The sequence below is a fragment of the Streptomyces sp. L2 genome (genome assembly GCF_004124325.1).
GTDB lineage: Bacteria > Actinomycetota > Actinomycetes > Streptomycetales > Streptomycetaceae > Streptomyces.
On the sequence record NZ_QBDT01000001.1, the window covers coordinates 2,969,419 to 3,083,189 of the forward strand.

Genomic DNA, 113,771 nt, shown 5'->3' on the forward strand with positions numbered 1-113,771 from the left:
GTTGAACCGTCGTAGTAGGTCAGGACGTCGGAAATGACGTCCTTGGCGCGATCGGGAGTGGTGGCGCAGTCGACGCCGACCGTTTCCACACGCGAGACCAGGGAGTAGATGTGCGCGCTCGCGCTGTCCGCGTACTCGGTGCGGGTGCACTGGTTGTCGGCGACGCCGACCTCACCGTAGTCGGCGGACTGTATCTCGCGGCCGGTCGCACTGTCGTACTTGGTCGCCGAGGAGACGTGTCGCCACCCACCCACCGCGAGCGCGGTGTACGTGTTGGTCGAACCGGTGTCCACGTAGCGGGCCGTGTTCGTGCCCCAGTCATGGGTTTCGGTGGCGGTCACCGCGGTCCACGGCACGGTCACCGACTTCTCGGTGACGGCGGAGCCGTTGTAGGTGATCGTCTCCAGCTCCTGGCCGGCCTTCCAGTCGGTGTCCTCGTACGAGACGCCGTTGGAGTCGGTGACCGTGGCCGAGCGGGCGTGGCCGTCTTTGTCGACGTCGCCGTCGAGCCCGCGGAAGAAGACGTGCTCGGTCTTGGTGTTGGACGGGTCGTTGGTGCCGGCGGAGGTGACCACCTGCACCTTGCCGTAGCCGCGCCAGTCGCTCCAGGTGCGGTCCTCGGACTTGGTGATGCCGTCGGCGGGCGTCTTGCGCCAGCCGGCGTCGCCCAGGTACGTGTACGAGGTGACCTGGTCGGGGTTCTGGCCGGTCAGGTCGGTCTGGACGACCGAGCTGACCACGTACTTGTGGAACCAGTCCGTGATCGGGTCGGTGACTCCCGGCGGGCTCCACTTCACGGGGAAGCAGCGCTTGGTGGAGGAGTCCTCGGCCGGGACGTTGCTGGTCGTGCACTGGTTGTCGGCGTAGTTGACGCTGAGCGCGCCGCCCGACTCGTTCTTCACGCCGGAGAGGCGGAAGCGGTAGAACGGCTGGAGGTTGTCGCCGGTCTCGTCCACGCGGTTGGGCAGCTGGGTGCCGTACAGCTCGACGGACGGGACCGGGACGTCGGTGCCGGTCTTTCCGGCGTGGTCGATCTTGCTGAGCCACAGGGACTTGGAGCCGTCGCCGTTGTCGGTGAAGACGTGGGTGAGGCTCCACTCGTCGACCGGCGAGTACGTCGCGTCACCGGTGCGGATCTGCGTGGTGACCTTGGTGAGCTTCTTGCGGGTCCAGAACGTCGGGGAGTTCTGGCCGGGGCACTTGGTGCCGCTCGCGCAGTTCTGGTCCCACGGGACGTCCGGCCAGTCGGCGGCGGTGTCGTCCTTGAGCGCGCCGGCGGAGCAGTCCGTCAGTGAACCGACGCAGCGTTCGGCGGTGCTGAAGAGTACCTGGGCGGCCGGCTTGGTCGAGTAAGCCTTGCCGTCGCGCTGACCGTAGTCGATGCGCTTGAGGTAGCCGCCCCGGATGTAAGCCTTGCCGTTCTCGGTGGTCTTCAGGCCCTGGGTGTAGTAGTTCGTCTCCGTGCCGTAGAAGTACGACATGGCATCGCCGTGCGGGTCGACGACGTAGTCGAGGTTCCACCGCCAGGCCTGCGTGCAGTAGGCGTCGGCGAAAGTGGCCTTGTAGCAAGGCTCGCCCGAGTCGTCGCCGTAGACGGGAACGGTCCAGGTGGAGTTGGTCGCCTCGTTGCCGCTCGCGTATCCGGGCAGGTGGTTGAGCCCGAAGTAGTACTGGGTGCCGTCTGCAGTGGTGATCTTCCAGTACTCGCCGTTGTTGTCACCGTTGGTGGCGGCGGTCAGGTGCTCGACCTTGGCGTTGTCGTCGGAGCTGACCCGCCATTCGCCGGTCTTGTCGTCCTTGACGAGCCGACCGGAGGTGCCTCCTGTGAGGGAGAGAGTGGCGTTGTCGAAGGCCCAGCACTCGTCACCGTTGGCGTCGTCGTGGCCGTCGTCGGCGCACGGCTTGTAGCTGCGCTCGATGTATCCGGGGTCGTAGGAGAAGCCCTGGCCGACCCACGAGCCCTGGTTGTTGGTGGTCGCCGTCTGGCCGTCGATGGACTGCGAGTTGTAGCTCAGTCCGACGGTCGGCTGCAGGCCGCCGGGGACGGGCGGGACGGTCATGGGGTACGACCAGGTGAACGCGCCGGAGCTGGCGTCGACGCCCCACTGCGAGGAGGGCGCGAGGCTGGTCGCCGTGTAGTCACCGCCGTCACCGCTGCTGCCCGCGGTGGCCGCGACGACGGTGGCCGAGGAGTTGGTGGAGCCGGATTCCAGCAACTGGCTGGACGGACCGGAGGCGTCGCCGGCCGCCTGGACGGTCGCAGTGACCGTCTGTTTCTGGGCGTCGTTGCTGCTCTTCAGGTACGTCGGGGTGGAGCATGACTTCTTGCGCGGCGTGGTCAGGACACACGCCGGATATTGCGCGAGCCGGATGCGGGAGGCGTAGTCGCCGCCGTAAGCGCCGGCGAAGCTCGAGTAGTCCAGCGTGACGCGAGCGGCGCCCTTGCTGGTGGCCCCGTCGGTACGGGCGAGGGTGAACAGGATGCCGTCCACGGCCGCCGCCCGGGCGGCGTCGCGCCCCAGCATGCTGACCCGTACGGAGTGGGCGCCCTTCCTCCCGCCGGCGGTCTTGGCCGACAGGGGCAGGCCGTTGGCTCTCGCCGCCTTGCCGGACAGTTGCACTTCGGCGCTGCCCGCCTTGGGCCAGTGCGCCTTGTGGGTCGTGCGGACCGCGGCCTTCTTGGCCTGATCGGTCTTCTTGAAGGCCTTGGCCGCGGCGTTGTGACCGCGGACCGGCTTGTCGAGGCTGGTCTGGGTCTTGGGCCTGGTCAGACCGTCGTGGGCGAGGGCCTCGGGGACATAGGAGGGAAGCAGCCCTATGGACAGGGTCAGTCCGAGGACCAGCGCGGTCCGCCTTCGGCCGTGTCGCCAGGCCGGTCTGATGGACCGGAACCAGGGAGGCGAGGACATGAAGTCTCCATCGGATCAGGAGGGATGAAGGGAAGGGGTGCGCATGCCGAGATGGGCGGGCGACACCATGGCCGCCCGCCCACACGCGGGGACGGTCAGGCCGAGGATTCCTCGAGGCTGGCGCCGCCCGGCAGAACCGCGACGGTCGTCACCAGCGAGGCGTCCAGCGGCCCCTGATACATGCGCACCTCGTCGACGGCACCGGAGAAGTACTCGCCGGCCGTCTGTCCGGTCAGCTCACGGCCGACCTGGAGGCTCGTCGTGCTGAAGTCCCAGGTGTTGTCCCAGGACGCGTCGGCCACCGCGATGCCGTTGACATACAGCAGGACGTCGCCGAAGACCGCGTTGTAGACCAGCGCGAGGTGGTCACCGGAGGCCGTCGAGCTGGGTGCGTCTTCGTGGTCGAGCAGCGTGGTGGTCACCGGCGTCGCCGAGTCCGCGCTGGTCACCACGAGCTGCCAGTGGTCGCTGGATGCCTGGTACCTGACCTTGATCGCGCTGCCGTTGGTGCCCGCCAGGGACAGTACTGTCTCGTCCCTCGCCGGGTTGGCCGACGCGAGCCGTGCACGGGCCGTGAGAGTGAAGCTGTCCTGTGTGGAGAGCGGTCCGGCGGTGCGAGTGGCGTATGCGTCCGTGCCGTTGAGGACCAGGTTCCCGTCACCCCACAGAGGTGCCTCCGGAGACTCGCAGTCGGGGTCGACCGCGGGGTCGCAGGAGTCGTCCGGCACGTAGATGGAGGCGCCGCCACCAAGGGTGAGCCCAGCCCCGCCGTTCGTCTCGGGCGAGACACCGGCCGTCGCCTGGTCCAGCTGCCAGTAGGCAAGCTGGTGCGGTTGAATGCCGCCGAGTTCCTGTCCCTCCGTCGGGGGGATGACCCGGTCGTGGAGCTTGACGTCGGCAACGCTGCCCTTGAGCTGGTTGACGTAGCCCCCGAGGGAGATCTTCCGCCCGATCTGTAGAGGGCCTGTCGCGTTCCAGGTGGTCTTTCGGGCTTGGACGTCGTCGGCGACCAGTACGCCGTTGACATACAGCATCATCTTGCCGAGCTCGGCGTCGTACACGCCGATCAGGTGCGTCCAGCTGTTGGCGACGGCCTTCGCGCCCGAGACCTTCCAGGTGCCCAGCGTCTCCATGTCACTGACGGGGATGCGGAAGGTCCAGGAGGAGGTGTCCACGTCGTAGCCGAGCTCGAAGCCGGGCTGTCCGGTGCCGTCCTGGCTGACGACGGTCATGTTCTCGGTGGGCAGCGCGGGCAGCATGACCCAGGCGCTCACGGAGAAGGTCTTGCTCGTGTCGACCGCTGGCGCACCCGCGTCGAGGTAGGCGTTCTCGGTGCCGTCGAAGGAGGCCGCGGTGTCGGTCGAGCCGAGGGGGCCCGTGCCGCCGAAGGTCACTCCGGAGCCGGCGGTGGCGTCGGGTGTGCCGCTGCTGCCGGCGGCCTTCGTGGCGCCCTTGGCGTCGCCGAGGGTCCAGCCGGCCACGGGCGCGCGGCCGTCGCTGACCAGGAAGACGTAGGCCGTCGGAGTCTTCTGCGGGTTACCCGCGCCGTCCATGGCGGTGACGTGCAGGGTGTAGGAGCCCTCGCTCGGCGGCATCCACCGCACGGTGATCGGCCCGCCGGTGGCCGCGGGTGTCACCTTCTTCTTCGTGGTGTCGGCCTGCGGGCCGGTGAAGTAGTACGAGTACGCCGTCACGTCGGAGGACGGCGAGTCCATGGTGAAGGAGCCGTAGTCACCGACGCCCGTGTGCCAGGCGTCATCGGCTGGGTAGTGCGCAGACGTGATGACGGCGGACTTGGGCTTGGAGGCGTCGTAGATGAACTCGCAGCGGGTCTGGTCGCCGTCGGTGGACCAGGGGCCGTAGGCCTGCTGGTCGTAGCCCTGGACCTGCCAGGCGATGGTGACGTTCTGCGGGATGGAGAAGCCTGGTTGGCCGTCTCCGGTGATGTCGTCGCCCACGGTGTACGTGAACTTGGCCTGTCCGGTCTGGCCAGTGCCCGTGGTCGTCTTCTTGAGAGTGGTCGCGTAGTGGACGACCTCGGTGGTGCCGCTGGTCCACCAGATCTTGAAGCGCGCTTGGAGGCTTTCGCTGTTGGACCCGGTGTCGTTGTGGTCGTAGTCCTTGATGACCGCGGTCAGGGCGGGCGCCTGGGTCACGTAGTGGTCGGTGGCGTGCCCGGACTCGCATGTGTCACCCGGGGACATGCTCAGGTCGCTCTGGGCCGGCTCCAGCGGCGGCCTGTTGTACGTCACCTCGAGGTGCGCGTTGCCGCAGAACCGCTTCCAGTACGACGTGTCCGACTCACTGCCCGCCTTGAGGCGGAAGGTGGTGGTGCCCCAGCTGTCGTCGGCGGCCTTCTGAATGGTGCTGGTCACGCCAAAGCGCACGTTTTGGTTCGTCGAGGTGCACGAACCTGCCGTAGCGGTAGGCGACTTCGTATCGATGGTCTGCTTGGACGAAGGCTGGTTCGACCAGGTGGTGGACGAGCTGATCGCGCTCGCGCCAGTGCTGTTGACCCGGGCCAGCTGCACCTCGCGGGCGCTGGAGCTGTAGGTGAAGGTCTGCGTCACGGCGAACTCGGCACTGATGATGTCCTTGCCCGCGAAGGCCGAGGTCGGGATCGCGAAGAACTGCCGTTTGACGTCGCTCGAGCTGGCGCAGCGGTACGACACGTCGGCGGGGCAACGGCCGACGCCCTCACTGTCGTCGAACTTCCAGAACGAGGTGCCCGAGTAGTACGAGGACACCATGGTCCAGGAGCTGCGGTTGGCGGTCTTGACCACGGGGTCGATGTAGACGGGGTAGACCGTGTCCTTGTCGTTGAGCAGCTCGCTGTCCGGTGTCAAGGTCATCGCCTTCGACGTGACGTCCACGCCGACGTCGGCGACCTGGGCGCCGTCCGGAGGAGTCTGGGTGCTCGTGTCGCCACTGGCCGGCTGGTGGGCGGCGACATGGCTGGAGTCCCACATCACGGGTTGCGGCGCCTCGAAGACGGTGCCGCCGGACCCGGGGTCGGTTGCGGTGAGACCACCGTCACCGGTCTCCTTCAGATCTACCGAGGAGGTACCGAGCGGAAGCCGCAGCTTGTCCAGTTCGGGATTGGCAGCCGCCTCGGCGGTCTTCACGACCAGCACGTGCGAGAAGCCCTCGGCGCTCGCGGTGACCTTGAGGTCGACACCGGGCAGGACGCCCGCGTAGGTGGCGGTGGAGCCGTTGACCTTCGGCTTGGGCAGCTTCTCTGACCAGCCGAAGGAAAGGGCGCGCCCGTCCTTCTGGATCTCGGCGAACGTCGTGTCGCCGCCACCGGAGAACGACATGGAGGACAGCGCGGCCCGGGGAGCGTAGGAGCCGTTCTTCTGCCGGACCAGAGTGGTGTCGATGTCCGTCCACTTCCCGTCGATACGGGTGCGGACGGGCTGGACGTACTCGTCGGTGGTGAACGTGCCGTCGGGGTTGGCGTAGGTGGTGTTGCGTTCGTCGCGCAGGCTGAGGATCTCCACCCGGTGACCGGACTGGTGGGCCGCGTCCCGTGCCGCGTTCGCCGTCAGGGCTGGGGCGCTTTTGGCCGGGTGCGGGCTCTTGGCGGCCGCGGCCGAGGGGCGGCCCTCGGCGGGCGCGGCGCTGAGGCCGGTGGCCAGCAGCGCCGCGAGCGCGGTGACTGCGGCGACGCTACGGCCTCTGCCGCTTCTGCGGGGTTTCATGGTGCGGTTTTTCCTTCTGCCCGAAGTCTGCTGACCGTCGCTCATCCCACCGTTCCGAACGCTTCGCCGACGTCGGGCAGCCCGCCCTGGCCGGGCAGGTAGGTCGTCGTGCCGGTGCTGGTCGTGCCGTCGGTGTCCGTCCACGGCAGGACGTACAGCACGCCCTTCGAGGAGTTGGCCTCCTTGCTGAAGGGCACGCCCACGTAAAGGTTCGTGGTGCCCGAGGCCAACGCCATACCGAGGTAGTCACGTGCCGTGGCCATGCCCGGGAGGCCCGAGCCGCGGGTGAGAAGCCTGTCGTTCGCGCCGATCGCGGAGTCCAGGGGGCGGAAGATCTGGATGGCTCCCGCGTCCATGACGGTGGCTGTGTCCTTGCCGGGGACCCCAACGGCGAGGCGGACGTTGGCGCTCGTGGTGACGACACTGGTGTCTGTGTTGGAGATGGTCACCCGCTGGCCCAGGAAGTCTCCGGCCACCGCGTCTCCTTCGACATCGTCGTCTGTGGCGTCTGCCGCCGACACCTTTGTGACCGTGCCGGCCGGCTGGACTCGCACCACCACGAAGGTGCCCGCGTCCGCCGTGGTTTTGACGTCCTCGCCCGGTGTACCGATGGCGAGGAGGGCGTCGGAGTTGTACGACTGGTCGCTCGGCCGGTAGTTCGTCATGGAGACCGACGTGCCGAAGCCGTCGCCGGCTTCCGGGGTCCCGACACTGATGCTGCTCTGGTCGATGGCCGCCAGAGGAGTGGGCCAGCCGTCGGAGACGGTCTGGCTGAAGATCGCGACATCCCCGGCGAACGCCTGGTCGCCGACCGCCTCGCCGGGCAGACCTACAGCGAAGTAACGGTCGGTTCCGTCCAGCGAGTAGCCGAACCGGTCGTTCTCCTCGGTTGACCCGGGCACCCCGGGACTTTCCTCGCTCACCGATACGACTGTCGAGCCGTTCCTGTACTCGACACACCCGGCGTCCACCTTGTTGGAGCCGTTCACCGTGACGTCCTCACCGGGGACGCCGACGATCAGGTAGGGCTTACCGCTCGCGGTCATACCGGCCTTCAGCGCGTACCCGAACCAGTCGTACGCCTCGGTGAGGGTCACGGGGTCGAAGTCTGTCTGGGTGTACTCATCGATCTTCGATCCCGCGCCGATGCCGGTCGGTGTCCCGTGGAAGATATAGATCGCACCGGCGTCGACCAGTCGCTTGCCGTCCTTGGCGATGTCCTCGAAGGGAACACCGACCACCAGGTCCGTGCACCCGTCCCCGTCCGCGTCGTACGACGTGCGTGAGAATCCGAAGCTGTCACCGGCCTCGGGGATCGCGTCCATCCCGGGCAGAGCCTGGGAGATCTCCGAAACACCTTTGCCGCCGCCGAGGACGATCCGCACGAGCCCGGCCTTCTTGACGCCGTCCACCGTGGCGTCCGGGTCCGCTATGACGGTGTCGGTGATGCCGTCGCCGTTGAAGTCGCTGGACGTTCCGCCCGTGCAGCCGACCGCGGTCGCCTGAGGCGCACCCAGCGTCACGACCCCTGTTGCCGTCAGGAGGACGCCGACCGCTGCGGCCAGCACCCCCGTTAGACGTGTACGCGTACGCACACCCCACCCCTAGTTGTTTTGCGAGTTCGCCAAAGTAAGGACGACCTGTGAATCATGTAAAAGATCACTAAATATGAGGCGCTTAAAGAGCGTCAAGGGGAGGCGGGAGCTGGCGCGGGCACGGCGGGCAGGAGCGACACCGCCCATTGGTACCGGGGGCACCCCAATGGGGCAGACGGAAATTTACGCCTGCAAGACCGGCATACCGAGAGTCGTCAGGGGTGGATTCGTACCTGATCGCCCGGGTCTCAGCCGACCGGGCGCGACGACGGCCGGCTGAGGCCAGCGACCTGGGTCAAGGTTTCTTAATGTCCAGGGTCGCGATCGCCGTCTTCGCCACCTCGCGGCCGCGGGCCGTGAAGTCGCCCTGGCCCGGGTAGGAGATGAGGAGCCGGTACATGTCGCCGGACTTGGTGCGGTAGTAGAAGACCTGGAGTTCGCGCTTGCGCGGGTTCTGGCTGTCGTCCGTCGTGTAGTCGACGGTGTTCTGGGCCGCCTGCTCGCCGTGGTACGTGACCTTGTCGTCCGTGTGCGTCCGCGCGCCGCCGGGCATGTCGAGGTCGTAGTCGCCGTCGTTGCGGAACGTCTTGTCGTCGGCGTACATCTGGGCCGGTGCGGTGTGCTCGATGGTGTGCGAGGTGTCCTGGGACTTGCGGGCGAGGTTGACCCTGACCCACAGGGCGCCGCTCTCGTCCTCGTACATCACCCAGTTCTTGTCGCTGTCGTCCTTGCCGGGCCTGATGACGTGGTACGACGCCGGGGTGGCGACCGTGGTGCCGAGCGCGGCCTCCGTCCGCTTCTCGAAGCCGTCGGGCAGCGGGCCCGCGAACGGGTCGGCGAGCACCAGGTAGGCGGCGACCGCCGGCGCGAGCAGCGCCGCGCCGGCGCCGAGCCACGCCCTGGGGCCCATGCGGAAGGTGCGGGCGGGGGCGGCGGGCAGGGGCACCGGGCGGGTGGGCTCCGGGCGTTGGGGCTCCGGCGGCGCCGGCGGCTGGACGGCCTTCTCCAGCAGGGCCCTCACCTGGGCCGCCGTCGGACGGTGGGCCGGGTCCTTCTGCAGCAGGCCGCCCACGGCCTCGGCCAGCGGGCCCCGCACGGACAGCGGTGCCGGGACGGCGTTGAGGACGGACTGCAGCGTGGCCGGGGTGTTGCTGCGGCGAAACGGGGAGACGCCCTCGGTGGCCGTGTAGAGGACCACGCCGAGGGACCACAGGTCGCTCGCGGGGCCGGGACGCTGGCCCAGCACCCGTTCCGGCGCGATGTACTCGGGCGAGCCGACGAAGCCGCCGGTGTCCGTCAGATTGGTCTCGCCCTCGATCTGCGCGATGCCGAAGTCGGTGAGGACGACCCGGTCGTGCCGGCCGAGCAGCACGTTGTCGGGCTTGACGTCCCGGTGCAGGACGCCGGCCGCGTGCGCCGCCTCCAGCGCGCCGAGCACGTGCAGGCCGATCCGGGCGGCCTCGCGCGCATCGAGGGTGCCCTCCTGGAGGGCGGCGCCGAGGGTGCGGCCCCGCACCAGCTCCATCACGATCCAGGGGCGCTCGTCGACGACCGCGACGTCGTACACGTCGACCACGGCCGGGTGGTCGAGGCGGGCCGCCGCGCGGGCCTCGCGGCGCATCCGCTCGAACGCGTTGGCGCGTTCGCGCTCGGGAAGGTGTTCCGGTACGCGCGGCTCCTTGACGGCGACCTCGCGGTCCACCGTCTCGTCCTTGGCCCGCCACACCGTGCCCATGCCGCCGTGCCCCAGCTTGGCGAGCAGCCGGTAGCGACCGGCGATGAGCCGTCCGGCCCCCGGGTCCGCGGGGCGGGAGGGGGCGGGCACGGCGCCCGGGTCCGCACGGTGGGACGTCGCCGCCGCCTGAGGGGGCACCGCCTGAGTGGGCACGGCGTACGGATTCGGCGGCGCGGGCTGCGCGCTCGGCGGTTGCAGAACAAAACTCGTCGTGTCGTCGGCGCCGCGGCCGGATCCCCCGTCACTGCTCATGGTTCATCCATATCGCGCCATGCGCGTCCGAATCCACCGCGGGCACCAACCGGTCACAGACCCGTGACCGAGAAGGTATCAACGGCCACGTCGTAGTACTCCCGGGCCTCCCGCACCTGCCCGACCGGCGCCGAGACCCAGACGTCGTACATCCGGCCGCCCTCCTCCCAGCACAGGTCGTAGGTGTGGCGCGGGCCCTCGGCCGCGGTGTAGCCGTTCCAGGTGAACTCCCAGAGCGTGGCCGGATGTCCGCGGTGGGTGGTCCGGGTGAGCCGGCCGTCGCGGTATCCGGGGTTCGTCCGGGCGCCGTCCTCCGCCTGCCGTTTCATCACCGCCGCGGGGCCGCCCGGCTCGGGGTCGGCGACCTTGATGCCGAGGCGGAAGGTCTGCCCGTCGGACAGGTAGAAGACGCGCTGGCCCTGCGGGCTGCGGGAGAACCCGTCCGGTACGGCGAGGGAGAAGCCAGCGGGGTCCCGGGCGAGGTGGTAACCCGAGGGCACGGTAGGCGGCTTGGCGGCGGTCGGGGAACCGGTGGCGGACCTGGTCACGGTGACCGTCGGGCCCGGGGAGGCGCTGGGGCGCGTGTGCGGGACCTGGGTGCGGCTCGCCGTGGCGCCCGGAGTGCCGCCGCCCCCGTCACCGCCGCGGTCGAACAGCAGCGCCGCCGCCGACACGCCGGCCCCGGCCACGGCGGCGACCAGCAGGGCGGCGATCAGGACACCCCGCGTGGACTGCCGGCCGGTGGGCGGCGGCTCGGCGCGCTGCGGCGCGAGGGCGGTGAGGGCGGGGTGCGGTACGTCGTGCTGGGTCGGGGTGTAGGGCGTGGGATGCGTACGGTCGCCCGTGCCGCCGGACCTCGACGAGGCGCCGCCGTCGCCGGTCTCGGGCGTGTGCCCCGTCTCCAGGAACGCCCACAGCATCCGCTCGGCCTCGGCCGCGTCCAAGCGGCGGTCCGGGTCCCGTTCCAGCAGGCCCCGCACGACGGGCAGCAGCGGCGCGGCCTCGGCGGGTGGCCGGATCTCGGCGGCGACGACGGCGTGCAGGATGCCGCCGAGCGAGTCGCGCCGGAACGGAGACTCGCCGCTGAGCACCGTGCACAGCAGCGCGCCCAGCGACCACAGGTCGGACTCCGGCCCGGTCCGCACCCCGGACATCCGCTCCGGGGCGGTGTACTCGGGCGAGCCGACGAAGGACCCGGTCTCGGTGAGGGTCGTGGCACCGGCGACCTGCGCGATGCCGAAGTCGGTGAGCACCGCGCGGTCGGTGCCGGACTCCATCAGCACGTTGGCGGGTTTGATGTCCCGGTGCAGGACGCCCGCCGCGTGCGCGGTGCGCAGCGCGCTGAGCAGGGCGATGCCGATCCGGGCGGCCTCGATGGCGTCGACGGGCCCGCGTGCGCTGATGCGGTCCGCGAGCGAGCCGCCGTCGACCAGCTCCATCACGATGTACGGCCGCCCGTCGTGCTCCACCACGTCGTGCACGACGATGATGTGCGGGTGCCGCAGCTGGGCGACCGCCCGGGCCTCGCGGAAGGTGCGGTCACGGCGGCGGCGGGCGTCGTCGTCCGCGAGCGCGTCGTCCGGGGCGAGTTCCTTGACCGCCACCTGCCGGCCCAGGACCTGGTCGCTCGCCCGCCACACGACACCCATGCCACCGCGCCCGATCCGCTCCTGAAGGCGGTATCGGCCCGCGATCAGACGGAAGTCGTCCCCCAGGGTCCCCATGAGCCCCATCATGCCGCACCGGACGGATGCCCTCCGGGGATGCGACAGGCCAAGTATGCCTGTGCGAACGCACCGGCGGCGTGCCGCTCCGGTGATCGGGTGGCTTGAATCGCGCTGTCATGTGCATCACGACGCCGCTATTTTCGCCGGATGGGAAACACACTCAAGCGTCTTTCCATCACAGGCGTCGCGGCGGTGGCCATATTCGCGACGACCACGGTGACCAACGCCAGCGCGGCGGGTGGCGGAGCCGCGTGCTCCGTGACCGGCGCATCGGGAAGTCTCACGTTCAGCAACTGGACGGCCCACCACGTGAACATCAGCGGCTGGGTCAAGGACACCGCCGCTGATGGCCACCATGTGGCCATCAGATTCGTTTCCATAGACGACAGCGCCGGATGGGTGACCGAGTGGGCCTGGCATTCCGAATACAGCGGAAAGGGCTCGACTGCCTCGTTCACCACCTACGCGTCACCCAGCGGTGATGCTCTCGACTACATCGGTGCGCAAGTGGCCGTCATGGAAGGGAGCAAGATAGTTCGCGCTTGCACGGACTACGCCTGAGCCCCGCACCGAAGCTCCCTCGCCCTGATCGCCCGGCGATCAGGGCGAGCTTCGTCGCGTCGGCCCGCGGGTCAGGAGCCTCCCCCGGCTGTCCTCTTGGATCAACTTTCCTGGAAGCTGCGCAGCATCCAGCTGAACTGCTTTTGGGTCGTGCCCCAGTCGGCCGCCGGTGAGGCCGCGTAGATGGCGTACTCGGTGCCGTTGCTCTCCATGTACCCGACGTCGATCGCATGGTAGGGCCCCGGAAAGTAGTGCGGCGGATCCTTGGCCAGCGCGTTCCACGTGTACTCCCAGCGGACGCCCGGCAGGTCGCGGAAGAGCTCCTTCTTGAACTTCAGCCGCTTGTAGTCGATCAGCCGCCGTGAGACACGCTGGTCCAGGTTGCTCATGTGCTCGTACGCGGTACGGAAGTCCGGCGCGGTGTCGACGGCGATCCGCACGAGGTGCTTGCCCTTGTCGGGCGAGTAGTCGACCTGCCGCAGGCCGTCCTGGTCGATGGAGACGGACCGCTTCCAGCCCTTGGGCAGGGAGATGCTGAAGCCGAAAGGATCGTGACGGACCTGCCAGTTCGCCGGCACCGCGCCCCCGGGGTCAGGGGTGCTGCTCGCCGAGGGGGTCTGGCCGGAGGACGTACCGGCGTCGCTTCCGCCCTGGTTGTGCCACCGCTGGAAGCCGACGGCCGCGCCTGAGCCCACTACGGCCGCGACGGCGATGACGAGTGCGAGGGTGCGCAGCCGGCGGCGGGGGCGGGGGGCGGCGGGACCGCCGAGGGGGGTACCGACGGGGGTTCCGGTGGGGGCCGCGGCCGTCGGGGCGGTGGTGGAAGGGCTGTGGGGCGCCGTGCCGGTGCCGGGGCCCGCGGTGGTCGGGCCGGTCCCGTGCGGGCCGGTCGCGTATGGGCCGGTCGCGTACGGGCCCGTTGTGTATGGGCCGGTCGCGTACGGCCCTGATGTGCCGCCCGGGCCGGCTGTGCCGCCGGTGCCGCTGAACCCGGCCGCCCCGCGCGAGTCCCCGCGGGTGCCCGTCCCCTGGGTGGGTATGAACGCCTGGGCCGTGCTGGGACGGCGGCCCTCCGCCGCCTCGGCGAGCATCAGCTCCGCCTCCTCCGCACCCGGCCGCCGGTCCGGCTCCTTGCGGAGCAGGGCGGCGATGACGGGTCCGAGCGGACCGGCGTGACGCGGCTCGTCCGCCTCCTCCTCCACGACCGCCTGCATGGTGCCGAGCGGTGAGGTGCGGCGGAACGGTGAGCGGCCCTCGACCGCCGTGTACAGCGTGGCGCCCAGCGCCCACAGGTCCGAGGACGGGCCGGGGTCGTGGCCGCGCACGCGCTCGGGCGCGAGGTAGTCGACCGAGCCGACGACCTCGCCGGTGCGGGTGATGGTGGAGTCGCCCTCTATCTGGGCGATGCCGAAGTCGGTGAGCAGGACCCGGCCGTCCCGGCCGAGCAGCACGTTGCCGGGCTTGATGTCACGGTGCAGCACCCCGGCGGAGTGCGCGGCGCGCAGCGCCCGCAGCACCCACAGCCCGATCCGGGCCGCCTCGCGCGGCTCGACCCGGCCGCGCTCCTTGACCTCGTCGGCCAGCGAGTTGCCCTCGACCAGCTCCATGACGATCCACGGCCGGCCGTCGTGTTCGAGGACGTCGTGCACGGTGACGACGGCGGAGTGGTTGATGCGCGCGGCGGCGCGCGCCTCGGCCCGGGTGCGGGCGAGCAGGACGGCCCGGTCCGCGTCGGAGACGTAGAGCGCGGCGGTCAACTCCTTGACGGCGACCGTCCGGTGCAGCACCTCGTCGTAGGCGCGCCACACCCGGCCCATGCCGCCGCTGCCGATGGAATCGGCGAGCCGGTAGCGGCCCGCGACGAGCAGGCCCTGCATCTGATTCACGTTGCCCCGCAATGCTCTTGACAGGGTCAGACTAAGGACCCGTCACCCGTCAGGGAACAAGCGGGGTACCAAGGTGACAGCACTGTGACGGTTCGCGCCGCCGTACCCGCACGGGCTGTTCAACGCGTGTAGCGGTACGTCGCGGTAGCCTGCTCGTACAGCCGCGTCACCTCGTCCCGCTCGGCCTCCGGGCCGCGGACCTGCACGATGTGGTACCGGCCGTCGAGCAGGATCGCCATGTTGCGCACGAACAGGTCGTGCCCCTGGTCGTCGGTCCAGGTGAACTGGCCCTCCGCCATGGTCCGTCCGCCCACCTCGATGGTGCGCAGTCCGGTCGCCGTGGCCCAGCTGGAGTCGCGGTACGGCCGCAGCTCGCGCTCCTTGTTCCGCTGGTAGGCCATCGGGTCGCCGCCGTACTGCGCGGCGCTGTCCCGGCCCGGGACGACGAGCAGTTCGAAACCGGCGTGCGCGTACACCACCTCGCCGCTGCCGTTCTTCGGGGTGCGGTCCCAGCCCTTGGCCACGGCCACCTTGAAGCCCTCGGGGTCGGTGCGCAGGGTGAAGCCGTCGGCGACGCTGCTGTCGCCCTGCGTCTGCGTCTCGGTGGAGGGGGCGGGGGTGCCGTGTCCGGTCGGGCTGGGGGTCTCCTGCTGCGCGGGCGCCGTGGGGGCCGGGCTCACCTGCCCGGCGCTGCCCGTGCGGTCGCCGTTGCCGTCGCTGTCGTCCTTCGGCATGAACAGCAGGGCGTACGCGACCGCGCCGGCCAGGAGCAGGAGAACGACCAGCAGGAGCGTACGGCCCAGGTGGTGCGGCGAACCCGCGTCCTGGCGGGCCCGCTTGTGCCGTCCGTGCGGACCGGCCGCGGGCAGTCCGGCGCGGCGCCGGCGCACCAGCTCGCCGCGCCGCCGCACGATCGGCAGCCTGCTCGGGTCGGCGGGCGGGACGGGGACGACATGCGCGCCGGCGTCCGGCTCCGGCGCGGACCGCACCAGGCTGCGCAGCCAACCGCGCAGCTCCTCGAACTCCGGGCGTTCGGTGGGGTCCTGACGCAGCAGGGACTCCACGACCGGCCTGAGCGGACCGCACTCCTCGGCGAAGGCGGGCGGCTCGGCGCACACCAGCTGCACCAGCTCGGCCGTCGACTCCTCCGGATACGGCGCGTGCCCCTGCACCGCCCGGAACAGCAGCGCTCCGAGCGCCCACAGGTCGGTGGCGGGCCCGATCGGTGCCGCCAGCTGCCAGTTCTCGTGCACGGACCCCGCCTGCTCGGGCGCCCACCGCTCGGTCACCGGCCCCACGACGGTCATCCGCACCTGCCGGGCCCGCTCGGCCGCGAGCGCTGTGGCGGGCCCGCGCTGCGAGGCACTGGCCGGGAAGCCCGGCCGGGGGGAGGCGGGGGTGAGTTCGGCCGGCGGCACGGGCGCCTTGGACTGGGCGGGGAGAGCGGGCGCGGAGCCACCGGGCCGTGCGGCCGCCTGGACCGGCTGGACCGGGTCGGGGCCGCCGGGCCCGGTGCGCGGGGAGGCGCCGTGCCAGGGAGCCCCTTGCACACCGTACGGATCGGCGATACGCCCCGGAGGCCCGGGCACCGCCCCGGCGGCGTACGACTCCGGCGCCAGACCGTCGGCACGACGCACACCGGAGGGGTACGACTGCTGCGCCCCACCAGACGGATACGGTTGCCGCACCGCCCCGTTCGTTCGCTCCGCGTCGGCGGGATACGCCCGCTGCCCGCCGCCGGTCGGGCCCGCACCGGCCGGATACGGTCGCTGCTCCGTGCCGTCGGCCCAGCCCGCGCCGGGCGGATATAGCTGCTGCACCGCCCCGTTCGTCCGCTCCGCTCCGGTGTCGTCGTCCTCGGTGGAGGGGCGGGCCGCGGGGAGGGCGGCTCGGGTGTTCTGCTGGGCCTCCTGGACGCGGGCCGCGGCGCGGGCGCCCGCCCGGTAGGCGGCGATCGCTCCGGCCCGCGCGGCCCGGATGTCCTCGACGCTGTCGGTCGTGCTCCGGCCCGGCGCACCGGCGCCGCCCGCGCTCGGGGCGCCGCCGGACGTCCCGCTCGCACCCGGCACCGGCAGACCGCCGACGCCCCGTGCCTGGATGGCGGCCCGCCGGGCAGCCTCGGGATCGGATTCGCCCTGCGGTACGGCCCTCCCGGCACCCGGTCCGGCACCGGGTCCGGCGCTCGCCCCACCGCCCGGCCGGCCCGAACCGAGCGCGGCTGCCGGGGACGGGACAGCCGTACCCGAGGGGCTCGGGTACAGGGCGGCTGTACCCGAGGGTGCCTGGCCCGGGGCTGTCGAGCCCCGGCCCGTCGCAGGCGGCGCGCCGCTCGTGCCGTAGCCGCCGAACTCGCCGTGTCCGGCCGCTCCCCCGGCTCCCGGCGCGCCGCCCTCCTCGGGCGGGACCGGGTCGTACCCGCACAGCGCCTCCTCCGCCGCGCCGACCGCGAGGCCGGTCAGCATGACGCGGCCGTCGTCGCAGACGAGGACCGTGCGGGCGGTGATGTTGCGGTGGACCCAGCCGTGTCCGTGCAGGACGCGCAGGGCCATGAGGACGTCGGAGGCGACCTCCGCCGCGCGGTACGGCGACAACGGCTGCTCGGCCAGCAGCGCGGCGAGCGGCCGGGCCGCCACCAGCTCACTGACGACCCACAGGGAGCCGCCCTCCGCGAAGACGTCGAAGACCTGGTCGAGGCGGGGGTGGTCGGGGATGCGGGCGGCCGCCTGCACGGCCTCGACGGCGCGCCGCACCGCCGGGTCGGCCGGCTGCCGGGTCGCGGTCCGCCCGGCGGGACCCGGGCGCGCCCCGCGCTGCCGCGGGGTGAAGCCCTCGGGCAGCCCCTCCGCGTCGAGCACCTCCGCCTCGACGACCTCCGGCAACGGCACCTGCCGGACCAGCACTTCCTGACCGCTGTAGGTGTCGAAGGCGCGGGTCTCGGTGAGTTCGTACTCGTCGGCGGGGGGCAGCGGCAGACGGTAGCGGTCGGCGAGCACCCGACCCGCATAGTCCTCCACGTTGCCTCCCCCGGCCGGCGGTTGGTCACATCCGTTCGCTTCTGGGCCCGTTCCGCCCGTTCCGCATACAGAGTGGATGCGTACGGTCCTCAACCATTCACGATACGTGCCGGAGGCAACCCGCACCGAGGGGATGACGGATTCTCACGCCGTCAACTCCCGACCGGGTCACGCTCACTGCTTGGGCTGGAAGGACTTGGTCAGGGTCCGCCAGGTGTCCTTGCGCAGATCGCCGTGCCAGTGGGCGTCCTTCGCCGTGTACATCAGCGCGTACCCCTGGTGGTCGTTGACGACGAACCCGCGGTCGATGGTGCGGTACGTGGTGCCGCCGTCGACGTAGGTGAACTCCCAGTCGGCGGTGTTCCAGCCCCGGTAGCCGACCTTCTCTATACGGATCCGGTGGTACTGGGAGCGCACCATGTACCCCTCCTGGTTCTTCCAGTCCGCCACCGGGTCCCCCTTGGGCGAACTGGTCCAGGCGACGAGGAGCTTCTGCCCGTCGGGGCCGGTGTACCGGTCGCCGGCCGATCCGGTGGACTGGTACTTCCAGCCCTTGGGGAGCCCGATGGAGTAGCCCTGGGTGCCCCGGTGCGTGGACACCACGGGTGCGCTGCCGCCGTCCTTCGACGAGCCGGACGCGGAGTCGCCGGCGTCGTCCGCGTCCGTGTCCCCGCCCGTGTCCGCGCCCCCCGAACCGGTGTTGGCGGACGCCGAGGAGGAGCCGTCGGCCTCCGTCCCGCCGCCGGAACCCGCCTTGCCGTCGCCCTTGCCTTCGCCCTTGCCGTGGTCCGCCTTGCCGCCCTTGTCCTTCTTGGTGGAGGCGCCGCTGCTCGCCGCGGCCTTGGCGCCGCTGCTCCCCTTGTCGTCCTTGTCGCCGCCGCCGAGGGTCAGGGCCAGCACGGTGCCGATCACCGCGAGGACGACCACCACGGCGATGACGACCAGCGTTCGCTTGGGCACCACGTCGGTCAGCGGCGCCCTCGGCACCTGCCGCGGGGGCAGGTCCAGGTCCGGCGGCGGTACGACGGGCCAGCCCGAACTCGGCTTGGTGGCCCCGGAGTTCGCCGCGCCGGCCGCGCCCGCCGCGCCGACCGCACCGTTGGCACCCTGCGCCGGAGGGGTCGTGGGCCTGCTGGGCACCGCGCCGGCGGCACCCCCACCCGCCGCGCCGGACGAGGACTGGGCCGGCACGCTCGCCTTGCCCGACGTCCGCCCCGGGTTCCCGCTCGCCGTGCCCGAGGCAGCCCCGGATCCGGCGGTCCCCGTCCCCGCCCCCGCCGTACTCCCGCCGCTCTTGGCGCGCGTCAGCGCCGCCGCGCCCGCCGCGCCCGCCGCCTTGCGGACCGAGCGCAGCGCCCCGCGCAGCTTGTCGCCGGCCTCCTCGCCCCGCTTGCCGTCCGGGCCACCGGACTGGGCGGGCAGCGGAACGACCCGCGTGGCGTCCATCGGCTCGGGCTCGGGCGCGTGGAGCACGGTGTTGAGCAGGGCCCGCGCACCGGCGTCGTCCAGGCGCTGGGCCGGGTCCTTGTTGAGCAGGCCGAAGATGACGTCCCGGAGGGGGCCGGCGTTCTTGGGCTCCTCCAGCGGCTCGGTCATCACGGCGGTGAGCGTGGCGATCGCGGAGCCCTTGTCGTACGGCGGCGTTCCCTCGACCGCCGCGTACAGCAGGCCGCCCAGCGACCACAGGTCGGCCGCGGGGCCCGGCTTGTGGCCGCGGGCGCGCTCCGGGGAGATGTAGGAGGGGGCGCCGACGAGCATGCCGGTGGAGGTGATGGACGGGTCGCCCTCGACCTGCGCGATGCCGAAGTCGGTGAGGACGACCCGGCCGTCCTCGGCGATGAGCACGTTGGACGGCTTCACGTCCCGGTGCAGGATGCCCTCGCGGTGCGCGGAGCGCAGGACGTCGAGGATCGCGAGCCCGACCTCGGCGGCCCGCCGGGGCTCCAGCAGGCCGTCCTCGCGGATGGCCTCGGCGAGGGACTTGCCCTCGACCAACTCCATGACGATCCACGGCCGGTCGTCCTCGTCGACGACGTCGAAGACCGTGACCGCGCTGTTGTTGCGGATCCGGGCGATCGCCTTGGCCTCGCGCAGGGTGCGCGTGATCAGGCGCCGCTTCTCCTCCTCGTCGATGTTCGACGGGAACCGCAGTTCCTTGACGGCGACCGTACGGCCCAGGGTTTCGTCCTCGGCCCGCCACACCGTGCCCATGCCGCCGCGGCCCAGTACGTCTCCCAGCCGGTAGCGACCGGCGAGGAGACGACGCTCGCTCTTGTCCTGACGAGTCTCCTGACGGGATGTCCCCGCCCGCTCCGCCTCCGACATGCGTCCCCTCATAACCCGCCCTGACAGAGCCTTCATTGTCCCTCACCCGACAAGTGCCCGACGCCCAGGGTGCCGGGCGCCCGGAGCCGGGTCCGCGCACCCCGGCCGACCCGGTGAACGTGGGGCTCCGGTTGCCGGGATGATGGTGATTCAGGCGCTCTCCTCCCCCCTCCCGCGGCTACAGCGGCTACAGCGGCTACAGCGGCTACAGCGGCTACAGCGGCTACAGCGGGACGATGTCCGGGGCGCCCAGGCGGGCCGCGTCCGCGGTCAGGTCGTCCGGCTGGCGCTGCGACTCGCGTTCGGCCTCGACCCGCTTCTCGTAGTGCTCGACCTCGCGTTCGATCTGGCCCTTGTCCCAGCCGAGGACGGGGGCCATGAGCTCCGCGGCCTCGCGGGCGCTGCGGGTGCCGCGGTCGAAGGTCTCGATGGAGATGCGGGTGCGGCGGGTGAGGACGTCGTCCAGGTGGCGGGCGCCCTCGTGCGAGGCGGCGTAGACGACCTCGGCGCGCAGGTAGTCGTCGGCGGCCTGCAGCGGGGCGCCCAGGGCCGGGTCGCCCGCGATGAGGTCGAGGAGTTCCTCGGCCATGGAGCCGTACCGGTTGAGCAGGTGCTCGACGCGGACGACGTGGATGCCGGTGCGGGCGGCGATGCGGGCCCGCGCGTTCCACATGGCCCGGTAGCCCTCGGCGCCGATCAGCGGGACGTCCTCGGTGACGCAGTCGGCGACGCGCATGTCGAGCCCGTGCACGGCCTCGTCGACGGCGTCCTTGGCCATCACGCGGTAGGTGGTGTACTTGCCGCCCGCCACGACCACCAGGCCCGGCGCCGGATGCGCCACCGTGTGCTCGCGGGACAGCTTGCTGGTGGCGTCGGACTCACCGGCCAGCAGGGGCCGCAGCCCGGCGTACACACCCTGCACGTCGTCGCGGCTGAGCGGCACCCTCAGCACCGAGTTGACGTGTTCGAGCAGGTAGTCGATGTCGGCGCTGGAGGCGGCCGGGTGGGCCTTGTCGAGGTCCCAGTCGGTGTCGGTGGTACCGACGATCCAGTGCCGGCCCCAGGGGATGACGAACAGGACGGACTTCTCCGTGCGCAGGATCAGCCCGGTGGTGGAGTGGATGCGGTCCTTGGGCACGACCAGGTGGATGCCCTTGGAGGCGCGGACGTGGAACTGGCCGCGCTCCCCCACCATGGCCTGCGTGTCGTCGGTCCACACGCCGGTCGCGTTGACGACCTGCTGGGCGCGGATCTCGTACTCCCCGCCGCCCTCCACGTCCTGCACGCGGGCGCCGACCACCCGCTCGCCCTCGCGCAGGAACCCGGTCACGCGCGCGCGGTTGGCCGCCTTCGCGCCGTACGACACCGCCGTGCGGACCAGGGTGGCGACGAAGCGGGCGTCGTCCATCTGGGCGTCGTAGTACTGCAGGGCGCCGACGAGGGCGTCCTTCTTCAGGCAGGGGGCGACGCACAGGGCGTGCCGGCGGGTCAGATGGCGGTGCAGGGGCAGACCGCGGCCGTGTCCGCGGGCCATCGACATGGCGTCGTAGAGGGCGACGCCCGAGCCCGCGTACAGCCGCTCCCAGCCCTGGTGCTGGAGGGGGTAGAGGAACGGCACCGGTTTGACCAGGTGGGGGGCGAGCCGCTCCAGGAGCAGGCCGCGTTCCTTGAGGGCCTCGCGGACCAGGGCGAAGTCCAGCATCTCCAGATAGCGCAGGCCGCCGTGGATCAGTTTGCTGGACCTGCTGGAGGTGCCCGACGCCCAGTCGCGGGCCTCGACCAGGCCGGTGGCCAGGCCTCGGGTCGCCGCGTCCAGCGCGGTGCCGGCGCCGACCACTCCGCCGCCGACCACCAGCACGTCCAGCTCGCGCTCCGCCATCGCCGCCAGTGCCTCGGCCCGCTGCGCCGGCCCCAGAGTCGCTGTCCTCACCGCTGCCTCCCGCTGTCGCGCACCGCTTCTTCCCGGTCCGGTCCCCTTAGGGCCTGTATTGAGTTCCCCGTCTGCCTCCCTCCGGGCGACGACGGGGAACTCAATACAGGCCCTAGGCCCACTCGCCTCCTCCTGCCCAAAGTCCTCCTGTCCAAAGTCTGACCGGGATGCGCGGCTTCAGCCAGCCGCGCCCCCAGCCTGTGGACAACTCACGGGCGACGGCCCGAAAACCCGCGTAACCGCTGGCCCGACACACGAACAGAATCCCGCATAACGGTCATATTTACTCCTAGTCTGACAGTGCACTCGCTCATGCTGTCCACAGCGGTTGCGCACCTGTCCCGCTTCGGTTACTGGGAAGGACGGCCCACGCCATGCCCGCAGATCTCGCCGTCATCGGACTCGGTCCCTACGGCCTGCCACTGGCCCAGGCCGCCGTCGCCGCAGGCATCCCCACCCTCGGGTACGCCACCGGCCCCGAGGCCGGCTCCCTCAGCCCCGCCGAGCTGCGCCGGATGCACGCGGCGGGCTTCCGGCCGACCGACGACCCGGCCCACCTCGGCCGCGTGCGCACCGCCGTGATCTGCGCGCCGACCCCGCGCGGCGCCGACGGCGGGCTCGACCTCGGCCAGGTGGAGGTGGCGGCCCGCGCGCTCGCCGAGCGGCTGCGCCCGCACACCACGGTCATCCTGGAGTCACCGGTGCTGCCGGGCACCACCGAGCGCTTCCTGCTGCCCCTGCTGGAGAAGGGCTCCGGGCTGCGCGCGGGCCGCGACTTCCACCTCGCCTACTCCCCCAGCCGGGCCGACCCCGGCAACCGCGACCACACCCCGTCCCACACCCCGAAGGTCATCGGCGGTCTCACCCCGGCCTGCACCGAGTCCGCCGCCGCGTTCTACGGGCGGCTCACCGACAAGGTCGTCCGCGCGCGCGGGCTGCGCGAGGCGGAGACCGTGCAGCTGCTGGAGACCAACTACCGGCACGTCAACATCGCGCTCGTCAACGAAATGGCCGTCCTCTGCCACGACTTGGGCGTCGACCTGTGGGACGTCATCCGGTGCGCGGAGACCAAGCCCTTCGGCTTCCAGGCGTTCCGCCCCGGCCCGGGCGTCGGCGGCCACGCCGTCCCGCAGGACCTGACCGGGCACGCCGGCGGCACCCTGCGCATGGTGGAACTGGCCCAGCAGGTCAACCACCGCATGCCCCGGTACGTCGTCCAGCGCGCCGCCACCCTGCTGAACGAGCACGGCAAGTCCGCGCGCGGGGCACGTGTGCTGCTGCTCGGCGTCACCTACAAGGCGGACCTCGCCGACCAGCAGGGCACGCCGGCCCAGGAGATCGCCGTACGGCTGATGGAACTCGGCGCCTCCGTCAGCTACCACGACCCGCACGTGGCCTCCTGGAGCGTCCTGGACCGCCCGGTCCCGCGCGCGGACTCCCTCTACGAGGCCGCCGCCGACGCCGACTTGACGATCCTGCTCCAGCAGCACCGCACGTACGACCTCCAGGGCCTGTCGGTGAAGGCCCAACTCCTGCTGGACACGCGCGGGGCGACTCCGACGGGAGCGGCCCACCGGCTCTGACGTCGGACCGGCTCACGCATCAGGCACCCTGGGCCGGTCGCCGTCCGATGTCCCTGGCCGGTCACGAACGGAAAACAGCCGGGGGCGTTGTCGGCCCCGGCTGTTAGTCTCCCCTGGCTCGCGCAGAGCGCGCACACAGTTTGCGCGAGCGCACATCCGTTCGATCATCCAGTTGTACACAGCACGGGGGGACTCCTGTCATGAGCCAGTCATATCCGCCGCAGCAGCCGCAGCAGCCCGGTCCGGCCGGCGCCAACCCGTACGCCCAGCAGCCGCCGGCCGGCGCCCCCGCGCCCTACCCGGCCCAGCCCGGCGCCCCGGCCGCGCCGTACCCCGCCCAGCCGGGCGCCTTCGCGGGCCCGCCGGCGCCGCCCGCGCCGGGCCGGAACAACCTGGCGCTCGGGCTGATCGCGGCCGTGGTCGCCGCGCTCGTGGCCGCTGGGCTGTACGGCGTCGTCATCGGGCTCACCAAGCACGAGATCGGGTGGGCGGCCGTGGGCGTCGGCTTCCTCATCGGCGTCGCGGCGGGCAAGGCGGGCGGCCGGAACCCGGCGGTCGCGATCGCCAGTGCCGTGCTCGCCCTGGGCTCGGTCTACCTCGGTCAGCTGGTCGGGACGGCCATGATCGGCGCCGACGAACTGCATGTCAGCTTCTCCGAGCTGTTCTTCGACCACCTCGATCTCGTCCAGCAGGCCTGGAAGGAGAACGCCGACCCGCTGACCTTCGTCTTCTTCGCGATCGCCGCGTTCGCCGCGTTCTCGGGCACGAAGAAGGCCGCCGCGTAAGGCACGCGTGCACGCACGCGAGAAGGGCCCGGCACCCCAGGGTGCCGGGCCCTCCGCCGTCGTAGCGGCCGTTTCGCGGGTCAGCGCTTGTGCTGGCTGTCCGCCACCGTGACCTCGACCCGCTGGAACTCCTTCAGCTCGCTGTAGCCGGTGGTGGCCATGGCGCGGCGCAGGGCGCCGAAGAAGTTCATGGAGCCGTCCGGGGTGTGGGACGGGCCCGTGAGGACCTCCTCGATGGTGCCGACCGTGCCGAGGTCGACCTTCTGGCCGCGCGGCAGCTCCTCGTTGACGGCCTCCATGCCCCAGTGGTGGCCCTTGCCGGGCGCGTCCGTGGCGCGGGCCAGCGGAGAGCCCATCATCACCGCGTCGGCGCCGCAGGCGATCGCCTTGGGCAGGTCGCCGGACCAGCCGACGCCGCCGTCCGCGATCACGTGCACGTACCGGCCGCCGGACTCGTCCATGTAGTCGCGGCGGGCCGCCGCCACATCCGCGACCGCGGTCGCCATCGGGACCTGGATGCCCAGCACGTTCCGCGTGGTGTGCGCGGCGCCGCCGCCGAATCCGACCAGGACACCGGCCGCGCCGGTGCGCATCAGGTGCAGGGCGGCGGTGTAGGTGGCGCAGCCGCCGACGATCACCGGGACGTCCAGCTCGTAGATGAACTGCTTCAGGTTCAGCGGCTCGGCGGCGCCCGACACGTGCTCCGCGGAGACTGTCGTACCGCGGATGACGAAGATGTCCACGCCCGCGTCCACGACCGCCTTGGAGAACTGGGCGGTGCGCTGCGGGGAGAGCGCGGCCGCCGTGACCACGCCGGAGTCGCGCACCTCCTTGATGCGCGCGCCGATCAGCTCTTCCTTGATGGGGGCCGCGTAGATCTCCTGCAGGCGGCGCGTGGCCCGCTCGGAGGGCAGCTCGGCGATCTCGTCCAGCAGCGGCTGCGGGTCCTCGTGCCGCGTCCAGAGGCCTTCGAGGTTGAGCACGCCGAGGCCGCCCAGCTCACCGATGCGGATCGCGGTGGCCGGGGAGACGACCGAGTCCATGGGGGCGGCCAGGAAGGGCAGCTCGAAGCGGTAGGCGTCGATCTGCCAGGCGATCGAGACCTCCTTCGGGTCCCGCGTACGGCGGCTGGGGACGACGGCGATGTCGTCGAAGGCGTACGCCCGGCGGCCGCGCTTGCCGCGCCCGATCTCGATCTCAGTCACGTCTGTGGCCTTTCCCTGATGCGTTGCAGCGTCTTCCAGTATCGCCGACGGGTACGACAGCGGCGGCCCCGGATGCTCCGGGACCGCCGTCGGTTCACGTCCTGCGCGGCGTCACGTGGCGTCACGCGCGCGTGGGCGTCGCGTTCACGCGCGCGTGGGCGTCACTTCTTGCTGCTGTAGTTGGGCGCCTCGACCGTCATCTGGATGTCGTGCGGGTGGGACTCCTTCAGGCCCGCCGAGGTGATCCGCACGAAGCGGCCCTTGGACTCCATCTCCTCGACGGTGGCGGCGCCGACGTAGCCCATGGTCTGGCGCAGGCCGCCGACGAGCTGGTGCAGGACGTTGGCGAGCGGACCGCGGTAGGGCACCTGGCCCTCGACGCCCTCGGGGACGAGCTTCTCGTCGGTGGTGACCTCGGCCTGGAAGTAGCGGTCCTTCGAGTACGACTTGCCCTGGCCGCGGGACTGCATGGCGCCGAGCGAGCCCATGCCCCGGTACGACTTGAACTGCTTGCCGTTGATGAACAGCAGCTCGCCCGGGGACTCCTCGCAGCCGGCGAGGAGGCTGCCCAGCATCACCGTGTCGGCGCCGGCGACCAGCGCCTTGCCGATGTCGCCCGAGTACTGCAGGCCGCCGTCGCCGATCAGCGGGATGCCGGCGGGGCGGGCGGCGAGGGACGCCTCGTAGATGGCGGTGACCTGGGGGACGCCGATGCCGGCGACCACGCGCGTGGTGCAGATGGAGCCGGGGCCGACGCCCACCTTGATGCCGTCCATGCCGGCGTCGATCAGCGCCTGGGCGCCGTCGCGGGTGGCGACGTTGCCGCCGACCACGTCGACGTTCACGCTGGACTTGATCTTCGCCATCCAGCTCAGGGCGTTGCTGTTGTGGCCGTGCGAGGTGTCGACGACCAGGAAGTCCACACCGGCCTCGGCGAGGCCCTGGGCGCGCTCCAGCGCCTCCGGGCTGGCGCCGACGGCGGCACCGACGAGCAGCCGGCCCTCGGCGTCCTTCGCGGCGTTGGGGTACTTCTCTGCCTTGACGAAGTCCTTGACCGTGATCAGACCCTTGAGGACGCCGTCACCGTCCACCAGGGGCAGCTTCTCGATCTTGTGCTTGCGCAGCAGCTCCATGGCCTCGGGGCCGGAGATGCCGACCTGGCCGGTGACCAGCGGCATCGGGGTCATGACCTCGTGCACGCGCCGGGTGCGGTCGCTCTCGAAGGCCATGTCGCGGTTGGTCACGATGCCGAGGAGCTTGCCGGCCGGGTCGGTGACGGGGACACCGCTGATGCGGAACTTCGCACACAGCGCGTCGGCCTCGGCGAGGGTGGCCTCCGGGTGCACGGTGATCGGGTCGGTGACCATGCCGGACTCGGACCGCTTCACCAGGTCGACCTGGTTGACCTGGTCCTCGACGGAGAGGTTGCGGTGCAGCACGCCGACGCCGCCGAGGCGGGCCATCGCGATCGCCATGCGGGACTCGGTCACCTTGTCCATCGCCGCCGACAGCAGCGGGATGTTCACCCGGACATTGCGGGAGATACGGGACGAGGTGTCGGCCGCGTTGGGGAGCACCTCGGATGCGCCCGGCAGCAGCAGCACGTCGTCGTAGGTCAGCCCGAGTGTCGCGAATTTACCGGGCACTCCGTCGACGTTTGCAGTCATGACACCTTCCCCATGGCCTTGATCGGTGCGGATGTCCATGCTAACGGGAAGCGGCGTTAGCAAATTCCACGGTGCGAGACGCCTTCGGGCTTCGTATGTTCGTACGATGACGTGTTCGTACGACGATGCTGCGGCTCTGGGCCCCGTGCGCCCCCTACTGTTCGGCGAGCGCCCTCAGGCGGCTCAGGGCGCGGTGCTGGGCGACCCGGACCGCGCCGGGTGACATTCCCAACATCTGGCCCGTCTCCTCCGCCGTCAGGCCCACGGCGATGCGCAGGAGGAGCAGTTCGCGCTGGTTCTCCGGCAGGTTGGCGAGCAGCTTCTTGGCCCACTCGGCGTCGCTGCTGAGCAGGGCGCGCTCCTCGGGGCCGAGGGAGTCGTCCGGCCGCTCGGGCATCTCGTCGGAGGGCACCGCCGTGGAGCCGGGGTGCCGCATGGCGGCGCGCTGCAGGTCGGCGACCTTGTGGGAGGCGATGGCGAAGACGAACGCCTCGAAGGGGCGGCCGGTGTCCCGATAGCGCGGCAGCGCGAGCAGGACGGCGACGCAGACCTCCTGCGCGAGGTCCTCCACGAAGTGGCGCGCGTCGCCCGGGAGCCGGGACAGCCGCGTGCGGCAGTAGCGCAGCGCGAGGGGGTGGACGCGGGCCAGCAGGTCGTGCGTGGCCTGCTCGTCCCCGTCGACGGCACGATGCACGAGACCGCCGATCACCCCGTGGGCCGTGCCGGCCTCGTCGTCGCGCATCGGTCCATCGTGCACTGTGGCCGTCCGGTCCGTCGCATCGTGCTCGTGGTTGTGCACCGAAGCGTTATGAGCAGGTGCGCCGGCACTCATTCCTCGCGCCCTCCCCTTCCGCTCGACCGACTTGTCCCCGAGAGACTCCACCTCTCAAGCATGCGGCATCGCCGCGAAAACGGTGTCCCTCCGGGGGTTGGCCGCGGGTTCAGTGCGACCAGGTGCACACGCGCGGGTCCGTTGCGGCTGGTCGCGCCCCCGCGACGGAGCGGCATCGACACGGCCCCGGGCCCCTTGGGGGTGGCCCTGCCCGGTGAGTGAGTGCCGGTGCGTTGTGGCTTGTCGCGCAGTTCCCCGCGCCCCTGGGTGGGCTCAGCCGCCCGGCGTCAGCAGGTGACCGGCATTCTGCTCACGATGCCTTGCGGCCGGTGGGCGGCTGCGGGTCCGTTGTGGCTTGTCGCGCAGTTCCCCGCGTCCCTGGCTGGGCTCAGCCGCCCGGCGTTCGGTAGATACCGGGCATTCGTCTCACCCTGCCTTTCGGCCCGCTGGTGGCTGACGGTTCGCTCCGGCTGGTCGCGCCCACGCGGCGGAGCCGCAGATCGACACGGCCCCGCGCATCGGCATCACATGCAGCGCTTCAGGACGCCGGGCGAGTGAGCCTACCCAAGGGGCGCGGGGAACTGCGCGACCGGGCACAACGGACCCGCAGCCGCCCACCGGCCGTAAGGCACACCGCGTGGGCGCGACCAGCCGCGACGGAGTCGCAGCCGCACCCCGGCCGAAACACAGCACGGCCGGGGTTGCCGCCCAGGCGTTCAGCGGACCAGGCCCCAGCGGAAGCCGAGGGCCACGGCGTGGGCCCGGTCGGAGGCGCCGAGCTTCTTGAACAGGCGCCGCGCATGGGTCTTCACGGTGTCCTCGGAGAGGAACAGCTCGCGGCCGATCTCGGCGTTGGAGCGCCCGTGGCTCATACCCTCCAGTACCTGGATCTCGCGCGCGGTGAGCGTCGGCGCCGCCCCCATCTCCGCCGAGCGGAGCCGGCGCGGCGCAAGCCGCCAGGTCGGGTCGGCGAGCGCCTGCGTCACCGTGGCCCGCAGCTCCGCGCGGGAGGCGTCCTTGTGGAGGTAGCCACGCGCGCCCGCCGCCACCGCGAGCGCGACGCCGTCCAGGTCCTCGGCGACCGTGAGCATGATGATCCGGGCGCCCGGGTCGGCGGACAGCAGCCGCCGTACAGTCTCCACGCCGCCCAGACCGGGCATGCGTACGTCCATCAGAATCAGGTCGGAACGGTCGGCGCCCCAGCGGCGGAGGACTTCCTCGCCGTTGGCCGCCGTCGTCACGCGCTCGACGCCGGGCACGGTCGCGACCGCGCGACGGAGTGCTTCTCGGGCAAGCGGGGAGTCGTCGCAGACGAGGACGGATGTCATGACCGCCCTCCGCAGCTGATGCGCGTCACCTTGAGCCTCCAGGCTGGTACGGAATCGTCACCTGTGCGGTCGACCGTCTCGGACGCCTGCCCGAGCTCTTGTGTTTTCAACCGCCTCCGCACTCTCAACGACGGTCACTCGAAAGAGTTACGGGGCCGCGTGCCGTCTTCGGCACTCTATGTGAGGGCGCGCACACGGTGCAGACATGCGCGTCGGACTCTCAACTTTTCATCACAACCTATGCCCCATTCAGACCCTTTTCTTCCCGTTCAGTGGTGTCCGGGGCTAGATTCGCAATGAGTCATATTTTCATCTCCTTAGACCGGAGATGTACGGTCGTTGGCACCGTATCCGCCCAGAACGGCTACAAGGGGTCACGTAATGGCAGATTTCTCCCGCCTTCCCGGACCGAACGCGGACCTGTGGGACTGGCAGCTGCTCGCTGCCTGCCGCGGGGTGGACAGCTCTCTCTTCTTTCACCCGGAGGGCGAGCGCGGGGCGGCTCGGAGCGCTCGCGAGAACTCGGCCAAGGAGGTCTGCATGAGGTGCCCGGTCCGTGCGCAGTGCGCGGCGCACGCGCTGGCGGTACGCGAGCCGTACGGCGTGTGGGGCGGCCTGACCGAGGACGAGCGCGAGGAGCTGATGGGACGGGCACGCAACCGCCTGGTGACCGCGTCGGCCACCGGTGGGGGTGTCTCTCCCGACCACTGAAGGAACGTTTCCGCATCCACGGCAGTCCGGATGCGGCCGCCATCCGCACCACAGGGGCACGCGCACGCGTGCCCCTGTTCTCATGCCCCCTTGGAGCGCCCCGTTCTCATGCCTCCGGCGAGCGCCTCATGCCCCCTGGGAGCGCCCCGCCGCCCGCGCCAGCTGTTCCAGCGTCGCCGCCACCGCCGGCACCTGGGCCAGGTCGGGCAGGGTGAGGGCGACGATCTCCCGCCGGACCGACGGTTCCAGCGTCACCGTCCGCACCCCCCGGGGCCGTACCGACTCGACCGCCAGCTGGGGCAGCACGGCGACGCCCAGGCCCGCGCCCACGAGGCCCACCACGGCCGGGTAGTCGTCCGTGGCGAAGTCGATGCGGGGCGTGAAGCCGGCGCTCTCGCACACCTCCACCAGCTGGCCCCGGCAGCGCGGGCAGCCCGCGATCCAGGGCTCCTCGGCCAGCTCGGCGATGGCGACGGACCCCGCGCGCGCGAGGCGGTGCCGCTCGGGCACCAGGCCGACCAGACGGTCCGTCAGCAGCGGGCGTACGACGAGGTCGTCCCAGTCCTCCGCGACCGCCGCGCCCTCATAGCGGAAGGCCAGCGCCAGGTCGCAGTCGCCCTCGCGCAGCAGCGCCGCCGACTTCGGGGGCTCGGCCTCCTCCAGGGAGACGCGGGTGCCGGGGTGGGCGGCGCGCAGGGCGGCCAGCGCGGTGGGGACCAGGGTGGAGCTGCCGCTGGGGAAGGAGACCAGCCGGACCCGGCCCGCGCGCAGGCCGGCGATGGCGGCGACCTCCTCCTCGGCGGCGGTGAGTCCGGCGAGGATCCCCGAGGCGTGCCGGACAAGGGCCTCGCCGGCCTGGGTCAGGCGCATCTCGCGGCCGTTGCGGACGAGCAGCGGGGTGCCCACGGAGGCCTCCAGCGCCTTCATCTGCTGGCTGACGGCGGGCTGGGTGCAGCCCAGCTCCCGGCCCGCCGCCGAGAAGGAGCCGGTGGTGGCGACGGCGCGCAGGACACGGAGATGACGGGCCTCTATCACCCCTCAAGCATAAGCCAGGCTTGGACATGTCTCGCGATATTCACTCGACGCTTTGAGGTGGCGTCCCGTACCGTGCGGTCATGGAGCTTCTCTCGGTCAATCTGGGCCGTCCGCAGCCGGTGCCGTACACGGACCAGGCGGAGGGTGTCACGGGCATCGACAAGCGGCCGGTCGACGGCCCGGTGCGGGTGGCCGCCCCGGGACCGAGCGGCGTCGGCGGCAGCGGCCTGGCCGGGGACGCGGTGTGCGAACTGCGGTATCACGGCGGTGACGACCAGGCGGTGTACGCGTTCGCGCGCGCGGACCTCGACGAGTGGGAGCGCGAACTCGGCCGGCCGCTGGCCAACGGCCAGTTCGGCGAGAACCTCACGACGGACGGGGTGGACGTCTCCGGGGCGCTGATCGGCGAGCGCTGGATGATCGGCTCCGAGGTGGTCCTGGAGGTGACCTCGGGGCGGGTCCCGTGCCGTACGTTCCAGGGCCATATGGGCGAGCGCGGCTGGGTCAGGAGATTCACCCGGAAGGGCGCGACGGGCGCCTATCTGAGGGTGATCGAACCGGGTGAGATACGGACGGGGGACCCGATCCGGATCGTGTACCGGCCGGAGCACGGGGTGACGGCGGCGATGGAGTTCCGGGCGACGACCACGGAGCACGAGCTGCTGCCCCGCCTGCTGGCCGCGGAGACGGCCCTGCGCGCGAGGTCACTGGCCAAGGCCCGCAAGTACGTGACGCAGAACGGGGGCTGACGAGCCGTCGGGCAGGAGGGGCGACAGCACGGCGGCGACCCGGCCGGCGGCCGGGCTGAGGGGCCGTCAGCACCCGGTGTTCCGGCGGCCCTCCCCCGGCCTCCGGCGAGCGGACGCTGTCAGTCCAGGTCACTACCCTTGCGCCATGACAACGGCTCTGATTACGGGATCGACCGCGGGGATCGGTGCCGCGTTCGCGCGGCGCCTGGCGGCTGACGGGCACGACCTCGTCCTGGTGGCGCGGGACACCCGGAGGCTGCGCGAGCAGGCGACGGAACTGCACGACCGGCACGGCATCGAGGCCGAGGTGCTCACCGCCGACCTGGCCGAGGACAAGGGCATCGAGACGGTGGCCGAGCGCCTCGGTGACCGCCGCAACCCGGTCGACCTGCTGATCAACAACGCCGGTTTCGGAAACAAGGGCCGCTATCTGGACGTGTCGATGGCGGACGAGCTGCGGATGCTCAAGGTGCACTGCGAGGCCGTGCTGCGGCTGACCTCGGCGGCGGCCGAAGCGATGCGGGAGCGCGGGCGCGGCGGGGTCGTCAACGTAGCCTCGGTGGCGGCCTTCGTGCCGAGGGGGACGTACGGCGCCTCCAAGGCGTGGGTCGTGCAGTTCACCCAGGGCGCGGCCCGGGACCTCGCCGGCAGCGGGGTCCGGCTGATGGCCCTGTGCCCCGGGTTCGTGCGCACCGAGTTCCACCAGCGGGCCGGGATGGGCACGGACAACATTCCCGGCTGGATGTGGCTGGACGCGGACAAGCTGGTGACGGCGGCGCTGGCCGACCTCTCGCGCGGGAAGTCGCTGTCGATCCCGGCCGCCCGGTACAAGACGCTGATGGGCCTGGCGAAGGTGGCCCCGCGCGGGCTGCTGGGCGGGATCTCCTCCCGGACGGGCCGCAGGTACGGCCCCCGATAAGCCGCCGGAAGCCGCTGGAAGCCGCTGAACGCCGCAGCGGGGCTCGGCAGGTGAGGACGTCGCTCCGGTGGGAAAATGAGCGGGACGATAACCGGACCACGGGGGCCGGAGGCGGCGTCATGACCTTCGTACAGCTCATCGAGTGCAGGACGAGCCGGCTGGACGAGATGAACCGGCTGATGGACGACTGGGTCGAACAGACCAAAGGAAAGCGGACGGCGACGCACGCGCTGGTCGGCAAGGACCGCTCGGACGCGGCGCACATCGTCGAGGTGGTGGAGTTCCCGTCCTACGAGGAGGCGATGCGGAACTCGCGGCTCCCGGAGACCGGCAAGATCTTCCAGGACATGGTCGCGCTCTGCGAGGAGGCACCGACGTTCACCGATCTGGACGTCGTACGGGACGATCTGCTGGCCGACATCACGGTGCGGCGGTTCTTCGAGGCGATCTCCGCGCCCGGTGAGCTGTCCCCCCTCAACGACCTGCTGGACGAGGACGTCCACAGCCACGACCCGGTCAACCCGCAGGACACGATCGGGCTGGACGCCTGCCGCGCCGAGTTCCGGATGTGGCGGAGCGCGTTCGGCTTCGACGCCGCGGTCGAGGACGTGCTCGCCCAGGGCGACCGGGCCTGCTGCCGCTGGACCGCGAGCGGCTCCCACCAGGGCGACTTCCTGGGCATCCAGCCCACCGGCAAGCAGGTCACCATGACCGGTACGACCATGTTCCGCTTCGGCCCGAACGGCAAGATCGCGGAAATGTGGTGGCAGCACGACACCTTGGGACTGATGCAGCAGTTGGGCGCGCTGGACGCGTTGGAGCAGTGAGGCCCACCCGGCCCGCCCCCACGCCCCAAGACCCGCGTTTCGGGCGCTACGGCGTGGTGGGCGGGGCCGACTGGGTCTGCTGGGGGGCGGGAGGCGGGGTTTCCGGCTGGGCCAGCGTGCCGGCGACCGTGGTGGCGAACGCCGTTGCGGCGGCGACCAGGACTGTGCCGGCCGGGACGGTGATGGAGGAGAGCCGGCGCAGGTTCCTGACCTGCGACCACTTCATTCCGGCGGCCCGCGCCAGCGACCACTCCCACCACAGACCCAGCAGCATGCAGAGCACGAGCGTCTGCCCGGCGGCCCCCGCGCAGCCGGCCGCCATGTCCGACCAGGACGGGTGCGCCGCGTACTGCGGGTCGATGGTGAGAGGCAGCATGGGCAGGACCTCGGCGGGAAGGATCACCAGCATCAGCCGGGCCGCCTTGCCGACCGGGGTGACGCCGCGCAGCAGAGCGTAGAAGTAGCCGAACACGAAGCCGTAGAGCGCCCAGTGGCCGAATCTCAGGACCTTGGACAGCTCGTCGAGGTGGAACGGCATGAAGTAGTCCGCGCCGACGACGCCTCCGGTCACCGCCTTGTACGCCGCCCACGGCAGCGCCAGCAGCAGGGCGCGGCGCGCGCCGGCGAACCCGGCGGACCACGGGGTGCGTCCGGCGTTCGTGCCGAGGGCGTACTGCCGGGCCCGTCGCAGCCGTGACTCGGGGTCGTCGCGGTGACCGGGTACGGCCAGCCGTTCCCAGCGGTCGGTGAATTCGGCCACCTTCATGTCCCCGGCGAGCGAGGACCGTGCGGAGCGCTGGAAGTCGGCCCGGGTGTCCCAGATCAGCTGGGTGACCAGCCACCGTTCCATGAACCGGGCGTGCCCGCGCGCGCTGACCCGCCGCAGCCGCGCGGCGGACTCGGCGGAGCGGGGCGGCAGCAGCACCAGCGAGGCGAGACCCACCCAGAGGACGGCGGCCCCCTCTCCCCACATCGTCAGCGTCCGCAGGCTGGGGCTCCCGTACGCGGTCAGCGTCGCGCACACCAGCAGCAGCCGGCCCACTGGCTCCACGGCACGCCCGGCGCCGCCGAGGTCTCCGCGCCGCCGGAGGTAGAGGAGCTGGAGCACGATCACGCAGACGGTGAGGACGAAGGGCAGCCATGCGGAGTACCCCCCGAACGGGCTGCGCTGGTACGCGGCCCAGTGGGCGTCGCCCCCCGACCCCATCCGCTGGAGTGCGCTGAACGTGGCTTCTCTTGTCGCCGGGACAGGCGTCAGGTCCGCGATCAGGTAGGGAAGGAGCAACAGGGCCCAGAACAGCAGGAAGCAGAGCGCTTGAAGCGGCGGCCCGACAGTACGCCGCAGCGCGGGGGCCAACAGCGAGGCGAGGCAGGCCGCCGTGGGCCAGGTGCAGCAGAGGACGGCCAACTGCCCGCCCAGGGGCATGGACAGGTGCGGCCAGACGGCCATACCGGAAGGTGCGGAAGCGGAGATGAGCCAGCCCGCGCCCTTGATGTACGGGACCTCGCTGAGCCGGTGGGTGAGGAAGGCCGTCCAGACCAGGGCGGCCGCCGTGGGGGCCCAGCGTCGTAGCGCGCTGCCCTTGGGCCGCAAGCGCCCTGCCTGGGCCAGGACGACGAGGAGCAGCGCTGCGGCCGGTACCGCCGTCCAGGTGGCGGACGGCATTTCCTCCCCGGCGGCGGCGAGGAGGAGCAGTGCGCACAGCGGGGACAGGCAACCGGTGAGGAGTGCGGACACCGAGGGTGGTCTGCCGGTCCGCACACGGCGCGTGAACCACCAGAACGCCACCGGCAGCACGTACCACCACCACAGGCCCAGGTAGGCGCCGGGAGCCCAGACGAAGCCGGGCGCCATCGGGGCGACGCCGGAGACGTTGACGACCGTGACGGTGCCGGGCCACTGCAGCGAGATCTGCGGGCCGCCGTAGAGCGCGCACACGACCACGGCCGCCCCGAGCAGCGCCGTCGCCCACTTCCACCTGCGCGGTACGGCGGGACCCGCCGGCCCCGCCACCAGGAGGGCGACGACGGCGGTGATCCCGGCGATGGCGGCCACGAGGGAGGCCAGCAGCTCGGCGCGCGCCTGGTGCCGCTGGACCGGTGGTCCGAACACCTTCACGTCGCGGGTCAGGACGAGCGTGCGGGCGCCGTCCCCCGCCTTGGGCGGCGCCCCGGATGCCCGGCGCAGTCGCCAGGTGAGGGTGGTGCCGTCCTGCGCGTCGACTGGCCCCCGGATGCGGCTGAACGACCACTTGGGCGCGTTCACCGTCATCGTCCAGACGGCCGGATAGCCATCATCCGTGCCGAGCAACTCGCCCACGGGTTCCGGCGCGATCTCAAGTCTCGGCCGACCGGACCGGACGTGCATGTTCGCGGTGGAGCGGAGCCACACGTGCGCGGGCGCCCGCGCGGACTCCTGGGTCACCCTGGTGGTGTCATGGTGCGAACCGTCGTAGACCGGCTGCCTGCCGTCGAGCAGGACGGTGGGGCCGAGGCAGTCCCCCGAACCGTCCGCTCTCAGGGCTGCCAGGGCGGTGCTCCGGGCGGGCAGCGTGTACCGGCAGGTCTGGGTGATCACGACGTCCTGCCGGGCCTCGTCCCAGCCGACCGCGATCAGCACCGTGCCGACGCGCTCGGCCGGCTCGTTCCCGTCCGCCGCCACCGCCCGGCCGCCTGCAGCCGCCAAGCACAGGCACAGGCAGAACAGCCCCAGCAGGAGCCCCGCACCGGCTCTTACCAGCAGGGCGACTCGCGACCGCCCACCCCTCGACCGTCCCACGTCCCCGCCCCCCCGGCCGCAGCACCCCACCCGCCGTGATCCCCGCCGACTCCCGCCGTTGCCGACGATGATGGCCCGGTTCATGCCCGTCCGGGACGCCTTCGACCGAAGACGTGCGTGCGGTGTCCGCGGCCCGGCCCGCGCTAGGCCCCGGTGTCGCTCTGCCGTGACGGCCACTCAGGGGCCGGGTCCTCGGTGAACAGGGGCCGCAGCGCGCCGATGACCGCGCCGACGCAGATGTCGCGCAACTCGGCGCGGGTGCACGTCTCGTGGGTGAGCCAGTCGACGCAGAGGACCCGGACGAAGACCAGCCAGCTCTTGAGGACGCCGGAGACGGCCTCGCGGGTGCGTTCGTCGGCGAGGGGGAGCACGGCCAGCAGCCGGGCACGGAGGGTGTCCAGCTCGTTCGTCATGATCGTCTGGATGACGGGGTCGCCCGCGAGGACGCGGTTGGCCGTGAGGACCGCGCTGCGGTTGGCGACGAAGTAGTCGAGGTGGACGTCCATGCCCTGGACGAGCTGCTCCACCAGGGAGTCGGCCGGATCGAGCCGGGTCTCGGCGAGCAGCCGGTCGGCGGCCTCCTGGTAGACGGCCGCGAACAGGGCGTGCTTGCTGGGGAAGTGACGGTAGAGCAGGGCCCGGGAGACGCGGGCCTCCTCGGCGACCTCCTCCATCAGCACGTCGTCGTAGGGACGGGCCGCGAAGAGCCGCGCTCCGACGGCGAGGAGCTGCGCGCGGCGGTCGGCGGGGCTGAGTCGCTGGCGGGGAGGCACGCGCCAAGGTTACTTGACACGTGTCTACCAGCGGCCGCAGGCTGCTAGTAGACATGTGTCAACCAGACGGCCGGTACGGTTCGGAGGGATCATGGCAAGGGCTCTGCGTACGCTCACCCAGCTGATGGGTTGGTCCTCTGTGGCGATCGGCCTGTTCCACGTGGCCCTCGGCAACGCGGCCATCCCCGGGGCCGGTTCGGCCGGCACGACGATCGACAGCTGGGGGCGGTTCATGGGCTCCAGCTTCGTCGGGTACGGGCTGGCGTGGATCTGGGCCGCGCGGCAGCGGCCGATCCCGGCGGCAGTCGTGCGATGGCTGGCCGGTGTCTTCCTGCTGGGCGCGGCGGGCCGCTTCCTCTCCCTCGCGGTGGCCGGCCGGCCGCAGTGGTTCCAGCTCGCGCTCACCGCGATCGAGGTCGCCCTGCCCCCCGTCTTCTTCTGGCTGGCCGACGCGGAGGAGCGGACCGAGCGCGTCGCCGCGGAGCCGGCGCCCGCCGGGCGCTGAAACACGCCGCTGGACTGCTGGGCCCGACGCCCGGGTTAAGCACGGAATAAGGAATTCCGTCACGTGGTGGCGGAATTCTTAATTCCTTTTGGTCGTCCGGTAATTGTTCGCCGCTCAACTTCTTTCGGATGCTGAAATTGGTTGATTCCAGGCACCATCGCGTGTCAGGATTGATATGGCCGCACAGCGAACGGGGGTTCGCGGCCACAGGGGGAACAGAGAACACCCTTCTGCATGCGCACACCCGGCGTTCACCGCCGACAAGCCCACGGAGCAGCCGCAGTCGGCGCATCGCCCTGCGCTCGCCCCGACTCCACGGTTTGGAATCTTGTGATAGCGGAAGAAGTCTACGATCTCGTACTGGACGACGTCTTCGTCCGACTCGACCAACTCGTACCGGGAAGCTCGCTCTATCTGAAACTGGAAGGCCTGAATCCGGCAGGCTCCGTCAAACTCAAGACGGCGATAGCGCTCGTCCGCGACGCCGAGGAGCAGGTCGCGAAATCGGGCCGCACCTTTCCGCGGACCAAACTGATCGAATCGACCTCCGGGAACCTCGGGGTCGCGCTGGCCATGGTCTGCGCTGCCAAGGGCTACGCGCTCACCTGCGTCACCGATCCGAACGCCAACCGCCAGTCGGTCCAGCTGATGCGGACGCTCGGCGCCGAGGTCGTCGTCATCGACGCCCCCGACGCGAACGGCGGCTTCCTGCAGTCCCGGATCGACTACATCAGGCGGCGCCTGCGCCGCGACCCGCACACGCACTGGCTCAACCAGTACGCCAACCCCGCGGGCCCCCAGGCCCACCGGGACCGCACCGGCCGGGCCATCTTCGAGCACATCGGCCACGCCGACTACGTGTTCGTCGGCGCCGGAACCACGGGGACCCTGATGGGCTGCGGGGCGTACCTGCGCCGGCACAGCCCCACCACCCGCATCGTCGCCGTCGACAGCGTCGGCTCGGTGACCTTCGGCGGCCCGCCCGCCCGGCGGCACATCCCCGGGCTCGGCACCAGCAGACGGCCCGAGATCCTCGACCCGGCCCTGGTGGACGACCTCGTGCTCGTCCCCGAATCCGCCTCCGTCGACATGTGCCACGCCCTCGCCAGAGAACGCGGACTGCTCTTCGGCGGCTCGACGGGCACCGTCCTCGCCGCCGTGCAGATGGCCGCGAAAGACATCCCGGACGGCAGCATCGTGGTGGCCATTTCGCCGGACTTCGGCGACCGCTATCTCGACACCCTCTACGACGACCGATGGGTGTCCGAGCGCTGGCCCGCGGAGATCGACGCGGAAATGAGCACCGGCATCGGCGCCTGAGTCGACAACGAAACCGACACCGAAATCGACGCCGAAATCGTCGGCGAAATCAACAGCGACATCGACAGTGCGATATCTCGGGCGCGCGCCCGAGAAGGGGGAAAAGTGTTCGACTTCGACATCGTCACGGGTAAAGCCGTGCGCGAAATCCTGCTGAATTCCCGCAGTACGGTCCTGGACATCGTGGAACGCGCGTACGTCGCCCACGAGCGGGGCGACTCCGTCAACCCCGACAGCTATTTCCTGCGCTTCCCCGACAAGCCGGACTCGCGGATCATCGCGCTGCCCGCCTTCCTCGGCGACGATGTACAGCTGGCCGGCATCAAGTGGATCGCCAGCTTCCCCAAGAACACCGCGTCCGGTCTCCCCCGGGCCTCGGCGGTCCTCGTCCTCAACGACTACGAGACCGGCTACCCGGTCGCCTGCCTCGAAGCCGCCGGGATCAGCGCCGCGCGCACCGCCGCCTCGGCCGCCGTGGCCGCCCGCACCCTGCGGCCCGGCGGCTACCCGGGCACCACCATCGCGGTCGTGGGCGGCGGAGTCATCGCCCGCACCATCTGCGACTACCTGCACGCGGCGGGCTGCGCCCCGGACTCCTACGTGGTCCACGACATCGACGAGGCGTCCGGCCGGGCGCTCGCCGACCACATCCGCATCACCCAGGGCCGCCCCGCCTCGTTCACCGCCGACCGGGACACCGCCCTGGCCGCGGACACCGTCGTGTTCGCCACGACGGCGCTCGAACCGTACGTGACCACGCCGTTCCGCGCGGACCAGGTCGTCCTGAACATCTCCCTGCGGGATCTCGCGCCCGAAGTGGTCCTGGCCGCCGACAACATCCTCGACGACGTCGAGCACTGCCTGAAGGCCGGCACCTCCCCGCATCTGGCCGAACAGCTCTCCGGCTCCCGCTCGTTCGTCACCGGCACCCTCGCGGGCGTACTGAACGGCGGGGTGACGCTCACCCCCGGCCGGCCGGTGATCTTCTCCCCGTTCGGACTCGGCGTCCTCGACCTGGCCGTCGGCGCCCACGTCCTCACGCAGGCACGCGCCGACGGAACGGCGCTCGCGGTGCCGGACTTCTTCGGGGAGACGAGCCGGTGGTGACGACGACAGAGGTGGTGACGACGACAGAGGGTCCTTCCCCGACCCCGGCGCCCGCGTCGGTGGTGATCATCGGGGCGGGGTCGCGCGGGCTCGGTCTGCTGGAACGGCTGATCTCCCACACCCTCGCCCACCCGTTCCCGCTCGTCGTGCACCTGGTGGACCCCGGCCTCCCGGGCCCCGGGTTCCACCGCGCCGACGACCCCGACCACCTGCTGCTGAACACCGTCTGCGCACAGCTCACGGCGTTCGCGGACACGGACATGGTCGACGGCCCCGCACCACTGTCCGGGCCGTCGCTCCACACCTGGTGCCTGGAGCGCGACCTGCGCCTGGACGAGGACGGGTTCACCGTACGGCCCGGCCGCGGACGGCAGATCAGGCCCAACGACTTCCTGCCCCGCCGGCTGCTGAGCGAGTACCTCACCTGGGCCGCGCAGCGCATCACGGAGGCCGCGCCCGACTGCCTGACCCTGGTCCGGCACGCGACCACGGCGACCGACGTCCTCTCCGGTGACTCGGACGGGGCAGCCGGTGACGCCGACCGGGCAACCGGTGACCCCGCCGGGGCGGCCGGTGACGCCGACGGGGCGGCCGGTGACGCCCGCGAGACGGTCGTACTCGCCGACGGCGGCCGTATCACCGCCGACGCCGTCTTCGTCACCGTCGGACACCATTCCCTCCACGTGCCGCCACCGCCCGCGGACGCGCCGCGGTCGATCGGCCGCCCCTATCCGCTGCCCGACGCCGTCGAGTCGGTCGCCCCCGGCGACCGGGTCGCGGTCCTCGGCACCGGGCTGACGGCCATGGACGTGATCGCCACCCTCACCGTGGGCCGCGGCGGCCGGCACGTCCGCGACGGTGAACGGCTGCGCTACGAACGCGGCGGCCGCGAACCCCTCATCGTGCTGGCCAACCGCTCCGGGCTGCCCGCACGGAGCCGGCCGCACCTCAACCCCGGCCGGATCCGCCCCGTACCGATCGCGCTGACCGAGCAGCGGCTGGCCGCACTGCGCGCACAGCGTCCGGACGGCAGGCTGCGCTTCACCAAGGACGTCCTGCCGCTGGTCGTCGCCGAGATGGAACTCGCCTGGTACCGCACCCTGCTGGCCCGGGCGCTGGGCGGACGCCCGGCCGACGCCGAGCGCGCCGCCGCCGAACTGGCGGACGACGCACGCGAGTCTGGCTTCGAGCGGCAACTCGACGCACTGCGCGCACGGTTCGGCCCGGCTCCGGTCCGCGACCTGCTGACCGGTACGGCCACGCCCCCCGCGGACGCCACCGAGGCTCCCGCCCGCTCATGGCCCGGGCCCGACGACTACGCCGCCCACTTCACCACCGCGATCGAGGACGACCTCGCGGAGGCACGGGCCGGCCTCGGGGTCAGTCCGCTGAAGGAGGCCCTGGAAGTCCTGCGCGACCACCGTGACATCCTGCGCGCCGCCGTCGACGCGCCGGGACTGGACGAGGAGTCGTCGGCGTACTTCTTCGGCACCTTCGCCCCGCTGGTGAACCGCCTGGTGATCGGCCCGCAGCTCGACCGCTCGGCGGAGCTCCTCTCCCTGCTCGACGCGGGCGTGGTGCGGCTCGGGCCCGGGCCCGCGCCGAAGGTCGTCCCGCCGTCCGGCGGCGGCCCCTGGCGGCTGGAGTCGACCCTGCTGGAGCAGCACACCGCCGTGGAGGTCGACCACGTGGTGCACGCCCATGTCGCCGAGCCCGCTGCCGAGTTGGTGACCGGCTCCCTGCTGCGCCGCCTGGTCCGGGCCGGCCGCGCCCGCACGCGCACCGCGGGCCGGGCCAACCTGCCGGGGCTGGACGTCAACCGGCAGGGCCAGGGCATCTGCCGGACCGGCGCGGTCCAGCCCCGCCTGTTCTTCCTGGGCCCGCACACGGAGGGCTCCAGCTACTACAACCACTACGTCCCCTCCCCCGGCGCACCTTCGCGTGCGCTGAAGGACGCGGAACTGGCCCTCACCACGGCACTGCCGGAGCTGACCGGACACCAGACCGACACCGGACACCGGACCGACAGCGCACATAGGACCGACAGCGGACATCCCGCCACCGGACACCGAACCACCGGGCGCCCCGCCACCGACCGCCGGCCGACCGAGACCGACAAGAGGAACCGATGAGCAACCACGAGAAGTACACCCCCTGGACGCACACGTACCACGTGGAGACCCGGGCCGCCCAGGGAGACGGCTGGCGCTCCCCCACCACCGGCGCCGTGCCGCCCGCCATCAGCATGGGCGCCACGTACGCCCGCGACGACCAGTACCGCACCCCGGCGGGCCTGGCCTATCTGCGGGACCAGGGCGCGCCGGGATACGAGCAGGTCGAGGACGTGGTGGCGGCCCTGGAGGGCGGCTCCCGGGGACTGCTGTTCTCCTCCGGGATGGCCGCGGCGACCGCCGTCTTCCAGGTACTGCCCGCCGGTTCCCGGGTCGTCGTACCGCGGACGATGTACTTCGGGCTCACCAAGTGGCTCCTGGAGTTCGGTACGGAGCACGGTCTCGACGTGGTCCAGGTGCCGATGGACGACCTGGACGCGGTCGCCGCCGCGGTGTCCGCCGCCCCGACCCGCCTGGTGTGGGCGGAGTCCCCGGCGAACCCGACGTGGACGGTGACGGACATCGCCGCGGTCGGCAGGCTGGCGCGGGAGGCCGGAGCCCTGTTCGGCGTCGACAACACCGTGCCCACACCCGTCCACTCCAAGCCCTTCGGGCTGGGCGCCGACATCGTCATGCACTCCGGGACCAAGTACCTCAACGGTCACACCGACGTGGTGGCTGGCCTGCTGGTCCTGGCGCCGGAACCGGGCGAGCGGGCCGCCGCGCTGTGGGAGCGGCTGCAGCTGCACCGCAGGCTCACCGGCCCGATGCTCGGACCGCTGGAGACCTATCTCCTCATGCGCGGCATACGCACCCTGTTCCCCCGGATGCGGCAGATCTCGGCCACCGCGCAGGCCCTCGCCGAGCACTTCGCCGAGCACCCGCTGATCCGCAAGGTCGCCTACCCGGGGCTGCCCGGCGACCCCGGCCACACCGTCGCCGCCCGACAGATGACCGGCGGATTCAGCGGCATGCTCTCCCTGCACGTGGACGGGGAGTGGCAGCGTTCGCTGCGCACCGCCCAGAACTGCGAACTGTTCATTCGAGCCACTTCTCTGGGCGGGGTGGAAAGCCTCATCGAACACCGCTATACCTTCGAGGGTCCGGACAGCACCTCCCCCAAGGACATGCTGCGCATCTCGGTGGGCCTGGAGAATCCGGCGGACCTCGTCGCCGACCTCGAACAGGCCCTGGAGCGGGCCGTGAAGGAAGACCGTTGAACCCTGAGACCCGCACCCCCCACCCCCCGGCATCCGGCCCCCCACTGGACGGCAGTCCGCCGGACGGCACCCCGCGGGACGGCACCCCGTCCGGCGGGGAGGCCGCGCCGGCCACCGACGACCCGTCGGCCAAGGACGGCGGCGAACACCGGCCGGGGCTCTGGCGCGACGCGTCCGTCTCCGCCGTGCTCGCCGGGTTCATCGCCGTCGTGGTGTCGTACTCGGGGCCGCTGGTCATCGTGCTGGCCGCCGCGTCCCGGGGGCATCTGAGCACCGGCCAGACCAGTTCCTGGGTCTGGGCCATCTCCATCGGCAGCGGTCTGACCTGCATCGGCCTCAGCCTGCGCACCCGGATGCCGGTCATCACCGCCTGGTCCACACCGGGCGCGGCCCTGCTGGTCACGAGCCTCGGCGCGTACTCCTACGGCGAGGCGATCGGCGCGTTCCTGGTCAGCGGCGTGGTGATCGCGGCGGTCGGACTGACCGGGGTCTTCGGGCGGCTGATGCGGCACGTGCCGTCGGCGGTGGTCTCCGCGATGCTCGCGGGCATCCTGTTCTCGTTCGGGACGGGAGTGTTCACCTCGCTCAAGTCCGCCCCGTATATCGCGGGTTCGGTGCTGGTCGTGTATCTGCTCGGCAAGCGGCTGGCTCCCCGCTACGCGGTGCTGGCCGCGCTGGCGGCGGGCGTGGTGGCCGCGGCGGCCACGTCGAAGCTCCATGTGCACCTGGACGGCGTCGGACTGGCCACCCCGGTGTTCACCGCGCCGCACTTCTCCGTCGCCTCCCTGATCGGCATCGCCGTACCGCTGACCCTGGCGACGCTCGGCTCGCAGAACGCCCCCGGCATGGGAGTGCTGGCCGCCGCCGGCTACCGGGCGGACGACCGGCTGCTCATCGGCTCCACCGGCCTGGTCTCCACCGTCCTGGCGCCGTTCGGTTCGCACGCGATCAACCTGGCCGCCATCACGGCCGCCATCTGCACCGGCCCGGAGGCCCACCAGGACACCCGCCGCCGCTACGTGGCCGGCGTCTCCTGCGGCGCCTTCTACCTCCTGATCGGCCTGTTCGGCTCCACCCTGGTGGTGCTGTTCGCCGGCCTGCCCAAGGAACTCATCGCCGCGATCGCCGGCGTAGCCCTGTTCGGCGCCCTGGCCGGCGGTCTCACCGGAGCGATGACCGAGGAGAAGGACCGCGAAGCCGCCCTCATCACCTTCCTCGCCACCGCCTCAGGAATCACCCTCCACGGAATCGGCTCAGCCTTCTGGGGCCTGTTGTTCGGCATGCTGACCCACTTGGTCCTGACCCGCCTACGCAAGAGCAGCGCCCCGTAAGGGGCGCGGGGCTGTGTCGATTTGCGGCTACCGCCGCGTGGGCGCGACAAGCCACAACGGCGCCGCACCCGGGCAACGAACCGTGCCCCGTAAGGGGCGCGGGGAACTGCGCGACAAGCCACAACGGCGCCGCACCCGGCAACGAACCCCCCGGGGGCAGACGCCCAACCGAACAAGAACAAAAACACCGGTGCCCAGCCCCCCGCAGGGGACTGGGCACCGTACCTTCAGCGCAGCAGATCAGTGGGCGTGCCCATGACCATGCCCAGCCGCCGCAGGCTCCTCCTCTTCCTTCTTCTCGACGACCAGCGTCTCAGTCGTCAGCAGAAGCGAAGCGATCGACGCGGCGTTCTCCAGCGCGGAGCGCGTCACCTTGACCGGGTCGATGACGCCGGCCTTGACCAGGTCGCCGTACTCACCGCTCGCGGCGTTGTAGCCGTTGCCCTTCTCCAGCTCGGCGACCTTGGAGACGATGACGTAGCCCTCCAGGCCCGCGTTCTCCGCGATCCAGCGCAGCGGCTCGACGGCGGCGCGGCGGACGACCGCGACACCCGTGGCCTCGTCGCCGGACTTGCCGAGGTTGCCCTCCAGCACCTTCACGGCGTGGACGAGCGCGGAGCCGCCACCGGAGACGATGCCCTCCTCGACCGCGGCGCGGGTCGCGGAGATGGCGTCCTCCAGACGGTGCTTCTTCTCCTTCAGCTCCACCTCGGTGGCGGCGCCGACCTTGATCACGCACACGCCGCCGGCCAGCTTCGCGAGGCGCTCCTGGAGCTTCTCGCGGTCCCAGTCGGAGTCTGTGTTCTCGATCTCGGCCTTGATCTGGGCGACGCGGCCCGTCAGGTCCTCGGACTTGCCGGCACCCTCGACGATCGTGGTGTCGTCCTTGGTGACGGTGACGCGGCGGGCGGAGCCGAGCACGTCCAGGCCGACCTGGTCGAGCTTGAGGCCGACCTCCTCGGAGATGACGGTGGCGCCGGTGAGGACGGCCATGTCCTGCAGCATCGCCTTGCGGCGGTCACCGAAGCCGGGCGCCTTGACGGCGACCGCGTTGAACGTGCCGCGGATCTTGTTGACGACCAGGGTCGACAGGGCCTCGCCCTCGACGTCCTCGGCGATGATCAGCAGCGGCTTGGAGGCACCGGCCTGGATGACCTTCTCCAGCAGCGGCAGCATGTCCTGGATCGAGGAGATCTTGCCCTGGTTGATGAGGATGTAGGGGTCCTCCAGGACCGCCTCCATGCGCTCCTGGTCCGTCACGAAGTACGGCGACAGGTAGCCCTTGTCGAAGGCCATGCCCTCGGTGAAGTCCAGCTCCAGACCGAAGGTGTTGGACTCCTCGACGGTGATGACACCGTCCTTGCCGACCTTGTCCATGGCCTCGGCGATCAGCTCGCCGACCTGCTGGTCCTGGGCGGACAGCGCGGCGGCGGCGGCGATGTCGGACTTCTCGTCGATCGGGCGGGCCGTGGCGAGGAGGTCCTCGGAGACGGCCTTGACCGCGGCGTCGATGCCCTTCTTCAGCAGCGCCGGGGAGGCACCCGCGGCCACGTTCTTCAGACCCTCGCGGACCAGGGCCTGCGCCAGCACGGTGGCGGTGGTGGTGCCGTCACCCGCGATGTCGTTGGTCTTGGTCGCCACCTCCTTCACCAGCTGCGCGCCGAGGTTCTCGTACGGGTCCTCGACCTCGACCTCGCGGGCGATGGTGACACCGTCGTTGGTGATGGTGGGGGCGCCGAACTTCTTGTCGATGACGACGTTGCGGCCCTTGGGGCCGATCGTCACCTTCACCGTGTCGGCCAGCTTGTTGACGCCGCGCTCAAGGGCGCGACGGGCGTCCTCGTCGAACTTCAGAATCTTCGCCATGACAGCGGAAGCCCTCTCGGAAATCTGTGGGTGTAAAGACAACTGCGCCCCGGACGCCCGGCTTCGTTATCGGTCGCGGGGGCCAGGGGCGCAGCTCAAGCAGAAGGTTGCTTGGAGGTGACTACTTCTCGATGATCGCGAGCACGTCGCGAGCCGAGAGGACGAGGTACTCCTCGCCGTTGTACTTCACCTCGGTGCCGCCGTACTTGCTGTACAGCACGACGTCGCCGACCTTGACGTCGAGCGGAAGGCGCTCGCCGTTCTCGAAGCGGCCCGGGCCCACGGCGAGGACGGCGCCCTCCTGGGGCTTCTCCTTCGCGGTGTCCGGGATGACCAGGCCAGAGGCGGTGGTCTGCTCGGCGTCGAGCGGCTGGACCACGATGCGGTCCTCGAGCGGCTTGATGGCAACCTTGGAGCTGGTGGTCGTCACGATCCGACCTCCCCCTTCGGAGATCTCACGGGGTTAACTGTCTGAGGTGGCGACCAGGTGGATCCGTCGTCGCGGGTGCCGGACCTGCCCGTCGCTGTGTTGGCACTCTCCAGTGGGGAGTGCCAGAGCCGAGACTATGACTGCGATTAGCACTCGGTCAAGCGGAGTGCCAGTTGCTGTGCGGCGCGTCGGGGGGTTCGGGGCGCGTGGTGTCGGTTCGGTGCCCGGGGTTGCGGGTGCCGTCGCGGGGGCTGCCGCCCCCACACCCCCGCTTTCGGGCCTGGCGGCCCTCGCCCTCAAACGCCGGACGGGCTGCTTTTGTGCCGGTCGGGGCTGGATGGTGCCGGAACAGGAGCCGGTTCCTACAGGTAGTCCTCCAGCCGCCCCACCGTCAGCCCCCTCTCCTCCACCCTCCTCAGCAGCCGGCTCGTGCGGGACCGCAGCCTCGGGCCCCGGACGTGGATGATGTCGCCGGGGCGGAGAGTGTGCTCGCCCTGGCGGTAGGTGAGGCCGCTCGGGGTCGTGGTGGCGCGCCAGAGGACGACGGCTCTGATGCCGCAGTCGGCGGCGGCGCGGAGGGTCGTCGTGTCGTACGTGCCGTAGGGCGGGCGGAAGAGGTGCGGGCGGATGCCGAAGCGGGACCTGAGTTTGTCCTGCTGGCCGCAGATCTCGGCGCGCTGGCCGGCGTACGGCAGCCCGGTGAGGGCGCGGTGTTCGAGGGTCTGGTTCTGGATGCCGGCGCCGACGGAGCGCAGGCGGGCGAAGTGGCCGTAGCCGGGGCCGAGGACGCGGTCGGTGAGGAACATGCTGACGGGGAGCCGTAGTTCGCGGACCATGTCGGCGAAGCGGGCGTCCTGGCCGGCGCCGTCGTCGTAGGTGAGGAAGACGACCTTGTCGTGGGTAGGGACGTGGTCGACGACGGGGAGGCGAGGCGGGGCTCCCGGGGGTGCGGAGAACTCGGCGAGGGGGCGGGCCGGGGGAAGCGGGGGGCGGGCGAGCGGGGCGGTCAGGCCCCAGTGGCGGTAGGCCTGGCCCGGAACGGTGACGGGCGCGTTTGGCCGTACCCGTTCGGCGGCCTTCTTGCCCAGCCGCTCGATCGGATCCACGGACTGGGCGCACCCGGCGAGGAGGAGCGCCGCCGCCGCGAGTACGGCGGCCAGGCCCCTGTTCCCGGCGTGGCGGCGGGACCTGCCGCCCGCTCGCCGCCCCCGGTGCCTCACAGGTAGTCCTCCAGGCGGGCCACCGCGTAGCCGTCGTGCGTGACGCGGTTCAGGAAGCGCCGCATGTCGTCGATCATCGTGCCCTTGCCGCCCCAGTCCGCGAGGCCGCGGAAGTGGGTGAGGACGATGTCTCCGGGGTGGAGGTCCTGGTCGTCCTCGCGGTACTCCCAGTGGTCGACGTAGACCTCCTCGTCCCAGATCGGCGCGTACTTGATGCCGCAGGACTTGGCGGCGACGAGGGTGTCGTGGTTGTAGTTGCCGAACGGCGGGCGCAGCACGGTCGGCGCCTTGCCGAACTGCTTCTTCATGATGTCCTGCATGCCGCAGATCTCGTGCTTCTGCTCCTCGTAGGAGAGTCCGGGCAGGTAGGGGTGGGTGAGGGTGTGGTTGTTGAGGGTGTGGCCCTCGGCCTGCATCTTCCGGAAGTACCCGTAGTCGTCCTTGATCTCCTTGTTGGTGAGGAAGGCCGTGTACGGGATCTTCAGGTCGCTCATCATCTTGAGGAACTTCGGGTCCTTCTCGGAGCCGTCGTCGATGGTGAGGAAGACGATCTTCTGCTTGGTGGGGATGGTGGTGAAGACCGGCGGCAGGTCGTCCGCGACCTGGCCGTCGACCTCGAAGCCGGGGCGGGCGGTGATCTTCGGCTTCTCGGCGGGCGGCGCCGGGGGCGTCAGCGGGACCTGGTCCAGCCCCCACTTCTTGGCCGCGGCGACCAGCTGGGTGTGTTCGGCGGCGAGGCGGGCGGCGCGGGAGTCCAGGTGGCGGGCGGGGCCGCCCTGACCGGACTTCTTGGCGTGGGCGGGTCCGGCGTCCGTGCCGGGGGCGGCGCAGCCGGCGGCCAGGGACAGGGAGGCCAGCGCGACGCCGGCCAGTGCGACGGTTCCGTGGCGGTGGACCGCCCTACGGAAGCGTGACCGATTTTTGTCATTTTGTACTACTGCTCGCATGGGCCCGGATCCTCGCAGGCGGCACCCCCGAACCCGGCCCGACACCGCCGCCGGAGGCGCACGATCCACCGACTGGCCCACAATGACCCGGTGAACGACCAAGCCCCGGTGAACCACCACGACCCCGCGAACGACTCCGGCCCGGTGAACGACCGGCTCTCCTCCTTCCACGCGCTGCTCACCCCCGAGGGCCGGGCCCTCCTCGACGAGGTGCGCGGCACGGCCCCGGCGGACGAACTCGCCGTCGCCACCCGGCTGCGCCGCACCCACCCCGCCGGCCTGGTGTCGGCCGCGCTCGGCCAGGCCCGGCTGCGGCAGCGGGCGGCGGCGAAGTTCGCGGCCGGGGACGCGGAGCGCATGTTCTTCACCCCGAACGGGGTCGAACAGTCGACCAGGGCGAGCGTGGCGGAGCACCGGGCGGAGTGCTTCCGCGCGGCCGGCGTGCGCTCCGTCGCCGACCTGTGCTGCGGCATCGGCGGCGACGCGATCGCCCTCGCGCGCGCCGGGATCCGGGTGCTCGCGGTGGACCGGGACCCGCTGACCGCCGCCGTGGCGCGGGCCAACGCCGAGGCGCTCGGGCTGGCCGGGCTGATCGAGGTGCGGGAGGCGGACGTCACCGAGGTCGACACGGCCGCGTACGACGCCGTGTTCGTGGACCCCGCCCGGCGCGGCGGCCGGGGCCGCGTCTTCGATCCGGAGGCCTACTCACCGCCGCTGTCCTGGGCGGTCGAGGCCGCCCGCAAGGCTCCGCGCGCGGCCCTGAAGATCGCCCCGGGCATCCCTCACGAGGCGATCCCGGCGGACGCCGAGGCCGAGTGGATCTCGGACCGGGGGGACGTCAAGGAGGCCGTGCTCTGGTTCGGCCCCCAGGTGACGCCCGGCGCGCGGCGGGCCGTACTGCTGCCCTCCGAGGCCGGCGTGTGGGCCTCGCCCGCCACCATGCTGCCCGACCCCGAAGTACGTCCCGTCGGACGGTACTTGTACGAGCCCGACGGTGCCGTCATCCGCGCCCATCTGGTCGCCGAGGTGGCCGACGACCTGGACGGCGGCCTGATCGACCCCACCATCGCCTATGTCACCGCGGACGAACGGCACGTGACCCCGTACGCCTCGGTGTACGAGATCACCGACCAGCTCCCCTTCAACCTGAAGAAGCTGAAGGCCCTGCTGCGGGAGCGCGAGGTCGGTGTCCTGACCGTGAAGAAGCGCGGGTCGGCCGTCGAGCCCGAGGAGCTGCGCAGGAAGGTCAAGCCCCAAGGGCCCCACGCGGCCACGGTGTTCCTGACCCGGGTGGCGGGCGCCCCGACGATGCTGATCGGCCGGCCCGCCTGACCCGGCGCCGGCGGGCTCGTCCGGTCAGAGGTCGGCCGCGCGGCGCAGCAGCAGCAGGTCACGCTCGCGTTCGTTGCGGGTCAGGGACGCCGCCCGTTCCAGTTCGGCGCGGGCTTCCGCCGTACGGCCGAGGCGGGCCAGCAGGTCGGCACGCACGCTGGGCAGCAAGTGGTAGTCCCGCAGGGCGGGTTCGGCGGCGAGGCCGTCGACGACCGCGAGTCCCTCGGCCGGTCCCCGCGCCATGGACACCGCGACCGCCCGGTTGAGTTCGACCACCGGGGAGCCGGCGCGGGCCGCCAGCAGCGCGTACAGGGTGGCGATGGTGGGCCAGTCGGTCTCCTCGTAGGAGCCGGCGTGCGCGTGGCAGGCGGCGATGGCCGCCTGGAGGACGTACGGCCCCCGGGCCGGTCCGGCGGCGGTGGCCTCGGCCCGGCCGAGCGCCTCGACGCCGCGGGCGATGAGCAGGCGGTTCCAGCGGCTGCGGTTCTGGTCCCTCAGGAGCACCGGCGTGCCGTCGGGGGCGGTCCGGGCGGCCGTCCGGGAGGCCTGGAACTCCAGGAGCGCGGTCAGGCCGTGCACCTCCGGCTCCTTGGGCATCAGAGCGGACAGCACCCGGGCCAGGCGCAGGGCGTCCTCGCACAGGCCGGGACGCAGCAGGTCGTCGCCCTCGGTGGCCGCGTACCCCTCGTTGAACACCAGGTAGATGACGTCCAGGACGGACCCGAGGCGGGCCTCGCGGTCGGGGCCGTACGGCACCTCGAAGGCGATGTTCCTCGTCGCCAGGGTGCGCTTGGCGCGGACCATGCTCCCCCACTACTGAACGTGTGGGGGGGACCCCCAGCGACGGTCGGCTCCGGGACCAGGTAGGCGCGGGCGATCTCGGCCGTCGTCAGGCCGCCGAGCAGGCGCAGGGTGAGGGCGGTGCGGGCCTCGGGGGACAGAACCGGGTGACAGGTGGTGAAGACCAGGCGGAGCAGGTCGTCGTCGATGTCGTCCGGGTCGGCGGGCTCCTGCGGCGGGGGGGTCAGCCCGGCGGTGTCGAGCATGACGCCGGCCTTGGTGATCTCCTCGATCAGCGCGCCCATCCGCTGCATCAGCTCCTCGCTGGGGCCTCCGGCGGGGGCGGTGGACTCGTCGATTCGTACGAGTGACAGATAGCGGGGCATGGTGGCTCCTCCGGTCGGGCGGCGGGTCCGTTTCCCGCCGCTCACCCCTGCGTCGAACGGGAGGCACCCGGATCGACACGGCCGCCGGAGAATCTCGAGAATCTTTTTCGGCCCTGCCCGGCCCGGCCCCGCCCCGCTCAGCGCAGGGAGGCCCACAGGTGGCTCGCCGCCGGTTCCTCGGCCACCACCCGGTTGGGGTCGGACGGTGCCGTGACGACGGGCATCATCACCGTGGTGACCCGGTCGGCGGACAGGCCCTTCAGGCTCCGGCCCAGTTCCATCAGCTCGCCGAGGGAGTCCAGGCCGGTGTCCGTGGTGATGCTCGCGGTGACGGCGTCGGCGACGCGGTAGAGCCTGGCGGGGTCGGTGAGCAGGTCGGTGGTGGAGACCCGGGTGAGCAGCGCCTTCACCAGTTTCTGCTGGAGCCCTATGCGGCCCAGGTCGCTGCCGTCGCCGATGCCGTGCCGGGTGCGGGCCAGGGCCAGGGCCCGGGTGCCGTCGAGGCGGTGGGTGCCGGCCTTGAGGTGCAGGTGGCTCTTGTCGTCGTCGATGTCGCGGGTGGTCGTGACGTCGACGCCGCCGAGCGCGTCGACCAGCTTCGCGAAGCCGGAGAAGTCGATCTCGATGAAGTGGTCCATGCGGACGTGCGTGATCGACTCGACGGTCTTCACCGCGCACACCGGCCCGCCCAGCTCGAACGCGCTGTTGAACATCGAGCCGTACGACACCCTGCTCGTCCCGCCGGAGGGCAGCGGGCAGGACGGGCGCGTGACCAGGGTGTCGCGCGGGATGCTGACGACGGTGGCCGAGGTCCGGCCCGCGTCGACGTGCACCACCATCGCGGTGTCGGAGCGGGCGCCGCCGCTGTCGCCGCCGCCCAGTTCCTCGTTGGCCGTGCCACTGCGCGAGTCCGAGCCGAGGACCAGGATGTTCAGGGCTCCCTTGGGCAGCGGTACGGCGGTGGCCGGGGCCGAGGCTGACGGGGCGCCGCCCGCCTTCGCGGGCCGGTCGTCGCCGAGCGCGCTGTTGATGTCCACGCTCCGGATGTTGCTGTTCAGGTGCCAGTACGCCCAGCTCGCGGCGGCCACCCCCAGCACCAGGGCCCCGGCGAGGCCGATGCCGACGGCCTTCAGCGTCCTGGACCGCCGGCCCGCCCGTGTTCCGCCCGCCCGTATGCCCGCTGTGCCCTGCTCGTCGTGTCGCGTCACGGGACGAACGTAAGTCTGAATTATGTGAAGACTGTTAGCGTCCTCGTCCGACCTGGGCCGGTATGCGAAAACCCCGCCCCCGGTGACCGGGGACGGGGTTTCGATGGAGCGCCGGGCAGGCCTTGCACCTGCATCTCCCCGCAGGAAGCGGGACGTCTTTCCTTGGACCACCAACGCACTGTGTCCGGACCGGAGTTCCGGCCGTTCACGTGGGATGATCATAGCGTCATCCGGGGCTTCCGCGCCAACTCAGCCCAGCGGACCGCCCTCCGCCGGCGCGCCGTCCACCGCCTCGAACCGCCACCGGTGCACCGCACGGGTCACCAACTCAACCGCAGGCTCCGGAAGTTCGGGCAGCTCGGCGTCGTAGGGCGCGTCCCACCACGTGATGACGAGCACCCGGTCCTGCGGGGCGCGGAAGGTCTCCCGGCGCGGCGGTTCGGGCGCGAGCGGCTGCCGCCGTACCCAGGCCAGCAGTTCCTCGCCCCGGTCGGCGGCGGCCCGTGCCTCCCACATCAGGGCGACGGTCACGAGTACAGGTTCTCCTTGCTGACCTCGTGCACGTGGTCGTGATCGTGCCCCGGCACGTGCGGGTCGGTCACCGGCAGGGAGGAGTCGGCGGACAGGTCCCAGCTGGAGGCGGCCCGGTTCCGGGCGACCATCTCGGCGCCCAGCGCGGCGACCATCGCGCCGTTGTCCGTGCACAGCTTGGGGCGCGGCACGCGCAGCCGGATCCCGGCGGCCTCGCAGCGCTCCTGGGCGAGGGCGCGCAGCCGGGAGTTGGCGGCCACGCCGCCGCCGATCATCAGGTGGTCGACGCCCTCGTCCTTGCAGGCCCGGACGGCCTTGCGGGTCAGCACGTCGACCACGGCCTCCTGGAAGGAGGCGGCCACGTCCCGGACCGGAACCTCCTCGCCGGCCGCCCGCTTGGCCTCGATCCAGCGGGCCACGGCCGTCTTCAGACCGGAGAAGGAGAAGTCGTACACCGCGTCCCGCGGGCCGGTCAGGCCGCGCGGGAAGGCGATCGCCTCCGGGTCGCCCTCACGGGCGTACCGGTCGATGACCGGGCCGCCGGGGAAGCCCAGGTTCAGCACGCGGGCGACCTTGTCGAAGGCCTCGCCGGCCGCGTCGTCGATGGTCGCGCCCAGCGGCCGTACGTCGGAGGTGATGTCCGTGGACAGCAGCAGCGAGGAGTGGCCGCCCGACACCAGCAGGGCCATCGTCGGCTCGGGCAGGGCGCCGTGCTCCAGCTGGTCCACGCAGATGTGGGAGGCGAGGTGGTTGACGCCGTACAGGGGCTTGCCGAGGGCGTAGGCGTACGCCTTGGCCGCCGAGACGCCGACGAGGAGGGCGCCCGCGAGTCCGGGACCGGCGGTGACGGCGATGCCGTCGAGGTCCTTCGCGGTGACGCCCGCCTCCCGCAGGGCGCGGTCGACGGTGGGGACCATCGCCTCCAGGTGCGCCCGCGACGCCACCTCCGGCACGACACCGCCGAAGCGGGCGTGCTCGTCGACGCTGGAGGCGACGGCGTCCGCGAGCAGGGTGGTGCCGCGGACGATGCCGACGCCGGTCTCGTCGCAGGAGGTCTCGATGCCGAGGACGAGAGGTTCGTCAGCCATTGATCTCGGTTCCTTGCACTGAAGAGGAGGGGTCGGTCAGCCGCATCACCAGGGCGTCCACGTTCCCCGGCTGGTAGTAGCCGCGTCTGAACCCGATCGGGGCGAAGCCGAAGCGTTCGTAGAGCTTCTGGGCGCGCACGTTGTCGACCCGGCACTCGAGCATCACCTCGGCGCACTCGAAGGCGGTCGCCGCGCGCAGCAGCTCGGTGAGGAGCCGGCCGCCGAGGCCGGTGCCCTGCTGGTCGCGGGCCACGGCGATGGTCTGTACGTCGCCCAGCTCACCGGAGGCGGCGAGCCCGGCGTACCCGAGGATCCGGCCGCCGTCATCCGCGCCGTCCCCCGTCCCGCCGCCCGTGCCGTCCCCCTCGGCCTCCGCCACCAGGTAGCGCCGGGTGGCCTCGGGGCCCCGGGCGTGGGCCAGCTCGGACCAGAACATGCCCCGCGACCAGGCGTCCTCGGGGAAGAGGTCCTTCTCCAGCTCCAGTACGCGGTCGATGTCCCACCAGCGCATCTCGCGCAGTCGAGGTCCCGTCACTTGGGGGTGACCACCTTGTAGTTCTTGGGGACCTGGGCGTCGGGACGGCGCAGGTACAGCGGGCGGGGTGCCGGGAGTTCCTCGCCGGCCGCCAGCCGCTCCGCGGCCAGCGAGGCCAGGGCGGCGGCGGACACGTGCTCGGGTTCGTGGGCGCTCGGGAACGTGTCCGGATAGAGCAGCGCGCCGGCGCCGACCGCGGGGAGCCCGGCGACCCGCTCGGCGATGTCCGCCGGGCGGTCCACGGCCGGGTCGGTCCGCCGGGTGCGCGAGTCGGCGTACGTCGCCCAGTAGACCTCCTTGCGCCGGGCGTCGGTCGCCACGACGAAGGGGCCCTTCTCGATGTCGGCGGCGTAGGCGAGGGCGTCGAGCGTGCACACACCGTGCACGGGGACGCCGAGCGCCAGGCCGAAGGTGTCGGCGGTCATCAGGCCCACGCGCAGACCCGTGTAGGGGCCGGGTCCGATCCCTACGGCGATCCCGGTGACGGCGTCCAGCCTGAGCCCGGCCTCGGCGAGCACGCGGTCGACGGCCGGCAGCAGCAGCTCTCCGTGCCGGCGCGCGTCCACCTGGCTCGACGAGGCGATGACGTGCGTGCCGTCGTGCAGCGCGACGGTCACGGCGGGGGTGGCGGTATCCAGAGCGAGCAAGAGCACGCGAACAGCCTACGGCGCCCGCGCCTCCCGCATGGCCGCCCGGGCGGGACGGTCACGCACTGCTACGGTCAGTACGAAGTACGTAATAAGTGCGTACGAAGTGCGACATGTGACGCGAGCAGAGGTGGACGCACGTGGCAGGGACCAGCTCGGCGATCGTGGCCGGCCTCACCGCGGCGGCCGTCGGAGCCGTCGGCTTCCTCGCCTACCAGGCGCACACGACCGTACCGGCGGGCCTGGGGGGCCGTCCCGGCCCGAGCGCGTCGCACGCGGCGGCGGCGAGCAAGGCGCCGCGGGACCCGCACGACCCGACAGCCCTGCCGAGGGCCTCCGGTACGGGTGAACGGGTCGTGTACTCGGTGGACGACGACCGGGTCTGGCTGGTCGGCCAGGGGAACCGGGTGCGGCGGACGTTCGCCGTCAACCCCGGGAGCGTGGATCCGCCGCCGGGGCTGTACTGGGTGACGTCCCGGTCGAACCAGGTCACCGGCACGGACGGCGCGCCCGTCGAGCACGTCGTGCGGTTCACCAGCGTCGACGGGGTGGCGATCGGCTTCAGCGCGGCGGTGGGCCGGAGCAACGCGGTCGCGATGGGCGCCGAACCGGTGAAGACGGGGGGCATCCGCGAGGAGCGGGCGGACGGCGACGCGATGTGGGACTTCGCGACGATCGGGGTGCGGGTGAACGTGATCCGGTGAGGACGGTCCGGCGCACTTTCCGACAAGCCGTCGGGAAGATATTGCGCCGTGCCGACCGGGCGTGATGACATGGTGGCCAGCCCGAGGTTAGGTCTACCTAACTCGCCGCCCCCACCCAGGAGGCGCCATGCCCGCACCTCGCCCACAGCAGCCCTCCGGCGTTCCCATGCGTGACCTGCTGGCCTCCTGCGCGGCAGCGAGGGCGATCTCCAGCCCACCGGCGGGATCGACGACCCGCCCCGAAGGGGCGCGGGGAACTGCGCGACCAGCCACAGCGCACCCGCAGGCGCACACCGGTCTCCCGGACTGACGTGCTCAGACGCCCAGTACGTCCAGGCCCGCGTCGGTCCAGCGCTCGCCCACACCCGTGAGGGTGACGTGCCGTACCTCGTCGGTCGTGTCGCCGACGGCACGGTGGATGACGACCTGGAGCCGTTCCTCGGTCAGCTCCTCCACCTTGCCCTCGCCCCACTCCACGACGATCACGGAGTCGGGCAGGGAGACGTCGAGGTCGAGGTCCTCCATCTCGTCCAGGCCGCCGGCGAGGCGGTAGGCGTCGACGTGGACGAGCGGCGGGCCGTCGCCGAGGGACGGGTGCACCCTTGCGATCACGAAGGTCGGCGAGGTGACCGCGCCCCGCACCCCGAGCCCCTCGCCCAGCCCGCGGGTGAGCGTCGTCTTGCCCGCGCCCAGCTCCCCGGAGAGCATCACCAGGTCGCCCGCGCGCAGCAGTTTGGCCAGGTCGCGGCCCAGCTCCCGCATCTGCTCGGGAGAGGTGATCGTCAGCCGGGTCTCAGCGGGGTCCCGCGGTGCTGCTGGTCGTTCCATAGCCCATAACGGTAGCCCCTGCGGGCACGGCACCCGCACGGGTGAGCAGGTCGGCGAGCCGGTCGGTGACCACTTCCGGGTGCTCCAGCATCACCAGGTGCCCGGCGTCCGGCACGAGTACCAGTTCGGCGTCGGGCAGCAGGTCGGCGATGGCCTCGCTGTGCTCGCTCGGCGTGACCAGGTCCCGCACGCCGGCCAGCACCAGCACCGGCATGTCCCGGAAGAGGGCGAGCGCCTCGGTCTTGTCGTGGTCGGTGAACGCCGGGTAGAACTCGGCGACCACGTCGATCGGCGTGGACTCGATCATCCGTTCGGCGAACCGGGCCACCGCCGGGTCGACGTCCCGCCCGGCGAACGAGTACCGCTTGATGATCCCGGCGAACAGGTCGGCGGTCGCCCGCCGTCCCTTCTCCACCAGTTCCGCCTGCTGCCCGAGCGCCTTCAGCACGCCGGGGAGGATGCGGCGCACCGCGTTGACGCCGGCCATCGGCAGGCCGAAGTTGACCTCGCCGAGCCGCCCGGACGACGTGCCGACGAACGCGGTGGCGACGACCCGGTCCCGGATCAGCTCCGGGTACTGCGCGGCCAGCGCCATGACCGTCATCCCGCCCATGGAGTGTCCGACCAGCACGATCGGGCCGTCCGGTACGGCGGCGTCGAGTACGGCCTTCAGGTCCCGGCCGAGCTGGTCGATGCTGACCGGAACGCCGTCCTGGGTCTGGGCCAGGCCCCGCCCGGACCGGCCGTGGCTGCGCTGGTCCCAGTGCACGGTGCGGACGACGCCGCGCAGTGCCGCCCGCTGGAAGTGCCAGGAGTCCTGGGCGAGGCAGTAGCCGTGGCAGAAGACGACGGTCACCGGCGCGGGTGCCTTGCGGCCGAACAGCCGCCTGCGGCGCGGGGAGACGTTCGGCCCCGGTTCGGATTCGACGTCGTCGACCTCGTAGTACAGCTCGGTGCCGTCGTCGGCGTACGCCTTGCCCGAGGTGCCGCGCAGGGTGCCGTACGGGCCGGCCGCGTCCAGGGCCAGCCGGGCCTTCCTGCGCATGCCGCGGCCGACGGTCATCCGCTCGACGGCGACGCCGGCGGCCGCGCCCGCCGCGAGGACGCCTATCGCGGCACCGGCGATACCGGTCGCCTTGCGCCAGCTCCCGGCCGCCCCGGCGGCGGAGGCGGCGGCCGCCGCCGAGGCGACGACGTCCGCCACGGCCTCCGCGCTGCTCTCGCTCACGTACCGCTCCTCTTCGCCGTACTGCAGTTCGCTGGGTGATGAAAGGGGTGGTGCCGGTGTGCTTCGCCGTAGCCGGTCGGTCGTGGGGTTCCTGTTGCCTCGTGGGGTTCGTGTTGCCTGGTGGTGCCGCCGTAACCCCCGCCCGGTCGGGTGGCTACCGGTCTTGTTCCCCGTGGGCCCCGTTCACATAGACGCGGGGAACGCGTGTTCCGATGCGCGTGACGATCTCGTACGCGATCGTGCCGCAGGCCTGCGCCCAGTCCTCGGCGGTGGGCTCGCCCCGGTCGCCGGGGCCGAACAGCACCGCCTCCGTGCCCTCGGCGGGCGTGTCGCCGCCCAGGTCGACGACGAACTGGTCCATCGCGACCCGCCCGGCGACGGTCCGCCACTTGCCGTCGACCAGCACGGGGCCGGTGCCGGAGGCGTGCCGCGGGATGCCGTCGGCGTAGCCCACCGGCACCAGGCCGAGGGTGGTCTCGCCGGGGGTGACGTAGTGGTGGCCGTAGCTGACGCCGTGGCCGCCCGGCACCCGCTTGACCAGCGCCAGCGACGCGCTGAGCGTCATCACCGGGCGGAGCCCGAAGTCGGCCGGGGTGCCCAGTTCGGGGCTGGGCGAGACTCCGTAGAGGGCGATGCCGGTGCGGACGAGGTCGAAGTGGGACTCCGGGAGGGTCAGCGTGGCGGGCGAGTTGGCGATGTGCCGGACCTCTGGGCGGACGCCCTGGCCCTCGGCGTGGGCCAGCATCTCCCGAAAGCGGGTGAGCTGGGCGCCGATGGAGGCGTGCCCGGGCTCGTCGGCGCAGGCGAAGTGGGACCACAGGCCGGTGATCCGGATGAGTCCCTCGCGCTCGGCGCCCAGGGCCTCGGTGACGAGTTCGGGCCAGTCGGCGGGCTGGCAGCCGTTGCGGCCGAGGCCGGTGTCGGCCTTGAGCTGCACGCGCGCGGGGCGGCCGGCCTCCCGGGCGGCCCGGGTGACCTCGCGCAGCGCCCACAGCGCGCTGACGGACACGTCGACGTCCGCGTCGATCGCCTGCCGCCAGGGCCCGCCCGGCACCCACAGCCAGCACAGCACGGGCACCGGGATCCCGGCCGCGCGCAGGGCCAGCGCCTCCTCGGGCGTGGCCGTACCGAGCCAGGAGGCGCCCGCCGCGACGGCCTCACGGGCGCAGCGCAGCGCACCGTGACCGTAGGCGTCGGACTTCACGACGGCCATCAGGGCCGCACCCGGCGCATGCGCGCGCAGGGCACGCACATTGGCGCGCAGCGCCCCCAGATCGATCTCGGCACGGGCACGCAGGGTCCCGGTCGGCACAGCAGCAGTCTCACTCATGGCGCCCCCAGTGTCTCAGAGGGCGGCGGGCCGCCCGGCAGTCGCGCCGCATATCGACGCCCCGCGCCCCTTGGGCCGGCGATCCGCAGCTTGGTCACGAGGGAGTCGGGGCAGCGTTCGAACAAGGCCGCAGCGTGCCCACCCAGGGGCGCGGGGAACTGCGCAAAAAGCCACAACGCACCCGCACCCGGCAACGGCGAGCCACCCGGCACGGGCCCCTCAGGACCGCACGTCCCGCCACGCGTCCGGGATGCACGCCGCCACCTCATGCGCCCCCACCGGCCCCCCGCCGGAGGCCACGCGTCCGGCGAGCCCATGGAGGTACGCTCCCGCACTCCCCGCGTCCAGCGCGGACAGCCCCGCGGCCAGCAGGGACCCGGCGAGCCCCGACAGCACGTCACCGCTGCCCGCCGTCGCCAGCCACCCCGTGCCCGTGGCGTTCACCCGGACCGGCCGGTCGCCACCCGGGTCGGCGACCAGCGTCGTGGACCCCTTCAGCAGGACCGTCGCCCGGTAGACCGCCGCCAGTTCACGCACCGCGGCGAGCCGCGCCCCCTCGACCTCCTCCCGCGGCACGCCCAGCAGCGCGGCCGCCTCGCCGGCGTGCGGTGTCATCAGGGTCGGTGCCCTACGCCCCCGTACCGCGTCCCGGCCCGCCAGCCGCAGGCCGTCCGCGTCGATCAGCACCGGGACGTCCGTGGCCAGCACCTCCGCCACGGTCGCCGCGTCGTCCCCGGCGCCCGGCCCGACCACCCAGGCCTGCACGCGCCCCGCCTTGTCCGGGCCCCGGTCGGACACCAGCGTCTCGGGGAAGCGGGCGATGACCGAGTCCCCGGCCGGACCGACGTACCGCACGGCCCCGGCGCCGCCTCGCAGCGCCCCGGAGACGGCGAGCACGGCCGCGCCGGGGTAGCGGGCCGATCCGGCGGCGATACCGACGACACCCCGCCGGTACTTGTCGCTCTCCGCCGCCGGCACCGGCAGCAGCCGGGCCACGTCGGCGTGCTGAAGTGCCTCCAGCTCGGGCGGGGCGGGCAGTTCGAGTCCGATGTCGACGAGCCGCACGGACCCGGCGTGGTCCCGCGCGGGGTCGATGAGCAGGCCGGGCTTGTGCGTTCCGAAGGTCACGGTCAGGTCGGCGCGCAGCGCGGCACCGTGCACCTCGCCGGTGTCGGCGTCGACCCCGCTGGGCAGATCGACGGCGACGACCCGGGCCGCGGACCGCGCCACGACGGCGGCCAGCGCCTCCGCCTCCGGCCGCAGGCCGCCCTTCCCGCCGATCCCGACGATTCCGTCCATGACGAGGTCGGCCCGCCCGATGGCGTCCTCGGCACCGCCCGGCGCCACCACGGCACCGCCGGCCCGCCGCAGCGCCGCGAGCCCTCCGGGGTGGGTGCGCTCGCCGGCCAGCAGGACGGCCGTGACACCGGCGCCCCGGCGGGCCAGCCGGGCCCCGGCGTACAGGGCGTCCCCGCCGTTGTCCCCGCTGCCGACCAGCAGCACCACCCTGCTGCCGTACACCCGCCCGAGCAGTTGGGCACAGGCGGCGGCCAGCCCGGCGGCGGCCCGCTGCATCAGCGCGCCCTCCGGCAGCCGCGCCATCAGCGCCCGCTCGGCCGCCCTTACCGTCTCCACGCTGTACGCAGTACGCATGCGTCCGAGTCTCCCCGAACCTCCCGACCGTCACACCGGGCCGGGCCGGGCCGGACCGCAGGGGCCCGGCTCAGCCTTCGGCGATCACCACGGCCGACGCCACCCCCGCGTCATGGCTGAGCGACACATGCCAGGCCCGCACACCGAGTTCGGCCGCACGCGCGGCCACGGTGCCCTTCACCCGCAGCCGCGGCTGCCCGCTGTCCTCCACGTACACCTCGGCGTCGGTCCAGTGCAGCCCGCCCGGCGCCCCGAGGGCCTTGGCCAGCGCCTCCTTGGCGGCGAACCGGGCGGCCAGCGACGCGACCCCGCGCCGCTCCCCGCTCGGCAGCAGCAACTCACTCTCGACGAACAGCCGCTCGGCCAGCCCGGGCGTCCGCTCCATCGACGCCCCGAACCGCTCGATCTCAGCCACATCGATCCCGACCCCGACAACACTCATCCCCGCACCCTACGACCCACCCCCCGCTGCCCCTTCCAGGTTCAGCTTCCTTCGGGGCTGGTCGTCGCGGCGTTCGCGTCGTCGGCGAAGAGTTCCTCGGCCTCCGCGGCCGACAAGGAACGGTCGAACCAGACCGCGAGGATGTCGAGATCGGTGCACGAGGCGACGCGTTCACGCACCTCGTCGGCGACGGAAAGCCCGCGCTTGTCCAGGACCCGCAGGATGAGCGAAGCCCGGTCCTCGGCCCGGCCCTCGGCGATGCCCTGCTCCCGGCCCTCTTCGCGGCCTTCTTCGCGGCCCTCTTCGCGGCCCTCTTCGCGGCCCTCGGCGATGCCCTGGGCCTTGCCCTCCAGGTAGGCGGTTTCGCGGACGGTCCCACGGCCGGGGAAGTAGCTGACGAACGACGACATGATTTCCTTCCACTTCTGTCCAGCTGGGGTGTCACCCAGATTGATTTCCATGAAGTCCATGAAGTACCCGGCGGTTTCCGGGTCCGTGTCCTGGAGTTCCTGAAGGGCTGTGTGGATTGCCTCCAGTATGGCGCCGCCCTCGGGCCTGCGGGCGTGTGCCAGCGCCGAGAGAACGGCCAGGGCAAGGTTTTTGGCGATGGTCCTGACGTCGGTGAACACCGGCAGGTTGTCCGGTCCCGCCACCATCGGGTAGGTCCGCTGGGCCGTCCAGCCGCGCGCGCCGCAGTCGAAGGGGCCGGCCGCCCACTTGGCCGTGGCCGCGTCCTGGCAGACCACGAGCAGCAGCACGGGCAGGCGGTACTTCGCCTGGAGGTACGCGACGTAGTACGCCCAACTCGCCTCCTTGCCCGGAACCTTCTTCGACTGCGACTCGATGGCGAGCAGGAAGTCCTCGCCGTCGGACGGGCCGATGCGCAGCACGGTGTCCACGCGGCGTTCCAGCGGGCGCGTCTCCGTCACGTCGGTCGTGACGGCGTCCACGGTCGCCTTCTCGGGCAGGGGGACGCCCAGCACGGTGAACACGGGAGTCAGGATCTCGGGGCGCTCCTGGAAGATGCGGTGCATCCCCTCGTGAGCTGATGTGACCATGAGCGCAACGTCGTGGATCACGGAGCGCCTTGTCCGCCGTTCCGAAATGCGTTCACCCATTCGAGCGGCGAAAAAACGATCAATCGCTCTGCTTCGCCGCCCCGCGGCGGACCCTTACTCCACCGTCACCGACTTCGCCAGGTTGCGTGGCTGGTCGACCTCGTTGCCGCGGGCCGTGGCCAGTTCGCAGGCGAAGACCTGGAGGGGGACCGTGGCGACGAGGGGCTGGAGGAGGGTGGGGGTGGCGGGGATGCGGATGAGGTGGTCGGCGTAGGGGACGACCGCCTCGTCGCCCTCCTCCGCGATGACGATCGTGCGCGCGCCCCGCGCCCGGATCTCCTGGATGTTGGAGACGATCTTGTCGTGCAGGACGGAGCGGCCGCGCGGGGATGGCACGACGACGACCACCGGCAGGTCCTCCTCGATCAGGGCGATCGGGCCGTGCTTCAGCTCGCCCGCCGCGAACCCCTCGGCGTGCATGTAGGCCAGCTCCTTGAGCTTGAGCGCGCCCTCCAGAGCGACCGGATAGCCCACGTGCCGGCCGAGGAACAGCACCGTGTTCTTCGCCGCCAGCGTGCGCGCGAGGGCCCGGACCGGTTCCATCGTCTCCAGGACCCGCTCGACCTCGACGGAGATCCGGGACAGGTCGCGGACGACCTCGCGGATCTCGTCGCCCCACTTGGTGCCGCGCACCTGGCCCAGGTAGAGGGCGACCAGATAGCAGGCCACCAGCTGGGTGAGGAACGCCTTCGTCGAGGCGACCGCGACCTCCGGCCCGGCGTGCGTGTACAGCACCGCGTCCGATTCGCGCGGGATCGTCGAGCCGTTGGTGTTGCAGATCGCCAGCACCTTCGAGCCCTGCTCGCGGGCGTGCCTGAGCGCCATCAGGGTGTCCATCGTCTCGCCGGACTGGGAGATGGCGATCACCAGGGAGCGCGGGCCCAGGATCGGGTCGCGGTAGCGGAACTCGCTCGCCAGCTCCACCTCGCACGGGATGCGCGTCCAGTGCTCGATGGCGTACTTGGCGATGAGCCCCGCGTGGAACGCCGTACCGCACGCCACGATGACGACCTTGTCCACCTCTCGCAGCTCGGCCGCGCCGATGCGGAGTTCGTCCAGGCTCAGCGAACCGGAGGCGTCGATCCGGCCCAGCAGCGTATCGGCGACCGCCTTGGGCTGCTCGGCGATCTCCTTGAGCATGAAGTAGTCATAGCCCCCCTTTTCCGCGGCCGACGCGTCCCAGTCGACGTGGTACGAACGGACCTCCGCGGGACGGCCGTCGAAGCCCGTCACCGTCACGCCGTCCCGGCGCAGCTCCACCACCTGGTCCTGACCCAGCTCGATCGCCGACCGCGTGTGGGCGATGAACGCGGCGACGTCCGAGGCGAGAAAGGCCTCACCCTCTCCAACGCCCACCACCAGCGGGGAGTTCCGCCGCGCGCCCACGACCACGTCCGGCTCGTCGGCGTGCACCGCGACCAGCGTGAACGCCCCCTCCAGCCGCCGGCACACCAGCCGCATCGCCTCGGCGAGGTCCGCGCACGAGGAGAACTCCTCGGCCAGCAGGTGCGCCACGACCTCGGTGTCCGTCTCGGACGCCAGCTCGTGCCCGCGCTCGGCCAGCTCCGCGCGCAGCACCGCGAAGTTCTCGATGATCCCGTTGTGGACCACGGCGACCCGGCCGGCGTTGTCCAGGTGCGGGTGCGCGTTCGCGTCGGTCGGCCCGCCGTGGGTGGCCCAGCGGGTGTGCCCGATGCCCGTCGAGCCGGCCGGCAGCGGCCGGTCGACCAGCTCCTTCTCCAGGTTGACCAGCTTCCCGGCCCGCTTCGCCGCGGCCAGCCCGCCGTCCGCCGGCACGGCGACGCCCGCCGAGTCGTACCCCCGGTACTCCAGCCGCTTCAGTCCGGCCATCACGACGTCGAGGGCCGACTGCGATCCCACGTATCCCACGATTCCGCACATGAGCGGCAGCCTACGGTCCACGCACCGCCGGAAACGGGCGAAGCGTGCCCGGATTCGGAAATTCTTACCGCCTCTTCGCCACCCCTGCTCCCCCCTTTCCTCACCCCACCCGGCCCAGCGTGACCGAGCCCACCCGCCACGCGGTGCGAACTCCGTTAACAATGGACTGTGATCTCTCCGGTCCCCTCGATGCCCCGGAGCGCCCACCGGTCCCGGCCGGAGGCGACTCCCTACGTCGACCTCACCCGCGCCGAGTGGAGCGCGCTGCGTGACAAGACGCCCCTGCCGCTCACCGCCGAGGAGGTCGAGAGGCTGCGCGGACTCGGTGACGTCATCGACCTCGACGAGGTGCGGGACATCTACCTCCCGCTGTCCCGGCTGCTCAACCTGTACGTCGGCGCCACCGACGGCCTGCGCGGCGCGCTCAACACCTTCCTCGGCGAGCAGGGCACCCAGTCCGGCACCCCGTTCGTCATAGGAGTGGCCGGCTCCGTCGCCGTAGGGAAGTCGACGGTGGCCCGCCTGCTCCAGGCCCTGCTCTCCCGCTGGCCCGAGCACCCGCGCGTGGAGCGCGTGACGACCGACGGCTTCCTGCTGCCCACCCGGGAACTCCAGGCGCGCGGACTGATGTCCAGGAAGGGCTTCCCCGAGTCCTACGACCGCCGGGCGCTGACCCGGTTCGTCGCCGACATCAAGGCCGGCAAGGCCGAGGTCACCGCCCCCGTCTACTCCCACCTGCGCTACGACATCGACCCCGACCAGCGGCTCACCGTCCGCCGCCCGGACATCCTGATCGTCGAGGGCCTCAACGTCCTGCAGCCCGCCCTGCCCGGCCAGGACGGCCGCACCCGGGTCGGCCTCGCGGACTACTTCGACTTCAGCGTGTACGTCGACGCGAGCGCCGACGACGTCGAGCGCTGGTACCTCAACCGCTTCAAGAAGCTGCGCCGGACCGCCTTCCAGGACCCGTCGTCGTACTTCAGGAAGTGGACCCAGGTCTCCGAGGAGGAGGCCCTGGACTACGCGCGCACCCAGTGGCGGACGATCAACAAGCCCAACCTGGTGGAGAACATCACCCCCACCCGGGGCCGCGCCACCCTCGTCGTACGCAAGGGCCCGGACCACAAGGTCCAGCGCCTCAGGCTCCGCAAGCTCTAGGGGCCCTGCTAGAAACTCCCCATGCTGCATCTGCGCCTGATCGCCCCATCCGACCGCACGGACGACGTGGTCCGCCTGATCGAGAAGACCGTCGGCACCACCCACCTGGTGGTGCTGCCGGGCGCCGCCCGCGACCCGGCCGGGGACGTCGTGATGTGCGACGTGGCGCGCGAGGCCGGCGACGAACTCATCGCCGGCCTACGGCACCTGGGGCTGGACGAGACCGGCTCGATCTCCGTGGAGGACATCGACCTCTCCCTGTCCCGCCGCGCCGACAAGGCCGAGGCGGAGGCACCGGGCGAGGGCGCGGACGCGGTGCTGTGGGAACAGCTTGCCGACGCGACCGACGAGGAGTCGACGCTCAGCGTCACCTACGTCGCGTTTCTGGCCGTGGCGACCATGCTCGCCGCCTGCGGTGTGATGCTCGACAACGCGATTCTGATCGTCGGCGCGATGGCCGTAGGGCCCGAGTTCGGGCCGCTGGCGGGGATCTCCACGGCTCTGGTGCGGCGTGCACCGCAGCGCGTGTGGCGCTCACTGTGGGCGCTGCTTGCCGGTTTCGCCGCCGCGATGGTGCTGACGGCTGGCTTCAGTTGGCTGCTGGACGCCCTGGGCCTGTTCGAGAGGTCCATGGTGGAGGCGGCCCGGCCGAACACCGCGTTCATCTGGAAACCGGACGCGATGTCCTTCGTCGTGGCGTTCCTGGCGGGCATCGCCGGCACCCTGTCCCTCACGTCCGCCAAGTCGGGTGCCCTGATCGGCGTGGCCATCTCCGTGACGACCGTCCCCGCGGCCGCGAACGCCGCCGTAGCCCTCAGCTACGGCGACTACTCGCAAACGTGGGGCTCGACCTGGCAACTCCTCGCCAACCTGGGCGGCATCGTCCTGGCGGGAACGCTGACGCTCCTCACCCAGAAACTGTTCTGGCAACGGCAACGACAACGCGCCTAAGGGGCGCGGGGAACTGCGCGAGAAACCACGACGGCGCCGCACCCGGCAACGCACAGTCCCCGGCACCGAGGAGGCCCGGCGCCTAGCCCAGCGCAGACTTGACGGCGTCAGCCAACCGCCCCGCCACAGACCGAGCCTGCTCGATATCGGCCGCCTCCACCATCACCCGCACCAACGGCTCGGTCCCGGAGGGCCGCAACAGCACCCGCCCGGTGGCCCCGAGCTCCCGCTCGGCCTCGGAAACCGCCGCAGCGAGATCCGCGGACGTCCGCACGCGCGACTTGTCCACGTCCGGAACATTGATCAGCACCTGCGGCAGCCGCTCCATCACCGCCGCCAGCTCCCGCAGCGGCTTCCCGGTCTCCGCGACCCGCGCCGCCAGCAGCAGCCCGGTCAGCGTGCCGTCGCCGGTCGTCGCGTGGTCCAGCACGATCACGTGCCCGGACTGCTCGCCGCCGAGGGCGTAGCCGTGCTCCTTCATCTCCTCCAGCACGTACCGGTCGCCGACGGCGGTCTGCACGAGCTGGATCCCGGCCCGCTCCATGGCGAGCTTGAAGCCCAGGTTGGACATGACGGTCGCGACGACGGTGTCGGCCCGCAGCACGGAGCGCTCCCGCATCGCCAGCGCGAGCACGGCGAGGATCTGGTCGCCGTCGACCTCCGCGCCGGTGTGGTCCACGGCCAGGCAGCGGTCGGCGTCGCCGTCGTGCGCGATGCCGAGGTCGGCGCCGTGCTCGACGACGGCGGCCTTGAGCTTGCCCAGGTGGGTGGAGCCGCAGCCGTCGTTGATGTTGAGGCCGTCCGGCTCCGCGCCGATGGTGACGATCTCGGCGCCGGCCCGGGTGAACGCCTCCGGCGAGACCCCCGAGGCCGCGCCGTGCGCTTCGTCCAGGACGATCTTCACGCCGTCCAGCCGGTTGGGGAGGACGCCGAGCAGATGGTCGACGTAGCTCGCGAAGCCCTCGTCGTACGACCGCACGCGCCCGACGCCGGCTCCGGTGGGCCGCTCCCAGGGCTCGCCGTGCCGGTGGGACTCGTACACGGCCTCGATACGGTCCTCCAGCTCGTCGGCGAGTTTGTGGCCGCCGCGGGCGAAGAACTTGATGCCGTTGTCCGGCATGGCGTTGTGGCTGGCGGACAGCATCACGCCGAGGTCGGCGCCGAGCGCGCCGGTGAGGTGGGCCACCGCCGGGGTCGGCAGGACACCGACCCGCAGGACGTCCACGCCCGCGCTCGCCAGCCCGGCGACCATGGCGGCCTCCAGGAACTCCCCGGACGCGCGCGGGTCCCGGCCGACCACGGCCTTCGGCCGGTGGCCCGCGAAGGTGCCCGCCTCGGCCAGCACGTGCGCCGCAGCGACGGAGAGGCCGAGCGCCATCTCGGCCGTCAGGTCCGCGTTCGCGACGCCGCGCACGCCGTCCGTGCCGAAGAGTCGTCCCACTTGTCCTCCTGCAAAGCTGAATGTCACGCAAGCTGAATGTCACGCAAGACTTTGAGTGCCTTGTGTCGTTATACGCCCTGAGCCGGGATAAACGAACGCCCCGGCGGCACACAGGGCGTGCCGCCGGGGCGTTCGGAGTACGAGCAGGCGAGCCTTAGCGCTTGCTGTACTGCGGGGCCTTGCGGGCCTTCTTCAGACCGGCCTTCTTGCGCTCGACCGCACGGTCGTCGCGCTTGAGGAAGCCGGCCTTCTTCAGCGGGCCGCGGTTGTTGTCGACGTCGGCCTCGTTCAGCGCGCGGGCGACACCGAGACGGAGCGCACCGGCCTGACCCGAGACACCGCCACCGGCGATGCGGGCGACGACGTCGTAACGGCCTTCGAGCTCCAGCACCTTGAAGGGCTCGTTGACTTCCTGCTGGTGCACCTTGTTGGGGAAGTAGTCCTCAAGGGTGCGGCCGTTGATCTTCCACTTGCCGGAGCCCGGGATGATCCGGACGCGGGCGATGGCGTTCTTGCGGCGGCCCAGGCCGGCGGCCGGCTGCGGCTCGCCGAAGTGGGAGGCCATGGACTCCGAGGTGTACTCGCCCTCGACGGGGACCTCGGACTCGGTGGTGTAGCTGTCGATGTCAAGCTCTTCGAGCGGCTGCTCGGCAGTGGTCTCGGCCACGATGCTCCTCAGATTCTCTTCAGTCTTAGGGGGTGGCCGGACTTACTGCGCGACCTGGGTGATCTCGAACGGCTGCGGCTGCTGCGCGCCGTGCGGGTGCTGGTCACCCTTGTAGACCTTCAGCTTCGAGAGCATCTGACGGCCCAGGGAGTTCTTCGGGAGCATGCCCTTGACGGCCTTCTCGATTGCTTTCTCCGGGTTCTTGTCCAGCAGCTCGTCGTAGCGGACGGAGCGCAGACCGCCCGGGTAGCCGGAGTGGCGGTACGCCATCTTCTGGGTCCGCTTGTTGCCGGAGAGGTGCACCTTGTCGGCGTTGATGATGATGACGAAGTCACCGGTGTCGACGTGGGGCGCGTAGATCGGCTTGTGCTTGCCGCGGAGAATGGAGGCCGTGGTGGAGGCCAGACGACCCAGGACGACGTCCTGAGCGTCGATGACGTGCCACTGGCGCGTCACATCGCCGGGCTTGGGGCTGTACGTACGCACGGTTCGTAGCCTTCGCTTCGAGTGAATGGTCCTGAACAGGTCACCGAAACGATCACGACAGCCTTGACCGCACCGCGGTGACGCATACCGCGTGCTGGTCGCTGGTCATCGGCCCGGTGGACCGGTGTAAGGGCCCGTCCCGTGAGAATGAGCAAGCCAATACACAACGAAGCAGTAGGCTACCGGGCCGCCCCCGGACGGGTCAAAACGAGCCCCTCCGACATGTCCCCCGCATGTCACCGCCGTGCCCCCGGGAAGCCCGTCGACGCCCCACCGCCGGACAAAGGCGGCATGCCGCCGGACGCGCACCAGCACCCCGCGCCCCCCGTCTAAGATGCGCCCCATGAGTTACGGGCAGGGGGGACCCCAGTCTCAGTGGGATCCCTGGAAACCGAATTCCCAGCAGCAGCCGTGGAACAGCGGCGGCGACGACGGAACTCCGGACTGGGCCGCCCTCGCGGAGGCCTCGGAGACCCGGAACAAGCGCCGCAAGTGGCTGTTCATCGGCGGCGGCGCGCTGGCCACGATCGCGATCGGCACCGCCGTCGCGATGGCCGTCGTGTCCGCGAACGGCGACGACACCGCCTCCGGCCGGCCCACCAACCTGCCCCCCAGCGCCGCCCTGCCCAGCGGCACGGCCTCGGCGCCGTCCTTCGCGCCCACCAGCGCCCCGCCCCCACTGGATCCGAAGGACTTCATATCCAGTGTGAAGAAGGACACCGCGCCGCTCGGCCCCACCACCCTCTTCCCCGGCACCCAGCTGACCATGAACAGCACGGTGTACAAGAAGGGCGCCACGGCCGACACCAAGAACTGCGCCTCCGCCGCCAACGCCACCCTGCCGAAGGTTCTCACCGCCAACGGCTGTACCCGCCTGATCCGCGCCACGTACACCAAGGGCGACGTCGCGGTCACCGTCGGTGTCGCCGTCTTCGACACCGAGGCACAGGCGGCGAAGGCGAAGGCCCAGACCGACGACAAGAGCATCGTGCGCTCCCTGGCCGGCAAGGGCGTCAAGACGTTCTGCGACGGCGCCATCTGCCGCTCGACCCGCAACACCGTCGGCCGCTACGCCTACTTCACGATCGCCGGCTTCACAGGCGGGCACAACGTCACCAAGAAGGACACCAAGGTGTTCTCGGCGGGCGACGACCTCCAGGAGTTCACCTTCCGCCAGATCTGGCGCCGCGGCCAGGCCCAGGCGTCGGCGGCGAGCCAGTAGCGCGCTCTCCCTCTCAGCAGCACCCCGCCGACGGCAGCGAGCGCTTGTTCCGGGCCTCCTTGTTCCGGGCCGCCAGCAGTTCGTCGGCGGGGTAGCCGACCTCCTCCAGGGTCAGCCCGTGCGGTCGTACGACATGCACGGCCGAGTCCCGGACCCCCGCGGCCAGCACCTTTCCGGGCCACTCCGGTCCCCTGTGCCCGTCGCCCACGAACAGCAGCGCGCCGATGAGCGAGCGCACCATGTTGTGACAGAACGCGTCGGCACGCACCGTCGCGGTGACGATCCCGTCCTCGCCCCGCACCAGGCTCAGCTCCTGCAGCGTCCGGATGGTCGTCGCGCCCTCGCGCTTCTTGCAGTACGCGGCGAAGTCGTGCTCCCCGAGCAGCGCCCGCGCGGCCTCGTTCATGGCGTCGACGTCCAGCGGCCAGTCGTGCCACAGGACGTGGTTGCGCAGGATGGGGTCGACACCACCGGGGTTGTCGGTGACCCGGTACGCGTACCGGCGCCACACGGCGGAGAACCGCGCGTTGAACCCGCTCGGCGCCGGCCCGAGGGCCCACACCCGCACATCCCTCGGCAACCGCCCGGCCAGCCGCTTGAGCAGCTTCTGGTTGTGCTCCCGCCACACCGCCTCGGGCAGGTCGACGTGCGCCACCTGGCCCCGCGCGTGCACCCCGGCGTCCGTCCGCCCGGCCACGGTCAGCTCATACGTCTCCCGCGACCGCGTCACCGTCCGCAGGGCGTCCTCGATCTCCCCCTGCACGGTCCGCTTCCCCCCGGCCTGCTTGGCCCAGCCATGGAAGTCACTACCGTCGTACGACACATCGAGTCGAACCCGAACCCACCCGGGCGCTGCTTCATCACTCACGCGTGAATCCTCTCAGGTACAGCGAAGCGGGCCCGCTCCCCTTTCAGGGAACGGGCCCGCTTCCAGGAAGCGCCTTACGCGTCCTTGGACTCCTCGGCCGGAGCCTCGGTCGCCTCGGTCGACTCGACCTTGGCCTCCTCGGCCTCCTTGACCGCACGCTTGGTGGCGGCCTCGGCCTCACCCGTCGCCTGCTGGGCGACCGTCAGCGCCTCGACCAGCTCGATGACGGCCATGGGCGCGTTGTCGCCACGGCGGTTACCGATCTTGGTGATGCGGGTGTAGCCACCGGGACGGTTCTCGTAGCGCGGGCCGATCTCGGTGAAGAGCGTGTGGACGACGCTCTTGTCCGTGATCACCTGGAGCACCTGACGGCGGTTGTGAAGGTCGCCCTTCTTCGCCTTGGTGACCAGACGCTCGGCGTACGGACGCAAGCGGCGCGCCTTCGCCTCGGTGGTGGTGATACGGCCGTGCTCGAAGAGGCTCTTCGCGAGGTTCGCGAGGAGCAGCTTCTCGTGCGCGGCACTGCCGCCCAGACGGGCACCCTTGGTGGGCTTCGGCATGGTGATTCTCCTAGGTGTCTGCCCCGGCCGTATCAGGTACCGAGGTCAGTATCCGAGCAGGCGGTCGCCCGTCGGAGATCCGGGGCGCCCTTTCAAGCGCCCCGGAGGATCCGCGCCCCAAAGGGGCGCGGGGAACTGCGCGACCAGCCACAGCGGGCCCGCAGCCACAGAACCGGCCTCCTCGCGGAGCGCTCAGTACTGCTCGGTCTCGACGAACCCGGCGTCCGCGTCGTCGTCCGCGCCGAAGGCGTCCGCCGCGGCGGTCGGGTCGAACCCGGGAGGCGAGTCCTTCAGCGCCAGGCCCATACCCGCCAGCTTCGCCTTGACCTCGTCGATGGACTTCGCACCGAAGTTGCGGATGTCCAGCAGGTCGGCCTCGCTGCGCGCGACCAGCTCACCCACGGAGTGGATGCCCTCACGCTTGAGGCAGTTGTACGACCGAACGGTGAGCTCCAGCTCCTCGATCGGCAGCGCCAGGTCGGCGGCCAGGGCGGCGTCCGTGGGGGACGGGCCCATGTCGATGCCCTCGGCGTCGATGTTCAGCTCGCGGGCGAGACCGAACAGCTCAACCAGGGTCTTGCCGGCGGAAGCCATGGCGTCACGCGGACGCATCGCCTGCTTGGTCTCGACGTCGACGATCAGCTTGTCGAAGTCGGTGCGCTGCTCGACACGCGTGGCCTCGACCTTGTACGTGACCTTGAGGACCGGCGAGTAGATCGAGTCGACCGGGATACGGCCGATCTCCTGGCCGACCTGCTTGTTCTGCACGGCGGAGACGTAGCCGCGACCGCGCTCGACGGTCAGCTCCATCTCCAGCTTGCCCTTGCCGTTGAGCGTGGCGAGGACGAGGTCGGGGTTGTGCACCTCGACACCGGCCGGGGGCGCGATGTCCGCGGCGGTGACCAGACCCGGGCCCTGCTTGCGCAGGTACATCACGACCGGCTCGTCGTGCTCCGAGGAGACGACCAGCTGCTTGATGTTGAGGATCAGGTCGGTGACGTCCTCCTTGACGCCCGGCACGGTGGTGAACTCGTGCAGGACACCGTCGATGCGGATGGACGTGACCGCCGCACCCGGGATCGAGGAGAGGAGCGTACGGCGCAGGGAGTTGCCGAGGGTGTAGCCGAAGCCCGGCTCCAGCGGCTCGATCACGAACCGGGAGCGGAACTCGTCGACGACCTCTTCGGTCAACGAGGGACGCTGAGCGATCAGCATGTGTGGATCAGATCCTTCAGTCAGGGGCGCCCGCTATTTGACGCCCGACTCTGTACTGCAAGGGTACGGGCGGTACGACCCGTTCATGCAGTCGTACCGCCCGGAAAGCCCTGAAACAGCCGGTGCCTCAGACGCGACGGCGCTTCGGCGGGCGGCAGCCGTTGTGCGGGGTCGGGGTGACGTCCTGGATGGAGCCGACCTCGAGACCGGTCGCCTGGAGCGAACGGATCGCGGTCTCACGACCGGAACCCGGGCCCTTCACGAACACGTCGACCTTGCGCATGCCGTGCTCCTGGGCGCGGCGGGCGGCCGACTCGGCGGCCATCTGCGCGGCGAACGGCGTGGACTTCCGGGAGCCCTTGAAGCCGACGTGGCCGGCGGAGGCCCAGGAGATCACGTTGCCCGACGGGTCCGTGATGGAGACGATCGTGTTGTTGAACGTGCTCTTGATGTGCGCGTGGCCGTGAGCGACGTTCTTCTTTTCCTTGCGGCGCACCTTCTTGGCAGCGCCCTGACGACCCTTGGGGGGCATCCTTTAACTCCTACGGGAGGTGGTCGGTCCTACAGCGAAGACCGTGGACAGAGGTCCGCTGCGGACTACTTCTTGCCCGGCTTCTTCTTGCCGGCGATGGCGCGACGCGGGCCCTTGCGGGTACGAGCGTTGGTGCTGGTGCGCTGACCGCGGACGGGCAGACCGCGACGGTGACGGAGACCCTGGTAGCAGCCGATCTCGACCTTGCGGCGGATGTCGGCCTGGATCTCGCGACGGAGGTCACCCTCGGTCTTGATGTTGTTGTCGACGTACTCGCGGATCGCGACGAGCTGCTCCTCGGAGAGGTCGCGAACGCGGGTGTTCGGGTCGACGCCGGTCGCTGCCAGCGTCGCCTGCGAGAGGGTCCGGCCGATGCCGAACACGTAGGTGAGGGCGACCTCCACACGCTTTTCGCGCGGGATGTCAACACCGGAAACGCGTGCCATTCAATGGCTCCTGGTGATCTTCGGAGGTCTTCCACAGAACCGGCTCCCGGCCGCCGGCCTCTCCTTTTCGAAGAGTTGGTACGGCCCGGGTCCCCGGCCTCCGAGCCGGGGGTGTCTGGCGATCACTCGCCAGGGTTCTGCGTATGAACATATTCAGCTCGCGTCGCGCGAATCTCTGCGATAGAGGTGCAGAGGGTGCGGTCGGTCGTGCGTCAGCCCTGGCGCTGCTTGTGGCGCGGGTTCTCGCAGATGACCATGACCCGACCGTGACGGCGGATCACCCTGCACTTGTCGCAGATCTTCTTGACGCTCGGCTTGACCTTCATTGGTGAGGTTCTCCGGGTCAGTGCCATCGCTCCGGCGGATGCCGGGGCGCGGGCAAGATCTACTTGTAGCGGTAGACGATCCGGCCACGCGTCAGGTCGTACGGAGACAGCTCCACCACGACCCGGTCGTCAGGGAGGATGCGGATGTAGTGCATGCGCATCTTGCCGCTGATGTGTGCCAGGACCTGGTGGCCGTTCTGGAGCTCGACCTTGAACATGGCGTTCGGCAGAGACTCGACGACAGTGCCCTCGATCTCGATGGCACCTTGCTTCTTGGCCACGCTTCGCCCTTCGAATCGACTACCTTGATCGACTCTCGGGCGTTCCCTCTTTCCCCTTGACGGGGAGCATGCGGACATGCGGGTGCACGAGAGCCGACGAGTCAGTCTACGTCAGCGCACCCGGAAACACGAATCGAGGGATTCTGCCCTGCGGCGGAGATCCCTAAGCACACCGCCGGCGCATGGGGACGGATCTTGCGGTCGCGTGTGGCTGGTCGCGCAGTTCCCCGCGCCCCTTCAGGGCGCCAGCGGATCCGGAGCGGCCGTGATGCCCATCTCCGCCAGCTTCGCCTTGCCGCCGTCGGGAGCCGTGAGCACCAGGGGACCCTCCGGCGTCAGCGCGACCGAGTGCTCCCAGTGGGAGGACCAGGTGCCGTCGGTGGTGATGACCGTCCACTCGTCCGACAGGACTTCCGTGCGCGGGGTGCCGAGGGAGACCATCGGCTCGATCGCGAGGCAGAAGCCGGGGACCAGCTTGGGACCCTTGCCGCGGCGGCGGTCGACGTAGTTCAGCAGATGCGGGTCCATGTGCATCTCGGTGCCGATGCCGTGGCCGCCGTAGTCCTCGATGATCCCGTACTTGCCGCCGCCCGGCTTCGGCTGGCGGCGGATGTACGTCTCGACGGCGCGGGAGATGTCGACCAGGCGGTTGCCCTGCTTCATGGCCGCGATGCCGGCCCACATCGACTCCTCGGTCACCCGCGACAGCTCGACCAGCTCCGGAGCGTGACCGGAGCCCACGAAGGCCGTGTAAGCGGCGTCGCCGTGCCAGCCGTCGATGACCGCGCCGCAGTCGATGGAGATGATGTCGCCGTCCTTGAGGACGACCTCGTCGGACGGGATGCCGTGGACGACGACCTCGTTCACGGAGGTGCAGATGGTGGCGGGGAAGCCGCCGTAACCGAGGAAGTTCGGCTTGGCGCCGTGCTCGTCGAGGACCTTGCGGGCGACCTGGTCCAGGTCCTTGGTGCTGGCGCCGGGCACCGCCGCCTCCCGGGTGGCCGCGTGGATCGCGGCGACGACCAGCCCCGCCCTGCGCATCGTGGCGATCTGCTCGGGGCTCTTGATCTGCACCATGGGGGGCCTGCGCTCTCCGTCACTCAGGTCGGCTGGGTTACCTACACAACACTACGGCCGCGGCGCCCCGGAGGGCACCGCGGCCGGAAGGACCGCGATCTACTTGTTCTCGGCCTTCTCGCGCTTGAGCGCCTCCAGCGCCCGCTGCGTGATCTCGTCCACCGGGCCGAGGGAGGAGATCGTCACGACCAGGCCCTGCGACTTGTAGTAGTCGATGATCGGCTCGGTCTGCGTGTGGTAGACCTCCAGCCGCGTGCGGACCGTGTCCTCGGAGTCGTCGTCGCGCTGGTACAGCTCGCCGCCGCAGACGTCGCAGACGCCGTTCTTCTTCGGCGGGCTGTACGTCACGTGGAAGACGTGGGAGGAGTCGTTGCGGCAGATGCGCCGGCCGGCGATCCGCTTGACGACCTCGTCCTCCGGGACCTCCAGGTCCAGCACCGCGTCGACCTTGATGCCCTCGGTCTCCAGCAGCGCGTCCAGCGCCTCGGCCTGCTTCACGTTGCGCGGGAAGCCGTCGAGGAGGAAGCCGCCCTCGGCGTCCGGCTGCTCCATGCGGTCCTTGGCCATGGCGATGGTCACCTCGTCCGGGACGAGGTTGCCGGCGTCCATGTAGGACTTCGCGAGCTTGCCCAGCTCGGTCTGCCGGCTGATGTTGGCCCGGAACAGGTCGCCCGTGGAGATGTGCGGGATGGCCAGCTGCTCAGCGAGGCGGACGGCTTGCGTTCCCTTACCGGCACCCGGCGGCCCGACGAGGACGATACGCATCAGCGGAGGAACCCTTCGTAATTGCGCTGCTGGAGCTGGCTCTCGATCTGCTTCACGGTCTCGAGGCCGACACCCACGATGATGAGGATGCTGGTCCCGCCGAACGGGAAGTTCTGGTTCGCGTTGAAGCCCACCAACGCCATTGTCGGCACGAGAGCGATCACACCCAGATACAGCGAACCCGGCCAGGTGATCCGGTTGAGCACGTAGCTCAGGTACTCAGCGGTCGGTCGGCCAGCCCGGATGCCCGGGATGAAGCCACCATACTTCTTCATGTTGTCGGCGACTTCTTCGGGGTTGAAGGAGATCGCCACGTAGAAGAACGTGAAGAACACGATGAGCAAGAAGTACGTAACGATGTAAACCGGGTGATCGCCCTTGGTCAGGTTCGTCGTGACCCATTGCTTCCAGCCCGAATTACCGCCCGCGAACTGCGCCACCAATGCCGGGATGTAGAGCAGCGACGAGGCGAAGATGACCGGAATCACACCGGCCTGGTTCACCTTGAGCGGGATGTACGTGGACGTACCGCCGTAGGAACGGCGACCGATCATGCGCTTCGCGTACTGCACCGGAACGCGGCGCTGGGCCTGCTCGACGAAGACGACCAGCCCGACCATGACCAGGCCGACGATGATGACCGTGCCGAACTCGATCCAGCCGCCGGCCAGCGTGCCCTGCTTCTTGATCGCCCACAGCGCGGACGGGAACGTCGCCGCGATCGAGATGAACATCAGGATCGACATGCCGTTGCCGATGCCCCGGTCGGTGACCAGCTCACCGAGCCACATGACCACACACGTACCGGCGGTCATGCAGACCACCATGGTGATCGTGGTGAAGATCGACTGGTTCGGGACGATGCTGGGGGCGGCCGAGCAGCCGTTGAACAGCGCACCGCTGCGAGCCGTGGCCACCAGGCCGGTGCCCTGCAGGATGGCGAGCGCCACCGTCAGGTACCGCGTGTACTGCGTGATCTTCGTCGTACCCGCCTGGCCCTCCTTCTTGAGGGCTTCCAGGCGCGGGATGACCACGGTCAGCAGCTGCAGGATGATGCTCGCCGTGATGTACGGCATGATGCCGAGCGCGAACACCGTGATCTGGAGCAACGCGCCGCCGCTGAACATGTTGACGAGGCCGAAGAGACCGGTGTTGGCCCCCGCCTCGTTGACACACGTCTGGACGGCCTTGTAGTTGACGCCGGGGATCGGAATGTGGGTACCGAGCCGGTAGACCACGATGATGAACAGCGTGAAGAGCAGCTTCTTGCGCAGGTCGGGCGTCCTGAACGCCCGGGCGAAGCCGGTAAGCACGGTGCCTCCTGCGACCCCCGCGCACGTGCGTCAAGGGTGACGGTCTTGAGGTTCGACGAATGACGACGGACGAAATACGAAACAGAACAGTGCAGGCCACCTTACCGGCGACACTGCCCCCCTAGGAACGACCAACCGGGGATACCTCATTGTGAGGTATCCCCGGTCGGGTTCGTTTACGTCATCGAGGCGTCCGAGGGACTCAGACGAGCTCGGTGACCGTGCCGCCGGCGGCGGTGATCTTCTCCTTGGCGGAGCCGGAGACGGCGTCGACCGTCACCTGCAGCGCCACGGAGACCTCGCCCTGGCCGAGGACCTTGACGAGGCTGTTCTTGCGAACGGCACCCTTGGCCACGAGGCCCTCGACAGTGACCTCGCCACCCTCGGGGTACAGCGCGGCCAGCTTGTCGAGGTTCACGACCTGGTACTCGGTCTTGAACGGGTTCTTGAAGCCCTTCAGCTTCGGGAGACGCATGTGGAGCGGCATCTGGCCACCCTCGAAGCGCTCCGGAACCTGGTAACGGGCCTTCGTGCCCTTGGTACCACGACCGGCCGTCTTACCCTTCGACGCCTCACCACGACCGACGCGGGTCTTGGCGGTCTTGGCGCCCGGGGCGGGACGGAGGTTGTGGATCTTGAGCGGGTTCTGCTCCGCCATGATCAGTCGACCTCCTCGACCGTCACGAGGTGACGGACATGGCGCACCATGCCGCGGAACTCGGGGCGGTCCTCCTTGACGACCTGCGTGTTGATCCCCTTGAGACCAAGGGAACGCAGGGTGTCACGGTGGTTCTGCTTGCTGCCGATGTAGGACTTGACCTGCGTGATCTTGAGCTGCGCCATGATTACGCACCCGCCCCGGCACGCGCACGCAGCAGAGCCGCGGGAGCGACGTCCTCCAGCGGCAGACCGCGGCGGGCCGCGACCTCCTCCGGACGCTGCAGGCCCTTGAGGGCCGCCACGGTGGCGTGCACGATGTTGATCGCGTTGTCGGAGCCGAGCGACTTCGACAGGATGTCGTGGATACCGGCGCACTCAAGCACGGCACGCACCGGACCACCGGCGATAACACCGGTACCGGGCGACGCGGGCTTGAGCAGTACGACGCCGGCAGCCTTCTCACCCTGGATCGGGTGCGGGATGGTGCCCTGGATACGGGGGACCTTGAAGAAGTGCTTCTTGGCCTCCTCAACACCCTTGGCGATGGCGGCCGGCACCTCCTTGGCCTTGCCGTAACCGACACCCACGGTGCCGTCACCGTCGCCCACCACGACCAGCGCGGTGAAGCTGAAGCGACGACCACCCTTCACAACCTTGGCGACGCGGTTGATCGCGACAACGCGCTCAACGTACGCGGTCTTCTCGGCGGCAGCGCCGCCGTCACGGCCCTTCCGGTCCCGCCGCTCGCCGCCACCGGCACCGCCACCGCGGCGCTGGGGTCCAGCCATTGGATTTACCTCTTTCTTTTCCGCTAGCTACGGCGGCTCAGAACCTGAGCCCGGCTTCGCGGGCGGCGTCCGCCAGGGCGGCGATGCGCCCGGCGTACTGGTTGCCACCACGGTCGAACACGACAGCCTCGACACCGGCGGCCTTGGCACGCTCGGCGACCAGGGCGCCGACCTGCTTGGCCTGCGCGGACTTGTCGCCCTCGCCACCGCGGATCGAGCTGTCCAGCGTGGACGCCGAAGCCAGGGTGTGGCCCTTCAGGTCGTCGATCACCTGCGCCACGATGTGGCGGTTGGAGCGGGTCACGACCAGACGGGGACGCTCGGCAGTACCGGAAAGGTTCTTGCGGATCCGGATGTGACGGCGCTTGATCGCGGCGCGCTTGTAGGCGTCGCCCTTGAGGATCTTCTGCCCGTATGCCATGGCTTACTTACCCGCCTTTCCGACCTTGCGGCGGATGACTTCGCCCTCGTACTTGACGCCCTTGGCCTTGTACGGGTCAGGCTTGCGCAGCTTGCGGATGTTGGCCGCAACCTCGCCGACCTTCTGCTTGTCGATGCCCTCGACCGAGAACCGGGTGGGGGCCTCCACCTTGAAGGTGATGCCCTCGGGGGCCTCGACGGTGATCGGGTGGCTGTAACCGAGCGCGAACTCGAGGTTCGAGCCCTTCGCGGTCACGCGGTAACCGACACCGCTGATCTCGAGCTTCTTCACGTAACCCTGGGTCACGCCGGTGATCATGTTCGCCACCAGCGTGCGGGACAGGCCGTGCAGGGCCTTGCTCTGACGCTCGTCGTTGGGGCGCGTCACCGAGAGGGTGCCGTCCTCGCCCTTGGCGATGTCGATCGGCGCCACGACGGTGTGGGTCAGTTCGCCCTTGGGGCCCTTGACCTTGACCGTACGGCCGTCGATGGTGACGTCCACGCCGGCGGGAACCGTGATGGGGAGCTTGCCAATACGCGACATAGCTGTTTCCTCCGTTCCCTTCCGCTACCAGACGTAGGCGAGGACTTCCCCACCCACGCCCTTCTTGCCGGCCTGCTTGTCGGTGAGGAGCCCGTGCGACGTGGAGATGATCGCCACGCCCAGGCCGCCGAGCACCTTCGGCAGGTTGGTGGACTTCGCGTACACCCGGAGACCGGGCTTGGAGATCCGCTTGATGCCCGCGATGGAGCGCTCACGGTTGGGGCCGAACTTCAGCTCCAGGACGAGGTTCTTGCCGACCTCGGCGTCCTCGACCTTCCAGCCCGTGATGAAGCCCTCCTGCTGGAGGATCTCCGCGATGTGAGACTTGATCTTCGACGCCGGCATCGTCACGGAGTCGTGGTATGCCGAGTTCGCGTTGCGCAGACGCGTAAGCATGTCTGCGATCGGATCAGTCATGGTCATGAATTGGCCTTCGGCCTCTCTCGCCGGGGTTTCCTGGTGCGCCATCCCTCTCCCCGATCCGAGACGGGGCGGGTGCGGCGCGGTGGACCTACGGCGTAGTAAGCAAACATTTGCAGGCACTGCCTGCGGGCGTACGGGCGACTGTCAGGCGCCCAACCCTCCAAGCCTAAGCCATGGAGGGGAGGGCGCCTGACACGCCCAGTGCTTACCGAGAGCCCTGGAATCCCTTGTTGGGGGGACTACCAGGAGCTCTTGGTCACGCCCGGCAGCTCGCCACGGTGAGCCATCTCACGAAGGCACACGCGGCACAGGCCGAACTTACGGTAGACGGAGTGCGGGCGGCCGCAGCGCTGGCAGCGGGTGTAGCCACGCACACCGAACTTGGGCTTGCGAGCAGCCTTAGCGATCAGAGCCTTCTTCGCCATCTCGCTCACGCCTCCTTGAACGGGAAGCCGAGGTGACGAAGGAGCGCGCGGCCCTCAGCGTCGTTGGTCGCCGTGGTGACCACGGTGATGTCCATACCCCGGACACGGTCGATCTTGTCCTGGTCGATCTCGTGGAACATGACCTGCTCCGTGAGACCGAAGGTGTAGTTGCCACGGCCGTCGAACTGCTTGGGGGACAGACCGCGGAAGTCGCGGATGCGCGGGAGCGCGAGCGACAGGGTGCGGTCCAGGAACTCCCACATGCGGTCGCCACGAAGCGTGACGTGGGCACCGATCGGCTGGCCCTCACGCAGCTTGAACTGCGCGATGGACTTGCGGGCCTTGGTGACGGCCGGCTTCTGACCGGTGATCGTGGTGAGGTCGCGGATGGCGCCCTCGATCAGCTTGGAGTCGCGGGCGGCGTCGCCCACACCCATGTTGACCACGATCTTGACGAGGCCGGGAACCTGCATGACGTTCTCGTACTTGAACTCGTCACGCAGCTTGCCCGCGATCTCCTCGCGGTACTTCTGCTTCAGACGCGGGCTGGTGGTGGTCGTCATCAGATGTCCTCACCCGTCCGCTTGGCAACGCGGATCTTGTTGCCCTCGTCGTCGAAGCGGTAACCGACACGCGTGACGACCTTGTTGCCGTCCTTCTCAACGACCAGCTGGACGTTGGAGACGTGGACGGGCGCCTCGGTCGTGACGATGCCGCCGGCCTGGGAACCGCTGGCGGTCGGGCCGGCCTTGGTGTGCTTCTTGACCCGGTTGACACCCTCGACCAGGACACGGTCCTCGCGGGGGTAGGCCGCGATGACCTTGCCCTGCTTGCCCTTGTCCTTACCGGTGATGACCTGGACCAGGTCGCCCTTCTTGATCTTCATGCTTACAGCACCTCCGGCGCGAGCGAGATGATCTTCATGAACTTCTTCTCGCGCAGCTCACGGCCGACCGGGCCGAAGATACGGGTGCCGCGAGGGTCGCCGTCGTTCTTCAGAATGACGGCGGCGTTCTCGTCGAAGCGGATGTACGAGCCGTCCGGACGGCGGCGCTCCTTGACGGTGCGAACGATGACCGCCTTGACGACGTCACCCTTCTTCACGTTGCCACCGGGGATCGCGTCCTTGACGGTGGCGACGATGACGTCACCGATGCCCGCGTAGCGGCGACCGGAGCCACCGAGTACACGGATGCAAAGGATCTCCTTCGCACCAGTGTTGTCGGCGACGCGAAGTCGCGACTCCTGCTGGATCACGTCTATCTCCTGTTTGTCTGCCGGTTCCCGGCAGGGGCCTCACGGATGAGAGCCCCTGCCGAGCCTGGCGGAACTGTCCTGCGGGGATGCCCGCAGGAATTACTTGGCCTTCTCGAGGATCTCGACGACGCGCCAGCGCTTCGTCGCGGACAGCGGCCGGGTCTCCATGAGGAGGACGCGGTCGCCGACACCGGCGGCGTTCTGCTCGTCGTGCGCCTTGAGCTTGTTGGTACGGCGGATGACCTTGCCGTACAGCGCGTGCTTGACGCGGTCCTCGACGGCGACGACGACGGTCTTGTCCATCTTGTCGCTGACGACAAGGCCCTCACGGGTCTTGCGGAAACCGCGGGCTTCCTTGTTCTCAGTCACGTTGCTCTCGCTCATCAGGCGTTCTCCACCGTCTCGATGCCGAGCTCACGCTCACGCATGAGGGTGTAGATCCGGGCGATGTCCTTGCGGACCGCCTTGAGACGGCCATGGTTCTCGAGCTGGCCCGTCGCCGCCTGGAAGCGGAGGTTGAACAGCTCTTCCTTGGCCTCGCGGAGCTTCGCCAGAAGCTCCTCGTTGCCCAGCTCGCGCAGCTCGGACGCCTTGGTACCGGCCGACATCACGCTTCACCTGCCTCGCGCTTGACGATCCGGCACTTCATCGGCAGCTTGTGGGCCGCACGAAGGAGCGCCTCACGGGCGATCTTCTCGTTGGGGTACGACAGCTCGAACATCACACGTCCGGGCTTGACGTTGGCGATCCACCACTCCGGCGAACCCTTACCGGAACCCATGCGGGTCTCGGCGGGCTTCTTGGTGAGCGGACGGTCCGGGTAGATGTTGATCCAGACCTTGCCGCCACGCTTGATGTGGCGGGTCATCGCGATACGAGCCGCCTCGATCTGGCGGTTCGTCACGTAGGCCGGGGTCAGCGCCTGGATGCCGTACTCGCCGAACGCAACCTGCGTGCCACCCTTGGACATACCGCTGCGCTTCGGGTGGTGCTGCTTGCGGTGCTTGACCCTACGGGGGATCAGCATGACGGTCAGGCCTCCGTTCCGGTGCTCTCAGCCGGCGCAGACGCGGGGGCCGCCGAGGACTCTGCCTTGGGGGCCTCGGCGCCGGCAGCCTGCTGCGGCTTGCGACCGCGCCGCTCGCCACCGCGGCCACCACGGGCCGGGCGGTCGGAGCCACCGCGGGCCGGGCGGTTACCCGCGCGGGCAGCGGCGTTCTCGGCGCGGACCTCGGCGATGTTCTTGACGTCGCCCTTGTAGATCCAGACCTTCACGCCGATGCGGCCGAAGGTCGTCTTGGCCTCGAAGAAGCCGTAGTCCACGTTCGCGCGGAGCGTGTGCAGGGGCACGCGGCCCTCGCGGTAGAACTCCGAGCGGGACATCTCGGCGCCACCGAGACGGCCACCGCACTGGATCTTGATGCCCTTGGCGCCGGCCTTCATCGTGCCCTGCATGCTCTTGCGCATGGCGCGACGGAAGGAGACGCGGGAGGACAGCTGCTCGGCGACGGCCTGGGCCACCAGCTGAGCGTCCGTCTCCGGGCTCTTGACCTCGAGGATGTTCAGCTGGACCTGCTTGCCGGTCAGCTTCTCCAGGTCACCGCGGATGCGGTCGGCCTCGGCGCCGCGGCGGCCGATGACGATGCCCGGACGCGCGGTGTGGATGTCGACGCGGACGCGGTCACGGGTGCGCTCGATCTCCACCTTGGAGATGCCGGCGCGCTCCATGCCGGACGTCATCATCCGGCGGATGGCGACGTCTTCCTTGACGTAGTCCTTGTACAGCTTGTCGGCGTACCAACGCGACTTGAAGTCGGTGGTGACACCGAGCCGGAACCCGTGCGGGTTTACCTTCTGGCCCATTACCGGGTTCCTTCCTTGCTGCTGACGACCACGGTGATGTGGCTGGTCCGCTTGCGGATCCGGTAGGCACGGCCCTGGGCGCGCGGCCGGAACCGCTTCAGGGTCGGGCCCTCGTCGACGTAGGCCTCGGAAATGAAGAGGCTGTCGGCGTCGGTGTGGTCGTAGTTGTGCGCGGCGTTGGCGATGGCGCTGTCGAGCACCTTGCCGACCGGCACGGAGGCTGCCTGCGGAGCGAATCGCAGAACAGCCTGGGCCTCCGTGGCGTCCATGCCACGGATGAGGTCCACCACGCGGCGGGCCTTCATGGGCGTGACGCGGATGTACCGCGCCTGGGCCCTGGCTTCCATGGTTGTCCCTTCAGTTACTTACGTGTCTGAATGCGATCCGCTGTTAGCGGCGCTTCGACTTCCGGTCGTCCTTGACGTGGCCCCGGAAGGTGCGGGTCGGCGAGAACTCGCCGAGCTTGTGGCCGACCATCGACTCGGTGACGAACACCGGGATGTGGGTCTTGCCGTTGTGCACCGCGATCGTGTGACCGAGCATGGCCGGGACGATCATCGAGCGGCGGGACCAGGTCTTGATGACGTTCTTGGAACCGGCTTCGTTCTGCGCGTCCACCTTCTTGATCAGGTGGTCGTCGACGAAGGGCCCCTTCTTCAGGCTACGAGGCATCTCAACCCGTCCTTAGCGCTTCTTGTTCGTCTTGCGGCGGCGGACGATGTACTTGTTCGACGCCTTCTTGGGCGAACGAGTACGGCCTTCCTTCTTGCCCCACGGGGACACGGGGTGACGACCACCGGAGGTCCGGCCCTCACCACCACCGTGCGGGTGGTCCACCGGGTTCATGACGACACCACGGACGGTCGGGCGAACGCCCAGCCACCGCTTGCGGCCCGCCTTGCCCCAGTTGATGTTGCTCTGCTCGGCGTTGCCGACCTCACCGATGGTGGCGCGGCAGCGCTGGTCGACGAGACGGATCTCGCCGGACGGCATGCGGAGGTGGGCCATCGAGCCCTCCTTCGCGAGCAGCTGCACGGACGCACCGGCGGAGCGGGCGAACTTGGCACCGCCACCGGGACGGAGCTCGATCGCGTGGATCGTGGTACCGACCGGGATGTTGCGGATGGCCAGGTTGTTGCCGGGCTTGATGTCGGCCCCGGGACCGTTCTCGACGCGGTCACCCTGCTGCAGGTTGCGCGGGGCGAGGATGTAGCGCTTCTCGCCGTCGGCGTAGTGCAGCAGCGCGATGCGCGCGGTGCGGTTGGGGTCGTACTCGATGTGCGCGACCTTCGCCGGCACGCCGTCCTTGTCGTGACGACGGAAGTCGATCACGCGGTAGGCGCGCTTGTGGCCGCCACCCTGGTGGCGGACGGTCACACGACCGGTGTTGTTACGGCCGCCCTTGCTGTGCAGGGGGCGGACCAGCGACTTCTCCGGCGTGGACCGCGTGACCTCGACGAAGTCGGCGACGCTGGCGCCACGACGGCCCGGCGTAGTCGGCTTGTACTTGCGGATTCCCATTTCTCAGTCCTCGTCCGATATCGGACGATCCGACCCGCTTACGCGGTCGGACCGCCGAAGATGTCGATACGGTCGCCCTCGGCAAGGGTCACGATCGCGCGCTTGGTGGCGGCACGCTGACCGAAACCGGTCTTCGTACGCTTGCGCTTGCCCTGGCGGTTGATCGTGTTGACCCCGGTGACCTTGACCTCGAAGACCGCCTGGACGGCCTGCTTGATCTGGGTCTTGTTGGCGCCCGGGGCGACGACGAACGTGTACTTGTTCTCGTCGAGGAGCGCGTAGCTCTTCTCCGAGACGACCGGCTTGAGCAGCACGTCACGGGGGTCCGTGAAGGACTTGCTCAGCGGGGTCTCGACGGTGTTCTTGCCCTCGGCGGCGTGGCGGCGCGCCTTGGCGACGCGCGCGGCCTTGGCGGCCTTCGCAGCCTTGGAGGCGATGCTCGGGTGACGCGTAGCCATCAGGCCTCGCTCCCTTCGGTGTCAGTGGCCTTCGGGCCGGACACGAAGGACTCGAAAGCGGCCTGGGTGAAGACCACGTCGTCCGAGACGAGAACGTCGTACGTGTTCAGCTGGCCCGGCTCCAGGATGTGGACCTGGGGCAGGTTGCGGGCGGACAGCCACGCGGCCTCGTCGGAGCGCTCGATGACCAGGAGCAGGTTCTTGCGCTCCGAGATCTTGCCGAACAGGCTCTTGGCGGCCTTGGTGGAGATGTCGCCGTCGACCACGCCGGAGACGACGTGGATGCGGCTGTGGCGCGCCCGGTCGGTGAGGGCACCGCGCAGGGCGGCGGCCTTCATCTTCTTCGGGGTCCGCTGCGAGTAGTCACGCGGCTGCGGGCCGTGGACGACGCCACCGCCGGCGAACTGCGGCGCACGGGTCGAACCCTGGCGGGCGCGGCCGGTGCCCTTCTGGCGGTACGGCTTGCGGCCACCACCGCGGACCTCGCCACGCGTCTTGGTCTTGTGGGTGCCCTGGCGGGCGGCGGCCAGCTGCGCGACGACGACCTGGTGGATCAGCGGGATGCTGACCTTGGCGTCGAAGATCTCCGCGGGGAGCTCGACGGTACCGGCCTTCTCGCCGGCAGGCGAAAGGATGTCAACAGTGCTCATCGGTTACCTCAGGCCCCCTTGGCCGCGGTGCGGACCAGGACGAGGCCGCCGTTCGGACCGGGAACCGCGCCCTTGATGAGCAGCAGACCCTTCTCCGCGTCAACGGCGTGGACGGTCAGGTTCTGGGTGGTGACCCGCTCGTTGCCCATGCGACCCGCCATGCGGAGGCCCTTGAACACGCGGCCCGGGGTGGCGCAGCCACCGATGGAACCGGGCGAGCGGTGCTTGCGCTGGGTGCCGTGTCCGGCGCCGAGGCCCTTGAAGTTGTGACGCTTCATGACACCGGCGAAGCCCTTGCCCTTGCTCTTGCCGGTCACGTCGACCTTCACGCCGGCCTCGAACACCTCAGCGGTGATCTCCTGGCCGAGCGTGTACTCGGAGGCGTCCGCGGTGCGGATCTCGACGAGGTGGCGACGGGGGGTGACGTCGGCCTTGGCGAAGTGGCCCTTGAGGGGCTTGTTCACCTTGCGCGGGTCGATCTCGCCGAAGGCGATCTGAACGGACTCGTAGCCGTCCACGTCGTTCGTGCGGACCTGGGTGACGACATTGGGGCCGGCCTTGACGACGGTGACCGGAACAACGCGGTTGTTCTCGTCCCACACCTGCGTCATGCCGAGCTTCTCGCCCAGGATGCCCTTGATCTGCTTAGCCATTCTCAGCCCACCAGCCTCAGAGCTTGATCTCGATGTCGACACCGGCCGGGAGGTCGAGTCGCATCAGAGAGTCAACGGTCTTGGGGGTCGGGTCGAGAATGTCGATCAGGCGCTTGTGCGTGCGCATCTCGAAGTGCTCGCGCGAGTCCTTGTACTTGTGCGGCGACTTGATGACGCAGTACACGTTCTTCTCAGTGGGCAGCGGCACCGGGCCCGCGACCGACGCACCAGTGCGGGTCACCGTCTCGACGATCTTCTTCGCCGAGGAGTCGATGACCTCGTGGTCGTAGGCCTTGAGCCGGATGCGGATCTTCTGTCCCGCCATGGCTACTCAGTAGTCCTGTCTCTTCTTACGCTCCGGAACCCGGCGGATTCCTGCTGCTGCCTTCGTTTTCTCCGACCCACGCGGTCGGGCGTGTCGCGCTCCCGCTGACACAGATGCCCCTTGTTCGAACATCCCTGCGGGGAATGCACACGGCCCTTCCGGAACCGCAAGCCGGGGGCGGAAGGCCCACCGGGTGCCTGGCCGGTGCCGCGCTCACACTTCCCGGAAGATTCCCGTACGTCCGCCCCTGAGCAGGGACGACGAGTACTGTGGGACTCGCTTCCGGTCCTCCCGGCGGGAGGCGCGCAGCATCAACACTCGACCGAGCAACTCGGACAGTCTGCCATATGGGGCGGGGGCCTGGCCAATCGGGCCGAAGAGATTACCCCGAAGGTGACGAGCGTCAAACAGAGGTGCCCTCAGCGCGCACGGTGCGGTGCCTGGTGCCCAGGTCCCCGTGCCCGGTGCTCAGGTGCGGGTGACCGTCCCGCAGCCCACGTCCCGGTGGTCGTCCTGGAGGGAACGGCTGCGGTCGTAGGGGTCCTCGGCCGAGCCGGTGGGCGGCGCGCCGGTGGGGGCGCTGTCCGGGAAGTCCGGGTGCGCGTAGCCGTCGTGGACGCCGCAGGTGCTGTTGGCGATGTCCTCGCCGTACTCGCTGAGCGCGAGCTTGCCCTTCGTGGCCATCCACTTGCGCGGGTCCGCCAGGCTCGTGATCAGGTCGCGGCGGATGATGGTCCGCGCCACCTGCCGGTCGCCGTGCGGTCCGGCGTGCAGCAGCGGATACACGAACGAGTAGTCCGCGTGGACCAGCACCTCGCCCGGCTTGCCGGCCTTGAACGTCATGTGGCCGCGGACCTTGATCACCTTGCCGGCCAGGCGCACCTCGTGCGGGTCGAACCGGCTGACGAGCTTCAGCGGGTCGTGCTTCTCGCTCGGCTCCCGCAGCGACCGCCTGAACTCCGCGATCATGCCCGGCTGATGCGGGTCGACGAGGGAGAGGGCGCGGGTGGGCGTGCCGCCGAGCAGCACCTTCGGGTCCAGGTTGGTGGCGACCAGGAACTCCTTGGTGCGGCGCAGCGCGAGCGCCACGTCGGCCCTGCTCATGGTGCCGACGGCCTTGGCGGCCGGCAGCTCGATGGCGTCGGCGCCGTCGGCCCAGCGGCGGGCGGGCGAACCGAGGAAGGGGTGCTCGGGGGTGGGCGCCCCGGTGTCGTACCCCCCCCCGGCCCTTGGGACGGCAGCGCGGTCTCGGCGGGCAGCGGCGAGGGCGCGCCCGCCGCCTTGGCCTCCCCGCCGGGCAGCCGGTCGACGATCAGCGAGGGCCGTACGACGAGCACGGCGGCGAGGACGGCCAGCACCACACCGACGACGGACCGCACGGTACGGCGGCGGCGGTCACGGGTGCCGTTCATCTCCTGCCACGCGGGCCCGGTACGCCAGCCCGGCGGCGTCGCGGGCCGCGCGCGCTCCCTCCCCCGCTTCTTCCGCCCCAGCGGCCACCCCCGCCGGCTCCCCTGCTCCCCCCGCGCGGCGGCCTCGTCCTCGGCCCGCAGCCGCTCGGCCACCATCCGGGCCCGCGCCGACGGCTCCTTCGGTGCGTCTCCTCCCCCACGCGCGGCGGCGTCGCGCTGGAACGCCGCCAACTGGTCGTCGGATATGGAGGACGCGGAGGCTCCGGAAGAGGAAGAGGAAGAGGAAGAGGAAGAGGATCTGGATGGCTCCTCCCCGGCTCCTTCACCTTCGCCGGGCCGTTCGGGAGGCATGACGGTACTCACGGGCTCGCTCTCATCGGAGTCGTCCGGGGGGGGCGTGATCATTCCTAGGCCGCGTTTCCCCAGCTCACAAGGCATGCGCAGCCCCCGCAGGCCACCCGTGATCGAGCCGGTACCGATCCGAACCCGGCCAGTCGCCCTGGCGGCGCCGGGAGGGGCCGCCCGCACGGTCTGCCGCAGCGCGTGACGTGCACCGCTATATCGTGGCGTCCCATGTCGTCGCCGTACTACGCGGACAGACCTCCAGCCGAGGTCATCCTCGCCGCCGTCCCCGGTCTCGCGCCCTACGCCCGCCCCGCGGTGGTCTTCGAACCGGTGACCGACGCCGGTGAGCCCGGACATCTGGACAGTTCCATCGGAGGCCCGCTGCTGTGGCCTCCAGCCGAACCGTGGCCGCATTGCACGCTCCCCGACGAGCGGGAGCCGTCGGGGCTGCCGCCGACCGCCATGGTGCCGGTGGTCCAGATCCACCGGCGGGACGCACCCGGCGACTGGTGGCCGCCGGGCACCGACGTCTTCCAGATGCTGTGGTGCCCCAACGCGCACGAGGCCCCGCCGGCTCCGCACGTCGACGCGAACCCGGTCGTGGAGATCCGCTGGCGGCGGTCCGCGGACCTGCCGCAGACGCCGTACACGCCCCCTCTGCCCGTTCGGCAGGAGGACGAGGACTACGGCTTCTCCCCACGGCCCTGCCGGCTGACCCCCGTACCGCTGACCGACTTCCCCTACCCGGAAGAGCTGCCGGACGACCTCGCCGACGACGTGGACCGGCTGGTGCGGGAGAGCTCGGGCGAGGACGGGGACGACGTCATCACCCGTGTCCCGGGCTGCAAGTTCGGCGGCTGGCCCACCTGGCACCTCGCCGAGCCGATGGAGATCCGCTGCGGTACGTGCGACAGCGTCATGACCCTGCTGTTCACTGTGGCCAGCGACCACACCACCCACATCACCGTGGGCCGGTGGGGCGACCTCCGGGTGTTCAGCTGCCCTGCCGACCTCCGGCACGGCTACCAATTCGACGTCCACTGAACCGCTGAGACGAGAACCGGAAGCCCACGCGGGCTCCACCACGGCGCTTTTGAAGAGGTAGACCCGATGCCCGAGACCAGTTCCCCCACATTGATTCAGATGTCGGACGACGAGCAGGGAGTCACCCTCCGCATTGTCGAGGGAGTGCGCTTCTCCGACTCAGGGGACTGCGACGCCCTCCGCTCCGAGATTCTGATCAGCAGCGAATTCGTGAGCGGCCGGGTCGAGTTGTATCTCAACGCCTACGACCTCGACGGCTGGAGCGAGGCCCTGGACACTCTGGCGTCCGGCCGGGAGGTCTCGTGGCTGGAGAGCGGCCGGTCCCCCCGCATCATGATCGCTCCTCCGGAGACCACCGAAAGCGGGTGCGCGGAGGTCAGCGTCTACGACGTCACCGGTTCACAGATTTCCGTCACCGTACCCGTCGCGGCGGAGCCGGACTGGATCGAGCGCCACCGTCAACTGCTCGCAGAGGCCGGGGGCCGATTTCCTCTGGCACGGTAGGCAGCCGGGGAGGCCTGGGCGACGGAGGGGTAGCCCGAGCCCAGGGCGTCATCCGAGCCGGCCGCAGCGCGGATCAGGAAGCCTCCCAGCCGGTCACCACCGCATCAGCGCTGGGGAAGCCGGCCGGAAGGATTTCCGATTCGACCGTCCCGCGAACGAGACCTGTCAGGAACCCTGTCAGGGTCTCCCGCGTCTCCTCCCAGTCGCTGATGCCGTCGCCCACTACGACGGGCCACCGGTCCGGATCCGGATCGCCGGTCTTCCAGAACAGCAGGTCCCCCTCATTGGAATTCGCCCAGGGAAGCAGGCCCCCCGGTTCCGGGAAGGGCACATGACCGTCCGTCATGTCGGAGTCCCGCAGATCGCCCAGAGTCGAGAGAAGGGCCTGGACCGCCGACACGAAGCCCGCCTCGTCGCCCGGGACCGGAATGAGCAACGACAGGAAGTCGTCCAAAACGACCGACTCGTGGAACGTGGAGAGCTCGACGAAATCACTGGGCAGTCGCACACCCAGCCGACCCTCGATGTGGGCCCAATCAATTCGCCTCGACTCCGGCAGTCGCCGCTGACGCAGTCCGGGGATCGCTGTCTCAAGCTCGCTCAGACTCAACAGGTCACCTGCGCTCCCGGCCGGTTCTCCACATAGACGTCGTCGAACAGTACGCGGTTCGGGGTCCGAGCGGTCATGTGGATCCCCGTGGGCTTCTCGTCCAAGCCGTTTCCGTAGTCGAGAACGCCTGAATAGAGGACCGGTTGCTTGGCCTTGAGTGCCTTGGCCACACGGCTTTCACAACGCCTCATGCCGGGGGTGTTCATCTCCCGGTAGCCGGTGAAGATGTTGCCGGAAACCCAGTCGCCTCCGTAGACGTCCGCCACGATGTGCGTGCGGTGGTACACGTATACGTTGCTCCGGCCGTCTTCCTCCTTCGACTCCCAGTGCGGCGGGTCGGCGAGCGAGTTCGGCTTGGGCGTGCGGTTGTTCTTCTTGAGATCCGAGGGGCAGATCAGAGCGGATGCCCCGGTGGCGGCTCCGTCGATGGTCGGGCCGTACAGGAAGCGTTCCGCCTTTGACCGCGAGCAGGGGTCCTTCCGCGAGTTGTCGCCCGCGCCGCCGGACGCGCTCGGCTGCGGTGAGGGCAGGGCGGTCCCGTCCGGCGCCGTGCCACCGTTGGGGAAGTACTTGAAGTAGCCGCGCAGCGTCTCCTCGTTGAGCTTGAGTTCCTTCTGGGCCTTGGTGAACGAGTCGTCCACGAACCCCTGGTGCTCGGCGTCCTCGCGCGGCTTCGCAGCCGGCCTGCCCACGATCTGGCTCAGGGCGAGCTTGATCAGCGAGGCCCACGGCGGCGGCGGGGGCGGCGGGGGCGGGCCCGGGGGACGCGGCGGACGCGGGGCCTGAGTCCGTCCGGGGCCGCGGTAGGGCGTGTAGTCCCGGTATCCCGAGTAACCCGAGGAGTGCGGTGTCGCGACGCTACTGCCGTGGCTCCGGGCCGCCGCCGCGGCCTGGGCTCGGGCCTGGGCTTCGATGGCGCTCGCGGTGCTGGACACCGAGTTGCTGAAGATGTGGCTGAAGGACGAGGTCGTCGAGCTGCTGCTGGAGTGTGAGTGCGACCAGGGCCAGGAGAACGACGGCCAGTGGAACGAGATGTGAACCGGGTGCTGCCGGTAGTACTCGGAGATCGACGAACCCACATAGCCGGCCAGCAGGCTGACGCCGATCGCCTCCCCGATGCACAGGTCCTCGATGCAGTGCCCGCTGGGGTCGGTGCTGGTCAGCGGGCTGCCGCCCGCGTACGCGTACCGGTTGGCCTGTCCGGACGGGACCGGGTCGAGGTTCCAGGAGTCGCGGGCCGTGAAGCCTCCGGTGGTGGGGTCGTACCAGCGGGCTGCCATGTCGACCTGGCCGGTGGCCGGGTCGGTGTAGGCGCCCTGGTAGCCGAGGGCCCCCTTGGTGCCGGACTGGGCGGTGATCTGGCCGAACGGGTCGTAGCCGGTGGAGTCGGCGACGGTGCCGGTGGCCGGGTCGATGGAGCCGGTCACGTCGCCGTGCAGCAGGTCCGCCAGGACCGAGTCCGCGTTCGTGCCGTCGGTGTTCGCCGTGGACAGGGCCGAACCCGAGGGGTCGCGGGCGATCAACCGGCCGGCGGCCGCGACCGGGTTGTTCGTCTGGTCGGCGTACGTCAGCGCGGCGGCGCCCTGCTCGACCAGGCGGTCCAGCGCGTCGTAGGCGTACGTCGTGCCGCCCGCCGAGGTCATCCGGTCCAGCGCGTCGAACTTCGCCGGGTGCGAACCGCTCGCGTCCGTGCTGTTCGTGCGGCCGCCGCGCGCCGAGTACGTGTACGTCGTGCCGTCGGCGGAGGTGAGGCGGTTGCGGGCGTCGTACGACGCGCTCACGCCTCCCGCGCCGGTGCGGTTGCCCGCCGCGTCCCAGGTGTACTTCGTCTCCGTGCCGGTGACGTTCGTCCAGCTGGTCAGCCGGCCCGCCCAGTCGTAGGCGTAGGACTGGGTGCCCGCGCCCGCCGTGCCGGTGGACGTCCTGGTCTTCAGGTCGGACGCCTTGTCGTAGCCGTAGCTCACCGAGGCCGTCGTCGTGCCGGACGGGGACTTCGTCGTGTCCGAGGTGACGCGGTCCAGGGTGTCGTGGCCGACGGACCGGGTCGCGCCCGTGGCGCCGTAGGTGACCGTGTCCAGGCGGGAGGCGGTGTCGTAGCCGTACGTCTGGGTCGTGCCGGTCAGCGGGTCGGCGGCCGTGCGCAGGCGGCCGGCGGTGTCGTAGCCGAAGGCGGTGTGGCCCGCGGCGTCGGTGCGGCCGGTGAGGCGGCCCTCCTCGTCGTAGGAGAACGTCGCCGTACCGGACGGGCCGTCCGAGGACAGCAGGTCACCGCGGTCGTCGTAGCCGAAGGTGTCCGTGCCGCCCGGCGCGCTCGCCGAGGTCAGGCGGCCCGCCGCGTCGTAGCCGAAGGTCTCGGCCGTGGTCGCGGCCTCCGCGCCCGAACCCGAGGTCCCGGTGACGCGGCCCAGGGCGTCGAAGTCCCGCTGGACCGTGACGCCGCCCGGCTTCAGTTCCTTCACCGGCTGGTCGGCGGCGTCGTACACCATCGTCCAGGTCCGGTCCGAGGCGTTCGGGTAGGCCGTGGTGGAGGGCTCCACCACCGACTCCGGCAGGCCGTGCGAAGTGAACGTGTACCAGGTGGTGTCGGAACGGCCGTCCGTGAGACGGGTGCGGTGGCCGGCCGCGTCGTAGCCGTAGGTGGTGGTGATGGACGTGTCGGCGTCGACCGGTTCGACCAGCTGGGTGAGGTCGCCGGCCGCGTCGAACGTCTGGTGGACGGTGTGGCCGAGTGCGTCCGTCGAGGTGACCGGGTTGCCGTCGGCGTCGTACGACGTGCCCACCGTGCGGAGTTCGGTGCCGTTGGCGTCCTCGTCCGTGACCTGGGTGAGCCGGCCCGCGAGGTCGTACGTGGTGCGGGAGGTGCGGCCCTGCGGGGTCGTCACCGTCGCCGGCAGGCCGGTCGGGCCGTACGCGTACGACGTCACCGCGCCCGCGGTGTCCCGGGCGGTGAGCGGGTCGCCCGCCGCGTTGTAGGTGCCGGACGTGGTCAGGCCGGTCGGGGACTTCGCCGACGCCAGGTTGCCGGCGTCGTCATAGGTCATCGTGGTCGTGAACGCGCCTGCGGAGGGCCGGCGTTCGAGCACCGTCGAGGTGACCTGGCGGCCGAGGTCGTCGTACGTGGCCTGGGTGCGCGCGCCGGTCGGGCCGGTGGCCGACAGCTGCTCGCCGAGCAGGTCGTAGGTGTACGTGGACACCGGGGCGGCGGCGCCGTCCTCGGGGGCCGGCTGCTCGGCCTTGGCGAGGTTGCCGAACTGGTCGTAGGTGTAGGTGGTGACCTTGCCGAGGGCGTCGGTCTCGGTCGCCAGGTTGCCCGCGGCGTCGTAGGTCTGGGAGACCTTGCCGGTCAGCGGGGTGGTGGCGCCCGGCGGGGTGTAGTCGGGCAGCGTGGTGGAGGTGGTGCGGCCCAGGCGGTCGTACGCGGTGTGCGTGACGTCGCCGTTCGGGTCGCGGGAGTCCACCGGCTCGCCGAAGGTGTCGTAGCCGACTGTGGTCGTCGGGCGGACGGTGGCCGCCGTCGAACCCTCCGTCTCCGCCGTCACCGGGGCGTCGCGGGTCTCGGTCAGGCGGCCGAGCGCGTCGTAGGTGTAGTCGGTGGTGTACGACGCCGGGTCGGCGCCGGTGGCGTTGCCGCGCGGGGACGTCTCGGACGTCACCAGGCCGCGGTCGTCGACGTGGTAGGTGGTGACCAGGTCGTCGGTGCCGTTCTCGACCGTCTGCTTGGTGACGGCACCGGTGATGTCGCGGTCCAGGGTGACCTTCTCGGTGCGGGTGCCGCCCGCGCCGGTGTGGGTCTCGGTGAGCACCTCGTCGCCCGCGTCGTAGGTGTACGCGGTGCGACGGGCCAGGCCCGCGGGGTCCAGGACCGAGGCCGTGGTGCGGCCGGCCGCGTCGACCTCGTAGGCGGTGGTGACCTTGCCGTTGCCGGTGGTCTCCTGCACCAGGTTCCCGGCCGCGTCGTAGGTGCGGTCGCTCAGCACCAGGTCGCGGGTCGTGCCGTCCGGGTCGTGGAAGCCGGACAGGATCTCCTGCGCCTGGAGGCCGTCGTCGTAGTACGTGGTCCGGGTGGTGCGGCCCATCGCGTCGGTGTGCTCGGCGAGCCGGCCCGCCGGGTCGTACGCGTAGGAGTCCAGGACCACGTCCCTGGCGGCGGACGGGTCGTTCGGGTCGCCGGTGTAGCCGGTGAGCGTGTTCGTCGCCAGCTGTCCGAGCGCCGTGTAGGTGTAGCGGAAGGTTCCCTGGCCGGGCATGGTCCGGCTGGTCTGGCGGCCGTAGAGGTCGTAGGTGTACGTCTCCTGGTCGCCCTCGGGGTCGGTGAGGGTGCCGAGGAGGCCGTGGCCGTCGTAGGTGCGCGTGGTGGTGCGGGTGGCGTCGCCGCCCGTGAGGTCGGCGACCGATTCGGTCAGGGGGCGGCCGTCCGCGTCGTAGGTGTACGTGGTGCGCGCGCGGTGGCCGGTGCCGGTGACCTTGTTGGTGGCGGCCGGGCCGGTGACCGTGAGCGGGCGGGACTCGCCGTCGTAGGCGGTCGTCGTGGTGACGCCGTCCGGGTACGCGTCCGAGGTGACCGTGCTCGACGTCTCGCGGCCGAGCGCGTCGTAGGAGTACGTGGTGACGACGCCCGCCGGGTCGGTGACCTTCGCCAGGTCACCGGCCGCGGTGTACGACCGCCTGGTCACGGCGCCGCGCACATCGGTGCTGGTGGCGAGCAGGCCGGCCGGGACGGTGCCGCCGTCGGTCGCCGCCTCGGTGCCGTCGGTGAAGGTGAACGACTCGCTGCGGCCGGACGGGAAGTCCGTGGTGGCCGGGGTGGTGGTGGAGGTCCGGTCGCCCTGGCTGTCGTAGCCGTACGACGTCTTGTACGTGTCGTCGGTGGCGCTCGCCGACCGGGCGTCGCGGGTCGCGGTGAGCTGGTCGTTGCGCGGGTCGAGCGGGTCGGAGGCGTTCAGGTAGTAGCTGGAGTAGGTGGTGTGGCAGGTCTTGTCGTCGGCGGCGTCACGGCAGGTGGTCTGCGAGACCTTGTTGCCGCGGGTGTCGTTGCCGAAGCGGGTGACGGAGCCGTCGGGGCCGGTGGTGGCCGCCAGGTAGCCGCCGGTGTCGTAGCCGAACGTGCCGGTGTGGCCGGCGGCGTCGGTCTGGCTGATGAGCCGGTTCCCCTGGAGCGGGTCGTAGGTGTAGCTCGACGCGCGGTGGTCGGGGTCGGTGACCGTGACGGTGAGGGTGGTGGTCCCGGCGACGGCCGGCTGGTCCTCGGTGGCGGGCTTGGCCTCGGTGCCGGTCAGCGCCAGGTCGGAGAGCTGGTAGGTGCCGCCGCTCGCGTCCGTGTAGGAGGACACGCGGTCGTGCACGGTGTCGTAGGTGACCGCGGAGTGCACCCGGCCGCTGGGCAGCGTCACGCGGGTGAGCTGCTGGGCGACGGCGGCCGAGGCGTGCTGCTCGGCGATGCTGTCGGCGCCGAGCGGCCGGGTGTAGACGGCGGCCTCGTCGATGTCGCCGGTGAGGTGGCCGATGGTGCCGGTGGTGGCGGGCCAGTTGTTCCAGTAACCGGCGCCGAGGTAGACGAACCGCTGGTCGTACTGGGTGATGTCGCCGCTGAGGCTGCCCGCCTTCTTGCCGTCGAGGTACAGCGTCTGGGTGTTGCCGGCCGCGGTGAGGGCGGCCTGGTGCCAGGTGCCGTCGTTGACGGCGCCGGCCGTGGTGATCGGGGCGGCGGTGCCGTTCCAGAACTCGCCGCGCAGCTTGCCGTCCGTGCCGACGTACAGGGCCGGGGTGAGCTTGACCGGGGTGTTCTCCTCCAGGGTGTGGTCCTGGTAGCTGAGGAGGACGCCGCTGCCGGTGGTGCGGAACCACAGCTCGGCCGTCAGGTACGGGGTGTCGGAGATCAGCTGGTCCGGCAGCTGCACGTAGGACGTGGTGCCGTTGAACGTGGCCGCCGTGTCGGGGCTGCCGGCGAGCGCGCCGGCGGTGCCGAGCTGCACGTCGTTGTAGGTGCCGACGTGCTCGTCGCGGTCGAGCGGGAGGTCGCTTGCCGCGTCGGTGGCGCCGTCCTTCTCGTCGAGGCGCCAGTACGAGAACGGGCCGGCGTCGTGCACGACGGTCCGGGCGTGCGAGCCGTCGCCGTAGCCGTACGCGGTGCAGTGGCCGAGGGTGTCCTCGGGACCGCAGACCAGGGTCAGCCGGTCGCCGTCGTAGGTGTACTTCCAGGTCAGCGGGGTGGCGCCGGAGGTGGGGACGTCGGTGCTGACGGTGGCGACATGGCCGCCGGACCAGGTCAGGTGCAGCGCCCGGCCACCGGTCGCGGTGACCGTGGTGAGCGCGCCCGAGGCGTCGTAGGCGAGGGTCTGCTTGCGGCCCCGGTAGTCGGTGACCTGGGTGAGCTTGCCGTCGGCGCCGAAGACGTACGTCGTCTGGTCCTTGTCGGCGAGCTTCCAGCCGCCGCCGGTGACGGCGGTCAGGGTGGAGAAGCTGCCGTAGGGGGGCGCGTAGCTGCCGTCGGGGTTCTTGCCGAAGCGGACCTGACGCCCGTCGGGCAGGGTGGCCACGACGTTGCCGGTGCCGTCGCCGTCGGGGTCGATCCGCATGTCGTAGCGGGTCGACCAGCCGGCGCCGAACGCGTTGGTGGAGCGTGGGTCGCGGCTGTTGTAGGTGCGGGTGACGGTCAGGCCGGGGCCGGCCGTGGCGACCGTCGCGTCGGTGTCGCTGGTGGTGTAGTTGCCGATGCCGGGGTCGACCTCGCGGCCGTCGGCGCCGGGGCCCTGGCTGCCGAGGTGCGAGGTGATCGCGGGCTGCTCGACGGCCGTGGTGAAGGTGTAGAAGGGGCTGAGCGGGGTCTCCAGGCCGTTCTCGCGGGCCTTGACCCGCCAGACGTACTCCTTGCCCCAGGTCAGCTTGGCGGCGGGGACGTTCCAGGTGCGCTTGGTCTGCCAGCCGGAGTTGACGCAGCCGGTGGGCGCGTCGGCGGTGCCCGAGCAGACCTCGAAGTAGTGCTCGATGGCGGCGCCGGCCGGGTAGTGGTCGATGGACTCGGTGTCCATGAACAGCGCCGGGGTGAGGCTGCCGACCTGGCCGCCGGGGCGCGGGTAGACGTCGGTGACGCGCGGGCCGACGTCCTGCGAGGTCACGGTGACCGTGGCGACGGGGACGCTCTCGCTGGAGAACCACTTCTGGTCCCGCAGCCGCTGCATGTCGAAGTTGATCTTGTACTTGCCCGGTGGCAGCGGGGGTATGCGGGCGCTGAGTGTGGCGTCGTCGCCGGGCGTCAGGCGCTCGTCGAGGCGGGTGAACGCCTCCTGGCCCATCAGGGCGCCGGTGTCGTAGTCGCGCACGCGGGTGCCGAGGCGGACCTCGTTCCAGCCGAGCGGCTCCCAGGTGAAGTCGCCGAGGTTCTTGACGGTGACGTCGACCTCGCCGCTCTGGCCGCCGGTGAGCGGGGCGGTCTGGGAGCCGACGGTGTACTGGGCGCCGTAGGCGCTGTGCGTGATGGCCAGGTACGGCTTGTCGGCCGAGTTGGCGCTGCCGAACCGCTTCCACGGGCCGGAGGTGGTGAAGTCGGCCCACAGGGCGAGGCCGTTGTTCTTGACCGAGCCGTCGACCCAGCCCTGGACCAGGTCGACGCCCTTGTTGCCGAGGTCGACGACGTGCCACTTGGAGCCGCCGCAGTTCTCGCCGGCGGCGAAGGAGTCGGAGGCGATGAGGTCGTCGAAGCTGGCCGGACGGTTGTTCCAGGTGACCGTGGTGGAGCTCCACGAGCCGGTGACCTGGTTGACCGTCATCTTCTGGTCGCTGCAGCTGGAGGACCAGACGTTGTAGAGGCCGAGGTCGGCGTTGAGGATGTAGCGGTTCTTCAGCTGGCTGGTGACGTTGTCGAACTTCAGGTAGCTGATCGCCTTGTTGGTGCCGGCGTCGTAGGAGCCGATCTTCAGTTCGTCGTCACCGGCGAAGTTGGTGTCCGCGAAGGTGTTCTGGACGAAGGCGTCGCCGTTGTCGTCGATGTCGTCGACGCTCGGGTCCACCTTGACCGGGTAGGTCCGCTTGGCGGAGTCCAGCCAGGCGTCGTCGAGGGAGACCTTCAGCGACCACTGTCCGCCGGCGGACTTGGCCAGGTGGTAGTCGACGTCGTCGGAGAGCGCCGGGCCGCCCGTCTTCGCGCTGTGCGAGGAGTCCGCCATCCACCCCTTGGGGATGACGGCCTGTACGGCGTCCTTCGCGTCCTTCAGCAGGACGGCGCCGTGCGCGTCGAGCGACGGGGTGAGCCCGTCGAGGTGGAGCGGGAAGGTCCACTCGTGCGGCGCGTCGGACGAGTTGAGGACGATGGTCTCCTTGACCGCGCCGTGCACGGCCTTCAGGACGATGTCGGAGTGGCGGCGCACGCCGTCGTAGTGTGCGGCGTCCTGGTGCACCTCGGCGGTGGTGCCGGTGGCTCCGCTGATGCCGAAGCCGACCTGGTGCCGGCCGTCGTCGACCTTGAGCCGGGCCAGCGCGGGGTCGTCGCCGTGCTCGGCCAGGGTGAGCCCGGTGCTGTCGGAGGCGGCGGCGAGCCGGCCCTTCCCGTCCTTCGCCCCGGCCGGCGTGCCCTTGGCGTCGGCGGCCGGGACGAGCGAGGTGTCGATCGTCTTCCAGCTGCCGTCCGCGGCCTTGTAGTTGACCGGCTCGGTGTAGACGCGGGTGGTGCGGGTGCCGTCGGGGTTGCTGAACTCCTTGGTGGTGGAGGTGCGTTCGCCGGGGAGTTCGACGCTGCGTCCGGGGACGTAGCCGGTGAGGCCCTTGCTGTCACCGCCGCTGGTGCGGGGGTGCAGGGCGGTCTTCTTCACCTTCGGCTGGACGGGCGTGAAGCCGGTGCCGGAGTCGTGCAGCGGCAGGGCGTGCTTGCCGGCCTTCAGGTCGCCTGCGTCCAGTTTGTTCCGGCCGGTGGCGTCGGTGCGGGCCGCGCCCACCTCGTGCTTCCTGCCCTTGGCGGTGCCGGTGCGCTGCGCGGGCGCCGTGGTGTCCGTCCAGCCGGCGGCCTCGGCCCGCTGGACGAACGGCGTCAGCGCGGGCGGCGGCAGCACGGTCGCGCCCAGCGCCAGGAGCAGACCGCCCGACGTCAGGGCGACGGCACGCGAGGAGCGGCCGGGCCGCCCGGAGCGTCGGACCCCTCCGGTACGTCCGGGCAGTCCGGCCCGTCGGGGCAGTCCGGCCCTTCCGGGCAGGGAACGCCGGACGTCCGCGAGGAGACGGAGGCGGAGGCGGCTGGGCACGGGACTCCTTCACACCACAAGGCCGATCGCCCGCGCGGGGGCGATCGGCCGGAAGCAGGGAGCCGGGCGCACGCGGCACTGGGGCCGGAGGGTGCACCCGGGCGGCGTACACCGTAAGTGATCAGTAAGGATTCACGCCATGCCCATGACAACGAATTGATAACGAGTTGGCACGGTATGCCCTGTCCGCACAGGCCGGTCACAGGGTCTCCAGGAGCCCTGCTACCCGGCCCCACCATAGGCAAACGATTTCAGCCACACCCCTGAGGGATCGTTATCAAGCGCGTCCCGCGTGATCATTTCGAGATGATCGCCGGGATAACCTGCGGCTCGTTCACGCGGACCAGGTCGCCACGACGGTGGTCCACGCCGTCCGCCATGGGTCGCTGACGGCGATTTCACGTCACGGAACTCGCCACGGGCCGCAGAGGATTGAAGGGCAGTCATGGCCGAAGAGAGGGCCTCGGGGGCCGAGAAGGCCGCAGAGCTCGCGGAGATCGCGGGGACCGGTCATGGCACCACGGCCGGGAAGGCGCCCAGGCTCCGCCGCAGGGCCTGGCTCGCGGGCGTCGCCCTGCTCGCCTGCGCGGGCGTCGTGACCACGGTCGCCCTCGTGTCCGGCTCCACAAGCGCCGCCAAGCCGTACGACTTCAACGGCGACGGCATCCCCGACCTCACCGTCGGCCTGCCCGGGAACACCGTCAGCAGCAAGGTGGGCGCCGGCTCGGTCATCATCGCCAACGGCACCTCCACCGGCCCCGCGAGCACCGCCGTCCGCATCGACCAGGCGTCCCCCGGCGTCCCGGGCGACCCGGAGACCGCCGACAGCTTCGGACAGTCGGTGGCCAGCTGCGACTTCGACAACAACGGTTACGCCGACCTCGCCGTCTCCTCCCCGATGGAGGCCATCGGGGACGTCGAGGGCGCCGGCATGCTGACCGTGCACTACGGCGCCTCGGGCGGCATCTACAACGACACCACCGAGAGCTTCGACGAGGACACGGCGAACTACCCCGGCACCGTCGTCAAGGACGAGGCCTTCGCGTACTCCCTGGCCACCGGGGACCTCAACGACGACGGTTACTGCGACCTGGCGATCGGGCAGCCCCTCGACAACGCCGGCGGCAAGGCGAACGCCGGAACCATCAAGATCATGTTCGGCACGTCCACCGGCCTCAACGCCGCCGACACGATCCAGATCGACCAGTCCACCGCCAACGTCCCCGGCACGCCCGAGGTCGGCGACCGCTTCGGCGAGCAACTCGCCGTGGCCGACGTCAACGGCGACGGGGTGGGCGACCTGATCTCGGCGACCATCGGCGAGCAGATCACCGGCAGTTCCGACCGGGGCTCGCTCCAGATCATGTACGGCCCCGTCAAGAACGGCGCCCCGGCCTCCGACGGCTGGGTCGACTCCGCCAACGTCACCGGCATCGGCGAGTTCGTGGGCAGCGCGCTGACCGTCGGCCACTTCAACGACGACCCGTACGCGGACGTCGCGGTCGGCGTCTCCGACGAGGAGGTCGGCGCCAAGGGCGCGGCCGGCCGCCTCGCGGTCTTCTACGGCGGCTCGCAGGGCCTGTCCGCCACCAGCCGCGTGAAACTCTTCGACCAGAACAGCCCCGGCATCGCCGGCGCCCCCGAGACCGAGGACTACTTCGCCTCCTCCCTCGCCGCCGGCGACTTCGACGGTGACGGCGTGGACGACCTGGTCCTCGGCATGCGCAGCGAGGCCATCGGCTCCTACAAGGGCGCCGGCGCCTCCATGATCCTCTTCGGCAACGCCACCGGCGGCATCACCACCAAGGGCGCCCTGTGGATCGACCAGGAGACCGACGGCGTCCCCGGCACCGCCGCCGAGGGCGACCACTTCGGCTGGACCGTCGGCGCCCTGGACACCGACGGCAACGGCCGCGTCGAACCGCTGGTCGGCGCCCCCGGCAACTCGGCCGGCACGGTCACCATCCTCAAGGTCAAGCCGGGCACCCTGGAATCGGCCAAGGCCCTGGCCGAAGCCGACCTCGGCTTCGCCGCGGGCAGCGACGGCGACGCCTTCGGCAGCGCGCTGGCGCACTGAGGCGCGCGGTCGCGGCCGCCCTCGTGCGTCGCCGTCGGCCGGGGAGACGAGCGTGGGTCAGATGACGCCCTGGGCCAGCATCGCCTCGGCCACCCGTTCGAAGCCGGCGATGTTCGCGCCGGTCACGTAGTCGCCGGGGGCGTCGTAGCGGGCGGCGGTCTCGTGGCAGGTGGCGTGGATGTCGGCCATGATGCCGGCGAGTTCCTCCTCGACGCGGGCCGGTGACCAGGCCGTGCGGGCGTGGTTCTGGGCCATCTCCAGGGCGCTGACGGCGACGCCGCCCGCGTTGGCCGCCTTGCCCGGTCCGAAGGCGACACCGGCCTGCTGGAGCAGGTGTACGGCGCCGGGGGTGGCCGGCATGTTGGCGCCCTCGGAGACGGCCTTGACGCCGTTACGGACGAGGGTGGCCGCGTCGGTCTCGTTCAGCTCGTTCTGCGTGGCGGAGGGCAGGGCGACGTCGGCCGGGATCTCCCAGACACGGCCGTCGGGCACGAAGCGGGCGGAGGCGCCCCGGCGCAGCGCGTACTCGCTGATCCTCCCCCGCTCCACCTCCTTGACCTGCTTGAGCAGGTCGACGTCGATGCCCTTGTCGTCGATCACGTACCCGCTCGAATCCGAGCAGGTCAGCGGGTTGGCGCCCAGCGCGAGCAGCTTCTCGATCGTGTAGATCGCGACGTTCCCCGAGCCGGAGACGACGGCCGTCTGGCCCTCCAGGTCCTCGCCGCGCTCGCGCAGCATGGCCTCCGCGAACAGCACGTTGCCGTACCCGGTCGCCTCGGGCCGGATCGCCGAGCCGCCCCAGCCGCGCCCCTTGCCGGTGAGGACGCCGGCCTCCCAGCGGTTGGTGATCCGCCGGTACTGCCCGAACAGGTAGCCGATCTCGCGCCCGCCGACGCCGATGTCCCCGGCCGGGACGTCCGTGTGCTCGCCGATATGCCGGTGCAGCTCCGTCATGAACGACTGGCAGAACCGCATGACCTCCGCGTCACTGCGCCCGTGCGGGTCGAAGTCACTCCCGCCCTTGCCGCCGCCGATACCGAGCCCGGTGAGCGCGTTCTTGAAGATCTGCTCGAACCCGAGGAACTTGATCACGCCGAGGTTGACGGACGGGTGGAAGCGCAGGCCGCCCTTGTACGGGCCGAGCGCGCTGTTGAACTCCACCCGGAACCCGCGGTTGACGTGCACCCTCCCCCGGTCGTCCTGCCACGGCACCCGGAAGATGACCTGCCGCTCGGGCTCGCACAGCCGCTCCACGAGCCCCGGCTCGGCGAACTCCGGCCGCGCGGCCAGTACCGGCGCGAGTGTCTCCAGCACCTCGTGCACGGCCTGATGGAACTCGGGCTGAGCGGGATTACGCCGCTCGATCTCGACGCGGAGCGCGTCGAGCTGGGTCGTGGTGTCGTGTCGGGTGGTCACGAGTCCCCTTACGGCTACGACCGGTACGTGACCGGTGGCGAGCGCTCGGCGCCGTCGCCGCGCGCGGGAAAGAACCGCCCCCCTCGGGAGGAGGAGCGGCCGCCTCCCAGTGTTACTCCCCCGGGAGCGTACGTGGAGGGGGCAGTCCGCCGAGGCGTACGTCGGGAATCCCTCGGTGCCGCGCGGAGATGAGTGGAATGTTTGGGCGAGCTGGTACCCCGCAACGGCGTGGTCAGAGCGATGGTCCTTCGCCCAAACTTTCCAACGACCCCTGTGCCGGTGCGATCAGCCCTCCGAGGCGTAGGGGAGGAAATCCGCCCAAGCGGCGGGGGTGAGGGCCAGGCGGGGGCCTGCGGTGCTCTTGGAGTCGCGGACGTGGACCGTGCCGGGGGTGAGGGCAAGCTCGACGCAGGAGTCACCTTCGTTGCCGCTGCTGTAGCTGCTCTTGAACCACGCCAATTCCGTGGCGTTCTCGGCAGAGTCCTTGCGGATCATGTCTCTCCCAGCAGTTGCTCGATGAAGGCCAGCGACTCGCGTGGGGAGAGAGCCTGGGCCCGGATGGTGCTGTAACGCAACTCAAGGATGCGTAGGTGCTTGGGCTCAGAGGTCGGGCGGCCGTTGAGCGCTCCGTCGGAGCGACCCACCGCCGTGCCGTCCGCGAACTTCAGCACCTCGATCCTTCCGTCCAGTCCTGGGTGTGCCTCGCAGTTAAGTGGCATCACCTGAAGGGTGACGTTGTGCAAACTCCCCACTTCCAGCAACCGTTCGAGTTGCTGGCGCCACACCATTGTGCCTCCGATGGGGCGCCTCAGAGCGGCCTCTTCCTGGACGAAGCTCAGCGCCGGGGCAGGTGAGCGCTCGAAGATCGACTGCCGTGCCACGCGGGCGGCCACCAATCGCTCCACTTCATCCGGTGCGTATGGAGGTTGCCGAGCCGCGAACAAAGCCCTCGCGTGCCCGGGCGTCTGCAAGAGGCCGTTGATGCTGTGGCTCTCGTACAAGCCCATCTCAACCGCTTGAGCCTCCAGCTTGGCCAGTTCCCGCAACCTCTTCGGATACCGGACCTTCTTCACATCCTCCCAGGTCGCCGCGACCAGCCCGCCCGCGCCCAGCACCTCGTCTGCGCGGACCAGGTAGTCCTGGCGAGGAATCCGCTTGCCGCCCTCGACCTTGTAGACGAGGTCCTCCCCGTACCCCACCGCCTTGCCGAACTCGGCGGCCCGCAGCCCCGCCGCCTCCCTCCGCAGCTTCAACTGCCGTCCGACGGTGGTGATGACGGCGACACCCCACTCGTCGTCGGGGTCCACTTCCCACCCCGGCTCGTCCGCCTCGCCCTGGAGCTGAACCGCCTCGCCGTCCACCGACATGCCGCGCCCCTCCGTAGTCCGCGTCGTACCGCGACGCCCTACCCGGAGCAACGGTGCCGACAGCCCGGACAGCACCGGACAAGCAGCCGACAGGCACAGTACGCAAGCACTCAGTCACTCCTCACGGTAGGCGTATCCGGCCACGCTGAGTGATGTGAATCAGGAAATCGCCGTAGCCGAGTCCACGGCCCAACAGGCCGACCAGTTCCCGAACTTCAGCGTGCTGCTGTCAGCGACGAGGCGCGGAGCCCGCCTGGCCAGGCTGCTCGCGGAGGCGCACCTACGGCACTGGGGCCTGCCCACGGAGAGTGCGAGCCACGTCGTCGCCGAACTGGCGGCCAACGCGGTCACGCACAGCCGCGTACCCGGCCGGGACTTCCGGCTGACGCTGTACGTCGTCGGCGACACACTCCGTATCGAGGTGTCCGACACGCGAGGTGACCGCCTCCCCCAGCCCCAACGGCCGTCCGTTGACGCGGAATCGGGCCGGGGCCTCCTCCTCGTGGACGCGCTCGCGGACCGGTGGGGCGTACGCGAGGACCGGTTCCCGCGCAAGACCGTGTGGGCGCAAGTGTGCTGCTCAGGGCCGGAACCCGAACCGGCGGTCTCCGGGGCCGCAGGCGATTCCCACTAAAGGAACTCGGGGGAAAGGAGCCCCACCAAGCCCCACCCCTCCCGCCCGGGACGGCCGCTCACTCGGGCGGGTGAACATCACCGGCTCAGCTGGATTTCGGGCCCCTCAACTGCCCTACTCTCAGCGCAAACAACCGCACACATGCGACGGCCCCCGGCCGGGAGTAGCAATCCCGATCGAGGGCCTGGCCACCGAGGAAGTAGGAGCTTCCCGATGGGTACCGTGAACCCTAGCGTGCCCCCGCGCGCCCAGTCAGCCATTGCCGCGAACGAAGTGAACGAACCCCCCTCCCGGGGGAATTCACGGCGCCGCGGGCATGCCTACGGCGTCACCCACGACAACTCCCGCCACACCACCCGCTTCACGGTGATCGGTAACCACCTCGCCCAGCACGCCGAGCTGTCCCTCGTCGCCATCGCCCTGGCCGTACACATCCAGTCGCTGCCGACGAACGCGCCGGTGGACATCAAGACCCTCGCCGAACGCTTCCCGGAGGGCCGCACCCGCATCGCCGCCGGGCTGCGCGAACTGGAGGCCCACGGCTACCTGCGCCGCGTACGCGAACGCACGCACACGGGCCGCATCGTCACCCGCACGATCAGCTGCAACCAGCCACGGCAGGCGGCAGCACACCGAGACCACGCGCCCGCACCCGCCCCCCGGGCGGCACCCCCCGAAGAACCCCGCAAGAAGCGGCACCCCCTTCCCCCGGTCCCCCAACCGGCGTACCCCCACCCCACCCTCCTCCAGCAGGCCACCGACCTCCTCGCCACCCTCCACCGCGAGGACCCTCGCCTCCTCCTCTCGGCCTGCGACACGGCCCACCTGGCCCCCGGCGTCGCGGCCTGGCTGCAGTACGAGGTCCCGCCGAGTGCCGTACGCCGAGCCCTGACCACCGACCTCCCACCGGAGGGCCCACGCCGCCCAGCAGCCTTCCTCGCCCACCGCCTCACGGCCCAGCTCCCGCCCCCGCCCCCGCTGCGCACACCGACCGCCCCGCCGGCCGAGCGACTCCGCGTCACCAACTGCGACGGCTGCGACCGCGGCATCCGAGCGCCCGAGGGAGTAACCCGATGCCGGGACTGTCGTACGGCGGCTGGCTACCCCTGATCCCAAGAAGGAGCCCCATGGTCACCTCGTCCCACGAGGCGATGCACCGCATCTTCCAGGACTACCCCGGCCTCTTCTCACGCGTCTCCGAAGCACTCAGCATCCCGTTCCCCCAGGCCACCGGAGTCAGTGTGCTGCCCAACGACGTCACCGAGACGAAGCCCGTCGACCGCCGCATCGACACCTTGCTGAAAGTCGAGACGGAGCACCACGGGCCCTTCCTCCTCGCGATCGAGGCGCAGAAGAAAAAGGACCTGGAGAAACCGGCCAGCTGGAGCTACTACCTCGCCTACCTGCGCAACAAATACCGCCTGCCGCCTCTGCTGCTCGTGGTCTGCCAGGACCGCGCAACGGCCGAATGGGCGACCCGGCCCGAGCCCATCGGATTCTGTTCGTGGCCGTCGCTGACCGTCCGGCCCATCGTCGCCGGACCGCACAACATGCCCGTGATCACGGACCCCGACGAAGCCCGTACCGACCTGGCGCTGACCGCGCTCGCGGCCATCACACACGCGGCGGGTCCACACATCGGTGCCATACTGAAAGCCCTGTCCACCGCGCTGCGGGACGTGCCCGAAGACGTCGCAGACCCCATCATCGAATTCACCGCGCAAGGGCTGGGAAACCGCCCGGCCAAGCACTTCTGGAGGAACCTGGTGGCCGTGGACCTCTCCTTCTACAAGTCCTACATCTCCGAGGAAATCCGCGACGAAGGCCGTGAGCAGGGCCGTGTCCAGGGCCGCGCCGAGGACGTCCTGCTGGTCCTTGAGCAGCGCGGCGTACCCGTCTCCGAGGAGGCCCGCAGCCGCATCACCGGCTGCGGCGACCCCGAAGTCCTGCGGACCTGGCTCCTGCGCGCCGTGACCGCAGCGACCACCGACGAGATCTTCGAGACCGAGTAGCGGTCACCCCGGGCTGAGCCTCTCGTGCGGGCCCAGTGCGCGCAGCACCGCTGCTAGCCGTACCCGCCCCACGGGCGCTCTTTTGTCACGTCCCACCGGACCCATGCGAGACCGCCCCGCCAGTCCTGGTGGCCGGCCGCCCATCCGAGCAGCACCGGGACCACGAGGTCACTTCCGCCCTGGTCCGACGGGACGTCGACTTCACTTCGGTAGTGTCTGTCGGCGGCCCCGTCCCGGTACTCGAGGACCACGGTGAAGTCGTCGTTGAGAGCGACCTGCACGTAGTGCTGCCCGAGTTCGCGCTCGGGGACGTCGATCCTCTCCAGAACAAGGAAGCGCCGACGCGCGTTGAGTCCGGCGTAGAGCCGCTGGATGTCCTGCCCGGACGGGTCGTCCCAGGTGACGCCGTCATCGTCCGCAGCACGCAGCCGTGGCGTGGTCATCGGCTCTCCCGCAGAGTGCATCCTCGTTCTGCCGGCCGGTCCACCTGGAACATCTCCCCGTGTCGGCGAAATCGCGAGTCTGCCGCACAACAAGCTATCTGGAACGCGCGCCCGACATCGAGTTCGGCCTGCGAAGCGGATGCCGGTGCCGAGGAGCCCACGTACACCCCCCGGCACCGGCCCTGGCCGGCCCCCTCAGCCGGCCTGCCACAGGGCCGGGACCGACGGGGGTTCCCAGCCGGTCTGGGCCGTGTGGGTCTGGAGGCAGACGTAGGGCTTGCCGGCGTAGGTCACGCGGTCGCCGGGGCGGTACGTCGTGCCGGCGGCCCAGGTGGTGCCGGAGGGCGGCGGGGTGGTGGGGTCGCCGCCCCCGCCCGGGTCCTGCGGGACGTCGAGGACGAAGTCGAACGCGGCCTCGCGGCCCCCGTTGCCGTCGCGCACGGTCATCAGCAGGCGCGGGTCGAAGATCGTGTCGGTGCTGTTGCGCGGCTCGTTCGGGAAGTACAGCTGGGTGGTGAGGATCGGGCGGCCCGGCGCCTGGAGCTTGACGTGGATGTGCCGGGTGCGGCCGGGGTAGAGGCCCGGGACGATGGTCGTCAGGCCGAACGCGCCGGTGGAGTCGGTGTACTGGTGGCCGCGCAGGGTGAACCCGGTGTTGTCGTAGGCGCCGTTGTCGTCCGCCTGCCAGAAGTCCAGCAGGGCACCGGCGACGGGGAGGCAGGCGCTGCCGAAGACGTAGCCGGACACCGTGAGGCGGGTGCCGGGCATGCCGGGCTCCAACAGGCTCGTGCGCTCGGGCGAGTTGGGCTTGAAGTAGGGGCCCTCGATCTGCTCCGGCGTGGGGTCGTCGCCGTCGTCGCAGGGCGGGGTGAGGGGCACGCTCGTGCCGGTGGCGGCCATGGTGCGGGCGAGGGCCGGGCCGCCGATGAGGGCGACCGGGATCGCGGCACCGGCCGCGACCGCCGCGCGCAGGACCGTCTTGCGCGAGATCGGCCGGGATACCGGCCGGGACTCCGGCCGGGACTCCGGCCGGGACTGCTCGGAGGGCGAGGGGTTCGGGGAGTGCGGCTCGCTGTCCATACCTGCTCCTTGTGGGGGCGGGGCGAGGGGCCATGCGGATCGGCAACGAACCTAGGCGGGTCCGTCCGGCGCTTCGATGGACTGGTCGTGGCGACTGTGGTGCTTTCGGAAGTCACCGGGACTGCGGCCGGTCTCGCGCCGGAAGAACCGGCAGAAGTAGGCGGGGTCGGTGATGCCGACGCGCGCCGCCACCTGCCGTACCGGTAACTCCGTGTGGGCCAGCAGGCGTTGGGCCTGGTACACCCGCGCCTCGATGAGCAGCCGGCCGGGGCTGCGGCCGGTAGAGGCGCGCACGGCCTGGTTGAGGTGGCCGGGCGAGACGCCGAGCCGCTCGGCGCACTCCCCCACCGACCAGGCCGCCGCCTCCCGCCGCGCCGTCAGCCGCGCGAACGCCTCGGCGAGCCCGCGGGGCCCGGGACGCGGGCCGGAGCGGGGGCGTCCCGGGCCGGTCTCCCCCCGCCGGTCCAGGCGGGCCGCGCGGACGATCAGGACGTGCAGGAGCGCGCGGAGCACGCTCTCGTGTCCGGGGGCCCGCTGCCGGTGCTCCGCCGCCAGGTCGGCCATCAGGCCGCCGACGCGTACGTCGTCCTCGGCGTCCAGGGCGAACCAGCAGGTGCGGCCGAGCCCGCGCAGGAGGTCGATGTCGCCGGGGTGGTCCACCAGGAAGTCCTCGGTGAACAGGGCGAGCGTGCCGTCCAGTCCGCGCCCGTCCTGCCAGTGGTGGATCTGGCCGGGCAGGATCACGGCCAGGTGCGGCGGCCGTACCGGCCAGCGGGCCAGGTCGACGACATGGGCGCCGGAACCGGCGGTGACGTGGACGATCTCGTAGAAGGTGTGCCGGTGCGGGTGCGTGGTCCGGGACAGCGGGCCCATCGCGTCGAAGGAGCCCGCGGCGAACGGCAGCCCGTCGGGGCCGGCCACCTCCAGCCGGTGCAGGGGCGGCTCCCCCGGGCGCGGGACGAGAGGGGTCGTCCCCGGCGGGACGGTGGTGCTGCGCATCGCGATCCTCCCCAGTACAGGTCCAGACCAATCATGGGAAGTGTACGGCGCACACGGCGAAGGGCCGCGCATGGCGAAGGGCCCGTACGACCGAGGTCGTACGGGCCCTTCAGGAGCTCCGGGGAGCTACCAGGCGGTCAAGCCAACAAGACTTACTTGTTGATCTTGGTGACCTGGCCGGCGCCCACGGTCCGGCCACCCTCACGGATGGCGAACTTCAGGCCCTCTTCCATGGCGACGGGCTGGATGAGCTCCACCTTCATCTCGGTGTTGTCACCCGGCATGACCATCTCGGTGCCCTCGGGGAGGGTCACCACGCCGGTCACGTCCGTCGTGCGGAAGTAGAACTGCGGACGGTAGTTGTTGAAGAACGGCGTGTGGCGGCCACCCTCGTCCTTGGACAGGATGTAGGCCTGCGCCTCGAACTCGGTGTGCGGGGTGACCGAGCCCGGCTTGATGATGACCTGGCCGCGCTCGACGTCCTCGCGCTTGATGCCGCGGAGCAGCAGACCGACGTTCTCACCGGCCTGGCCCTCGTCGAGCAGCTTGCGGAACATCTCGATGCCGGTGACCGTGGTGGTGGTCTTCTCGGTCTTGATGCCGATGATGTCGACGGTCTCGTTGACCTTGAGGACACCACGCTCGATACGACCGGTGACGACGGTGCCACGGCCGGTGATCGTGAAGACGTCCTCGATCGGCATCAGGAACGGCTTGTCGACGTCGCGCTCCGGCTCCGGGATGGCGGTGTCGACGGCGGACATCAGGTCCAGGACCGACTGGCCCCACTCCTTGTCGCCCTCGAGTGCCTTGAGCGCCGAGACCTTGACGACCGGAACGTCGTCGCCCGGGAACTCGTACTCGGAGAGGAGCTCACGGACCTCGAGCTCGACGAGCTCCAGGATCTCCTCGTCGTCCACCATGTCGGCCTTGTTCAGGGCGACGACGATGTACGGAACGCCGACCTGGCGGGCCAGGAGCACGTGCTCCTTGGTCTGCGGCATCGGGCCGTCGGTGGCGGCGACCACGAGGATGGCGCCGTCCATCTGCGCCGCACCCGTGATCATGTTCTTGATGTAGTCCGCGTGACCGGGGCAGTCGACGTGGGCGTAGTGACGCGTCTCGGTCTGGTACTCGACGTGCGCGATGGAGATGGTGATACCGCGCTGGCGCTCCTCGGGAGCCTTGTCGATCTGGTCGAAGGCCGAGGCCTCGTTCAGGTCCGGGTACGCGTCGTGCAGCACCTTGGTAATGGCGGCCGTGAGGGTCGTCTTACCGTGGTCGATGTGACCGATGGTGCCGATGTTGACGTGCGGCTTAGTCCGCTCGAACTTCGCCTTCGCCACTGGGGTCCTCCTGTGGAGTGGTTCTGTACGCCTTACTTCATCGGCGCCAGGTGATCTTTGCTGTCAAAACCCGGAACCGGTACCCGGGGCAAACATCCGTGTTTGCGGCTGTTTGCCCCTTGAGGCTCCGGGGTCAAGCCTAAGGCGTGTGAACGCGGCGTGTTAAACGCGGTGCGTTACTCGCCCTTGGCCTTCGCGATGATCTCCTCGGCGACGTTCCGCGGAACCTCGGCGTAGGAGTCGAACTGCATCGAGTAGCTCGCGCGACCCGACGTCTTGCTACGGAGGTCGCCGACGTAGCCGAACATCTCCGACAGGGGCACGAGGCCCTTCACGACGCGGGCACCGGCCCGCTCCTCCATGGCCTGGATCTGGCCACGGCGGGAGTTGATGTCGCCGATGACGTCACCCATGTAGTCCTCGGGCGTGGTGACCTCGACGGCCATCATCGGCTCAAGCAGCACGGGGCTGGCCTTGCGAGCGGCCTCCTTGAAGGCCTGCGAACCGGCGATCTTGAAGGCCAGCTCGGAGGAGTCGACCTCGTGGTAGCCACCGTCGATGAGCGTGACGCGGACGCCCGTCATCTCGTAGCCGGCGAGGATGCCGAACTGCATGGCCTCCTGCGCACCGGCGTCGACCGAAGGGATGTACTCCTTCGGGATACGGCCACCGGTCACCTTGTTCACGAACTCGTACGAGGCGTCGCCGCCCTCGATGGGCTCGATCGCGATCTGCACCTTGGCGAACTGACCGGTACCACCGGTCTGCTTCTTGTGGGTGTAGTCCACGCGCTCGACGGCCTTGCGGATCGTCTCGCGGTACGCGACCTGCGGCTTGCCGACGTTGGCCTCGACCTTGAACTCACGGCGCATACGGTCGACCAGCACCTCGAGGTGCAGCTCGCCCATACCACCGATGATGGTCTGGCCCGTCTCCTCGTCCGAGTGGACCTGGAACGACGGGTCCTCCTCGGCCAGGCGCTGGATCGCGACGCCCAGCTTCTCCTGGTCGCCCTTCGACTTGGGCTCGATGGCGACCTGGATGACCGGCGCCGGGAAGTCCATGGACTCCAGGATCACCGGCTGCTTGTCGTCGCACAGCGTCTCGCCCGTCGTGGTCTGCTTCAGACCCATGACCGCGACGATGTCGCCGGCGCCCACCGACTCGATCTCCTCACGCTTGTTGGCGTGCATGCGGTAGATCTTGCCGATGCGCTCCTTCTTGCCCTTGACGGAGTTCAGCACGGCGGAGCCGGACTCCAGGCGGCCCGAGTAGACCCGGACGAAGGTGAGCTTGCCCAGGTGCGGGTCGCTCATGATCTTGAACGCGAGGGCCGACAGCGGCTCGTCCTCGGACGGCT

The 113,771-nt window shown here is 70.7% G+C and carries 102 protein-coding genes and 2 pseudogenes (2 of these 104 only partly in view); 24 read left to right on the forward strand and 80 right to left on the reverse strand.

The features are described from left to right. The 5 genes from DBP14_RS12615 to DBP14_RS12635 all read right to left on the reverse strand — a co-directional run. A protein-coding gene (locus DBP14_RS12615; RefSeq protein WP_129307336.1) for a polymorphic toxin-type HINT domain-containing protein crosses the window boundary here: on the reverse strand, positions 1-2,909 show its beginning. 4,015 nt of this gene lie to the left of the window's left edge; only the first 2,909 of its 6,924 coding nucleotides appear in the window; it begins with the start codon at positions 2,907-2,909; its stop codon lies beyond the left edge, outside the window. A gap of 95 nt (positions 2,910-3,004) precedes the next feature. Then, a complete protein-coding gene (locus DBP14_RS12620) occupies positions 3,005-6,610 on the reverse strand; it encodes a LamG-like jellyroll fold domain-containing protein (protein WP_129307337.1) in 3,606 nt (1,201 codons plus the stop codon). 41 nt (positions 6,611-6,651) lie between these two features. Continuing rightward, on the reverse strand, positions 6,652-8,205 hold the full coding sequence (locus tag DBP14_RS12625) for an integrin alpha (RefSeq protein ID WP_206739259.1): 1,554 nt from the start codon (positions 8,203-8,205) through the stop codon (positions 6,652-6,654). 295 nt (positions 8,206-8,500) lie between these two features. Then, positions 8,501-10,192: a serine/threonine-protein kinase gene (locus DBP14_RS12630; RefSeq protein WP_129307338.1), complete on the reverse strand. Its 1,692-nt coding sequence runs from the start codon at positions 10,190-10,192 to the stop codon at positions 8,501-8,503. A 53-nt stretch (positions 10,193-10,245) separates the two neighbouring features. Next, a complete protein-coding gene (locus DBP14_RS12635) occupies positions 10,246-11,916 on the reverse strand; it encodes a serine/threonine-protein kinase (protein WP_129307339.1) in 1,671 nt (556 codons plus the stop codon). A gap of 150 nt (positions 11,917-12,066) precedes the next feature. Here DBP14_RS12635 and DBP14_RS12640 point away from each other — a divergent pair, with 150 nt between their 5' ends. Further along, positions 12,067-12,480 carry a hypothetical protein gene (locus tag DBP14_RS12640; protein ID WP_129307340.1) on the forward strand — a complete coding sequence of 138 codons (414 nt, stop codon included), beginning with the start codon at positions 12,067-12,069 and terminating at the stop codon, positions 12,478-12,480. A 101-nt stretch (positions 12,481-12,581) separates the two neighbouring features. Here the strand turns inward: DBP14_RS12640 and DBP14_RS12645 are convergent, their stop codons facing one another. From DBP14_RS12645 to DBP14_RS12660, 4 genes are all read right to left on the reverse strand, one after another. Continuing rightward, a complete protein-coding gene (locus DBP14_RS12645) occupies positions 12,582-14,357 on the reverse strand; it encodes a serine/threonine-protein kinase (RefSeq protein ID WP_129311824.1) in 1,776 nt (591 codons plus the stop codon). Positions 14,358-14,485: 128 nt separating this feature from the next. After that, positions 14,486-17,380, reverse strand: coding sequence for a protein kinase (locus tag DBP14_RS12650; RefSeq protein WP_129307341.1), 2,895 nt, complete (start codon positions 17,378-17,380; stop codon positions 14,486-14,488). Between the two features lie 174 nt (positions 17,381-17,554). After that, positions 17,555-19,705 carry a serine/threonine-protein kinase gene (locus tag DBP14_RS12655; protein WP_129307342.1) on the reverse strand — a complete coding sequence of 717 codons (2,151 nt, stop codon included), beginning with the start codon at positions 19,703-19,705 and terminating at the stop codon, positions 17,555-17,557. Positions 19,706-19,928: 223 nt separating this feature from the next. After that, on the reverse strand, positions 19,929-21,635 hold the full coding sequence (locus tag DBP14_RS12660) for a glycerol-3-phosphate dehydrogenase/oxidase (RefSeq protein ID WP_129307343.1): 1,707 nt from the start codon (positions 21,633-21,635) through the stop codon (positions 19,929-19,931). A gap of 374 nt (positions 21,636-22,009) precedes the next feature. Between DBP14_RS12660 and DBP14_RS12665 the strand changes: the two genes are divergently transcribed. Further along, positions 22,010-23,218 (forward strand): nucleotide sugar dehydrogenase, encoded by a 1,209-nt coding sequence (locus DBP14_RS12665; protein ID WP_129307344.1) that lies wholly within the window; start codon positions 22,010-22,012, stop codon positions 23,216-23,218. Positions 23,219-23,418: 200 nt separating this feature from the next. After that, on the forward strand, positions 23,419-24,003 hold the full coding sequence (locus tag DBP14_RS12670; RefSeq protein WP_129307345.1) for a hypothetical protein: 585 nt from the start codon (positions 23,419-23,421) through the stop codon (positions 24,001-24,003). Between the two features lie 80 nt (positions 24,004-24,083). Here the strand turns inward: DBP14_RS12670 and DBP14_RS12675 are convergent, their stop codons facing one another. From DBP14_RS12675 to DBP14_RS12690, 4 genes are all read right to left on the reverse strand, one after another. Further along, positions 24,084-25,208, reverse strand: a complete 1,125-nt coding sequence (locus DBP14_RS12675; protein ID WP_129307346.1) for a GuaB3 family IMP dehydrogenase-related protein — start codon at positions 25,206-25,208, stop codon at positions 24,084-24,086. Positions 25,209-25,369: 161 nt separating this feature from the next. Then, complete coding sequence (gene guaB / locus DBP14_RS12680) at positions 25,370-26,875, reverse strand: IMP dehydrogenase (RefSeq protein WP_129307347.1); 1,506 nt, start codon at positions 26,873-26,875, stop codon at positions 25,370-25,372. Between the two features lie 154 nt (positions 26,876-27,029). After that, positions 27,030-27,617, reverse strand: a complete 588-nt coding sequence (locus DBP14_RS12685; RefSeq protein ID WP_129307348.1) for a sigma-70 family RNA polymerase sigma factor — start codon at positions 27,615-27,617, stop codon at positions 27,030-27,032. An 806-nt stretch (positions 27,618-28,423) separates the two neighbouring features. Then, positions 28,424-29,035: a response regulator transcription factor gene (locus DBP14_RS12690; RefSeq protein WP_003948568.1), complete on the reverse strand. Its 612-nt coding sequence runs from the start codon at positions 29,033-29,035 to the stop codon at positions 28,424-28,426. Between the two features lie 381 nt (positions 29,036-29,416). Between DBP14_RS12690 and DBP14_RS12695 the strand changes: the two genes are divergently transcribed. After that, complete coding sequence (locus DBP14_RS12695) at positions 29,417-29,746, forward strand: WhiB family transcriptional regulator (protein ID WP_129307349.1); 330 nt, start codon at positions 29,417-29,419, stop codon at positions 29,744-29,746. A gap of 126 nt (positions 29,747-29,872) precedes the next feature. On the opposite strand, the gene DBP14_RS12700 is transcribed toward DBP14_RS12695, so the two are convergent. After that, positions 29,873-30,781: a LysR family transcriptional regulator gene (locus tag DBP14_RS12700; RefSeq protein WP_129307350.1), complete on the reverse strand. Its 909-nt coding sequence runs from the start codon at positions 30,779-30,781 to the stop codon at positions 29,873-29,875. Positions 30,782-30,861: 80 nt separating this feature from the next. On the opposite strand from DBP14_RS12700, the gene DBP14_RS12705 reads away from it, so the two are divergent. The 3 genes from DBP14_RS12705 (at position 30,862) to DBP14_RS12715 (ending at position 33,276) form a co-directional block, all read left to right on the forward strand. After that, positions 30,862-31,530: an MOSC domain-containing protein gene (locus tag DBP14_RS12705; RefSeq protein ID WP_129307351.1), complete on the forward strand. Its 669-nt coding sequence runs from the start codon at positions 30,862-30,864 to the stop codon at positions 31,528-31,530. A gap of 145 nt (positions 31,531-31,675) precedes the next feature. After that, the gene (locus tag DBP14_RS12710) at positions 31,676-32,449 is read left to right on the forward strand and encodes an SDR family oxidoreductase (RefSeq protein WP_129307352.1); all 774 of its coding nucleotides are present in this window, start codon (positions 31,676-31,678) and stop codon (positions 32,447-32,449) included. Between the two features lie 119 nt (positions 32,450-32,568). Then, entirely contained in the window at positions 32,569-33,276 is a 708-nt protein-coding gene (locus DBP14_RS12715; protein ID WP_129307353.1) for an ester cyclase, read from the forward strand. Positions 33,277-33,322: 46 nt separating this feature from the next. Here DBP14_RS12715 and DBP14_RS12720 read toward each other — a convergent pair whose 3' ends face one another. Both DBP14_RS12720 and DBP14_RS12725 read right to left on the reverse strand, forming a co-directional pair. After that, positions 33,323-35,938: a hypothetical protein gene (locus tag DBP14_RS12720; RefSeq protein WP_129307354.1), complete on the reverse strand. Its 2,616-nt coding sequence runs from the start codon at positions 35,936-35,938 to the stop codon at positions 33,323-33,325. 260 nt (positions 35,939-36,198) lie between these two features. Beyond that, the gene (locus tag DBP14_RS12725; RefSeq protein ID WP_129307355.1) at positions 36,199-36,828 is read right to left on the reverse strand and encodes a TetR/AcrR family transcriptional regulator; all 630 of its coding nucleotides are present in this window, start codon (positions 36,826-36,828) and stop codon (positions 36,199-36,201) included. A 91-nt stretch (positions 36,829-36,919) separates the two neighbouring features. On the opposite strand from DBP14_RS12725, the gene DBP14_RS12730 reads away from it, so the two are divergent. From DBP14_RS12730 to DBP14_RS12755, 6 genes are all read left to right on the forward strand, one after another. Then, positions 36,920-37,333 (forward strand): DUF4345 domain-containing protein, encoded by a 414-nt coding sequence (locus DBP14_RS12730; protein ID WP_129307356.1) that lies wholly within the window; start codon positions 36,920-36,922, stop codon positions 37,331-37,333. A gap of 330 nt (positions 37,334-37,663) precedes the next feature. Then, positions 37,664-38,653 (forward strand): 2,3-diaminopropionate biosynthesis protein SbnA, encoded by a 990-nt coding sequence (sbnA, locus tag DBP14_RS12735; protein ID WP_241740890.1) that lies wholly within the window; start codon positions 37,664-37,666, stop codon positions 38,651-38,653. 105 nt (positions 38,654-38,758) lie between these two features. Then, a complete protein-coding gene (gene sbnB / locus DBP14_RS12740) occupies positions 38,759-39,760 on the forward strand; it encodes a 2,3-diaminopropionate biosynthesis protein SbnB (RefSeq protein ID WP_129307358.1) in 1,002 nt (333 codons plus the stop codon). Continuing rightward, the gene (locus tag DBP14_RS12745) at positions 39,757-41,892 is read left to right on the forward strand and encodes an FAD/NAD(P)-binding protein (RefSeq protein WP_241740891.1); all 2,136 of its coding nucleotides are present in this window, start codon (positions 39,757-39,759) and stop codon (positions 41,890-41,892) included. Before sbnB ends, DBP14_RS12745 begins: the two co-directional genes overlap by 4 nt. Next, a complete protein-coding gene (locus DBP14_RS12750) occupies positions 41,889-43,091 on the forward strand; it encodes a PLP-dependent aspartate aminotransferase family protein (protein ID WP_129307360.1) in 1,203 nt (400 codons plus the stop codon). The genes DBP14_RS12745 and DBP14_RS12750 overlap by 4 nt, the downstream gene beginning before the upstream one ends. Then, positions 43,088-44,422 carry a benzoate/H(+) symporter BenE family transporter gene (locus DBP14_RS12755; RefSeq protein WP_129307361.1) on the forward strand — a complete coding sequence of 445 codons (1,335 nt, stop codon included), beginning with the start codon at positions 43,088-43,090 and terminating at the stop codon, positions 44,420-44,422. Before DBP14_RS12750 ends, DBP14_RS12755 begins: the two co-directional genes overlap by 4 nt. Before the next feature lie 240 nt (positions 44,423-44,662). Here DBP14_RS12755 and groL read toward each other — a convergent pair whose 3' ends face one another. From groL to DBP14_RS12775, 4 genes are all read right to left on the reverse strand, one after another. Beyond that, positions 44,663-46,288 (reverse strand): chaperonin GroEL, encoded by a 1,626-nt coding sequence (gene groL, locus DBP14_RS12760; RefSeq protein WP_129307362.1) that lies wholly within the window; start codon positions 46,286-46,288, stop codon positions 44,663-44,665. Positions 46,289-46,409: 121 nt separating this feature from the next. Next, positions 46,410-46,718, reverse strand: a complete 309-nt coding sequence (gene groES, locus DBP14_RS12765) for a co-chaperone GroES (RefSeq protein ID WP_020132158.1) — start codon at positions 46,716-46,718, stop codon at positions 46,410-46,412. Positions 46,719-47,080: 362 nt separating this feature from the next. After that, a complete protein-coding gene (locus DBP14_RS12770) occupies positions 47,081-47,878 on the reverse strand; it encodes a polysaccharide deacetylase family protein (RefSeq protein ID WP_129311825.1) in 798 nt (265 codons plus the stop codon). A gap of 56 nt (positions 47,879-47,934) precedes the next feature. Next, complete coding sequence (locus DBP14_RS12775) at positions 47,935-48,885, reverse strand: polysaccharide deacetylase family protein (protein ID WP_129307363.1); 951 nt, start codon at positions 48,883-48,885, stop codon at positions 47,935-47,937. Between DBP14_RS12775 and DBP14_RS12780 the strand changes: the two genes are divergently transcribed. After that, positions 48,868-50,217 (forward strand): class I SAM-dependent methyltransferase, encoded by a 1,350-nt coding sequence (locus tag DBP14_RS12780; protein WP_129307364.1) that lies wholly within the window; start codon positions 48,868-48,870, stop codon positions 50,215-50,217. The two genes, DBP14_RS12775 and DBP14_RS12780, sit on opposite strands and share 18 nt — an antisense overlap. 24 nt (positions 50,218-50,241) lie before the next feature. Here DBP14_RS12780 and DBP14_RS12785 read toward each other — a convergent pair. The 7 genes and pseudogenes from DBP14_RS12785 to tsaB form a co-directional block, all read right to left on the reverse strand. Then, positions 50,242-51,236 (reverse strand): annotated as a pseudogene (locus tag DBP14_RS12785) (DUF6596 domain-containing protein); the annotation flags it as partial. Beyond that, positions 51,237-51,383 (reverse strand): annotated as a pseudogene (locus DBP14_RS37435) (transcriptional regulator); the annotation flags it as partial. It abuts the pseudogene before it with no gap. 137 nt (positions 51,384-51,520) lie between these two features. Beyond that, on the reverse strand, positions 51,521-52,591 hold the full coding sequence (locus DBP14_RS12795) for an LCP family protein (protein WP_206739260.1): 1,071 nt from the start codon (positions 52,589-52,591) through the stop codon (positions 51,521-51,523). A gap of 249 nt (positions 52,592-52,840) precedes the next feature. After that, the gene (locus DBP14_RS12805) at positions 52,841-53,122 is read right to left on the reverse strand and encodes a hypothetical protein (RefSeq protein ID WP_129307365.1); all 282 of its coding nucleotides are present in this window, start codon (positions 53,120-53,122) and stop codon (positions 52,841-52,843) included. Continuing rightward, on the reverse strand, positions 53,119-54,210 hold the full coding sequence (tsaD, locus tag DBP14_RS12810; protein ID WP_129307366.1) for a tRNA (adenosine(37)-N6)-threonylcarbamoyltransferase complex transferase subunit TsaD: 1,092 nt from the start codon (positions 54,208-54,210) through the stop codon (positions 53,119-53,121). Before tsaD ends, DBP14_RS12805 begins: the two co-directional genes overlap by 4 nt. Further along, positions 54,203-54,721, reverse strand: a complete 519-nt coding sequence (rimI, locus tag DBP14_RS12815; RefSeq protein WP_129311827.1) for a ribosomal protein S18-alanine N-acetyltransferase — start codon at positions 54,719-54,721, stop codon at positions 54,203-54,205. The genes tsaD and rimI overlap by 8 nt, the downstream gene beginning before the upstream one ends. 20 nt (positions 54,722-54,741) lie before the next feature. Continuing rightward, entirely contained in the window at positions 54,742-55,398 is a 657-nt protein-coding gene (tsaB, locus tag DBP14_RS12820; RefSeq protein ID WP_129307367.1) for a tRNA (adenosine(37)-N6)-threonylcarbamoyltransferase complex dimerization subunit type 1 TsaB, read from the reverse strand. A 134-nt stretch (positions 55,399-55,532) separates the two neighbouring features. Between tsaB and DBP14_RS12825 the strand changes: the two genes are divergently transcribed. Further along, positions 55,533-56,096 carry a hypothetical protein gene (locus tag DBP14_RS12825; protein WP_129307368.1) on the forward strand — a complete coding sequence of 188 codons (564 nt, stop codon included), beginning with the start codon at positions 55,533-55,535 and terminating at the stop codon, positions 56,094-56,096. Positions 56,097-56,411: 315 nt separating this feature from the next. On the opposite strand, the gene tsaE is transcribed toward DBP14_RS12825, so the two are convergent. The 7 genes from tsaE to glmS all read right to left on the reverse strand — a co-directional run bounded on the left by tsaE (position 56,412) and on the right by glmS (position 64,597). Continuing rightward, a complete protein-coding gene (gene tsaE / locus DBP14_RS12835; RefSeq protein WP_129307370.1) occupies positions 56,412-56,924 on the reverse strand; it encodes a tRNA (adenosine(37)-N6)-threonylcarbamoyltransferase complex ATPase subunit type 1 TsaE in 513 nt (170 codons plus the stop codon). Continuing rightward, on the reverse strand, positions 56,890-58,152 hold the full coding sequence (locus DBP14_RS12840; RefSeq protein WP_129307371.1) for an alpha/beta hydrolase: 1,263 nt from the start codon (positions 58,150-58,152) through the stop codon (positions 56,890-56,892). The genes tsaE and DBP14_RS12840 overlap by 35 nt, the downstream gene beginning before the upstream one ends. A 154-nt stretch (positions 58,153-58,306) precedes the next feature. After that, on the reverse strand, positions 58,307-59,482 hold the full coding sequence (alr, locus tag DBP14_RS12845) for an alanine racemase (RefSeq protein WP_129307372.1): 1,176 nt from the start codon (positions 59,480-59,482) through the stop codon (positions 58,307-58,309). 219 nt (positions 59,483-59,701) lie between these two features. Then, a complete protein-coding gene (locus DBP14_RS12850) occupies positions 59,702-61,135 on the reverse strand; it encodes an NAD(P)H-hydrate dehydratase (RefSeq protein WP_129307373.1) in 1,434 nt (477 codons plus the stop codon). Between the two features lie 70 nt (positions 61,136-61,205). Continuing rightward, complete coding sequence (locus tag DBP14_RS12855; RefSeq protein WP_129307374.1) at positions 61,206-61,577, reverse strand: holo-ACP synthase; 372 nt, start codon at positions 61,575-61,577, stop codon at positions 61,206-61,208. Between the two features lie 41 nt (positions 61,578-61,618). Then, positions 61,619-62,635 (reverse strand): hypothetical protein, encoded by a 1,017-nt coding sequence (locus tag DBP14_RS12860; protein ID WP_129307375.1) that lies wholly within the window; start codon positions 62,633-62,635, stop codon positions 61,619-61,621. Positions 62,636-62,749: 114 nt separating this feature from the next. Continuing rightward, positions 62,750-64,597 (reverse strand): glutamine--fructose-6-phosphate transaminase (isomerizing), encoded by a 1,848-nt coding sequence (gene glmS, locus DBP14_RS12865; RefSeq protein ID WP_129307376.1) that lies wholly within the window; start codon positions 64,595-64,597, stop codon positions 62,750-62,752. Between the two features lie 189 nt (positions 64,598-64,786). On the opposite strand from glmS, the gene coaA reads away from it, so the two are divergent. After that, positions 64,787-65,755: a type I pantothenate kinase gene (gene coaA, locus DBP14_RS12870; protein ID WP_164992322.1), complete on the forward strand. Its 969-nt coding sequence runs from the start codon at positions 64,787-64,789 to the stop codon at positions 65,753-65,755. 21 nt (positions 65,756-65,776) lie between these two features. Next, complete coding sequence (locus DBP14_RS12875; RefSeq protein ID WP_129307378.1) at positions 65,777-66,706, forward strand: DUF389 domain-containing protein; 930 nt, start codon at positions 65,777-65,779, stop codon at positions 66,704-66,706. Positions 66,707-66,788: 82 nt separating this feature from the next. Here the strand turns inward: DBP14_RS12875 and glmM are convergent, their stop codons facing one another. The 3 genes from glmM to rplM form a co-directional block, all read right to left on the reverse strand. After that, entirely contained in the window at positions 66,789-68,147 is a 1,359-nt protein-coding gene (gene glmM / locus DBP14_RS12880) for a phosphoglucosamine mutase (RefSeq protein WP_129307379.1), read from the reverse strand. Between the two features lie 154 nt (positions 68,148-68,301). Continuing rightward, positions 68,302-68,814, reverse strand: a complete 513-nt coding sequence (rpsI, locus tag DBP14_RS12885; protein WP_129307380.1) for a 30S ribosomal protein S9 — start codon at positions 68,812-68,814, stop codon at positions 68,302-68,304. A 42-nt stretch (positions 68,815-68,856) separates the two neighbouring features. Then, entirely contained in the window at positions 68,857-69,300 is a 444-nt protein-coding gene (gene rplM, locus DBP14_RS12890) for a 50S ribosomal protein L13 (protein WP_031041507.1), read from the reverse strand. Positions 69,301-69,643: 343 nt separating this feature from the next. On the opposite strand from rplM, the gene DBP14_RS12895 reads away from it, so the two are divergent. Beyond that, on the forward strand, positions 69,644-70,522 hold the full coding sequence (locus tag DBP14_RS12895; RefSeq protein WP_129307381.1) for a hypothetical protein: 879 nt from the start codon (positions 69,644-69,646) through the stop codon (positions 70,520-70,522). 13 nt (positions 70,523-70,535) lie between these two features. Here DBP14_RS12895 and truA read toward each other — a convergent pair whose 3' ends face one another. The 33 genes from truA to DBP14_RS37445 form a co-directional block, all read right to left on the reverse strand. Next, on the reverse strand, positions 70,536-71,390 hold the full coding sequence (gene truA, locus DBP14_RS12900) for a tRNA pseudouridine(38-40) synthase TruA (RefSeq protein WP_129307382.1): 855 nt from the start codon (positions 71,388-71,390) through the stop codon (positions 70,536-70,538). A gap of 74 nt (positions 71,391-71,464) precedes the next feature. Further along, positions 71,465-71,950 carry a 50S ribosomal protein L17 gene (gene rplQ, locus DBP14_RS12905; RefSeq protein ID WP_129307383.1) on the reverse strand — a complete coding sequence of 162 codons (486 nt, stop codon included), beginning with the start codon at positions 71,948-71,950 and terminating at the stop codon, positions 71,465-71,467. Between the two features lie 192 nt (positions 71,951-72,142). After that, positions 72,143-73,165, reverse strand: coding sequence for a DNA-directed RNA polymerase subunit alpha (locus DBP14_RS12910; protein WP_003966937.1), 1,023 nt, complete (start codon positions 73,163-73,165; stop codon positions 72,143-72,145). A gap of 127 nt (positions 73,166-73,292) precedes the next feature. Then, positions 73,293-73,697 (reverse strand): 30S ribosomal protein S11, encoded by a 405-nt coding sequence (gene rpsK, locus DBP14_RS12915; RefSeq protein ID WP_003956432.1) that lies wholly within the window; start codon positions 73,695-73,697, stop codon positions 73,293-73,295. A 65-nt stretch (positions 73,698-73,762) separates the two neighbouring features. Further along, positions 73,763-74,143 (reverse strand): 30S ribosomal protein S13, encoded by a 381-nt coding sequence (gene rpsM, locus DBP14_RS12920; protein WP_071364953.1) that lies wholly within the window; start codon positions 74,141-74,143, stop codon positions 73,763-73,765. 212 nt (positions 74,144-74,355) lie between these two features. Then, on the reverse strand, positions 74,356-74,469 hold the full coding sequence (rpmJ, locus tag DBP14_RS12925) for a 50S ribosomal protein L36 (RefSeq protein WP_003998809.1): 114 nt from the start codon (positions 74,467-74,469) through the stop codon (positions 74,356-74,358). A gap of 59 nt (positions 74,470-74,528) precedes the next feature. Beyond that, positions 74,529-74,750, reverse strand: a complete 222-nt coding sequence (infA, locus tag DBP14_RS12930) for a translation initiation factor IF-1 (RefSeq protein ID WP_003948620.1) — start codon at positions 74,748-74,750, stop codon at positions 74,529-74,531. A 237-nt stretch (positions 74,751-74,987) separates the two neighbouring features. Continuing rightward, the gene (gene map, locus DBP14_RS12935) at positions 74,988-75,827 is read right to left on the reverse strand and encodes a type I methionyl aminopeptidase (protein WP_129307384.1); all 840 of its coding nucleotides are present in this window, start codon (positions 75,825-75,827) and stop codon (positions 74,988-74,990) included. 99 nt (positions 75,828-75,926) lie between these two features. Further along, a complete protein-coding gene (locus DBP14_RS12940) occupies positions 75,927-76,592 on the reverse strand; it encodes an adenylate kinase (RefSeq protein WP_129307385.1) in 666 nt (221 codons plus the stop codon). Beyond that, complete coding sequence (gene secY / locus DBP14_RS12945; protein ID WP_129307386.1) at positions 76,592-77,905, reverse strand: preprotein translocase subunit SecY; 1,314 nt, start codon at positions 77,903-77,905, stop codon at positions 76,592-76,594. The genes DBP14_RS12940 and secY overlap by 1 nt, the downstream gene beginning before the upstream one ends. Before the next feature lie 202 nt (positions 77,906-78,107). Beyond that, on the reverse strand, positions 78,108-78,563 hold the full coding sequence (rplO, locus tag DBP14_RS12950; protein ID WP_030745257.1) for a 50S ribosomal protein L15: 456 nt from the start codon (positions 78,561-78,563) through the stop codon (positions 78,108-78,110). A gap of 2 nt (positions 78,564-78,565) precedes the next feature. Continuing rightward, complete coding sequence (rpmD, locus tag DBP14_RS12955; protein ID WP_129307387.1) at positions 78,566-78,748, reverse strand: 50S ribosomal protein L30; 183 nt, start codon at positions 78,746-78,748, stop codon at positions 78,566-78,568. Between the two features lie 2 nt (positions 78,749-78,750). After that, positions 78,751-79,353, reverse strand: a complete 603-nt coding sequence (gene rpsE, locus DBP14_RS12960) for a 30S ribosomal protein S5 (protein ID WP_129307388.1) — start codon at positions 79,351-79,353, stop codon at positions 78,751-78,753. Between the two features lie 37 nt (positions 79,354-79,390). Continuing rightward, positions 79,391-79,774 carry a 50S ribosomal protein L18 gene (rplR, locus tag DBP14_RS12965; RefSeq protein ID WP_067045323.1) on the reverse strand — a complete coding sequence of 128 codons (384 nt, stop codon included), beginning with the start codon at positions 79,772-79,774 and terminating at the stop codon, positions 79,391-79,393. Positions 79,775-79,777: 3 nt separating this feature from the next. Next, positions 79,778-80,317 (reverse strand): 50S ribosomal protein L6, encoded by a 540-nt coding sequence (gene rplF / locus DBP14_RS12970; protein ID WP_129307389.1) that lies wholly within the window; start codon positions 80,315-80,317, stop codon positions 79,778-79,780. A gap of 24 nt (positions 80,318-80,341) precedes the next feature. After that, positions 80,342-80,740, reverse strand: a complete 399-nt coding sequence (gene rpsH / locus DBP14_RS12975; protein WP_007384075.1) for a 30S ribosomal protein S8 — start codon at positions 80,738-80,740, stop codon at positions 80,342-80,344. Between the two features lie 239 nt (positions 80,741-80,979). Continuing rightward, the gene (locus DBP14_RS12985) at positions 80,980-81,165 is read right to left on the reverse strand and encodes a type Z 30S ribosomal protein S14 (RefSeq protein ID WP_003948630.1); all 186 of its coding nucleotides are present in this window, start codon (positions 81,163-81,165) and stop codon (positions 80,980-80,982) included. Positions 81,166-81,170: 5 nt separating this feature from the next. After that, on the reverse strand, positions 81,171-81,728 hold the full coding sequence (rplE, locus tag DBP14_RS12990) for a 50S ribosomal protein L5 (protein WP_129307391.1): 558 nt from the start codon (positions 81,726-81,728) through the stop codon (positions 81,171-81,173). After that, positions 81,728-82,051 (reverse strand): 50S ribosomal protein L24, encoded by a 324-nt coding sequence (rplX, locus tag DBP14_RS12995; RefSeq protein ID WP_129307392.1) that lies wholly within the window; start codon positions 82,049-82,051, stop codon positions 81,728-81,730. The genes rplE and rplX overlap by 1 nt, the downstream gene beginning before the upstream one ends. A 2-nt stretch (positions 82,052-82,053) precedes the next feature. Continuing rightward, positions 82,054-82,422: a 50S ribosomal protein L14 gene (gene rplN / locus DBP14_RS13000; protein WP_003998823.1), complete on the reverse strand. Its 369-nt coding sequence runs from the start codon at positions 82,420-82,422 to the stop codon at positions 82,054-82,056. Positions 82,423-82,521: 99 nt separating this feature from the next. Beyond that, a complete protein-coding gene (gene rpsQ / locus DBP14_RS13005; RefSeq protein ID WP_039656223.1) occupies positions 82,522-82,806 on the reverse strand; it encodes a 30S ribosomal protein S17 in 285 nt (94 codons plus the stop codon). Next, complete coding sequence (gene rpmC, locus DBP14_RS13010; RefSeq protein WP_007494763.1) at positions 82,806-83,030, reverse strand: 50S ribosomal protein L29; 225 nt, start codon at positions 83,028-83,030, stop codon at positions 82,806-82,808. The genes rpsQ and rpmC overlap by 1 nt, the downstream gene beginning before the upstream one ends. Further along, entirely contained in the window at positions 83,030-83,449 is a 420-nt protein-coding gene (rplP, locus tag DBP14_RS13015; RefSeq protein ID WP_073901439.1) for a 50S ribosomal protein L16, read from the reverse strand. The genes rpmC and rplP overlap by 1 nt, the downstream gene beginning before the upstream one ends. 5 nt (positions 83,450-83,454) lie before the next feature. Beyond that, on the reverse strand, positions 83,455-84,285 hold the full coding sequence (rpsC, locus tag DBP14_RS13020) for a 30S ribosomal protein S3 (protein WP_129307393.1): 831 nt from the start codon (positions 84,283-84,285) through the stop codon (positions 83,455-83,457). After that, on the reverse strand, positions 84,285-84,632 hold the full coding sequence (rplV, locus tag DBP14_RS13025) for a 50S ribosomal protein L22 (RefSeq protein WP_003974262.1): 348 nt from the start codon (positions 84,630-84,632) through the stop codon (positions 84,285-84,287). The genes rpsC and rplV overlap by 1 nt, the downstream gene beginning before the upstream one ends. 43 nt (positions 84,633-84,675) lie before the next feature. Continuing rightward, positions 84,676-84,957 (reverse strand): 30S ribosomal protein S19, encoded by a 282-nt coding sequence (gene rpsS, locus DBP14_RS13030; protein WP_007384069.1) that lies wholly within the window; start codon positions 84,955-84,957, stop codon positions 84,676-84,678. 12 nt (positions 84,958-84,969) lie between these two features. Next, the gene (gene rplB, locus DBP14_RS13035; protein ID WP_129307394.1) at positions 84,970-85,806 is read right to left on the reverse strand and encodes a 50S ribosomal protein L2; all 837 of its coding nucleotides are present in this window, start codon (positions 85,804-85,806) and stop codon (positions 84,970-84,972) included. A gap of 38 nt (positions 85,807-85,844) precedes the next feature. Next, positions 85,845-86,264 (reverse strand): 50S ribosomal protein L23, encoded by a 420-nt coding sequence (rplW, locus tag DBP14_RS13040; RefSeq protein WP_020941673.1) that lies wholly within the window; start codon positions 86,262-86,264, stop codon positions 85,845-85,847. Next, positions 86,264-86,914, reverse strand: a complete 651-nt coding sequence (rplD, locus tag DBP14_RS13045; protein WP_129307395.1) for a 50S ribosomal protein L4 — start codon at positions 86,912-86,914, stop codon at positions 86,264-86,266. Before rplD ends, rplW begins: the two co-directional genes overlap by 1 nt. A gap of 8 nt (positions 86,915-86,922) precedes the next feature. Further along, complete coding sequence (gene rplC, locus DBP14_RS13050) at positions 86,923-87,567, reverse strand: 50S ribosomal protein L3 (protein ID WP_129307396.1); 645 nt, start codon at positions 87,565-87,567, stop codon at positions 86,923-86,925. Between the two features lie 16 nt (positions 87,568-87,583). Continuing rightward, positions 87,584-87,892 (reverse strand): 30S ribosomal protein S10, encoded by a 309-nt coding sequence (gene rpsJ / locus DBP14_RS13055; RefSeq protein WP_003948644.1) that lies wholly within the window; start codon positions 87,890-87,892, stop codon positions 87,584-87,586. A gap of 468 nt (positions 87,893-88,360) precedes the next feature. Continuing rightward, positions 88,361-88,996, reverse strand: a complete 636-nt coding sequence (locus tag DBP14_RS37440; protein WP_347239646.1) for a hypothetical protein — start codon at positions 88,994-88,996, stop codon at positions 88,361-88,363. Further along, the gene (locus tag DBP14_RS37445; protein ID WP_347239647.1) at positions 88,993-89,535 is read right to left on the reverse strand and encodes a hypothetical protein; all 543 of its coding nucleotides are present in this window, start codon (positions 89,533-89,535) and stop codon (positions 88,993-88,995) included. The genes DBP14_RS37440 and DBP14_RS37445 overlap by 4 nt, the downstream gene beginning before the upstream one ends. Positions 89,536-89,877: 342 nt before the next feature. On the opposite strand from DBP14_RS37445, the gene DBP14_RS13065 reads away from it, so the two are divergent. Next, complete coding sequence (locus DBP14_RS13065; protein WP_241740892.1) at positions 89,878-90,693, forward strand: hypothetical protein; 816 nt, start codon at positions 89,878-89,880, stop codon at positions 90,691-90,693. 99 nt (positions 90,694-90,792) lie between these two features. Continuing rightward, positions 90,793-91,197 (forward strand): DUF5959 family protein, encoded by a 405-nt coding sequence (locus DBP14_RS13070; RefSeq protein ID WP_129307397.1) that lies wholly within the window; start codon positions 90,793-90,795, stop codon positions 91,195-91,197. 73 nt (positions 91,198-91,270) lie between these two features. Here the strand turns inward: DBP14_RS13070 and DBP14_RS13075 are convergent, their stop codons facing one another. Beyond that, entirely contained in the window at positions 91,271-91,807 is a 537-nt protein-coding gene (locus DBP14_RS13075) for a hypothetical protein (RefSeq protein ID WP_129307398.1), read from the reverse strand. Then, positions 91,804-101,037: a DNRLRE domain-containing protein gene (locus tag DBP14_RS37290; protein WP_129307399.1), complete on the reverse strand. Its 9,234-nt coding sequence runs from the start codon at positions 101,035-101,037 to the stop codon at positions 91,804-91,806. Before DBP14_RS37290 ends, DBP14_RS13075 begins: the two co-directional genes overlap by 4 nt. Before the next feature lie 445 nt (positions 101,038-101,482). On the opposite strand from DBP14_RS37290, the gene DBP14_RS13085 reads away from it, so the two are divergent. After that, a complete protein-coding gene (locus DBP14_RS13085) occupies positions 101,483-103,114 on the forward strand; it encodes an FG-GAP repeat protein (RefSeq protein WP_129307400.1) in 1,632 nt (543 codons plus the stop codon). A gap of 57 nt (positions 103,115-103,171) precedes the next feature. Here the strand turns inward: DBP14_RS13085 and gdhA are convergent, their stop codons facing one another. From gdhA to DBP14_RS13100, 3 genes are all read right to left on the reverse strand, one after another. Continuing rightward, complete coding sequence (gene gdhA, locus DBP14_RS13090; RefSeq protein WP_129307401.1) at positions 103,172-104,530, reverse strand: NADP-specific glutamate dehydrogenase; 1,359 nt, start codon at positions 104,528-104,530, stop codon at positions 103,172-103,174. 285 nt (positions 104,531-104,815) lie between these two features. Then, a complete protein-coding gene (locus DBP14_RS13095) occupies positions 104,816-105,025 on the reverse strand; it encodes a DUF397 domain-containing protein (RefSeq protein WP_129307402.1) in 210 nt (69 codons plus the stop codon). Beyond that, positions 105,022-105,897 (reverse strand): helix-turn-helix transcriptional regulator, encoded by an 876-nt coding sequence (locus DBP14_RS13100; RefSeq protein WP_129307403.1) that lies wholly within the window; start codon positions 105,895-105,897, stop codon positions 105,022-105,024. The genes DBP14_RS13095 and DBP14_RS13100 overlap by 4 nt, the downstream gene beginning before the upstream one ends. A gap of 154 nt (positions 105,898-106,051) precedes the next feature. On the opposite strand from DBP14_RS13100, the gene DBP14_RS13105 reads away from it, so the two are divergent. The 3 genes from DBP14_RS13105 (at position 106,052) to DBP14_RS13115 (ending at position 108,543) form a co-directional block, all read left to right on the forward strand. Further along, on the forward strand, positions 106,052-106,531 hold the full coding sequence (locus DBP14_RS13105; protein ID WP_241740893.1) for an ATP-binding protein: 480 nt from the start codon (positions 106,052-106,054) through the stop codon (positions 106,529-106,531). A gap of 213 nt (positions 106,532-106,744) precedes the next feature. After that, the gene (locus tag DBP14_RS13110; RefSeq protein WP_129307404.1) at positions 106,745-107,641 is read left to right on the forward strand and encodes a helix-turn-helix domain-containing protein; all 897 of its coding nucleotides are present in this window, start codon (positions 106,745-106,747) and stop codon (positions 107,639-107,641) included. A gap of 17 nt (positions 107,642-107,658) precedes the next feature. Further along, on the forward strand, positions 107,659-108,543 hold the full coding sequence (locus tag DBP14_RS13115) for a hypothetical protein (protein WP_129307405.1): 885 nt from the start codon (positions 107,659-107,661) through the stop codon (positions 108,541-108,543). A gap of 53 nt (positions 108,544-108,596) precedes the next feature. Here the strand turns inward: DBP14_RS13115 and DBP14_RS13120 are convergent, their stop codons facing one another. The 5 genes from DBP14_RS13120 to fusA all read right to left on the reverse strand — a co-directional run. Next, a complete protein-coding gene (locus DBP14_RS13120) occupies positions 108,597-108,986 on the reverse strand; it encodes a hypothetical protein (RefSeq protein ID WP_129307406.1) in 390 nt (129 codons plus the stop codon). Between the two features lie 195 nt (positions 108,987-109,181). Continuing rightward, entirely contained in the window at positions 109,182-110,066 is an 885-nt protein-coding gene (locus DBP14_RS13125; protein WP_164992323.1) for a carbohydrate-binding protein, read from the reverse strand. Positions 110,067-110,117: 51 nt separating this feature from the next. Then, complete coding sequence (locus DBP14_RS13130; protein WP_129307407.1) at positions 110,118-111,065, reverse strand: helix-turn-helix domain-containing protein; 948 nt, start codon at positions 111,063-111,065, stop codon at positions 110,118-110,120. Positions 111,066-111,217: 152 nt separating this feature from the next. Next, positions 111,218-112,411, reverse strand: a complete 1,194-nt coding sequence (gene tuf, locus DBP14_RS13135) for an elongation factor Tu (RefSeq protein WP_129307408.1) — start codon at positions 112,409-112,411, stop codon at positions 111,218-111,220. A gap of 176 nt (positions 112,412-112,587) precedes the next feature. Next, a protein-coding gene (gene fusA / locus DBP14_RS13140) for an elongation factor G (protein WP_129307409.1) crosses the window boundary here: on the reverse strand, positions 112,588-113,771 show its 3' portion. The gene runs 943 nt beyond the window's last position; the window shows 1,184 of its 2,127 coding nt (coding positions 944-2,127); the start codon falls outside the window, past its right edge — the gene reads right to left on this strand; it ends in the stop codon at positions 112,588-112,590.

Excerpts from the sequence above, each read along its gene's own strand:
- DBP14_RS12630 (WP_129307338.1), bottom strand. The coding sequence starts at position 10,192 with ATGAGCAGTGACGGGGGATCCGGCCGCGGCGCCGACGACACGACGAGT.
- DBP14_RS12710 (WP_129307352.1), top strand. The coding sequence starts at position 31,676 with ATGACAACGGCTCTGATTACGGGATCGACCGCGGGGATCGGTGCCGCG.
- DBP14_RS12670 (WP_129307345.1), top strand. The coding sequence starts at position 23,419 with ATGAGCCAGTCATATCCGCCGCAGCAGCCGCAGCAGCCCGGTCCGGCC.
- rpsM (WP_071364953.1), bottom strand. The coding sequence starts at position 74,143 with ATGGCACGCGTTTCCGGTGTTGACATCCCGCGCGAAAAGCGTGTGGAG.
- map (WP_129307384.1), bottom strand. The coding sequence starts at position 75,827 with ATGGTGCAGATCAAGAGCCCCGAGCAGATCGCCACGATGCGCAGGGCG.
- DBP14_RS13100 (WP_129307403.1), bottom strand. The coding sequence starts at position 105,897 with ATGTCGGTGGACGGCGAGGCGGTTCAGCTCCAGGGCGAGGCGGACGAG.
- rplO (WP_030745257.1), bottom strand. The coding sequence starts at position 78,563 with ATGGCGGAGCAGAACCCGCTCAAGATCCACAACCTCCGTCCCGCCCCG.
- DBP14_RS13110 (WP_129307404.1), top strand. The coding sequence starts at position 106,745 with ATGGGTACCGTGAACCCTAGCGTGCCCCCGCGCGCCCAGTCAGCCATT.
- rplE (WP_129307391.1), bottom strand. The coding sequence starts at position 81,728 with ATGACGACCACCACCAGCCCGCGTCTGAAGCAGAAGTACCGCGAGGAG.
- rplC (WP_129307396.1), bottom strand. The coding sequence starts at position 87,567 with ATGGCTAAGCAGATCAAGGGCATCCTGGGCGAGAAGCTCGGCATGACG.
- DBP14_RS13085 (WP_129307400.1), top strand. The coding sequence starts at position 101,483 with ATGGCCGAAGAGAGGGCCTCGGGGGCCGAGAAGGCCGCAGAGCTCGCG.
- DBP14_RS12860 (WP_129307375.1), bottom strand. The coding sequence starts at position 62,635 with ATGGTCACATCAGCTCACGAGGGGATGCACCGCATCTTCCAGGAGCGC.
- rplW (WP_020941673.1), bottom strand. The coding sequence starts at position 86,264 with ATGGCTACGCGTCACCCGAGCATCGCCTCCAAGGCTGCGAAGGCCGCC.
- groL (WP_129307362.1), bottom strand. The coding sequence starts at position 46,288 with ATGGCGAAGATTCTGAAGTTCGACGAGGACGCCCGTCGCGCCCTTGAG.
- rpsK (WP_003956432.1), bottom strand. The coding sequence starts at position 73,697 with ATGCCCCCCAAGGGTCGTCAGGGCGCTGCCAAGAAGGTGCGCCGCAAG.
- DBP14_RS12635 (WP_129307339.1), bottom strand. The coding sequence starts at position 11,916 with ATGGGGACCCTGGGGGACGACTTCCGTCTGATCGCGGGCCGATACCGC.
- tsaE (WP_129307370.1), bottom strand. The coding sequence starts at position 56,924 with ATGGAACGACCAGCAGCACCGCGGGACCCCGCTGAGACCCGGCTGACG.
- DBP14_RS12910 (WP_003966937.1), bottom strand. The coding sequence starts at position 73,165 with ATGCTGATCGCTCAGCGTCCCTCGTTGACCGAAGAGGTCGTCGACGAG.
- rplQ (WP_129307383.1), bottom strand. The coding sequence starts at position 71,950 with ATGCCGAAGCCCACCAAGGGTGCCCGTCTGGGCGGCAGTGCCGCGCAC.
- rpsH (WP_007384075.1), bottom strand. The coding sequence starts at position 80,740 with ATGACCATGACTGATCCGATCGCAGACATGCTTACGCGTCTGCGCAAC.
- DBP14_RS12940 (WP_129307385.1), bottom strand. The coding sequence starts at position 76,592 with ATGCGTATCGTCCTCGTCGGGCCGCCGGGTGCCGGTAAGGGAACGCAA.
- DBP14_RS13070 (WP_129307397.1), top strand. The coding sequence starts at position 90,793 with ATGTCGGACGACGAGCAGGGAGTCACCCTCCGCATTGTCGAGGGAGTG.
- DBP14_RS12715 (WP_129307353.1), top strand. The coding sequence starts at position 32,569 with ATGACCTTCGTACAGCTCATCGAGTGCAGGACGAGCCGGCTGGACGAG.
- DBP14_RS12665 (WP_129307344.1), top strand. The coding sequence starts at position 22,010 with ATGCCCGCAGATCTCGCCGTCATCGGACTCGGTCCCTACGGCCTGCCA.
- rimI (WP_129311827.1), bottom strand. The coding sequence starts at position 54,721 with ATGCGCTGGTGGGACATCGACCGCGTACTGGAGCTGGAGAAGGACCTC.
- rpmC (WP_007494763.1), bottom strand. The coding sequence starts at position 83,030 with ATGTCGGCCGGTACCAAGGCGTCCGAGCTGCGCGAGCTGGGCAACGAG.
- DBP14_RS12855 (WP_129307374.1), bottom strand. The coding sequence starts at position 61,577 with ATGAGTGTTGTCGGGGTCGGGATCGATGTGGCTGAGATCGAGCGGTTC.
- DBP14_RS12875 (WP_129307378.1), top strand. The coding sequence starts at position 65,777 with ATGCTGCATCTGCGCCTGATCGCCCCATCCGACCGCACGGACGACGTG.
- DBP14_RS12850 (WP_129307373.1), bottom strand. The coding sequence starts at position 61,135 with ATGCGTACTGCGTACAGCGTGGAGACGGTAAGGGCGGCCGAGCGGGCG.
- alr (WP_129307372.1), bottom strand. The coding sequence starts at position 59,482 with ATGAGTGAGACTGCTGCTGTGCCGACCGGGACCCTGCGTGCCCGTGCC.
- DBP14_RS12655 (WP_129307342.1), bottom strand. The coding sequence starts at position 19,705 with ATGTCGGAGGCGGAGCGGGCGGGGACATCCCGTCAGGAGACTCGTCAG.
- DBP14_RS12895 (WP_129307381.1), top strand. The coding sequence starts at position 69,644 with ATGAGTTACGGGCAGGGGGGACCCCAGTCTCAGTGGGATCCCTGGAAA.
- DBP14_RS12640 (WP_129307340.1), top strand. The coding sequence starts at position 12,067 with ATGGGAAACACACTCAAGCGTCTTTCCATCACAGGCGTCGCGGCGGTG.
- rpsQ (WP_039656223.1), bottom strand. The coding sequence starts at position 82,806 with ATGAGCGAGAGCAACGTGACTGAGAACAAGGAAGCCCGCGGTTTCCGC.
- DBP14_RS12690 (WP_003948568.1), bottom strand. The coding sequence starts at position 29,035 with ATGACATCCGTCCTCGTCTGCGACGACTCCCCGCTTGCCCGAGAAGCA.
- DBP14_RS12985 (WP_003948630.1), bottom strand. The coding sequence starts at position 81,165 with ATGGCGAAGAAGGCTCTGATCGCTAAGGCTGCTCGCAAGCCCAAGTTC.
- rplX (WP_129307392.1), bottom strand. The coding sequence starts at position 82,051 with ATGAAGATCAAGAAGGGCGACCTGGTCCAGGTCATCACCGGTAAGGAC.
- DBP14_RS12620 (WP_129307337.1), bottom strand. The coding sequence starts at position 6,610 with ATGAAACCCCGCAGAAGCGGCAGAGGCCGTAGCGTCGCCGCAGTCACC.
- rpsC (WP_129307393.1), bottom strand. The coding sequence starts at position 84,285 with ATGGGCCAGAAGGTAAACCCGCACGGGTTCCGGCTCGGTGTCACCACC.
- DBP14_RS13065 (WP_241740892.1), top strand. The coding sequence starts at position 89,878 with ATGTCGTCGCCGTACTACGCGGACAGACCTCCAGCCGAGGTCATCCTC.
- rpsE (WP_129307388.1), bottom strand. The coding sequence starts at position 79,353 with ATGGCTGGACCCCAGCGCCGCGGTGGCGGTGCCGGTGGCGGCGAGCGG.
- rplP (WP_073901439.1), bottom strand. The coding sequence starts at position 83,449 with ATGCTGATCCCCCGTAGGGTCAAGCACCGCAAGCAGCACCACCCGAAG.
- DBP14_RS13095 (WP_129307402.1), bottom strand. The coding sequence starts at position 105,025 with ATGATCCGCAAGGACTCTGCCGAGAACGCCACGGAATTGGCGTGGTTC.
- rpmD (WP_129307387.1), bottom strand. The coding sequence starts at position 78,748 with ATGGCGCAGCTCAAGATCACGCAGGTCAAGTCCTACATCGGCAGCAAG.
- DBP14_RS12705 (WP_129307351.1), top strand. The coding sequence starts at position 30,862 with ATGGAGCTTCTCTCGGTCAATCTGGGCCGTCCGCAGCCGGTGCCGTAC.
- DBP14_RS37440 (WP_347239646.1), bottom strand. The coding sequence starts at position 88,996 with ATGAGCAGGGCCGACGTGGCGCTCGCGCTGCGCCGCACCAAGGAGTTC.
- DBP14_RS13130 (WP_129307407.1), bottom strand. The coding sequence starts at position 111,065 with ATGCGCAGCACCACCGTCCCGCCGGGGACGACCCCTCTCGTCCCGCGC.
- rplV (WP_003974262.1), bottom strand. The coding sequence starts at position 84,632 with ATGGAAGCCAGGGCCCAGGCGCGGTACATCCGCGTCACGCCCATGAAG.
- rplB (WP_129307394.1), bottom strand. The coding sequence starts at position 85,806 with ATGGGAATCCGCAAGTACAAGCCGACTACGCCGGGCCGTCGTGGCGCC.
- rplF (WP_129307389.1), bottom strand. The coding sequence starts at position 80,317 with ATGTCGCGTATTGGCAAGCTCCCCATCACGGTTCCCGCCGGCGTGGAC.
- DBP14_RS12775 (WP_129307363.1), bottom strand. The coding sequence starts at position 48,885 with ATGCGAGCAGTAGTACAAAATGACAAAAATCGGTCACGCTTCCGTAGG.
- tsaD (WP_129307366.1), bottom strand. The coding sequence starts at position 54,210 with ATGGCTGACGAACCTCTCGTCCTCGGCATCGAGACCTCCTGCGACGAG.
- rplR (WP_067045323.1), bottom strand. The coding sequence starts at position 79,774 with ATGGCATACGGGCAGAAGATCCTCAAGGGCGACGCCTACAAGCGCGCC.
- rpsJ (WP_003948644.1), bottom strand. The coding sequence starts at position 87,892 with ATGGCGGGACAGAAGATCCGCATCCGGCTCAAGGCCTACGACCACGAG.
- DBP14_RS12695 (WP_129307349.1), top strand. The coding sequence starts at position 29,417 with ATGGCAGATTTCTCCCGCCTTCCCGGACCGAACGCGGACCTGTGGGAC.
- DBP14_RS13115 (WP_129307405.1), top strand. The coding sequence starts at position 107,659 with ATGGTCACCTCGTCCCACGAGGCGATGCACCGCATCTTCCAGGACTAC.
- coaA (WP_164992322.1), top strand. The coding sequence starts at position 64,787 with ATGCCCCGGAGCGCCCACCGGTCCCGGCCGGAGGCGACTCCCTACGTC.
- DBP14_RS12685 (WP_129307348.1), bottom strand. The coding sequence starts at position 27,617 with ATGCGCGACGACGAGGCCGGCACGGCCCACGGGGTGATCGGCGGTCTC.
- DBP14_RS12730 (WP_129307356.1), top strand. The coding sequence starts at position 36,920 with ATGGCAAGGGCTCTGCGTACGCTCACCCAGCTGATGGGTTGGTCCTCT.
- DBP14_RS12750 (WP_129307360.1), top strand. The coding sequence starts at position 41,889 with ATGAGCAACCACGAGAAGTACACCCCCTGGACGCACACGTACCACGTG.
- DBP14_RS13120 (WP_129307406.1), bottom strand. The coding sequence starts at position 108,986 with ATGACCACGCCACGGCTGCGTGCTGCGGACGATGACGGCGTCACCTGG.
- DBP14_RS13125 (WP_164992323.1), bottom strand. The coding sequence starts at position 110,066 with ATGGACAGCGAGCCGCACTCCCCGAACCCCTCGCCCTCCGAGCAGTCC.
- DBP14_RS12645 (WP_129311824.1), bottom strand. The coding sequence starts at position 14,357 with ATGCAGGGCCTGCTCGTCGCGGGCCGCTACCGGCTCGCCGATTCCATC.
- rpmJ (WP_003998809.1), bottom strand. The coding sequence starts at position 74,469 with ATGAAGGTCAAGCCGAGCGTCAAGAAGATCTGCGACAAGTGCAGGGTG.
- guaB (WP_129307347.1), bottom strand. The coding sequence starts at position 26,875 with ATGACTGCAAACGTCGACGGAGTGCCCGGTAAATTCGCGACACTCGGG.
- rplD (WP_129307395.1), bottom strand. The coding sequence starts at position 86,914 with ATGAGCACTGTTGACATCCTTTCGCCTGCCGGCGAGAAGGCCGGTACC.
- rpsS (WP_007384069.1), bottom strand. The coding sequence starts at position 84,957 with ATGCCTCGTAGCCTGAAGAAGGGGCCCTTCGTCGACGACCACCTGATC.
- glmS (WP_129307376.1), bottom strand. The coding sequence starts at position 64,597 with ATGTGCGGAATCGTGGGATACGTGGGATCGCAGTCGGCCCTCGACGTC.